Origin of the sequence: Pseudomonas sp. NPDC090755, from assembly GCF_044769005.1 — a bacterium.
Lineage (GTDB): Bacteria > Pseudomonadota > Gammaproteobacteria > Pseudomonadales > Pseudomonadaceae > Aquipseudomonas.
This window is the reverse complement of record NZ_JBIVXC010000002.1, coordinates 1-107750: the sequence shown is the minus strand read 5'-3', so window position 1 is coordinate 107750 and position 107750 is coordinate 1. Positions and strand designations below refer to the sequence as shown.

The following is a 107750-nucleotide window of genomic DNA, read 5'->3' as shown; positions in this document are numbered from 1 at the left end:
CGCTCGCGGCTGCTGTCCAGCGCGCGCAGTTATCTGTTCAACCAGGCGTTGGCCCAGCGCGTTGCCGATGGCAGCTGGAACACCGCCCAGGTTGGCGACCTGCTGGCCTTTACCGACAGCCGCAGCTTTTTTCCGGCCGGGGAAGCGGAGTGCACCGACCCGCGCCTGGCCATTCTCGACCTGCACCCCACCGGCCCGCTGTGGGGCGAGGGCGTCTCGGCGGCCACCGGCGTACCCGGCGAACTGGAGCTGCGTATTGGTGAGCAACACGCCTCGTTGTGCCAATGGTTGGCGCGGGCGGGCATGAGTCACGAACGTCGCATTCTGCGACTGCCCATTGGCGGTCTGACGTGGCATTATCCCGAGCCTGATATTCTGCAACTCGAATTCGTCCTTCCGGCCGGATGCTTTGCCACCGTCGTGGTGCGCGAGCTTGTTGATCTGGTGTCGGCGGGGCAGACGGACAGCCCATGCGTATTCTGATTTCGAACGACGACGGGGTCACCGCACCCGGAATCGCCGCGCTGCATGCCGCGCTGGCGGACTATGCCGATTGTGTGGTCATCGCCCCGGATCAAGACAAGAGCGGCGCCAGCAGTTCGTTGACGCTCGACCGGCCACTGTGCCCGCAGACCCTGGCCAATGGCTACATCAGCCTCAACGGTACGCCGACCGATTGCGTGCACCTGGGGCTCAATGGCCTGCTGGAGCAGACACCGGACATGGTGGTCTCGGGGATCAACCTGGGCGCCAACCTGGGCGATGATGTGCTGTACTCAGGTACAGTGGCCGCCGCATTGGAGGGGCGTTTTCTGGGAGGGACTTCGTTCGCCTTCTCGCTGCTTTCGCGCTTGCCGGACAACCTGCCGACCGCCGCCTATTTCGCGCGCAAGCTGGTTGAAGCCCATGCAAGCCTGGAACTGCCGCCGCGAACCGTGCTCAATGTGAACATCCCCAACCTGCCGCTGGAGCATATCCGCGGCATCCAGTTGACTCGCCTGGGTCATCGCGCCCGGGCTGCGGCACCGACGAAAGTGGTCAATCCCAGGGGCAAGGAAGGATATTGGATCGCTGTGGCCGGAGACGCCGAGGACGGTGGCCCGGGCACGGACTTCCATGCAGTGATGCAGGGCTATGTGTCGATCACCCCGTTGCAGCTTGACCGCACCTTCAACGACGCCTTCGAGCGTCTGGATGGCTGGCTGGAGGGGTTGCTCTGATGCGTGAACAGGAGGATCTGATGCGCCATGGTATCGGTTTTACCTCGCAGCGAACCCGTGAGCGACTGATTCAGCGTTTGATCGAAGAAGGGGTGTCCAACCCCAAGGTCGTGGAAGTGCTGCGCCGCACGCCGCGCCACCTGTTCGTCGACGAGGCGCTGGCGCACCGGGCCTACGAAGACACGGCACTGCCGATCGGCAACAACCAGACGATTTCCCAACCGTTCATGGTCGCCCACATGAGCGAACTGCTGCTCCAGGCCGGTCCCCTGGACAAGGTGCTGGAAATCGGCACAGGTTCTGGCTACCAGACCGCCATCCTTGCGCAGCTGGTCGAACGGGTGTTCTCCGTGGAGCGGATCAAGGTACTGCAGGACCGCGCCAAGGAGCGCCTGAGCGAACTCAACCTGCGCAACGTGGTGTTTCGCTGGGGTGACGGTTGCGAGGGCTGGCCGGCACTGGCGCCGTACAACGGCATCATCGTCACGGCCGTGGCGCCGGAAGTCCCCCAGGCCCTGCTCGACCAGCTTGCCCCGGGCGGACGCCTGGTCATTCCGGTGGGGCCGGCGGGAGAAACCCAGCACCTGATGCTGATCGTGCGCGAAGAGCAGGGTTTCTCGCGGCAGGTGATGGGCGCGGTGCGCTTCGTGCCCTTGCTCCCCGGCCCGTTGGCCTGAGCAGGATTTTTTTCGCTCGGGGCGAATTCCTTCGCTATTGTCCTGTCTATCTGGCGGGCTTGATTTGCGCCAATGCCCGGCAGCCGCAAGGGCATGCACTCGGTTATAATTGCAACAATATTGCATTTTCACAGCAGTCACCAAGAGAGGGAGCGGCGGGTGGGTCACACAATCATTCGGCAGCGCAGGGATTTTTCGAGCTTCAAGCTTCTGGTGATTGCAATTGCCCTGGGCACACTGGTGTCAGGTTGCTCCAGCACGTCTTCCAACAGCGCCCGGGTGGTCGACCGCAATGCGGCGGCGCCCAAGCGTCCGGCCGTCACCAGCGGCCAGTACGTGGTACGCCCCGGTGACACCCTGTACTCCATCGCCTTTCGCTATGGCTGGGACTACAAGGCCCTGGCCGCACGCAACGGTATCGTTTCGCCCTATACCATCCGCCCGGGCCAGGCGATCCGCTTCGACGGGCGTTCGAGCGCGCCGGCCACCACCAGCACCACGGTGGTGAGCAGCTCGCCGTCCTCTTCGAGCAAGACCACCATCATCAAGCGTCCCGTCGGTGCCCCTGCGACAAATTCGAGCACCCCGGCACCGGCGCCTTCGACCCCGTCGGCCAGCCCTGCGCCGGCCCCGGTCGTCACGGCAACCGCGCCGGCCCAGGTGCCTGCGACAGAGCGCGCGGTGGGCGGCTGGGCGTGGCCGGCCAACGGTGTGTTGATCGGCAAATTTGCTTCAAACGGTAGTTTGAATAAAGGCATTGATATCGCCGGTGATTTGGGACAGCCTGTTTTTGCTGCGTCTGATGGTTCGGTGGTCTATGCCGGGAGTGGCTTGCGGGGCTACGGCGAGTTGGTAATCATCAAACACAGCGATACCTACGTCAGTGCCTACGGTCACAACCGCAGGCTTTTGGTTCGGGAGGGACAGCAGGTCAAAGTTGGGCAGACAATTGCAGAAATGGGTTCCACGGGCACAGACCGGGTGAAGCTGCATTTTGAGATTCGCCGCCAGGGCAAACCTGTTGATCCGTTGCAGTTCCTGCCACGTCGTTGATTGCTAGTACCCGGCCTGTTCCTCGCGTAGAGGGGACAGGCTCCAGCGTTGCCAGGGATAAAGGCGTCGCTCGAGTCTGAGTTCGAACTCAGCAAAGGACTATAACAATGGCTCTCAGTAAAGAAGTGCCGGAGTTTGACATCGACGATGAAGTGCTCCTGATGGAGACGGGCATCGTATTGGAAACGGATGTGGTGTCAGACGAACCTGCTGTATCTTCGGTTCGGACCAGGGCTAAACAGGGCTCTACGCTCAAACAGCACAAGTACATCGATTACACTCGGGCACTTGATGCGACCCAGCTGTACCTCAATGAAATCGGTTTCTCGCCTTTGCTCTCGCCAGAGGAAGAGGTGCACTTTGCGCGGTTGTCGCAGAGTGGCGATCCTGCCGGGCGCAAGCGCATGATCGAAAGCAACCTGCGCCTGGTGGTGAAGATCGCCCGGCGTTATGTGAACCGGGGGCTTTCACTGCTCGACCTGATCGAAGAGGGCAACCTGGGGCTGATCCGTGCGGTCGAGAAGTTCGACCCTGAACGTGGTTTCCGTTTCTCTACCTACGCCACCTGGTGGATCCGGCAAACCATCGAACGGGCGATCATGAACCAGACCCGTACCATTCGCTTGCCCATCCACGTGGTCAAGGAACTCAACGTCTACCTGCGCGCCGCGCGGGAGCTCACCCAGAAGCTCGATCACGAACCGTCCCCGGAAGAGATCGCAAGCCTGCTGGAAAAGCCGGTCGGTGAAGTCAAGCGCATGCTTGGGCTCAACGAGCGGGTCTCCTCGGTGGATGTATCCCTGGGGCCTGACTCCGACAAGACCCTGCTCGACACCCTGACCGACGACCGTCCCACTGACCCTTGTGAGCTGTTGCAGGACGATGACCTGTCCCAGAGCATCGACCAGTGGCTCAGCGAGCTGACCGACAAGCAGCGCGAGGTGGTCATTCGCCGCTTCGGCCTGCGTGGGCACGAGAGCAGCACCCTTGAAGACGTAGGTCTGGAAATTGGCCTTACCCGTGAGCGGGTACGCCAGATCCAGGTCGAGGGTCTCAAGCGCCTGCGGGAAATCCTCGAGAAGAACGGCCTGTCCAGCGAGTCGCTGTTCCAGTAACCGGCTCGCAACAAGGAACGCCTCGGCTTTGCCGGGGCGTTTTTGTTTGTGCCTGCTGCGACGGCTCGAGAAATGCTTCCTACTGCTTCCATGGAATCATGTTGGTTTAGGCAAAAGCTTCAGCCAGTGTTGGTGCTGCACTTTTACATGTAAGCCTTCGCTTACCCGTTATGTAAGTCATCGTAGTGTGCGCTAGTAAATCGTTGTCGTTTTTACCGTACGCATTTCTATAACCAACTGATAGATATAGGTTTTTTTGTTTGTTTCAATCAGGTTTCAGCAGCTTTTTGAGAGCTTTGGCCGGTTGCTGCAACGGCTGCAAGGACTAGTATCTGAACTGTGTCTACGGATTGACACAGGCTTTCACGGATGAAGGCCAAGGACATCGCAGGATGCGATTCATCAGGATGATGAAAGGGATCAAAGGGACTACGGAAAAAATGTGGGCGGGTCAAACCGCCCCTTTTTTTGCCCGCAAAAAACCTGACCCATGAAAAAAGGCCCCGAAGGGCCTTTTTTGTGATCCACAGGCGCTTAACGCTCCAGATCGGCGATCTTGCCTGGCTTGCCATCCCACTCTTCGGCGTCCGGCAGCGCATCTTTGCGCTCGGTGATGTTCGGCCAGATTTCTGCCAGCTCAGCGTTCAGCTCGAGGAAGTTTTCCATGCCGGCAGGCACTTCATCTTCCGAGAAAATGGCTTGGGCAGGGCATTCAGGCTCGCACAGTGCACAGTCGATGCACTCATCCGGGTGAATGACCAGGAAGTTCGGGCCTTCGTAGAAGCAGTCCACCGGACAGACTTCTACGCAGTCGGTGTACTTGCACTTGATGCAGTTGTCGGTGACGACGAAGGTCATTTCTAATTCTCTCCTCAGGCGACGGCAGCGATACCCTTCCAGACAGGGTCGCTCGGTTTGGTCGTTTGGCTGCAGGCCAGGCTAATAACCTGCAGTCGCGCCAAACCGCGCGCGATTCTATCAGCTTGTGCGGGCTCGCGTTATAACAGAGTCTTCAGTGTATAGAGCATTTCGATAGCTTGACGCGGCGTCATGTTGTCCAGGTCCAGCTTCCCGAGCTTCTCGATGGCCGGGTGGGGCAGGCTGGCAAACAGGTCGCTCTGGTGCGGTATGGTGTCCGCGCCCTTGGGTGACACAGGCATTTCGTGGGGCAGGCTGGCGGTTTCCAGGCGGCCAAGGTGCTCGCGGGCACGCTGGATCACCGGCGTCGGCACACCGGCCAGCTGGGCCACGGCCAGGCCGTAGCTCTGGCTGGCAGGCCCGGGCAGCACGTGGTGCAGGAACACGATGCGCTCGTTGTGCTCGGTGGCGTTGAGGTGCACGTTGGCCACCAGCGGTTCGCTCTCCGGCAGCACCGTGAGTTCGAAGTAATGGGTGGCGAACAGCGTGTAGGCGCGCAACTGGGCCAGGCGCTCGGCGGCGGCCCAGGCCAGCGACAGGCCGTCGAAGGTGCTGGTGCCACGGCCGACCTCGTCCATCAGCACCAGGCTGCGGTCGGTGGCATTGTGCAGGATGTTGGCGGTTTCGCTCATCTCGACCATGAAGGTCGAACGGCCACCGGCCAGGTCGTCGCTGGAGCCGATACGGGTGAAGATGCGGTCCACCAGCGACAGTTCGCAGCTGGCGGCCGGCACGAAGCTACCGATGTGGGCCATCAGCACGATCAGTGCGGTCTGGCGCATGTAGGTGGATTTACCGCCCATGTTCGGGCCGGTGATCACCAGCATGCGGGTGTTGTCGTCCAGGGCCAGGTCGTTGGCCACGAACGGCGTGGTCAGTACCTGTTCGACCACCGGGTGGCGACCCTGGTTGATGCGCATGCAGGGTTCATCGACGAAGGTCGGGCAGTTTAGGTCCAGGTTCAATGCGCGCTCGGCCAGGTTGCTCAGCACGTCCAGCTCGGCCAGGGCGGCGGCGGTGTCCTGCAGCGGCGCCAGGTGACTGATCAGGGTCTCCAGCAACGCGTCATAGAGCATCTTTTCCCGGGCCAGGGCGCGGCTCTTGGCCGACAGCGCCTTGTCTTCGAAGGCCTTGAGTTCCGGGGTGATGAAGCGTTCGGCGCCCTTGAGGGTCTGGCGGCGGATGTAATCGCCTGGCGCCTGCTCGGCCTGCTTGCTCGGCAGTTCGATGAAGTAGCCATGTACGCGGTTGTAGCCGACCTTGAGGTTGGCCAGGCCCGTGCGGGCCTTTTCCCGGGCTTCGAGGTCGATGAGGAACTGGCCGGCGTTCTCGCTCATGGCCAGCAGCTCGTCCAGCTCGCTGTCGTAGCCGGTCTTGAGCACGCCACCGTCGCGGATCACCGCGGGCGGGGTGTCGATGATGGCTTTTTCCAGCAGGTCGGCCAGCTCCGGGTAGGTGCCGGCAATGGCGGCCAGGCGCGCCAGGTGCGGCGCCTCAAGCTCGGCCATGGCGTTCTGCAGCTCGGGCAGGGCGCCCAGGGCGTCGCGCAGGCGGGCCAGGTCCCGTGGACGGGCGTTGCGCAGGCCGATGCGGGCCAGGATCCGCTCGATGTCACCGATTTCCTTGAGCTGCGGCTGCAGCTTCTCGAAGCGGTAGCCGTCGAGCAGGCAGCGGATCGAACCCTGGCGTGCCAGCAGCACTTTCAGGTCACGCAGCGGGCGGTTCAGCCAGCGGGTCAGCAGGCGGCTGCCCATGGCGGTCTGGCAGCGGTCGATGACCGACTGCAGGGTATTGTCGCGGCCACCGGCCAGGTTCACATCCAGTTCGAGGTTGCGGCGGCTGGCGCCGTCGAGCACCACGGTGTCGTCCAGGCGCTCGTGCTTGAGGCTGCGCAGGTGGGGCAGGGCGGTGCGCTGGGTTTCCTTGGCGTAGCCGAGCAGGCAGCCGGCGGCGCCGATGGCCAGGGTCAGCTTCTCGCAACCGAAGCCCTTCAGGTCCTGGGTTGCGAATTGCTGGCACAGGCTCTTGCGCGCCGAGTCGCGGTCGAAGTCCCAGGGGGCGCGGCGGCGCGCGCCACGACGCTTTTCCGCCGGCAGGCCCTGGGGCCAGTCATCCGGGATCAGCAGCTCCACCGGGTTGATGCGTTCGAGCTCGGCCAGCAGGTTCTCCCAGCCCTTGATCTCCTGCACGGTGAAGTTGCCGCTGGTGATATCCAGCACGGCCAGGCCGAACAGGCGCTCGTCGCCGAGCACGGCGGCGATCAGGTTGTCGCGGCGCTCATCGAGCAGCGCCTCGTCGCTGACCGTGCCCGGGGTGATGATGCGCACCACCTGGCGTTCCACCGGGCCCTTGCTGGTGGCCGGGTCGCCGATCTGTTCGCAGATCACCACCGACTCGCCCAGCTTCACCAGCTTGGCCAGGTAACCTTCGGCCGCATGGAAGGGGATACCGCACATGGGAATCGACTGGCCCGCCGACTGCCCGCGGGCGGTCAGGGTGATATCCAGGAGTTTGGCGGCCTTCTTTGCGTCTTCATAGAAGATCTCGTAGAAGTCGCCCATGCGGTAGAACATCAGCTGGTCCGGGTGCTGGTTTTTCAGCTTCCAGTACTGCTGCATCATCGGGGTGTGTGCGGAAAGATCGCTCATTACAGAAACTTGGCTCGCGGTGTCGTTTAGACCAAAGGCAAGCGGGCAATGGTACAGGGATTTTGTCGCCGATGCCGAGGGCGTCGGCCGTGCCGCGACCTTTTGTCCATGCATATTCGTGCATATCGGCATTTGCAATTTGCCCGCACGGGCCGCATTATGCAGGTTATGCAAAAACGCAACGTAGCCTCCGTTCTCAGAGCACTGCTCGATCGCCACGGTATCTCCCCCACGGAGCTGCACCGGCGTACCGGCGTGCCCCAATCCACCCTGTCGCGCATTCTCAGCGAGAAGATCGTCGACCCGTCCGACAAGCACGTGTCGAAGATCGCCGAGTACTTCAGCGTGAGCACCGATCAGTTGCGCGGTCGCGTCGAGCTCGGCGAAAGCCGTGAGGCCGCACCGCCGCGCAGCCATGCCGAGTTGCACGACATCAGCCTGTGGGATGACGACACCCCGATCGAGGATGACGAGGTCTCCATTCCTTTTCTTCGCGAGGTCGAGTTGGCAGCAGGATCCGGACGATTCGTCATCGAGGAAAGCGAGAAGGCCAGCCTGCGTTTCGGCAAGCGCAGCCTGCGCCACAACGGCGTGCAGTTCGACCAGGCCAAGTGCGTCACGGTGCGCGGCAACAGCATGCTGCCGGTATTGCGCGATGGCGCCACGGTGGGGGTCAATGCCGGCAAGAGCGGTATCGGCGATATCATCGACGGCGACCTTTATGCGATCAACCATAATGGCCAACTGCGGGTGAAGCAGCTGTACCGCCTGCCTACCGGCATTCGCCTGCGCAGCTTCAACCGCGACGAGCACCCGGACGAAGACTACAGCTTCCAGCAGATGCAGGAAGAGCAGATCAGTATCCTGGGTCACGTCTTCTGGTGGGGCATGTACGCCCGCTGATTACCTTCCGCTCGTTCATAAAAACCCGCTTCGGCGGGTTTTTTTTCGCCTGGGGAAATCCGCTGCAGCCTTTGCAGGACAAGGCGCACATGCATATCTGCATTTTCTTACGCATAAATATTTCCATAAATGCATTGACTGCATATGCATTGGTGCATAGTCTTTGTCTCAAGCCGGTCGACACCGGCGGTGACAAAGGCAGCGATGAACCGGCCTCGACGGTTCAGAGGGTTGGCAACTGGCCCGGGTGTGCAGCGTAAAGCACCGAAAGCAGTTATCCGGCGGGCAGGTGGCCGCGGTCGGAGGAACAATCTGAAACAGAGTTGCCATGCGCACCAGTCGTGGCAGGCAACTCGACAATGCATTACTGAAAAGCCTGGCGCAAATCGCTGCCGTAGGAGCGGGCTTGCCCCGCGATGCGATTTACCTGACATCACGTCATCGCGGGACAAGCCCGCTCCTACAGCGTGTGTGGGCAGCCATATCGCCAGGTCGGGCTTTTTGGAATGCCGAGTCTTCGGTTCCACAACAAACGCCGCGGGCACGTTGCCCGGCGGCACAACCCAAGGAGGACAGGACAGTGACAAACGAGCAACAAGCGTTGCTGGAAATGCCGATCTGGCTGGTGATCGTCCTGGCCCTGCTGGGCGGTATCAGCGGAGAAATGTGGCGTGCGGACAAAGCCGGCGCCCGTGGCTGGGCGCTGATTCGGCGCCTGCTGTTGCGTTCGGGGGCCTGCATGGTCTGCGGCGTATCGACGGTGATGCTGCTGTATGCCAGCGGCATGTCGATCTGGAGCGCCAGCGCCTTCGGCTGCCTGACGGCGATGGCCGGGGCGGATGTGGCCATCGGGCTGTATGAGCGTTGGGCGGCGCGGCGGCTGGGGGTCGATGCGCAAACGTCGGGCTTTCCCAAGCAAGGCAACAAGGAGGAGCGATCATGAACGAACTGGCGACTTTGCATGAGGCCATCACCTCGACCATCAAGACGGCCATGCCCGGGATTCAAACCGTTGATGCCTATGCACTGGAAAATGAAAACACTGCATTGCCGGCGTTGTTTCATGCCATCAGCGGATTGAAACCAGGTGTCGATCCTGGCGATGGCCGAGCTTGCATACTGGCGACCTTCGAGGCTCGTATCCTGGTCGATAGCGGCCAGCCACAAGCACGGTTGCAGGCGGCCACATTGGCAAGCCAGATGACCGTGCTGTTGCGCAAGCAGTTCTGGGAGGTGGATTTTGTCGAAGCGGCGAAGTCTGTTCAGGCCCTGCCTGCCCAGCCCGTCGCCGGCTCGACGCTCCCGGTCGAATGGCGGGTGCAATGGGAACAGGCCCTGCTGTTGGGCTCCGTGCAATGGCCATGGCCCAACGAACCCGGGCCTTTGGTCTTCGCCTTCAGCCCCGACACGGGCCTTGAGCATGAAGGCAGCTACCAGTCGCCGGAGGACCTGTCATGAGTTACGCCAGCGCCATGCACGATCGCATGCTCGCCGGCCTGATAGTGCCGTGCCGGGTGGTGGCCGTCGACCTTGCGGCTGCCAGGGTGCGCGTTTCCGATGGCACGGGCTGGACCAGTGCCTGGGTGCGCTGGCACAGCCAGGCTGCCGGCAAGGCGCGGCACTGGCGGGCCCCCAGTCTTGACGAGCAGGGGGTGTTGATCAGCCCCAGCGGCGAGCCCGCCATGGGCACCTTCGTGCCCGGTCTGTATGGCAACGCCGGGGATCAGCCGGACAACCGCGAGCATGTCGAGGTCTGGCGCTTCGAGGATGGTGGCTCGCTGGTCTACGACTGGCAGGCCAACAGCTACAGCATCGACCTGCCGGGTGGCACCGTCAGGATCAAGGTCGGCGGTAGCTCGGCAGTGGTGAGCGATCAAGGCATCGAAGTAAACGCCAGCCATATTGCCCTGACCGGCGAGGTGCAGGTCACCGGTCCGTTACGGGTCACCGGCGACATCCTCGGCGGCGGCAAGATCATCGACACCGGTGGCAACACCGCCAATCACAAACACTGAAAACCAGCCCGCCCACTGCGGGCTTTTTTACGCCTGGAGAACAACATGGCCATCCCGAAGAAAAGCAATGACCAAACCACTGCCGCGCTGGTGTTTCGCGACACCCTCTATACCTCTCGCGTGCTGATCCTGCCGGACTCCCGCCAGCTCGCCGTAACACGGGGCCAAGTCAGCGCAGCGGCCGACGACAGTGTCGCCCTGGCATACCTGCAGGACCACCCGGACCTCAAACCACTGGAGTAACGCCATGATCGGAATGGATCGCCGGACCGGACAGCCGCTATCCGGCATCGCGCATTTGCGACAATCCATCGAAGACATTCTCACGACACCACTGGGCAGCCGGCGCATGCGACCGGAGTACGGTAGCAAGTTGCGACGCTTCGTCGACCTGCCCGTCAACGAAGGCTGGAAAAGCGCAGTGCAGGCCGAGGTGGCAAGGGTGCTGGGGCGTTGGGAGCCGCGACTGAAGCTTGAGCGGGTCAGGGTCACCGGTGTTATCGCAGGTCAGATCAGGCTGCAACTGAGCGGCGTTTACCTGGCGCAGGCGACCAGCCTGGAGGTCATCGCATGATTGATCTGTCCCTGCTGCCGCCGCCTGAAGTACTTGAAACCCTTGAGTTCGAAACGCTGTATCAGCAGGTGCTGGGTACCTTTCGCCTGCAGATGGGGGATCAATGGACCGCCGTGCTGGAGTCGGACCCGGTGGTCAAATTGCTGGAGGTGGCGGCCTATCAGCAACTACTTGGCCGAGCGCGGGTCAATGACGCAGCCAGGGCCAGTCTGTTGGCTTATGCCAAGGGCACGGACCTGGACAACCGCGTCGCCGATTACGGCGTACAGCGGCTGGTGATTGCCGCGGCCGACCCGGATGCCGTGCCACCGCTTGCTGCCGTCATGGAAAGCGACACTGCGCTGCGCTACCGCACACGCTTGTCGCTGGAAGCCTTGTCGGTGGCGGGAAGTCGCGGTGCTTACGAGTACCACGGTCTCAGTGCATCGGCGAACGTGGCCAGTGTGTCGGTGGATTCGCCCACCTTCAAGGGCGTGCCGGTCAGTGCCGCATTGCAGGCGCAACTGCCGGCCGGGGCGATTGTCGTGGTCTGTGACTATGACGCGGGGCTGAGCAACCCGTTGCCAGGCGATGTGTCCCTGGCCGTGTTGCCCCGGATCGACAGCCCGGTGGACGGTGCGCAACTGGTCACCGCCGTGCAGACGGCGCTTTCGGCCGAAGATGTGCGCCCGCTGACCGATCGTCCGCGCACCCGGTTGGGCCTGCCGAACGGCTTCAGCGTGGTGGCGACCCTTGAACTGGAGGCCGGGCCGGATCCGGTCGTGGTGAAAGCTGCGGCGCTTGCCGAACTCGATCTTGCCATCGCCGAGGCACGGCGGCTGGAGGGACTGCTGCCGCTCTCGGCAATCTATGCCGCGTTGCACGTCTCGGGTGTGCGCCGGGTGCGGATCATGCAGCCGGTTGCGGACGTGCTCAGTGACAAGCGCCATTACCCCAGCTGCAACGGCATCACCCTGACCACCGAGGTGCTGGCATGAGCCTGCTGCCGCATAACGCGACGGTGCTGGAGCAGGCCCTGGCGTTGGCATGCGACCTGGGTATCGACCCGCAGATCATCCGCGGTGTGGCCGACTCGCAGCGCTGCCCGGCGAACTTTTTGCCGTGGTTGGCCTGGGCTATGAAAGTCGACGGCTGGGAGGCGGCCGAGACCGAAGCACAGCAACGAGCCCTGATTGCTCAAGCGATCCCCGTACACAAACGCAAAGGCACGGTGGGGGCGGTACGCCGCGTGCTCAAGGCCGTGCGGGTCAATTCGCGGTTCAAGGAATGGCAGCAGATCCCGGGCGCTGCGCCTTACACCTTCGAGCTGACTGCCTGGGCCAACGACAACCGGCCGGGCGAGGGCTCGATTCTCTCGCCTCAACTGTATGCCAGGTTGCGTGCCCTGGTCGATGCGACGAAGAACGAACGCAGCCATTACGAATTTCGCCTGGGGGCCGGGTTTGACGGCGGCCTGCGCCTGGCCAATGCCTCGAATCTACGCAGCGTGGTTCGACAGTCGGCCGAGGCCCTGGGTCTTCCCATCAATGTTGAGCAGGGCCTGCAATGCGCCAACGCGGCGCGGGCCCGGATCGTCGTGCGCGGCACGATGGAGGCAGTTCTATGAGTACACCCCTGCAACCGGTGATCACCAAGGCCGGTCTGGCTGCGATCTGGCGGGCAGACAATGCCGGGCTGGCGGCTGAGATTACCCACGTGGTGCTGGGCACATCGGGTTATACGCCCAATGCTGACCAGAAAACCCTCAAAGCCCAGACCGCCAGCTATCCGATTGCCGGCGGGGAACGGCTGGGCAATACACAGATTCACCTGACCGCTGTGGCCGATGGCGACCGCGCCTTCTGGGTGCGAGAAGTCGGCTTTCTGTTGAGCGACGGCACGCTGCTGGCGGTGTGGTCGCATCCTACCGAAGCCTTGGCCTACAAACCTGCGGGCACCGACCTGCTGCTGGCCTATGACCTGTCGCTGACGGCGCTGCCGGCCAACAGCGTGACTATCGTCAGCGCCGGAGCCGGGCTCAACCTGACATTGGCAGGGCCACTGGCCGCCCAGGCATCGGCGTTGATTGCCGAACAATGGCGTGGGCTTAAGCAGCAGGACCAGCTGGACGATCACACCGAGCGTCACCGGATCGAGGGTGAGCAGATCGCCAGCTTGCTTGGGCGGATGAAAGCCGCCGAGCGACGGCAGATCGAGGATCGAGAGGGGCTGTTGAGTGCGGCGGTGTGTAACGCCTCAGGGCTGATTGCCCTGCAGACCCTTGTTGTTAAACATATCCATGGAGCATAAGAGACAATGAGTCTTGAGACTGATGTTGCCAATCTGGTGACGAAAACCACAACGTTGATTGATTACTTTAATGGCAAGAAGGCGGGGATTGATGCTGCTGTGGCAGCTGCTGTAGCGGCAGTGCCGGAAACTTCCAGAACCTGGTACGTCGATCAAGTCAGTGGGCTGGATACCAATTTAGGTAGCAAGAGCTCGCCTTTCAAATCAATCGAGAAGGCTATCAAGTCTACTCCAGCGGCGGGTTCGTGCACTGTCAATTTGATGGGGGATTACACCCTCGATTATTTGATTGTTTCAACCTGTGCCTACCTGTTCCTGTACGGCGGGTTGCTGGCCACTGCGCCCAAATTGAGGGCTGGTTACTACCAAACCACTGACGCCGCTACCGGGGTGAAAACTACCCAGCTGGGTGGATTTCTGCTCATGGGGCAGGCCTCCAGCATAGAGTTGCGTCAAGTTGATCCAGTGCTTCCTGCCGCGACCGGTGTAACACCAACTCCGACCAGCATTAGGTTGTGCTCACTCATTCGCACTAATGCAGGCTCTAACTTGCCGCCGCTGGTAGGGGTTACGTTGTCGACACTGACTGTTTCCATGGATTCAACTTTTGCAGGTGCACTCGTTGGCATCAGCACTTCTTCTGTTGTCCTGAACTGTACTGCCACGACTTTCCCAAGTGACTTTGGTGGGAAATATATCGGTGGGGTGGCATCGGGAACCGAGCCAAAAACATTGAACAACGTTTTGACTAACCTGTCCGCTCTTTAAGGGGAAACCATGCAGATCCAGAATATCAATGTGGTCCATGACGGTCAGTCATATGTCGGATTCGAATTTGCAGCATTGCCATTGTTGGCTGCCTTGCGGGTGGCCTGTCAGACAATAGACCAGGTTGCCGATCAAGCGCGCCTGAGTGTGCTTTCTGACCCTCTGCGAGCGCTGGAATACCAGACCGCCGCCCAGGAGGCCCAAGCGTTTGCAGCGAGTGGCTACATCGGTGATGCGCCGCCATCGGTACAAGCCTGGATGGACGCAGCCGATCTTGAGGCCAGACCCGCGGCCGACAGCATTCTGGCTGAGGCCATCGCCTGGCAGGGCGCGATGTACGCCATTCGAGCCGCTCGTCTCAAAGGCAAGCAAGCCGTTCTCAAGGCAACCACTCACGCAGCAGCCGAGCATCTCGCCGATGAGGCCGTTGCTGCCATTCGCGCCAGTGTGGTCGGCGTCGGCAACGCCTGATGGCTGGCTGTATCCCTTGAACGCCCCGAATGCCGGGGCGTTTGCGTTTCCATAGCCGCCCGAAGCTGGAGGTGAGCGCATGAGTAGTGTGGATCTGTCGGCGCTGCCCGCGCCACAGGTGCTGGAGGATCTCGATTTCGAGGACCTCTTCCAGCAGGACCTGGCGACGTTCCGGTCGCATATGGGCAATAACTGGGATGCGGCCCTGGAGAGCGACCCGGTCATGAAACTGCTGGAAGTGGGTGCCTACCGCAAGCTGTTCAACCGTGCGCGGGTCAACGATGCGGCCAAGGCGCTGTTGCTGGCCCATGCCCAGGGCACCGACCTTGATCAACTGGCGGCCAATGTACGGCTCGAGCGGTTGGTGATTCAGCCCGCAGATTCGAGTGTGGTTCCCCCGACGCAGCCTGTGCTTGAGGTGGACGACGCGCTGCGTGAGCGTATCCAGCTGGTGTACGAAGGGTTGACCACGGCGGGGCCGCGTAACAGTTACATCTTCCATGCACGCAACGCGTCAGGGCAGGTGGCCGATGCTACGGCGTACAGCCCTTCGCCTGCCGTCGTCGTGGTGACAGTACTGACCCTCGAAGGCAATGGCGTGGCCAGCGCCGAGCTGCTCGAAACCGTGAGTGCCAGGCTCAACGACGATGATGTGCGTCCGGTAGCTGACCGGTTGACGGTACAGAGCGCCGAAGTTCTGCCGTACCGCATCGATGCCGTGGTGCACATGAGCGGTAGCGGCCCGGAGATCGAAGCCACCCTGGCCGAGTGCAGACGCCGCCTGCAAGCCTGGGTCAATCCCCGTCGACGGCTGGGCGTGGAAGTGGCACGTTCAGGGGTCGATGCCCAGTTGCATATCAATGGAGTCAGCCGGGTCGACCTGGACGACTGGATAGACATTCGCCCAGACCAGGCACAAGCGGCCTGGTGCGAGGGGATCACCGTGACGCGAGGGAGCTGAAATGGACAGCCTGCTCCCACTCAACAGCACCGCGCTGGAACTTGCCATCGAGGCTGCTGGCGTTGAGGTCACCGAGATCCCACTGCGCGCGCTGTACAACCCGGACACCTGTCCGGCGCATCTTCTGCATCAGCTGGCCTGGGCCTGGTCGGTCGACCGTTGGGACGACACCTGGTCTGATGCCATCAAGCGTTCAGTGATTCGTTCGGCGTACTACGTGCATGCGCATAAAGGGACCATCGGCGCCTTGCGCCGGGTGGTTGAACCCTTGGGTTACCTGATCGAGGTGAAGGAGTGGTGGCAGACACAACCTCAAGGTGTGCCCGGCACCTTCGCGCTCCAGGTCGGCGTTCTGGAAAACGGTATCAGCGAGGACATGTACCAGGAGCTGACCCGACTGATCGATGACGCCAGACCCGTCAGCCGTCACCTCACGGGCTTGGCCATATCACTGGCCAGCAGTGGTTGCATGCGCCTGGTGATGGGCCTTGCCGAGGGCGACGAAATCGACATCTATCCGCCGACCTTGCGCGCTATCGAGGTCAACTGCAGCTTTGGCCATGTAGGCCGGGAACATCAAATTGAAACCCTGGATGTGTACTCATGACTGATCAGACAAGCCAGTACTTCGCTATTCTCACTGCCGTGGGAGAGGCCAAGCAGGCCAATGCAAACGCCCTGGGCGTGCCTTGGACCTTTTCGCAAATGGGGGTTGGCGATGCCAACCTGACCGACCCGACCCCCTCGCGGGATCAGAAAAAGCTTATCAACGAACGCCGGCGCGCGCCGCTCAACCAGGTCAAGGTTGATCCGGACAACGCCAGCATCATCATTGCCGAACAGGTGATCCCGCCTGATGTGGGAGGCTGGTGGATTCGCGAAATCGGCCTCTACGATGCGGACGGCGACCTGGTTGCCGTGGCCAACTGCGCGCCGAGCTTCAAACCATTGTTGAGCCAGGGCACCGGCAAGACCCAGGTGGTGCGGCTGAACATTATCGTCACCAGCGCGGCCAACGTGCAGTTGAAGGTCGATCCGGCGGTGGTACTGGCTACGCGGGCTTATGTCGACGGCTCCATTCTGGAGGTGTTGCCGAAGAACAAGGCTGCCGGTGAATTTACACGGGTCAAGATCAATGACCGGGGCGTGGTGCTTTCCGGCGACAACCCGTCGACACTGGCCGCCAATGGCATCACAGATGCCTATACGAAGGAGCAGGTCGACGCCCTTATTGCCGAAGCCTCGGCGCTGCCAGTAGGCGCCATGGTGGCCTTCCCCGTCGACAAGATGGCCCCGGGCTTTCTGGAACTGGACGGTAGCGTCAAGAGCAGTGCCATCTATCCCAGCCTGTCGGCTTTCTTGGGGACAGTATTCAACAAGGGAGACGAGGGACCAGGCAACTTTCGGCTGCCGGAATCGCGTGCTGAGTTCCTGCGCGGTTGGGATCATGGGCGCGGTGTGGATGCCGGGCGAGTGATTGGCAACTGGCAGGCTGATGAGACGAGGGCGCACTCACACAGCTACAACGTAGCGTCTGCCGTCATGGGGACTGGCGGTGTCTCTAACCCGGTGCCGTCTGATACCCCTGGTATCACCAAGACCACCAACCCCACAGGCGGAACAGAAACCCGCCCCCGAAACCTGGCGGTGATGTGGTGCATCAAGGCCTGGAACACCCCAATCAACGAGGGAAATATCGATATCGCTGCGCTGGCCGAGTCGGCTGGTCGGGCAATCATGCCGGAACACATGCCGTATCGCGGTATCACCGCATTCAGTACTGCTGGCGTACACACCTGGGCTGTCCCTGACGGGGTTTCGAAAGCCTGGGTTACCGTGATCGGCGGTGGCGGCGGCGGTGGACGCTACCCGAAAGGTGGCGGTGGCGGCGGAGCCGGTGGGGTTTGCCAGGGACTGGTGAATCTCTCCGGCGTGAATCAAGTCACTGTGACTGTCGGCGTTGGTGGTATCGGCCGTACGGGGTCCGAAGGCAACGGCGGCAATGGCGGCACGTCCTCTTTTGGCTCCTTTCTCAGTGCGTTGCCTGGGGGCGGTGCCACTAGTTGGTGCGCCGGTGTCGGGGGCACGGGGGTTGGCGGCAATATGAACTGGTCTCTGGGCAACGGCGCCAACCAGACACGGCATGACGCCTCTGTCGGTTCGATTTATGGCGGAGGCGCCGGCGGTGGTGGTGGAGGTCTGGGATCGGGCAGTTCAACCGCCGGCGGAAATGGTGGTCCGGGTACCTCACCAGGCAGTGGCGGCGGCGGAGGTAATGAAAACGGCAACGGGGGCAATGGTGCACCCGGCCTGGTGATGATCGGATGGTGACCATGATCGAATCAAACACAAAGTGGGCACATGTCAGCAACGGCAAGGTGCTGGAAGTCACTGATACTGATCCTGTCGGGCGCTTCCATCCTTCAATCCTGTGGTTGAGTTGTGGTGGCGTAGAGGTCGATCAGGGCTGGCACTACGTGAACGAGGTTTTTCTTGAGTCACCGATCGATGAACAGTCGTTGGCTGATGCCGAGCGCATGTGGCGCGACAGTGTGCTTGACGCAACCGAGTGGCTGGTCGCACGTCACCGCGACGAGCAATTGTTGGCGCGAGAGACCACATTGACACCCGAGCAACATACCGAGTTGCTGGCCTGTCGGCAGTCGCTACGAGACTGGCCGCAGTCCGAGAGTTTCCCCAACAGTGATTATCGACCCCCGGTACCCCACTGGATCGCTGAACCAACTCACTAAAGCCCCGCACCGCCGGGGCTTTTTCTTATCTGCAACACACCTGTCAGGCCCCGTATCCCGGGGCCTTCGCATTTCTGGAGAATGATCTATGAGTGGATTCTTCCACGGCGTAACCGTTACCAACATCGACACCGGCGCCCGCACCATTGCGCTACCGTCGTCGTCCATCATCGGCCTGGTCGACACCTTCACCCCCGGCCCGTCCGCCAGTGCCAAGGCCAACGACCTGGTGCTCATCACCAGCGAGCGTGAAGCCATCGCCGCATTCGGCGTCGATGCCGCGATCACCCGGGCCTGCCAGGCCATCTACAGCCGTACCCGGGCGGTGATCGTCGCCTGCGGCGTGGCCAAGGTCGCCGATGCAGCGCAACAGACCTCGGCGATCATCGGCGGCGTGCTGGCCGACGGCAAGCGCACCGGCCTGCAGGCGTTGCTCGATGGCAAAAGCCGCTTCAATGCCCAGCCGCGCTTGCTGGTGACCCCCAAGCACAGCGCGACCGAAGCCGTCGGCACCGCGCTGGTCGCCCTGGCCGACAAGCTGCGTGGCCTGGCCATTCTCGATGGCCCGAACAGCACTGATGAGGCCGCTGTAGCCTATGCCGCGAACTTCGGTGCCAAACGCGCCTTCCTGGTCGATCCGGGGGTGCAGTACTGGGATACCGAAGCCAGTGCCACGGTCGATGCGCCGGCGTCGGCCTGGGTCGCCGGTCTGTTCGCCTGGACCGACAGCGAGTACGGCTTCTGGGCCTCGCCATCGAACAAGGAGTTCGTCGGCATCACCGGCACCGGTCGCGCCATCGAATACCTGGACGGTGATGCCAGTTGCCGGGCCAACCTGCTCAACAACGCCAACATCACCACCATCATCCGTGACGACGGTTACCGCCTGTGGGGCAACCGCACCCTGAGCAGCGACCCGAAATGGGCGTTCGTCACCCGCGTACGGACCATGGACATCGTCATGGACGCGATCCTCTACGGCCACAAGTGGGCGGTCGACCGCTCGATCACTGCCACCTATGTCAAGGACGTGACCGAAGGCCTGCAGGCGTTCATGCGCGACCTGAAAGCCCAGGGCGCGATCATCAATTTCGAGGTGTTCGCCGATCCCGAGCTGAACACTGCCAGCCAGCTGGAGCAGGGCAAGGTGTACTGGAACATCCGTTTCACCGATGTGCCGCCAGCAGAAAACCCCAATTTCCGCGTCGAAGTCACTAACCAGTGGCTGACCGAAGTCCTCGACCAAGCCGCCTAAGGAGCACTACACATGGCAATGATTCCCGAAACCCTGGCAAACCTGAACCTGTTCGTCGATGGCGTCAGCTTTCAAGGTGACGTCCCCAGCCTGACCCTGCCCAAGCTCACCCTGAAGATGGAAGAACACCGTGCCGGTGGCATGGACATGCCGGTCGAGATCGACATGGGCATGGAAAAGCAGGAAGCCGGCTTCACCACCACCGGCGTGCGTCGTGAGGCGTTGAAGTTCTTCGGCCTGGCCGACGGTTCGTCGTTCAGCGGTACTTTCCGCGGTGCTTTCAAGGGCCTCAAGGGCCGCGTTACCCCGGTCATCGTCACCCTGCGCGGGGCGTTGAAAGAAGTCGACATGGGCGACTGGAAATCCGGTGACAAGGCCGAGATCAAACATAGCGTGGCACTGACCTACTACAAGCTGGAAGTCGAGGGTCGCCTGGTCTACGAAATCGATCCGTTGGGTATGAAACGGGTCATCGATGGCGTCGACCAGCTCGCCGCCCAACGTTCGGCCCTGGGCCTGTAAGGAGCTGACATGACGCAAGGCACGAAAACTCCCAGCTGGTTGACCCTGAGCGCCGATCGGGTGGTCGTTCACCTGAGCAAGCCCACCGAGGCCAACGGCCTGCAGGTCGACAGCCTGGCGATGCGGGCCCCGACGGTGCGCGACATCCGTACCGCGCAGTCGGTTGCCAGCGGCGACGACGAGCAGCGCGAGCTGAACCTGTTCGCGTCCCTGGCCGAGGTCGGCGTCAAGGACCTCGAAGGCCTGTCGCTCAAGGACTACAGCCGCTTGCAGGCCGGCTATTTTCGCCTGGTGCAAGACGACGAACTTTGATCCCGCCTTGCAGAAAGCGGCGGCAAAGCGGCTCGCCAAAGAGCTGAATTTTGCCGCTGCGCAAATCATGACCATGTCGTACGCCGACATGGTCTGGTGGCTCACGGACTGAGCTCAATTCGAATGCGAAGGGGAAGTGGATGGCGAGCAGGGGGATCGGTGCCGCCGTCAAGCCGACGGTAGGCACCACGTTGAAGGCTATCGAAAACCGCATCGGAAAAACGATGCAGTCAGTCACAAGCACCGGGATGTTCAAGCGCATGTTTGGCCAGGCCCAGGGGCCTCAAGGTGGGTTGAATACGCCTGAGGATACGCAGGAGGCCAGGTCGGGCGTTCTGGGTGATGCAATCGGTGCGCTTGCGCAGGGTTTGAAGGAGCTGACCCATGGATTGAAAGCAAAAGTAGGTCAATTGAGCGTTACAGCTTCGCGGCGAAGCAAGAAGAAAGCGGCGCGCACCGCCGAGAAGCTGAACACCTATCTTGACTACCTGGAGACGGGTGTCGAGGTGGTCAGTATCTACCGCAGTGACCAGACCCCGGAAGAAAAGGCCGAGGGTTACGGTGAGGTGGCAGGCGGGGTTGTAGGGGCGCGAGTGGGGGCGGCGTTCGGCGCCAGGGTCGCAGGTCCCGACGGCCGTGCGCTGGGGGAAAGGCTCGGTGGCGTCGTCGGTGAGCGCTTGGGGGCGAAGCTGGCCGGGGACTGGTTTACTGATGACCAGGGCAGTGAGTCGCCAGTCACGCATTCCGAACGCAAACCTGTTGGTGATGGATCAGGCGCGCTGGTGCGGGCCGACGCCGCTGCGACGGGTGCCCCAAGGTTGATACCGCTCCTGACCGCAATGGGGCCGCTCAAGCCTGGGGCCGGTCCGTTGGCAGGCGACCCGCGAGACAAGCCAACTGCCCCAAGCCTGAACGAATGGATGGGCAAGCACTGGTTCGCGCCTGTCCAGGCAAACAAGCCCTCAACTGAAGAGCATGCTCCCTGCAAGCCTTGTCCCTGTGAGGTGGGCAAGGCTGTGCGCTGCACCACGGTCGCTGCGCCTGCGGAGCAAGCCGCGCCGGTGTCCGCAGGTGATACCGCCCTGGCGCTGGGGAGTGTCGCTATCGCCGGGACGCTACGGGGAGGCAAGGCCCTGCCGGGCCTTGATCGTGTGGGCAAGGTGCCGAAGAACCTTGGGTCAGGCGTGATGGGTAAGGTGAAGGGGGTGTTTGGTCGCTCGTCGACGAGAAAAGGGAAGCAGACAGGAGACGTCGACACCGGTACCGAATCGCTTCCCGATCCACCAACGTCGGCGCCAGCGCCAAGTATCGCGAGCAAGATGTGGACCGGGGTCAAGTCGGTTGCTCCTCTGTCCTTGCTCGAGGCCGGTTACAAAGTCGCCAAGACTGCGCTGACGGCCGAGACAGCCGAAGAAAAAGCCGATGGCTATGGAGGGGCGCTAGGCGGACTCGGCGGAGCGCTTGCCGGGGCTGCACTGGGCTCGGCCGTTCCGGTGATCGGCACGGCGGTCGGGGCGTTGGTGGGAGGGCTTGCGGGTGACGATTTAGGCAGCCTGCTGGCCAGGCGCTGGTTCGCCCCCGACGCCGCTGACAAGCCTTCAGTCAAAGACGGGGCAGGCCCGGTCCGGGAAGCGCAGGGCGCGACTGGTCGGTCGTTGGGCGAGGCTGCCCGGGCCATTGCACCGTCAACGGCCGAGCTCGCCCTGATGGCAACCCTTCCCGCGACGCAGCAGACAAGCGTGACCCAACAGGCACCGCTCAACCAACAGTTCACGTTCGCGCCGAACATGCCTGTCACTGTCCAGGGGAACCTGAGTGACCCCATGCAGCTCGCCCAGGAGGTCGGGGCCATTGTTCGCCGTCAATTCGACGAGCTGGTCCGCCAGGCAACCAGTCGCCAACTGTACGACGTTCCACATGTGATTTAAGGAGGTGCCATGAATTACTTGGATCAACTGCAATCCGGGCTTGGTGCACTGGTGGCGGCAGGGGAAGCGGGGCGGCGCAGTGCCGATGACATGCTGGCGCCGGTGAATGAGGCCGCGGTGGTATTTCGTGAGGCGGCTGCCGAGCTTGAAGGGTTGCCATTCGTGGGGCCGGCCATCGGTGCGAAACTGCAGCGCACCTTGCGCGCCATCAACGCGGCGCAGTCCACCGTCGACCGGGCAATAGCCCGCTACGACCGGGCGGTGGCAATCGTGGCCCAGGTGCAAGCGGGGGTCGGTACGGTGCGAACCCAGGTGGCCAGGGTCGGCGCCGCGATCAATCGCGTAGCCGGCAAGATCAGCCCGTCCCTGGCCAACATCCTGCCGACCGGTAGTTTCGCACCCGACGCAACGCCGGCGGCCGAAGCGGTCAAGCCGTTCCCGCACCTGTTGGTGCTGCAGCCGCTCAAGCCCGAGGCGTCTGCGTATTACTTCAACCTCGACACTGCGGCCTTTGAGGCACTGCGTCGGCAGACCGGCTATCGCTGGGCGGCCCAGGAGCGCCTGACGCGCAGCACTGCGCAGCAAGCGGTGGGGCTGGGGGACGAGAAGATCAGCATCAAGGGTGCGATCTACCCGGGCTTCAAAGGCGGACTTGGGCAACTGCAGGCATTGCGCAGCATCGGTCGACAACTGCTGCCCCTGAGCCTGACCACAGGCTACGGCGAAGTCCTGGGCAACTGGTGCCTGACCAGCATCGACGAAGACCAAAGCCACCTGCTGGCCGGCGGCATCCCCCGAAAACAAGGTTTCTCACTGGAGTTCGTAAGCTATGGCGACGACATGCAGAACGTCTGACGGGGACCTGCTCGACACCCTGTGCCAGCACTACTACGGCCACCTCAATGGCAGCGTCGAGGCGGTGCTGGACGCCAACCAGGGCCTGGCCGACGAACCTCAGCCGTTTCGTGCCGGGGTACAGATCCTGTTGCCGGCGTTGCCGACGACGGCCGAGGCCATCGTGCAGTTGTGGGATTGAGGCCCGCACCTGGCAGTAACCATCAGACCCCGCCCGGTGCGGGGGCTGTTTTTCTGGAGCATGAGCCATGCAACCTGTATTTCGCCTTGTCGCCGATGGCAAGGACATCACCGAGCTGATCAATGACCGACTGTTGTCGCTGCGAACCTCGGACAAGCCGGGCATGGAATCCGATGAGTTCGAACTGCGCATCGATGATCGCGACGGGGCCGTGACACTGCCGGCACGAGGCGCCCTGATCGAGGTGCACCTGGGTTATGCCGGGCAGGCTTTGACGCGCCTGGGCCGTTACACCGTGGACGAGGTGGAGCTGTCCGGCCCCCCCGACAGCATCGTCATCCGCGGCAAGGCCAGCGACATGCGCGGCAGCGGCAAGACCACCCGCAGCGGCAGCTGGGAGGATGTGCCGTTGCAACGGATCGTCGGCGATATCGCTGCACGCAACGGTTGGCAGCCGGTCTGCCCGGTCACCACCCGGGTGCCCCGGGTTGACCAACTCAACGAATCGGACTTCAACTTCATCACCCGTCTGGCCCGGCAGTACGACTGCACGGCCAAGGTCGGCGATGGCAAGTTGCTGGTGATGCCTCGCCAGGCCGGGAAGAGTGCCAGTGGCCAGGCCCTTGGCATCGTCACCCTGCAGCGTGCCGACGTGAGTCGCTGGCAGATCAGCCTGGCGGACAAGGGGACGCACAAAGCTGTACAGACCCGTCACCAGGACAAGAGAACCGGGCAACTCAAGACCATCGACATCGCCAACGGCGCGGCACCCGATGGACTGCAACCGGTGCATACCGACCGGCACATCCATCCCGACAAGTCTGCCGCCGAACAGGCCGCCAAGGCGCGGTTGGCGGCTTTCAACCGCAGCACTGCCAGCCTGCGCCTGGAAATGGCCGGGCGTACGGATCTGTTCGCCGAACGCCTGCTCAATGCCCAGGGCTTCAAGGAGGGCCTGGATGGCCAGTACCTGATCGAGTCGGTCGAGCACAGCTTCACGTCATCCGGCTGGGGCACAACGGTCCATTGCAATGGTGGCAGCAAGGGCAAGGCCAGGGCCAAAGGCAGGCACGTCGCAAGCATATAGCGGCTTGGGAAACGCGAGCCGCAACCCGATTGATCCCCTCGACCAGGAAGGACCCCATGACACTGGAACAACTGGCTGCACTGTTTCCCGACGCCCGCTTGAACGCGGGCATTTTTTTACCTGCACTGAACCAGGCCATGGCCCATTGGGAAATCAACACCTCCCGGCGCATGGCCGCCTTTCTCGCCCAGGTGGGGCACGAATCCGGCCAGTTGCGCTACGTCAGGGAGCTGGGCAGCGACCGCTACCTCTCGCGCTATGACACCGGCAACCTGGCCCTGCGCCTGGGCAACACCCCCGAGGCCGACGGCGACGGCCAGCGCTACTGCGGCCGTGGTCTGATCCAGGTGACCGGGCGCAACAACTACCGGGCCTGTAGCCTGGCCCTGTTTGACGACGAGCGCTTGCTCGAACACCCCCACTTGCTCGAACAACCGCAGTGGGCTTCGGCGTCGGCAGCCTGGTTCTGGCACTCGCGCGGGCTTAACCAATTGGCCGACCGGGGTGAGTTCAACCGCATCACCCGGCATATCAACGGCGGGCTCAATGGTCTGGAGGATCGCTTGCGGCTCTGGGCCAGGGCGCGGGAGGTGCTGTGTTGAGTCCTGGACGGTCCGGCGTGCTGCTGGCGCTGCTGATCGCGGCCTGTGGGCTGACCTGGCAGATCCAGGGCTGGCGCTTGGGCCGACAGCTGGCGCAGCAGGCAGAAACCTGTGCCGGCGAACGCCGGGTCCAGGCTGAAACTGCGGCCGCGCAACTGCTTGCCGAGCGCCAGCAACGCCAGGGCTTGGAGCAGCGGCTGCAGGCCAGTGATCAACGTCATTATCAGGAGCTTGTCGATGCTCGAGACAATCAGGCCCGTCTGCGTGATCGCCTGGCTACTGCCGATCTACGGCTGTCAGTCCTGGTCGAGCGGGGTGCCACCGGTTGCGCCGCTGTGCCCGCCGCCGCCTGCGCCAGCGGCCTGGATCATGAGCCCGTACGCGCCCGACTTGACCCGGCGCATGCTGGAAGAATTATCGCCATCACCGACCAGGGCGATCGGGGATTGATCGCCTTGCGCGCGTGCCAGGCCTATGTGCAGGCACTGCTGCACTGAGCATTTGTGCCGGGCCTGCGCTGGTGTAGGGTAGGCGACAGTCTTTCAAGGAGCTTGCCATGGACCCGATCACCGCGCTTTCCGCCCGCCTGGGTAAACACCTGCGTCGTTTCAACGCCCAGGTGACCACGGCCGAATCCTGCACCGGTGGCGGCATCGCCGAGGCGATCACCCGCACGGCGGGCAGCTCGGCCTGGTTCGAGGCCGGTTATGTGACCTATTCCAATGGGCAGAAGACCCGCCAGCTGGGTGTGCCGGACACCTTGTTCGTCCAGGTCGGCGCCGTCAGCCAGGAAGTGGTCGAGGCCATGGTCCGTGGCGCCCGGGCGGCCAGTGGTGCGCGCTTTGCCGTGGCGGTCAGTGGTGTGGCCGGGCCCGATGGCGGTTCTCCAGCCAAACCGGTGGGCACCGTCTGGCTGGCCTGGGCCGATGGTGACCGGGTGAGCAGCGAGCGCCGGCACTTCGACGGCGACCGCGATGCGGTACGCCGACAAACGGTAATCGCCGCGCTAGAGGGCTTGTTACAGCTTGGCGCAGAGTAAATCGCAATTCGGGGGTAGGCGGGAAGAAAACCCTGTGGAATAATACTGGCTACTTATACAGGTGTTTCTGGCCGTCAGGCCCTATCGATTACGTGAGGACTTCAATGGACGACAACAAGAAGCGCGCCTTGGCTGCGGCCCTGGGGCAAATCGAGCGTCAATTCGGTAAAGGCGCGGTCATGCGCATGGGCGACCACGAGCGTCAGGCGATCCCGGCCATCTCCACCGGCTCCCTGGGCCTGGACATCGCCCTGGGCATTGGCGGTCTGCCAAAAGGTCGTATCGTCGAGATCTACGGCCCCGAGTCGTCCGGTAAAACCACCCTGACCCTGTCGGTCATCGCCCAGGCCCAGAAAATGGGCGCTACCTGTGCCTTCGTCGACGCCGAACACGCCCTCGACCCCGAGTACGCCGGCAAGCTGGGCGTCAATGTCGACGACCTGCTGGTCTCGCAGCCGGACACCGGCGAGCAGGCCCTGGAAATCACCGACATGCTGGTGCGCTCCAACGCCGTTGACGTAATCATCGTCGACTCCGTGGCCGCCCTGGTACCCAAGGCCGAGATCGAAGGCGAGATGGGCGACATGCACGTGGGCCTGCAGGCCCGCCTGATGTCCCAGGCGCTGCGCAAGATCACCGGTAACATCAAGAACGCCAACTGCCTGGTGATCTTCATCAACCAGATCCGTATGAAGATCGGCGTGATGTTCGGTAGCCCGGAAACCACCACCGGCGGTAACGCCCTGAAGTTCTACGCCTCGGTTCGCCTGGACATCCGCCGTACCGGCGCGGTGAAGGAAGGCGACGAAGTGGTCGGCAGCGAAACCCGGGTCAAGATCGTCAAGAACAAGGTGGCGCCACCGTTCCGTCAGGCTGAATTCCAGATCCTCTACGGCAAGGGTATCTACCGCAACGGCGAGATCATCGACCTGGGCGTACTGCACGGCTTCCTGGAAAAATCCGGTGCCTGGTACAGCTACCAGGGCAGCAAGATTGGTCAGGGCAAGGCCAACTCGGCCAAGTTCCTCCAGGACAACCCGGAAATCGCCGCCACCCTCGAGAAGCAGATTCGCGACAAGCTGCTCAGCGCTGGCGCCGTCGATGCAGCCGGCAAGGCAGCTGCGGTCAACGCCGAAGCTGAAGACGATCTGGTCGACGCTGACGCCGACTACTGATCACCCCCATGTCCGTCGAACTCGATACCCCCGTCGCCGTAAGGCGGACAGCCATGGACCTGCTCGCACGTCGCGAGCACGGTCGAGTCGAGCTGACGCGCAAGTTGCGTCAGCGCGGCGCTCCCTCCGAATTGATTGACCAGGAACTCGACCGCCTGACGGAAGAGGGCCTGCTCAGTGAAGCCCGCTACCTGGAAAGCTTCATCAGCTACCGTTCGCGTTCAGGCTACGGCCCTGCACGCATTCGCGAAGAGCTGGGCCAGCGTGGCCTGCAACGCAGCGAGATCGACCAGGCCCTGCGCGAGAGCGATGTGGACTGGACGGCGCAATTGCGGGATGTCTGGCAGCGCAAGTTTTCCGGCCAGCTCCCCGTCGATCCGCGCAGCCGCGCACAGCAGACCCGTTTCCTGGTCTACCGTGGCTTTTCCATGGACATGATCGGCCGCCTGTTGAGCGGCCGAGGTCTGGACGATTAACCCCCCGGTTCTCAGGTGACCCTCAACGCTTCGCGGGCTCGCTGGGTGGTATGCATCGGTTCGGGCTTGGCCCAGTTTTCCGACAGGTTGATGAAGTCCACCAGCTCGCGCAGGCGCCCCTGGTCGCGGCCGTTGAAGGCGAAGGTGAGTCGGGTCAGGTGACTGAACTTCGGCTCGTCGTGGTGTTCGCCGGCGTAGGCATGCTGATGATAGTGGCCGCTCAGGCGCAGGTCGGCGAAGCCTTCCTGGAGGTCGAATAGCGCTGCCTCGCTGAGCGGATGGTGCATGCGAATCACGAACTGGTTCTTCAGCCAGCGGCTGGAGTGGTAGTTGCTGTAGAACTGGTTGATTTCCTCTACCGCCTCCTCGGCACTGTGCACCAGGCGCAGCAGCTTCATGTCACTTGGCAGGATGTAGCGGTTCTCTTCCAGCTGCCGGGTGATGAAGTTCAGGGCGTCCTGCCAGAAGTTGCCGCCCGGGGAGTCCAGCAGCACCACCGGTACCAGGGGGCTCTTGCCGGTCTGGATCAGGGTCAGTACTTCCAGTGCCTCGTCCAGCGTGCCGAAGCCGCCAGGGCAGAGCACCAGGGCATCGGCCTCCTTGACGAAGAACAGCTTGCGAATGAAGAAGAAGTGGAACGGCAAGAGCTTGTCGGTGCCGCCCACCGTGGCATTGGCATGCTGCTCGAAGGGCAGGGTGATATTGAAGCCCAGGCTGTGATCGACCCCGGCGCCTTCATGGGCTGCCGCCATGATGCCACCGCCGGCGCCGGTGATGACCATCAGGTTGGAGCGGGCCAGGGTGGCACCCAGTTCCCGGGCCAGTGCATACATGGGGTGTTCGACGGGGGTGCGTGCCGAACCGAAGACGGTGACCTTGCGCCGGCCCTTGTACTGGTCCAGGGTGCGGAAGGCATGGTCCAGCTCACGCAGGGCCTGCAGGGTGATCTTGGCGTTCCAGCGGTTGCTGTCGTCATGGGCCATGCGCAGGACGGTCAGCACCATGTCGCGATACAGAGGCAAGTTGGGGCTGTCGGGGGCGACCAGCTTCAGTTGTTCTTCCAGGTGGTTCAGGTCAATCCCGTTGTGCTTGAAGTGACTGGCTAGCAGTTCGTTCGGTTGGTACGGCATTCAACGTCTCCTTCTGCAGCAAAACCTCTGACCGGACTGTACTGTCCGGCCGCGACACTGCGTGTGTCGCTGGCTGCCGTGGCTCGGCGGGTGCCGAGCAGTGCAGTAGACCTGCAAGGTCTCATTGCAGTGAACTTTGAAGTTTGCGGTCAACGCTGCCGGTGCAGGGCGTCGGCAGGCCCCCCTTGGTGTACCCGGAAAGTAGCGGGTACCTGATATCAATCTAGACCCTGGCAGGTGTTAATGCCGTGAGATTGTTAGCAAGGTGGGGAAATTGTCTGCCGACCGCTGGTCAGTCAGGAGCCAGGATGGATACAGGTCTGGTTAACTGAAGGCTTGGGCGACTGTCGCTATGCAGGGAGCCTGCCATATGCAACGGCTAAATCTGGAACTCGATGAACAGCTGTTCGAGCTGCTGGAACGTTCGGCCCAGGCCAATCACCTGAGTCTTGAAGAAGAGTGCCTGCGTCGTCTGGGGGGCGGGGAACGGCATTCACGCTACATCCAGGCCCTGGTGGCGGAACTGCGCGCCGATGAGAAGCAGCGGCGCGACAGTGAGCAGGTCGCCTGAGGGTTACTTGCTCGCCTTGATACCACAGCTGGCGGCATTGAACGCCTGTTCGCCAACCATGCGATTGGTCTTGTACTCGGTGAAGCGATAGGTCAGCACCGCGCCTTTGGCCAGCAGCTGGCGAAAGCCGGTGTTCTTGCAGACGCTGGCGCCGAGCTGGTCGCGAAGCTTTTCCGGGTTGGCCTGCATCTGCTGGGCATGGCTGGCGCGCACGCTGAGGTGATTGATCAGTTGCTTGCCTTCGACGGTGTAGCCCTGGTCGAGGATGTCTTCGTTGATCGCTCGCGGCGTGCCCACGCTGCTTTCCTTGGCGACTTTCTGCAGCATCTGGCTCAGCTCGTATTCCTGCTTGGACGCCGCATTGGCGGCCAGGGGCAGGGCGAGCAACAGGCTCAAGGACGGGGCGATGAAACGCAGCATGAATCTCTCCTGGTTCGGTAACTGGCGATTGGACCGGCAACTGCGCACGGTGTTCCGTCACGGCATCGGGCCGGTGCCAGCGAGTAGCGACAGGCTGAGGATTATAGGGAGTTGGTGCCCCGGCTGCACGGCAAATACCGTCAGCGGCAGGCTGTCTCTGGTAAACTGGGCGGGTTTTCCTGTCCAGAGTTTGTGCAGTGCCATCCCTTTCCCGTTTTCGTTGTCTGCTGCCATGAGCCATGCCGTAGCGCGCTTGCGCGCCGAGCGCCTGGCGCGCAGTGTCAAACCCTTCGTCGCCCGTGGGTCCCGCGCGCCGCGCTGCCCGCAGTGCCGGGTGATTTTCAGTCATTGCCTGTGCGCCTGGCGCCCGCAAGTGCCGGCCGATTCGGCCATGTGCCTGCTGATGCATGACACCGAGCCGCTCAAGCCGAGCAACACCGGCTGGCTGATTGCCGACGTCATTGGCGACACCTCGGCCTTCGGCTGGCAGCGTACCGTGGTCGACGACGCCCTGCTGGCGCTGCTTGATCAACCGCACTGGCAGCCCTATATCGTGTTCCCCGGCGAGTTCGTCGAGCCGCAGCGGGTGGCCACCGAAGTGGTACGCGAGCCGGGCAAGCGACCGCTGTTCATCCTGCTGGATGCCACCTGGACCGAAGCACGCAAGATGTTTCGCAAGAGCCCGTACCTGGACCGCTTCCCGGTGCTCAGCCTGCAACCGGAGCAGATCTCACGCTATCGCCTGCGACGCTCCAAGCGCGATGACCACTTCTGCACCGCCGAAGTGGCGGCGATGTGCCTGGAGCTGGCCGGTGACCAGCGTGCGGCCGAGGCGTTGGATGCCTACCTGGACGTGTTCAGCACCCACTACCTCAGCGCCAAGCACCAGTGGCCGCTGGACGAGCAGGATGCGGTGCATCAGCGTTTGCATACCTTCCTATAGTACAAGGGGCAGGCGTTGCACATTGGGTCATAATAGGCAGGCTGGCGACCACTGCGTGCTTGCAACGACCGGGCAATCAACTTGACCACCCGGTCGTGGCTCGGCATCCTTGGCGCCGATTCGGGCACAGACAAGGCTTGAAGCGCTGTTTTTCCTGGCCTTGAAGTGCCTTTTGGGTGCGGGCTGAGCTGTCCGCACCTCGAGTTGCCCGCCAGGCGCCTATTCTTCCTCCCTGCGCCTGCACAGAACAGGATCATTAGATCGATGGCCACGTACGAAATCCTGATTGCCGATGACCACCCGCTGTTTCGCAGTGCCCTGCGCCAGGCGGTAACCCTGGGCCTGGGCCCTGATGTCCGCCTGGTGGAAGTGGCAAGCATCGCCGAACTTGAAACCCACCTCACCGACAAGTCCGACTGGGACCTGGTGCTGCTGGACCTCAACATGCCGGGGGCCTATGGTTTCTCCGGGCTGGTCCTGCTGCGCGGACAGTACCCGCAGATTCCGGTGGTGATGGTGTCGGCGCAGGAAGAAGCCTCGGTGGTGGTCAAGTCCCGTGAATTCGGCGCCAGTGGCTTCATCCCCAAGTCCAGCCCGCTGGAAGTCATTCAGGATGCGGTACGCAAAGTGCTCGACGGAGAAGTCTGGTGGCCGCCGCAGGCCTTCGAGAAGGTCGATGTGTCGGCCGAGGCCAAGGCCGCCAGCGAAGGCCTGGCCAGCCTGACGCCGCAGCAGTTCCGGGTGCTGACCATGGTCTGCGAAGGTTTGCTGAACAAGCAGATCGCCTATGAGCTGAACGTTTCGGAAGCGACCATCAAGGCCCACGTGACTGCGATCTTCCGCAAGCTCGGGGTGCGTACCCGGACCCAGGCCGCATTGCTCTTGCAACAACTGGAATCGGTTTCAGCGAGTTGAGGCCCTTGGCCTTCACGCTTTTTTGACCCGCCCTGCACTAGGCTGCAGCGCTTTTCAGTGGATGAAGTGACCCTCTATGTCATCGCCTTTCAAGGGCCAGACCGGCCTCAAGCGTATCTTCAATGCTGCCGGCTATTCGTTTGATGGCCTGCGCGCGGCCTTCACCGGCGAAGCGGCATTCCGCCAGTTGGTGCTGCTCAATGTGATCTTGATCCCGGTGGCCTTCTGGCTGGATGTCAGCCGGGCGGAGCGGGCGATCCTGATCGTCGTGTGCCTGCTGGGGCTGATCGTCGAGTTGCTCAACTCGGCGATCGAGGCGGCCATCGACCGGATCTCCCTCGATCGCCACCCGTTGTCGAAAAATGCCAAGGACATGGGCAGCGCCGCCCAACTCGTCGCCATGACGATGGTCGGGCTGGTCTGGGCGGTGATCCTGCTCTAGTGGCCTGTACGGCTAATTCGAGTACTTAAATTCGAGTCCAAGGGTTCACCAGGCAAGGCGCCACGACGAGTCGTAGCCCAGCTACTTTGATGCGTGGCAACGCCGCCTGGTGAAGCCTTGGGCCGAAGTTAAGTAAGCGAATTGACCACACAGGCCACTAGGCAATGCTGGGCAGGACAATCTCGTCGCTGCGGCGCACCCCGGCGGTGAAGCTGCGGCACAGTTCGAGAAATTCGCGCATGGCCGAGGTCTGGTACTTCTGCTTGTGCCAGATGAAGAAGAACTGTCGGGCCAGGTCCAGCTCCGGCGTTTCCACCGCCACCAGACTGCCGCGCCGGAAGGCGTCTCGCAGGGCCAGGCGCGAGATGCAGCCGATGCCAAGGCCGGACTCCACGGCCCGCTTGATGGCTTCGGTGTGCTCCAGCTCCAGGCGGATGTTCAGGTTGGAGCGGTGATGGCGCATGGCCTGATCGAAGGTCAGGCGGGTGCCCGAGCCCTGTTCGCGCAAGATCCAGGCTTCATGGGTCAGTTCTTCCATGCTGGCCTGGCCGCGGCTGGCCAGCGGGTGTTGTGGCGCGCAGAACACCACCAGTTCATCCTCGACCCAGGGCTGCACCTCCAGGTCCGGATGGTTGCAGTCGCCTTCGATTAGACCCAGATCAATTTCATAGTGGGCAACCTGTTGCACGATATGCGCAGTGTTCTGCACATGGAGCTTGACCTGACTTTCCGGGTGGATCTGCATGAAACTGCCGATCAACAGGGTGGCCAGGTAGTTGCCGATGGTCAACGTGGCGCCCACCGCCAGGGAGCCGAACCCCGACTTGCCGTTGAGCAGGTCCTCGATTTCCTTGGCCTGGTCGAGCAGGGCCACCGCCTGGGGCAGCAGTTGATGGCCCAGGGCGTTGAGGCTCAGGCGCTTGCCGGCGCGGTCGAACAGCTGGCAGCTGGACTGGCGCTCAAGTTCGGTGATCGATGTACTGGCGGCCGACTGCGAGAGCGCCAGTACGCCAGCGGCTCGCGAGACGCTTTGATACTGGGCCACGGCGACGAACACCTGGAGCTGACGAAGGGTAAATCGCATATCTATATAACCGATAAGACATATCTTGATAATTCATTTAACAGATATTGTCGCTCGCACTAAACTATCGCGCAATCGCGCTCTAGATTAGCGCTGCGTTTTATTTCAGGAGCCCGTACATGAGCAACATGAACCACGAACGCGTTCTCAGTGTTCACCACTGGAATGACACCCTGTTCAGCTTCAAGTGCACCCGCGATCCGGGCCTGCGCTTCGAGAACGGTCAGTTCGTGATGATCGGTCTGCAACAGGACGGCGGTCGTCCGCTCATGCGCGCCTACTCGATCGCCAGCCCGAACTGGGAAGAGCACCTGGAGTTCTTCAGCATCAAGGTGCCGGACGGCCCGCTGACCTCCCAGCTGCAGCACCTGAAGGAAGGCGATGAGATCATCATCTCCAAGAAGCCTACCGGTACCCTGGTACTGGACGACCTGAACCCTGGCAAGCACCTGTACCTGCTCAGCACTGGTACCGGCCTTGCGCCGTTCATGAGTGTCATCCAGGACCCGGAAACCTACGAGCGCTTCGAAAAAGTGATCCTGGTTCACGGTGTGCGCTACGTCAACGAAGTCGCCTACCGCGAATTCATCACCGAGCACCTGCCGCAGAACGAATTTTTCGGCGAGTCACTGCGTGAAAAACTGATCTACTACCCGACCGTGACCCGCGAGCCGTTCGAGAACCAGGGTCGCCTGACCGACCTGATGCGTAGCGGCAAGCTGTTCAGCGACATCGGTCTGCCACCGATCAACCCGCAGGACGACCGTGCGATGATCTGCGGTAGCCCGAGCATGCTCGACGAGACCAGCGAAGTGCTCGACAGCTTCGGCCTGAAGATTTCGCCACGTATGCGCGAGCCGGGTGACTACCTGATCGAGCGTGCATTCGTCGAGAAGTAAGCGGCGCGATGCAGACAAAAAACGCAGGCCCTGGCCTGCGTTTTTTTATGCTTGGTATTTTTGGGGGGCCTATCGCTGGCTATGCCAGCTCCTACAAAAGAATGGCACTGCCTCTGCGTGGGAGCTGGCGAAGCCTGCGATGGGCTGCGAAGCAGCCCTATTGAAGGTCAGGCACCACTTCCAGCACGCGGATCCGGTCCGGCTGCGGATAGTGCCAGCGCACCTGCACATCCCAGAACTTCACCCCGTACACCCGCTCTGGCGGCGGCACCTGGTAGGCCGGGCGCGGGTCCTGGGCCAGGCACTGCTCGATCAGTTCCACCAGCGGCTCACCCAGGCGCAGGGCATGCACCCGGGCCTGAGGCAGGGCGTCCTCACCCCAGGTGACGTCAATCGGCGCTGGTGGTGCGCTGGCCATCTGGTTGGTCGCGTCGCTCACGGCATCGGCGTAGGGCACATAGGGCTTGATATCGAGCACCGGCGTGCCGTCGAGCAGGTCGATCCCCGACAGCAGCAGCCGCCCGGCCTCGACCTTTTCCAGGCGCACCACCGACTGGCCTATGCCGTTGGGCCGGTGGGTCGCGCGGGTGGCGAACACGCCCATGGAGGTGTTGCCGCCCAGGCGTGGCGGACGCACTTTGAGCCTGGGTTTGTCTTCGAGGGCCTGGTGGAACAGGAACAACAGCCAGACATGGCTGACCTGCTCCAGCCCGGCCACCGCTTCGCCGCTGTCGAACGGTGGCAGCAGCTCCAGTACGCCACGCGCCGCCGGTGCCAGCTGGGGCTGGCGCGGGATGGCGAACTTTTCCTTGAAGCAGGAACGGACAAAACCGATCGGGGCGACGCTGTAGTTCATCGACAACTCAGCCACGCACCCGCAGGGTCAGGCCCTTGAGGAAGTTGCGCAGCAACTGGTCGCCGCAGGGGCGGTAGTTGTTGTGGCCGACCTTGCGGAACAGGGCGCTGAGCTCCGGCTTGGACACCGGGAAGTCGGCAGCCTTGAGGATCGCGTGCAGGTCGTCTTCCTTCAGTTCGAAGGCCACGCGCAGCTTCTTCATGATGATATTGTTGGTCACCGGCAGCTCGACCGGCAGCGGCGGACGGCTGTCATCCTTGCCGCGCTTGAAGATCACCAGGCCATCGAGAAAGTGCGCAATCACCTCGTCAGGGCAGCGCACGAAGCCTTCTTCGTCTTCTTTCTTCAGGTAGGAAACGATATCGGCAGTTGCTACCTTGTAGCCGGTCAGCTTGATGATATCGGTCAGCTTGGCGTCGTTGACGTCGAGCAGGTAGCGCAGGCTGCGCAGTACATCGTTGTGAATCATGGTGACAATCCTGTTCGGTGGGCCGCCCGGATGGCGGCGCCTTGTTGCTAGAATCTTTCGTTGCTGGCCAGGTAGCGCCATTGGCCCAGGGGCAGCTTGCTCATGGCCACGCCACCCAGGCGGATCCGGCGCATGCTCACGACACTGAGCCCGACACTGGTGCACAGCAGGGCGATCAAGCCGGGCTGCGGGTTTTTCAGCACCATGCGCAGGCGGGTTTCGTTCTGCCAGCTGGCCTTGATCTTCGGCAGCTCGTTGCCCTTCCAGTTGAAACCGCGGTTCAGGCGTTCCAGGCCGTGGGTGATTATCTCGCCACTGACTTCGACGATGTATTCCTGCTCAAGTTTTGCCAGGTCGGCGTTGAGCTTGCGGGTGACCCGCCAGTCCTGGGTAAATACCTGCAGGCCACTGGCACCTGGTTGCAAGGGGGCTGCGCAGCTAAGACGGGCGAAATGACCCTTGAGCGGGCGGCGGCCGTAGCGGTGCTCTTCGGACAAGCTGCTGGCCGTGATGCTCTTGCAGGCACCATCGATGTCCAGCTCCGCCGGCTGGTTGAGCAGCAGGGTGACAGGCTCCAGGGCTTCGGCCCGGGCACCGGCCTGCAGTTCGACCTTCTGTTCGGCGACCTTGAATTGCGGTTCGTCGACCACCTCGCCATCCACGGTGACCCAGCCCCCTTCGATGTACAGCTCGGCCTCCCGGCGGGAGCAGCCGACCAGTTCGATGAGGCGTTTGGAAAGGCGAATGGGTTCAGACATGACGACAGCCGTAGGCACAGGGAAAGGCGCCTATTGTAACCGCCCGGGCGCGCCCAGGTCCGGCAACATTCGTCGATCGGGCCATTAATCTGCGATTTTGCGGCATTTCAGAAAAGTATGGCGCGATCTTTCAGCCGGTTTGTACAGACTGTGTCTGAATTAGCCTCAGATGCAGTAGGGGGTAGGGCTGACCCATGCCGTCCGTTTCCGAGCGACCGACCACTTCAAAGCCCTGGTGCAGGTAGAAGGCCAGGGCCTGGGTGTTTTGTTCGTTGACGTCCAGGGCAACGGCGTTGAGTTCGTCGATGGCATAGCGCAACAGGCGCTTGCCCAGGCCCTGGCCACGCATGGCCGGGTCGATGAACAGCATCTCGACCCGTCCGGCGGCGACCCCGGCAAAGCCGGTGATCCGTTGCCGGGCATCCTTGCAGCAGATCAGCATCACCGCATCCAGGTACTGGCTTTGCAGCAGCTCGCGCAACAGGCAGATGTAGCTGTCGGGCATGAAGTCATGGGTGGCGCGCACCGAGGCTTCCCACACTCGCACCAGTTCCGGGTAGTCATCCAGCCGGGGTGTCTGCACACCGCTGTGCCTGTACATCGCTGAGCTCTCCATGGGCAACTGGTGAAACGATAGTTGCAAAAAAAAGCCCCGCCAGGGTTGGCGGGGCTCTTTTCAGCGGGACGTCCTCAGACAGGCTCTGCCCACAGGTCATACTCGTCGGCATCGACCACCCGGCAGCGGACCTTGTCGCCCGGCTTGAAGCCGTGGTCGCCGTCGATGAACACGTTGCCATCGATTTCCGGGGCATCGAAGAAGCTGCGGCCTACCGAGCCTTGCTCTTCGACTTCGTCGATCAGCACTTCGATTTCCCTGCCGATGCGCAGTTGCAGGCGGGCGCTGCTGATGGCCTGCTGGTGGGCCATGAAGCGGTCCCAGCGCTCCTGCTTGATGTCATCCGGCACTTCGTCCAGGCCCAGGTCGTTGGCCGGTGCGCCTTCGACCGGCGAGTACTGGAAGCAGCCGACGCGGTCGAGCTGGGCTTCGGTCAGCCAGTCGAGCAGGTACTGGAAGTCTTCCTCGGTCTCGCCGGGGAAGCCGACGATGAAGGTGGAGCGGATGATCAGGTCCGGGCACTGCTCGCGCCATTTCTTGATGCGCGCCAGGGTGCGGTCTTCGAAGGCCGGGCGTTTCATCGACTTGAGCACTTTCGGGCTGGCGTGCTGGAACGGGATGTCCAGGTACGGCAGGATCTTGCCGGCGGCCATCAGCGGGATGACGTCATCGACGTTCGGATACGGGTACACATAGTGCAGGCGCACCCAGACGCCCAGGCTGCTCAGGGCTTCACACAGCTCGAGCATGCGGGTCTTGACCGGACGGCCGTTCCAGAAGTCGGTCTTGTACTTGACGTCGACGCCGTAGGCGCTGGTGTCCTGGGAGATCACCAGGATCTCCTTGACGCCAGCCTTGACCAAGCGCTCGGCTTCGCTCAGCACTTCGCCCACCGGACGGCTGACCAGTTTGCCGCGCATCGACGGGATGATGCAGAAGCTGCAGCTGTGGTTGCAGCCTTCGGAAATCTTCAGGTAGGCGTAGTGGCGCGGGGTCAGCTTGACGCCCTGTGGCGGCACCAGGTCGATCAGCGGGTTGTGGTCCTGGCGTGGCGGTACCACTTCGTGCACTGCGGTCACGACCTGCTCGTACTGCTGCGGGCCGGTCACGGCCAGTACGCTCGGGTGCACGTCACGGATGTTGCCTTCCTCGACACCCATGCAGCCGGTGACGATGACCTTGCCGTTTTCCTTGATGGCTTCGCCGATCACGTCCAGGGACTCGGCCTTGGCGCTGTCGATGAAGCCGCAGGTGTTGACCACCACCACATCGGCATCCTGATAGGTGGGCACGACTTCGTAGCCTTCCATGCGCAGCTGGGTCAGGATGCGCTCGGAATCGACCAGGGCCTTGGGGCAACCCAGGGAAACGAAGCCGACCTTGGGCGTGGTGGGCGTAGGAGTGGTGGACATGACTAACCTCGGTATTGAAGAGCCTGCCGGGCCACGGGGGCGGGCAGGCTTTGGCGGGCGTCTGGGCGCCTCTGATCAAAAAGTGCGCAATTCTAGCGAGCGGCACGGCACTTGACCAGCAGAAAAGCGACGAACGCTCAGCTATGCTTCGCCCCGATATGCCTGTGTTTGTCTCAAGGTCTTGATTGCGGGAGTGATGGATGGTTCAGGCGAGCGGTCAGGCAGAATCCGGGCATGGGGCGGCAAAGCCGCTGAGCCTGCTGGTGGCGGCGGTCGGGGTGGTCTATGGCGACATCGGCACCAGCCCCCTCTATACCCTCAAGGAAGTGTTTTCCGGCGATTATGGCGTGCCGGTCAACCACGACGGGGTGCTGGGGATCCTGGCCCTGATCCTCTGGTCGCTGATCTGGGTGGTGTCGCTCAAGTACGTGGTGTTCATCCTGCGCGCCGACAACCAGGGCGAGGGCGGCATCATGGCGCTTACCGCCCTGGCCCGACGGGCCTCGGCGCCTTATCCGAAACTGCGCGCGCTGATGGTTGGCTGTGGCCTGATCGGCGCGGCGCTGTTCTATGGCGACAGCATGATCACCCCGGCGATTTCGGTGCTGTCGGCGGTCGAAGGCATGCAGCTGGCGTTCGACGGCATCGACCATTGGGTGGTGCCGATTTCCCTGGTCGTGCTGGTGGCGCTGTTCCTGATCCAGAAGCATGGCACCGCGCGCATCGGCATCCTGTTCGGCCCGGTGATGGTCGCCTGGTTCCTGGTCCTGGCGGCGCTGGGTGTGCATGGCATTTCCCAGAGCCCGGAAGTGCTCAAAGCCGTCAATCCGGTCTGGGCCGTGCGCTTCTTTATTGTTCATCCGGGCATGGGTGTCGCCATTCTGGGCGCCGTGGTGCTGGCCCTGACCGGCGCCGAGGCGCTGTATGCCGACATGGGCCATTTCGGCCGTAAACCCATTGCCCGGGCCTGGTTCATCCTGGTATTGCCGGCGCTGGTGCTCAACTATTTCGGCCAGGGTGCGATGCTGCTGCAGAACCCGGAAGCCGCGCGCAACCCCTTCTACCTGCTGGCGCCGGGCTGGGCGCTGCTGCCGTTGGTCGGGCTGTCCACCCTGGCCACGGTGATCGCCTCCCAGGCGGTGATTTCCGGGGCCTTCTCCCTGACCCGTCAGGCCATCCAGCTGGGGTATGTGCCGCGCATGCAGATCCAGCACACCTCCAGCCATGAACAGGGGCAGATCTACATCGGCGCGGTGAACTGGGCGCTGATGGTCGGGGTGATTTTGCTGGTGCTGGGCTTCGAGTCGTCCGATGCACTGGCCTCGGCCTATGGCGTGGCGGTGACCGGCACGATGTTGATGACCACCTTGCTGGTGTCCACGGTGATGCTGTTGTTGTGGAAGTGGCCGCCGGTGCTGGCGGTACCGGTGCTGCTGGGCTTTCTGTTCGTCGACGGCCTGTTCTTTGCCGCCAACGTGCCCAAGGTGGTGCAGGGCGGGGCCTTTCCGGTGCTGGCGGGTATTGCCTTGTTCGTGCTCATGACCACCTGGAAGCGCGGCAAGCAGATCCTGGTGGAGCGCCTGGATGAAGGCAGCCTGCCGCTGCCGTTGTTCATCAGCAGCATCCGCATGCAGCCGCCGCATCGGGTCGAGGGCACTGCGGTATTCCTCACGGCGCGCCCGGATGCGGTGCCCCATGCCTTGTTGCACAACATGCTGCATAACCAGGTGCTGCACCAGCAGGTGGTGTTGTTGACCGTGGTCAGCGAGGACATGCCACGGGTGCCGGCGCAGCAGCAGTTCGAGGTGGAAAGCTATGGCGATGGTTTCTACCGGGTGCTGCTGCATTTCGGCTTCATGGATGAGCCGGATGTGCCGCTAGCCTTGAAGTTATGTCACCTGGAGGGGCTGGACTTCAGCCCGATGCGCACCACCTATTTCCTCAGTCGGGAGACGGTGATCCCGTCACGCCTGGTTGGCATGGCACGCTGGCGCGGCATCTTGTTCGCTTTCCTGCTGAAGAATGCCAACGGCACCCTGCGCTTTTTCAACCTGCCGTTGAACCGGGTGATCGAGTTGGGGACCCAGGTCGAAATCTGAGGGCCCGTAAAGGCCGGTGGGAGCTGGCGAAGCCTGCGATCGACCGCATGGCCTCTCGCAGGCTTCGCCAGCTCCCACAGGGTAATGCCAGCTCCGCTGACTCAGTTCTGCTCGGCGACGCTGGTCTTGCCCTGGCGGATCTCGATATCACCGATCAGGCGCTTGGCCAGCGCCGGGTAGTTTTCGTCGAAGTGATGCCCGCCCGGCAATTTCAGACGCTCGCCCACCGCCGTGTGGTCGGTGCAGCCGCTCTCGTCGGCTTCTTCCTCGCCATAGATGCACACCACTTTCGCCGCCGGCAGCCTGGCCATTTCCGGCCCGGTAGGGGCTTCCTTGCCGGCGTTGCCCAGCCAGCCTTCGACTTCGATCTCGAAGCTGCCACTGCGGGCGAAGGCCAGCAGGATGACGGCGTCGATGCGTTGCTGGTCTTCGGCGGGCAGGCGGTTGTAGATGGCCGGCAGCACGTCGGCGCCGAAGGAGTAGCCGGTCAGCACGAAGCGCTTGGTGCCCCATTTCTGCCGGTAGTGCTGCATCAGCTCCGACAGGTCGATGGCGCTCTGCTCCGGGGTCTTGTGCTGCCAGTAGTAGCGCAGGGTGTCGATGCCGACCACCGGGTAGCCCAGCTTGGCCATCTCGCCCGCGACGTCGCGGTCCAGGTCGCGCCAGCCGCCGTCACCGGAGAGGAACAGGGTCACGGTATCGGTGGTCTGGCCTGCCGGGACTTCCACCACGGGGATGCTCATGGCGTTGCCGTCGCCACCGACCAGGGCCTGGGTGAGTTGCGCCTTGAGCACCTGGGGCAGGTGGATGTCGTAGTCGCTGATGCTGGTCTCGGCATTGGCCTGGTCGCGCACGAAGGCGGCGCTGGCATCATCCGGGTTGTCGTTCCAGGCCACGTTCCAGTGACCATGGGCGGCTGACTTGGGCAGCGGCGTGGCGCATCCGGGGCGCTCGATGCTGAAGTCCACGGAAATGGCCTGGGCCTTGTCATTGTTCTGGCTGGCCAGCCAGTTCCAGGCCAGGGCGGCGCCCGGGCCGATGCCGGCCACCAGGGTCGCTTGTCCGTGCAATTGCTGCAGCGCCTGTTGCAGGGCATTTTGTTGCAGGGTGCAATCAGCGGGTGGAAGGATCACCTGCACCATTTGCGCTTCGCCGCTCTGGGCCAGGTTCAGCAGCTGCTTGTCGGTCAGCGCCTGGTCCTGGGGCACGGCGATGGCAACCTGGGCCTTGGCGCGGGTCCCCGGGGTGGCGCGGGTCAGGCTGCTGCCATCGCCCAGGGTCAGGTGCTCAAGGCTTGGCTCCGGGGCCGGGCGGGTCCACAGCCAGAAGCCCAGGGCGGCAGCCAGCAAACCCAGGGTCAGGATGGCCAGAAGGTACAACCAATAGCGTCGAATCATCAGCGTTTCACCAATCCGGTCAGGCCGCCCGCGATCAGGGCGGCGGTGTCGGCCAGTGCCACCAGCGGATCGAGTCCGGCAGGCACGGCCATGTAGCGGGGTTCCCAGTCGGGCTGGAACTTGTCCTTGAAGCGGCGTAGGCCCTGGAAGTTGTAAAGCTGCTCGCCGCGCTGAAACACCATCGAGCCCAGGCGCTGGGTCAGCGGTGCACCGCGTCGCGGTTGCAGGCCCGAGAGCGGTACCATGCCCAGGCTGAAACGGGCATAGCCCTGGCCTTTATAGTGTTGGATCAGGCCGATCATCATGAATTCCATGGTCAGTTTCGGCGCCTGGGGGTGGGCGCGCATCAGGTCCAGGCTGGCCAGTTCGCGGCTGCCGGTTTCCAGCAGGTTGGCAAAGGCCACAGGCCGCCCCTCGAAGCGGATCAGGGCGATGCGAAAATGCTGCAGGTACTCGGGGCTGAAACGACCGAGCGAGAAGCCTTTCTCGCGCACGTTCTTGCCGGTCAGCCAGGCGTCGGAGATCGCTTTGAGTTCTTCAAGGGGCGCTTGCCCGGGTTCGTGCACTTCCAGGCTCAGGCCATCACGCCCGCCACGGTTCCAGGTGTAGCGCAGGTCTTTCATTTCCTTGCCCTTGGCGTCCAGGTCGAAACGCTTGAGGTCGACCCGGGCTTCTTCGCCCAGCTTGATCGCGGTCAGGCCGATGTCCATATAAAAGGGCAGGTTCTCGGCCCGCACCTGGTAGAACACCGGTCGGGCGTGGTGCACGTCGCACAGGTCGCGGAACTGCCAGATCATCTCGCCACGCTTGTGTGCCGGGCCGATCGGGTCGTACAGGGCAACCAGGCTGCGCCCGCGTCGGGCGTACATGAGGAAGGCATCGTCATCGGGGTGGAACAGCAGGGCCTTGTCGCCGGTCAGGGCCAGGCCGCCGTCGGGCTGGTCCGAGGCCTGCAGAATGCGGTTGGCCCGTTGCAGTTCGTCGCTGGACGGCAGGTGAATCACCGGGCGGGCCGTACGCAGCAACCAGGTCAGGGCAACCACCACCAGCAGCACGGCGCTGCCCAGGGCCGAGCGCAGGCCGCGCGGGGCGTCGGCGTCGAGGGTGAATTGCCACCAGAGCTGATGGCTGTAGGGCACATCCTGGTAGGCGAACAGCAGCAACCAGATCGAGGCCCCCAGCACACAGGCACTGGCCGCCAGGTAGACCGGCGAGAAGGGCAGTTCCAGCAGGCGGCTGGGGCGGTAGAAGGAGCGCCGGAACAGGGCCAGCAGGCAGGCGGTGAAGGTCAGGATGCTGGCCTCTTCCCAGTCAAAGCCCTTGAGCAACGAAAGCAGGGCGCCGACCAGCAGCAGAATAGTGGTCAGTATCCAGGCAGCGGACAGCCTCCGCCGCAAGCCCTGGGCCAGCAGCAGGCAGAGCACGCCGATCAGGCTGGCACCGAAGTGCGAAGCGTCGATCAAGCGATGGGGAATCAGAAAGCCCAGGTGCTCCAGGCGTCCGTCGATTTCCGGCGTGGCGCCAGAAAACAGCAGCACCACGCCGGACAGGAACACCAGCACTGCCAGAACCGGTGCCGCCAGGCCCGACGCGGCCTTGATGGCTTGTTGCGCAAACAGGTAGCGCCGCGCCTCGTTGACCAGCAGCACGACACACGCCAGCAGCAGTGGCAGCACTACGTAGATCAGGCGATAGAGGAGCAAGGCTGCGGCCAGGGGTGCGGCACCCAACTGATCGGCGAAGGCGGCCAGCAGGATTGCCTCGAACACCCCGACACCGCCCGGCACATGGCTGAGCACCCCGGCGGCCAGGGCCAGCAGGTAGACCAGCAGGAAGGCCGCAAAAGGCGGCGCTTCGGGCAGCAGCAAGTACAGCACGGTGGCGGCAGCGGCGACGTCGAGGGCGGTGATCAGCAGTTGCAGCAAGGTCAGGCGTGCGCCCGGCAGGCGCAGGGTGCGTCGACCGATGCCAACCAGCAGGCAGTGCGCCTGGGGCTGCTCCGGCAGGCGTCGACGGTACAGTCCGTAGACCAGCACGGCGGCCAGGGCCAGTATCGCCAAGGCAATGCTCGCCAGCAGCGCAGGCGGTAAATGCAGGGCGTTCGATGCCGCCGGCAGGTTGCTCAAGGTTGCCAGGGCGGCCAGGGGCGGCAGGGCACAGCCCAGCGACAGGCTGGCGAACAGGGTCATTCGCGCCACTTCGGCGGCACCGATACCTTGCCGGGCATAGAGCCGGTAACGCACCGACCCGCCGGACAGCAGAGAAAGGCCTATGGCGTTGCCAATGGCAAAGGCGCTGAATCCACCCATGACCAGGGTGCGCGGCGGTAACTGCACACCGGCATAGCGACAGGCTGACCACTCGTAACCAAGCAGGACGACAAAGCCTGCCAGCGTTGCCAGCAGCGCGGCGGCCAAGGCGGTGGGGGGCACGCTGAGCAGCGAGTCATGCAGGGCGTAGATGTCCAGTTCGCTGAGCAGGTGGCGACAGGCAATCAGGGCAAGGCTGAACAGCAGCAGGGTCACGGCCAGGCCGATCGGCTGTCGGTAGCGGCTCAGGCGGTCGAGCAGGTGCAGGTGCTGGGCGGCATTGGGCAGTGCGGTGGTGACGGGGGCTTCTGTATCGGAGGTCTGGGGGCGCATCAATCACCTCGTGGATGGTGCGCGCCGGGATGAACGTATCCAGCCAAGGTACCAATCCCTATGGAAAGTAGTGGCCACTATGATCGGGCCGCTGCCTGCCTTGAGGATAGTTAAAGAATATTTATATTGCCGGATGGCGGGGGAGGCTGAATCGCGAGCACAAAAAAGGCCACTTTTTGCAAAGTGGCCTTCTTCGATGTTTGGTTGCGGGAGCCGGATTTGAACCGACGACCTTCGGGTTATGAGCCCGACGAGCTACCAGGCTGCTCCATCCCGCGTCTGATGTGGCGAATTCTACAGCCTTTGTGCTGGCTGTCAACGCTTAATTGTTGATTTTCAATAAATTTATGCCTGGGCACTTTTTTTCAGGCAAAGAAAAAGGCCACTCGTGAGAGTGGCCTTTCCTGAATCTGGTTGCGGGAGCCGGATTTGAACCGACGACCTTCGGGTTATGAGCCCGACGAGCTACCAGGCTGCTCCATCCCGCGCCTGTGGGATGAATTCTACAGTTATGCGTGTGCATGTCAAGCGCTCATTGCAAGAAATCCTTTTTTGTTCAAATGCTTAGCGTATGCCTTGAAGGTGGCGGAGCAGGGTGGGCGGGGCTTGCAGGGTAAATATATGTATGTTTATCCAGTGCAACAGTGCATCAGAGATCATGGAGTGAGATACTGCCTACACGACTTTCTACCAATGCCCACAGCTGCCGATGTCCCAGCGCAAGATCATCCACATCGATTGCGATTGCTTCTACGCCGCCATTGAAATGCGCGATGACCCGCGCCTGGCCGGGCGGCCGCTGGCGGTGGGCGGCTCGGCGGAGCGTCGCGGAGTGATTGCCACCTGCAACTACGAAGCGCGGGCCTTTGGCGTGCGTTCGGCGATGTCGTCCCGGCATGCCCTGAACCTGTGTCCCGACTTGTTGATCGTCAAGCCGCGCATGGATGCCTATAAAGAAGCCTCGCGGGAAATTCACACGATCTTTCGCGACTACACCGACCTGATCGAACCCTTGTCGCTGGACGAAGCCTACCTGGATGTTTCGGACAGCTCGTGGTTTGCCGGCAGTGCGACGCGGATTGCTGCCGACATTCGCCGTCGCGTTGCCCAGCAATTGCACATTACCGTCTCGGCCGGCGTGGCGCCGAACAAGTTCCTGGCCAAGATTGCCAGCGACTGGCGCAAGCCCAACGGGTTGTTCGTGATAACGCCCGCAGAGGTCGAAGACTTTGTCGCCGCGCTGCCGGTGGGCAAGTTGCACGGGGTAGGCAAGGTGACGGCGGACAAGCTGGGGCGCCTGGGGATCAGCAACTGCCTGGAGCTGCGCGACTGGAGTCGACTGGCCCTGGCCCGGGAGTTCGGCAGTTTTGGCGAGCGGTTATGGGGCCTGGCCCGCGGTATCGATGATCGTCCGGTACAGAATGACAGTCGTCGGCAGTCGGTCAGCGTGGAGAACACCTATGACACGGATCTACCGGATCTTGCCAGTTGCCTGGAAAAACTGCCTGAACTGATGGAGACCCTGGCCGGGCGCATGGCGCGCATCGACGACAGCTACCGGCCGGGCAAGCCCTTCGTCAAAGTGAAGTTCCATGATTTTACCCAGACCACCCTGGAGCAGGCGGGGGCCGGGCGCGACCTGGGCAGCTATCAGCAGTTGCTCAGCCAGGCATTCGCCCGGGGTGGGAAACCGGTGCGCCTGCTCGGCATCGGCGTACGCCTGCTGGACTTGCGTGGGGCCCATGAACAGTTGGAGCTGTTCGGTCGGGACTGAATGAAAAAACGCCAGCAGGCTGGCGTTTTTTCAGGGGGGTACGGCCAATCAGTGGATGCCGGGGTCGGCGACCAGGCGACCGGCGTTCTTGGTCAGCGACTGCAGGAACTCCTGTTGCAGCTCCGGATCGTTGCGGGTCAGCTCGATCAGGCTCTGTTCCAGTTCGCTGGCTTCCTCTTCCAGGCCCAGTTCGGACAGGCGCTTGACCCGATGGACCCACTGGCTCACTTCATCGTCTTCCAGATCGTCGAAGATCAGCTCGTGGGCTTCCACCAGTTTTCCGCGCAAGGCGCTGCTGACCAGCAGGCTGGCGTCGCCACGCACGTTGTTGTCTTCATCGGCGATCTGCAGGTGCAGGGTGCCGACATGGGTCATGTTCTGCTCGGCGAACGGACTGTCGAGCAGGTTCAGGCGCAGTATGCCGTTGCGGTCAGTGCTCAGCGTATGGTTGACCTTGCCGGCCTTGACCTCCACCGGGCGGTCGCTCCACGGCAGGCTGGTGTACTCCTGGCGCTTGTCCTTCTGCACTTCGGTGATCCCGGCAAGGTTCTGCTGGGCACGTCCGTTGGACTGGGCATTCATGAACGGGTTGAGGCCATCGACGCCATAGTTCAACCAGCCACGGGTGACGCTTTCGGGCAGGTTACCCAGGGCGAAGACGTTGACCACATTGGCCCCGACCCCGGCGACCACGGCCACCGCCCCCAAGGGAATCTCGTAGACTTCCCGCCAGGGTTGGTAGGGCGTGTAGCGATCATAACGACGGGTGACTTCGAACTCGGTGACCTCGAAGTGCTTCTGTTCGTGGATGCGCACACGCCGTTGGGGCAGTTCGAGTACCTTGGGGTCCCCGACATCGATCTGCAGGCTGTGTTCGAGCAGCTTGCGCTCGATGCGTTCCTCATGCTCGCTACGCTGAGACATCTGGTTGGCGCAACCGCTGAGCAACAGGGCGCCGCACAGTGCGGCGCCCCCCAGGCTATAGGTACTTCGCTTGAACATGATTACTCTTGCGTTGGCTTAGCGACGAATGCGGGCTTGCAGGAACGACAGCACCTCGGCCAGTGGCAGTGGCTGTGCGTCACGCTCGGTACGGTGCTTGTATTCCAGGTTGCCATCGGCAAGGCCGCGGTCGCTGACGACGATGCGGTGCGGAATGCCGATCAGCTCCATGTCGGCGAACTTGATCCCCGGGCTGGTCTTCTTGTCGCGGTCGTCCAGCAGCACCTCGAAACCGGCAGCGGTCAGCTCGGCATAGAGCTTGTCGGTGGCTTCGCGTACCTGCTCGGTTTCGTAACGCAGCGGTACCAGGGCGATCTGGAACGGGGCCAGGGTATCGCTCCAGATGATGCCGTTGTCGTCGTAGTTCTGCTCGATGGCCGCAGCCACCACGCGGGACACGCCGATACCGTAGCAACCCATGCTCAGGGTCACCGGCTTGCCGTTCTCGCCCAGTACCTGGCACTTGAGTGCCTCGCTGTACTTGGTGCCGAGCTGGAAGATATGCCCGACTTCGATGCCGCGCTTGATCATCAGGGTGCCCTGGCCATCCGGGCTTGGGTCGCCTTCGACAACGTTGCGCAGGTCGGCGACCTGTGGAACCGGCAGGTCGCGCTCCCAGTTGACGCCGAAGTAGTGCTTGTCATCGATGTTGGCGCCGATGCCGAAGTCGCTCATCAGGGCGACCGAGCGGTCGATGATGCACGGCAGCGGCAGGTTCAGCGGGCCGAGCGAGCCTGCGCCAGCGCCGATGGCGGTGCGCAGTTCCTCGTCGGTGGCCATGACCAGCGGGCTGGCGACTTCTGGCAGGTTGGCGGCCTTGATTTCATTGAGCTCGTGGTCGCCACGGACGATCAGGGCAATCAGCTTGCCCTCTTCGGCGGCGTGGACGATCAGGGTCTTGACGGTCTTCTCGATCGCCAGGCCGTAGTTTTCCACCAGCTGGGTGATGGTCTTGGCGTCCGGGGTGTCGACCAGGCGCAGCTCTTCGGTCGGCGCCAGGCGTACGGTTTCCCGTGGAATGGCCTCGGCCTTCTCGATGTTGGCGGCGTAGTCGGAGCTGTCGCTGAAGATCACATCGTCTTCACCGGACTCGGCCAGTACATGGAATTCGTGGGAGTAGCTGCCGCCGATGGAGCCGGTATCGGCTTGCACCGGACGGAAGTCCAGGCCCAGGCGGGTGAAGATGTTGCTGTAGGCCAGGTGCATGCGGTCGTAGGTTTCCTGCAGGGAAGCCTGGTCGGCATGGAAGGAGTAGGCGTCCTTCATGATGAACTCGCGACCACGCATCAGGCCGAAGCGCGGACGGATCTCGTCACGGAACTTGGTCTGGATCTGGTACATGTTCACGGGCAGCTGTTTATAGCTGTTGAGCTCGTTGCGGGCGAGGTCGGTGATGACCTCTTCGTGGGTCGGGCCCACGCAGAATTCGCGACCGTGGCGGTCCTTGAGGCGCAGCAGCTCCGGACCGTACTGTTCCCAGCGGCCCGATTCCTGCCACAGTTCGGCAGGCTGGATGGCCGGCATCAGCACTTCAAGGGCACCGGCGGCGTTCATTTCCTCGCGGACCACGGCTTCGACCTTGCGCATTACCCGCAGGCCCATCGGCAGCCAGGTGTACAGGCCGGAGGCGAGCTTGCGGATCATGCCGGCGCGCAGCATGAGCTGATGGCTGATGACCACCGCGTCGGACGGGGTTTCTTTCAGGGTAGCGAGCAAATATTGACTGGTGCGCATGGTAGGCCGTTGTCGGTTGCTTAAGACTTTAAAATGACCCCGCATTGTACGGGGGCGATTCGGTGGCGTACAGGATGCCGGAGCACGAAGGCGTTGTCAGCCCGAATTGCGGCAAAGAAAAAGCCCGGCAATGCCGGGCTCTTTCGTACTGGGGATACTGAAAGCCCGGGGCTTACAGGATGCTCAGCGGGTACTCGACGATCAGACGCAGTTCGTCGATCGAAGGCGATCCGTAGTACACGCCGTCGCCGGAGCGATAGGTGGCCTGACGAACGCGGAAGCTCAGGTCCTTGGCTGCGCCTTCTTGCAGGACGTACTTGATGTCTACGTCGCGTTCCCATTCCTTACCGTCGGTGGTGCCTGCGACGTTGGCGTCGTCACCACGAACGTAACGGGTCATGAAGGTCAGGCCTGGAACGCCGTAGCTGGCGAAGTTCAGGTCGTAGCGAGCCTGCCAGGATTTTTCGTCTTCCTGGTTGAAGTCGGAACGGGCCACGGAGTTGGCCAGGAAGATGGAGCCGCCACCGTCGATGCCGTAGGCGTAGTCACCGTCACCGGAAACAGCCTGGTAGGCCAGGGTGAAGGTGTGAGCGCCGATGTTGTAGGCACCGGAGAAGCTGTACGCGGTGTTGTCCAGCTTGGTTTCACCGTCGAAGGTGCGGACGTTGCCGGCGCCATCGCTCTTGGTGTCATAGATGTTGAAGTCGAAGACCAGGCCTTGCTCGTCATTGATCGGCAGTGCCCAGTTGATGTTGCCGTACCATTTGCGCCAGAAGTCTTCTACTTTCGAGTAGTACACGCTGGTGCTCAGGGTGTCGGTGATGGCGTAGGTGCCACCGGCCACGTCGGCTTTCTTCAGGTGGAAGCTGTCGCGGTTGGTCTCTTCCTGGGCGGTCAGGCTGGTGAAGTGACCGGCGTGCAGGGTCAGGCCCTTGATCTCGTTGCTGGTGATCAGGGAGCCCTGGGCGATTTCCGGCAGCAGGCGGCTGTCGTCGGTCGCGAAGACTGGCAGTGCGGTGAACTGGTCGCCCACTTTCAGCACGGTGTCGGAGATGCGGAATTTAACGGCGCCGCCGGCTTTGGAGTAGTCGTCCTGCGAACGGCCGTCAGAACCGGTAGGGAACAGGCCGGTGCCGGCACGGCCCTTGCCGCTGTCCAGTTTCAGGCCGAGCATGCCGATGGCATCGGCGCCGACGCCGATGATGCCCTGGGTGTAGCCCGACTCGTAGGTACCGACGAAGCCCAGGCCGGTTTCTTCACGGCGGCTTTGGGTGTCGCTCGGGTTGTTACGGAAGTCGCGGCTGAAATACAGCATGCGGGTCTTGACGTTGAGTTTGCTGTCTTCGAGGAAGCCCTTGGACTCGTCCTGGGAAGAGGCTACTGCCATCTGCGAGGTGCCTGCTGCAACAGCCAGGGCGATCATGCTCCACTTCATCACGCGCATCGTGACTTGCTCCTTTGGTTTTTAGGAAGAGTACTGCCGTCGCCGATTGGTTTTTTTATGCGGCGCGGCTCTTTCTTTTTGTGTCGGCGGGAATGTATATCACGCTGACTGTAGTTGGCGATATGGGGGAAAAGATCCTTTCGGTAACTTTACGGTCATGTCGCTAACTGTTATGTCCTTGTCGCAAATCACGTCCCGGTTTTACGGGCCGTGCAACTCCAGCGCTGTTCCGGACGGCGTAAGGGTAGAAAAAAACGATCTAACCCCCTGCTGTCTACGGAACTCCCTGGTACCCCATGCAGCTGTTGTTATTTTTGTCGCGCTTCACCGCATCGATGCAGGTGTCGTGCCGACTGTGGTCGATGAGAAAGCAAAAAGCGTGCACAAAGCCTGTGGTGGTTCACGTTTTTTTCACGTTTGACCGGCAAAAAAGGCGGCATCCGTCGCAAAACCGGGGGGCTAAGATCGATTGGTTCGCCAAGGCGATGCAGGCTGGAATAAGCGTAAAACCTGCCTTGATGGTCAAAGCGTTACCGTCGTGCGCGCTACCTGTGTAGTTTGCGGATATTCGCGGTGCCAGGTGCTCGATGAGGGCCTCATTTTGGTGCGAAAAGTAGCATTTTGTTACCTGACCGCCTGTTGCAGGCGTTTGTGGCTGGAGGCGATGCAAATGAGAGTCAGTCCAGCGTGATACCTCTTTCTTTGAAGGTCGACGATGCTCGTGCGCGTGAACGGAGGTATCCTGCAAGCATGGGGCTCGCGTTGGCAGCTTAGTTGCGCGCGGACCAAGTATTAAATAGTTGTAGGAGATTTCTCAGTGTTTGCTCTGGATCCGCGTCTTCAGGAAGATACCTTCGTCATCGGGGAATTCCCTCTGTGTCAGTTGTTGCTGAGCAAGGACGCCAACTACCCCTGGTTTATCCTGGTGCCACGGCGCGCCGATATCAGCGAATTGTTTCAACTAGATGACAAGGATCAGGCGCAACTCTGGAAAGAAACCACCTTCCTGGCTGAAACCCTCAAAGACAGTTTTGCCGCGGACAAGATGAATGTGGCAACCCTGGGTAACGTCGTCAGCCAGTTGCACATGCATGTCATCGTTCGTCGGCGCACCGATCCGGCCTGGCCTGCTCCGGTGTGGGGCAACAAGCCGGCAACCGCCTATGCCGCCGAGCAGGTCGAGGTCATCCGTGCACGGCTCAAGACGGTGCTCGATGATGATTTCACATTCACCGAGGTGTGAGACATGACCCTTGAAGCGCGGGTAATGGAGCTGGAGAGCCGCCTGGCTTTCCAGGACGATACGTTGCAGGCCCTCAATGACGTGCTGGTCGATCAGCAGCGGGTGGTCGAGCGACTACAGATGCAGATGGCGGCATTGCTCAAGCGCTATGAGGAAATGGCCGGGCAATACCAGAGCGGCGAGGAAGAGGCGCCGCCGCCTCATTACTGAAAGGTGCTGCCTCAAGGCACAAAAAAACCGCGAACGCCCAGGCGTCGCGGTTTTTTTATGGGCGGGCGATCAGCGGCGGGGCGCGGCGATCACGTCCTCGGCCTGCAGGCCCTTGTCGCGGTTCATCACCGAGAACTCCACGCGCTGGCCTTCGACCAGTACACGGTGGCCTTCGCCGCGAATGGCGCGAAAGTGCACGAAGATGTCATCGCCCGAATCCCGGGAGATGAAGCCGAAGCCCTTGGAGGTGTTGAACCACTTGACCGTACCGGTATCGCGGTTGCTCATGTCGTACTGGGTGTGCTGGCTGCGGGTGCTGCCGGTTTTCATGAAGCCGGCGATCAGGTGCAGGACCACGGCCAGCAGGGTGCAGCCCAGGGCAGGCAGGTTGCCCAGCTCCGGACGTGCCAGCAGGGTCAGGGTCTGCAGGATCACGGCCAGCACCAGCAGTACGCTGGACAGGCGTTGCAGGTGCAGGCGTGCGCCTTTGTAGTGCTGGGGGACTACGGGGGCAAGCACCAGGTTGAGCAGGCCGAACAGCGCCAGGTAAACGGCTTCCGGTTGCTGCAGTAGCGGCGTTGCATCGGTTCTCAGGCTGGGTATGAAGGACAGCAGCAAGGCTGCAGCGCCCGTCAACAGGTGGACGATCTTGAACATTGGGTTGGCTCACATTGATAAGGCAAATCACAGGAAGAGCTGACGTCACGGCGCGCAGTGGTTCAATAAACGCAAAAACGTGAGAAGAAGGTCAGCCTATGCGCCCCTGCGCTGACTATCGTCAGAGGCGGCACCTTGCTATTTAACAGCAAAGCCCCGGGCTTCTCAAATGATCGGCAAGCCGCGTGTCGCCTGCTTCGGCCAGCACCGGCGACGCCTGCAGCGTTTTGCCGCGGGCGTGAGGCTGCGGCAGTTGGCAAGTCTTGGTACAGTGGGAATTGCCTGCTTGATGATCAAGCATCATGGAAAGGGGAATCTACATGGCTATTGATATCGGTATTAGCGAAGAAGATCGCAAGTCCATTGTCGATGGGCTGTCGCGGTTGTTGTCGGATACCTATGTACTTTATCTGAAGACCCATAACTTTCACTGGAACGTGACCGGTCCCGCCTTCCGAACCTTGCACCTGATGTTCGAAGAGCAATATAACGAACTGGCCCTGGCGGTGGACTCCATTGCCGAACGTATTCGCGCCCTGGGTTTCCCGGCACCGGGTGCTTATTCCATCTATGCGCGCCTGTCTTCGATCAAGGAAGAGGAGGGTGTGCCACCGGCCGATGAAATGATCAAGCAACTGGTCGAAGGCCAGGAAGCCGTGACACGCACGGCTCGGAGCATCTTCCCGCTGGTCGACAAGGTCAGCGACGAACCTACGGCGGACCTGCTCACCCAGCGCATGCAAGTGCATGAGAAGACTGCCTGGATGTTGCGCGTGCTGCTCGAAGGCAAGTAGTTCCATTGTTTATCTGGTGAGCGTGAACTGGCGCCCGGGTGTTCGCATGCCCGGGCGTTATTGTTTATATAAGGAAGTCTTTCTTTCGTTACGCTATTCCATTTGACTTGCCGAGTAATCCTACGCCAAGAGTGAGTGCGTCTTCTGGAAACACCCTGTACTGCAGCGCTTTATTAGGGCATGTCCCTGGGCGAACCGATTCGCCCGGGTTGATTTCCCTGTTGGTCAAGGCGCGTGGTATTTGTATGTCTGCATGGATGAATCGCGAGGGGCGTGGGGCCGGGAAGCCCGGTAACGGTGGCATTGATCCGTTCGAGGCGAACTTCAACATGGGGCTGGCGCAGCCACTGTCCCGTTCGGTGCGCCTGAATGGCTTCGCCACGTGTCTGCGTCTCGAAGAAATCTACTGGCGGGTGCTGGAGCGCATCGCCCTGACGAACCAGTGCTCGGTCAATGCCCTGTTGTCCTACGTGGACCGTGAGGTACACCTGCGCCATGGCGGGGTGAAGAACTTTACCGGGCTGATCCGGGTGATCTGCGTGGTCTACCTGCTGGGTGCGCCAGTGTCACGCTAGTCGGTTGCCGGGCTGCACTGCACTCCTTAACCATATATAATCCCGCGCTTTACTGCCTGAAGCAGCCTGTGCTGTGGTTAACGAGACACGCCTATGCCCCTGTACGACTATCAATGTGCTTCCTGTGATCACCAGATGGAAGTCCTCCAGAAGATCAGCGCCGCGGCGTTGACCGATTGCCCGGCGTGTCAGCAGCCCGCGCTGAAGAAGATGATCTCTGCGCCAGGCTTTCGCCTGGGTGGCACGGGCTGGTACGAAACCGACTTCAAGACCGGGGCGAAAAAGAACCTCGCAGGCGGCGACAAGGCCGACTGAGTTGAATTGCACCGGCAGGGTCTTGCACTATTAGCCCTTTGTGGCGCCAAGGCCTCCACTGAACACACGAATGACGAGAAGCGAAACCACCATCATGATGCGCAGCCATTATTGCGGCCAACTGAACGAGAGCCTGGAAGGTCAGGAAATTACCCTTTGCGGATGGGTCCATCGTCGCCGCGACCACGGCGGGGTGATTTTCCTCGATATCCGTGACCGCGAAGGCATGGCCCAGGTCGTCTTCGACCCGGACCGCGCAGAAAGCTTCGCCGCCGCCGACCGCGTGCGCAGCGAGTATGTGGTGCAGATCACCGGCAAGGTGCGCCCACGCCCTGCTGGCGCGGTGAACGCCAACATGGCCTCCGGTGCCATCGAAGTGCTGGGTTACGAGCTGACCGTGCTCAACGAAGCGGAAACCCCGCCGTTCCCGCTCAACGAATTCTCCGATGTCGGCGAAGAAACCCGCCTGCGCTACCGCTTCATCGACCTGCGCCGTCCGGAAATGGCCGAAAAGCTGCGCCTGCGTTCGCGGATCACTTCCAGCATCCGTCGCTACCTGGACGAGAACGGCTTCCTCGACGTCGAAACGCCGATCCTCACCCGTGCCACCCCGGAAGGTGCGCGTGACTACCTGGTGCCGAGCCGTACCCACGCCGGCAGCTTCTTCGCCCTGCCGCAATCGCCACAGCTGTTCAAGCAGCTGCTGATGGTGGCCGGCTTCGACCGCTACTACCAGATTGCCAAGTGCTTCCGCGACGAAGACCTGCGCGCCGATCGCCAGCCGGAATTCACCCAGATCGACATTGAGACCAGCTTCCTCAATGAGTCCGAGATCATGGGCCTGACCGAAAACATGATCCGCAAGCTGTTCAAGGAAGTCCTGGACCTGGAGTTCGGCGAATTCCCGCACATGACCTTCGAAGAAGCCATGCGCCGCTACGGCTCCGACAAACCTGACCTGCGTATCCCGCTGGAACTGGTCGACGTTGCCGACCAGCTCAAGGACGTCGAGTTCAAGGTCTTCAGTGGCCCGGCCAACGATCCGAAGAGCCGTGTTGCCGCCCTGCGCGTGCCAGGTGGCGCGAGCATGCCGCGCAGCCGCATCGACGACTACACCAAGTTCGTCGGCATCTACGGTGCCAAGGGCCTGGCCTACATCAAGGTCAACGAACGCGCCAAAGGCGTCGAAGGTCTGCAGTCGCCAATCGTCAAGAACATCCCTGAGGCCAACCTCAACGTGATCCTCGATCGCGTCGGCGCGGTCGATGGCGACATCGTGTTCTTCGGCGCCGACAAGGCCAAGATCGTCAGCGAGGCGCTGGGCGCCCTGCGGATCAAGGTCGGTAACGATTTCAACCTGCACACCTGCGAGTGGGCACCGATGTGGGTCGTCGACTTCCCGATGTTCGAAGAGAACGACGACGGCAGCTTCACTGCGCTGCACCACCCGTTCACCGCGCCCAAGTGCACGCCCGAAGAGCTGGAGGCCAACCCGGCCACCGCGCTGTCGCGTGCCTACGACATGGTCCTCAACGGTACCGAACTGGGTGGCGGTTCGATCCGTATCCACCGCAAGGAAATGCAACAGGCGGTGTTCCGTCTGCTGGGTATTGAAGCGGCCGAACAGGAAGAGAAATTCGGCTTCCTGCTCGACGCCCTGAAGTTCGGCGCACCGCCGCACGGCGGCCTGGCCTTCGGCCTGGACCGTCTGGTCATGCTGATGACCGGCGCCCAGTCGATTCGTGAAGTCATCGCCTTCCCGAAAACCCAGAGTGCTGCCTGCGTCATGACCCAGGCCCCTGGCCTGGTCGATGCCAAGGCCCTGCGCGAGTTGCACATCCGCCTGCGCGAACAGCCCAAGGCTGAGTAAGCGGACCCCGGGCGCATCCACATGGATGCGCCTTTGCGTTCAGCGATACGGATTTTAAGGCCCCTGCCCGGACGTGTGCCTGGCAGGGGCGTGGCATTGTTTCAAAGGATTCGGAGTGCGTTATGGCAGGTCATTCCAAATGGGCAAACATCAAGCACCGCAAAGAGCGCCAGGATGCCAAGCGGGGCAAGATCTTCACCAAGTGGATTCGTGAGCTGACCGTCGCCGCCAAGCAGGGCGGTGGCGATCCAGCCTCCAACCCGCGTCTGCGCCTGGCCCTGGACAAGGCGCTGGGTGCCAACATGAGCCGCGACATCATCGATCGCGCGGTTGCCCGTGGTGCTGGCACCAACGAAGCCGACAACGTCGAAGAGCTCAGCTACGAAGGCTACGGTCCGGGTGGCGTGGCGATCATGGTCGAGGCCATGACCGACAACCGCAACCGTACCGCTGCGGCCGTGCGCCATGCCTTCAGCAAGTGCGGTGGCAACCTGGGCACCGATGGTTCGGTAGCCTACCTGTTCGAGCGCAAGGGGCAGATCAGCTTTGCCGCCGGCATCGACGAAGACGCACTGATGGAAGCGGCGATGGAAGCCGACGCTGACGACGTGGTCGGCAATGACGACGGTTCGTTCGATGTCTTCACCTCCTTCTCCAGCTTCTACGCCGTGCGCAACGCGCTGGAAGAGGCGGGCTTCAAGGCGGCGGACGCGGAAATCGTCATGCAGCCGACCACCAGTGCCGAACTGGACCTGGACGGTGCGCAGAAGGTGCTCAAGCTGATCGACATGCTCGAGGACCTGGACGACGTGCAGAACGTCTACTCCAATGCCGAGATTCCTGACGAAGTCATGGAAAAACTCGGCTAAGGTACAGCCCTGGCTGGTTTGAAGCCGGATCCACCTGCAGTCGCTCAGCGCTGCAAGCGGGTCCGGCTTCTGTCTTTGCAACGACGTGCAAACGCGTCATCTGATATGCAGGCGTTATGACTCTGATTCTTGGTATCGACCCTGGCTCGCGCATCACCGGCTATGGCGTGGTGCGCCAGGGCACGCGGGGCTGCGAATACGTGGCCTCCGGCTGCATTCGAACCGGTAGCGGCGAGTTGCCCGAGCGCTTGCAGATCGTTTTTCGCGGCGTGAGTGAAATCATTTCGCAGTACGGACCGGTGACCATGGGCATCGAGCGGGTCTTCATGGCGCGCAACGCCGACTCGGCGCTCAAGCTCGGCCAGGCTCGTGGGGCGGCCATCGTTGCGGCGGTGGAGGCGGGGCTGGAGATCGCCGAGTACAGTGCCACCCAGGTCAAGCAGGCGGTTGCCGGAACCGGTGGGGCCAACAAGGAACAGGTGCAGATGATGGTCATGCACCTGCTCAAGCTGACCCAGAAACCGCAGATCGACGCCTCCGATGCCCTGGCCATCGCCCTGTGCCACGCCCATACCCGTTCAAGCCTGGTGCCCCACGGCCTGGGCACGGCACGCCGGCGTAGCGGACGCTTGCGTCTCTGATAGCATCACGCACTGAAACAAATTTTGACCGGGCAATGCCATCGGCCATTGCATTTGCTGTTAGGGTTGGTCGGTCGCTTGCCGGCGCCCATGAGGAAGGATTGCAACGTGATTGGACGTTTGCGCGGTACGCTGGCTGAAAAACAGCCGCCGCACCTGATTGTCGATGTCAACGGCCTGGGCTATGAGCTCGAAGTGCCGATGACCACCCTGTATCGCCTGCCCAAGGTCGGCGAGGCGGTGACCTTGCATACCCACCTGGTGGTGCGCGAGGATGCCCATCTGCTGTATGGCTTCCATGAGAAGCGCGAGCGTGAGCTGTTCCGCGAGCTGATCCGCCTCAACGGCGTCGGCCCCAAGTTGGCCCTGGCGCTGATGTCGGGCCTGGATGCCGACGAACTGGTGCGCTGTGTGCAAGCCCAGGATACCTCGGCGCTGGTCAAGGTGCCGGGTGTCGGTAAAAAGACCGCCGAGCGCCTGCTGGTCGAGCTCAAGGACCGCTTCAAGGCCTGGGAAACCTCACCGGCCATGTTCGCCCTGGTGTCCGATGGGCCGTTGCCGCTGGCCACGGTCTCCACTGCCGAAGCCGATGCGGTCAGCGCGCTGGTTTCCCTGGGCTACAAGCCGCAGGAAGCCAGCAAGGCCGTGGCCGCAGTCGGGGTCAAGGGCCTGAGCAGCGAAGAGCTGATCCGTCGCAGCCTGAAGGGAATGATCTAAGTGATTGAAGCCGATCGACTGATAGCCGCCACCGGGCGCGACCGCGAAGAAGTCCAGGACCGGGCCATCCGTCCGCTGCGCCTGGCCGAATACATCGGCCAGCCTGTCGTGCGCGAACAGATGGCGCTGTTCATCCAGGCTGCCCGCGGGCGCAGCGAGTCCCTCGACCATACCTTGATCTTCGGGCCGCCGGGGCTGGGCAAGACCACCCTGGCCAATATCATTGCCCAGGAAATGGGGGTGTCGATCAAGAGCACCTCCGGGCCGATCCTCGAGCGTCCGGGCGATCTTGCGGCGCTGCTCACCAACCTCGAACCGCATGACGTGTTGTTCATCGACGAAATCCACCGTCTGTCGCCGGTCGTCGAGGAAGTGCTGTACCCGGCCATGGAAGACTTCCAGCTCGACATCATGATCGGCGAAGGGCCGGCGGCGCGCTCGATCAAGCTCGACCTGCCGCCTTTCACCCTGGTGGGCGCCACCACCCGTGCCGGCATGCTGACCAACCCGCTGCGCGACCGTTTCGGTATCGTCCAGCGCCTGGAGTTCTACAACACCGACGACCTGGCCACCATCGTCAGCCGTTCTGGCGGTATCCTTGGCCTGCCGATCGAAGACGAAGGTGCCTTCGAGATCGCCCGGCGCGCCCGTGGTACCCCGCGTATCGCCAACCGCCTGTTGCGTCGGGTGCGGGATTTTGCCGAAGTGCGTGGCAAGGGGCAGATCACCAAGTCGATCGCCGACATGGCGCTGAACCTGCTGGATGTCGACGAGCGTGGCTTCGATCACCAGGACCGGCGCCTGCTGCTGGCCATGATCGAGAAATTCGATGGCGGCCCGGTGGGCGTCGACAGCCTGGCGGCAGCCATCAGCGAAGAGCGCCATACCATCGAGGACGTGCTCGAGCCCTACCTGATCCAGCAGGGCTACATCATGCGCACGCCACGGGGCAGGGTGGTGACCCGCCACGCCTACCTGCATTTCGGCCTGAACATCCCCAATCGCCTTGGTGAATCGGCCGGCGGTGAAGGTTTTTCCGCACAGACCGATGAATGACAGATTTATCCAGCATTTTTGTGGTCCTATCGGCTGTCACGGAAGGACCACGCTGGCAATACGACATAATCGATGAAAAACAGTTGCCGGGGCGGATTGGCAAGCTGAGGAGTAAGCACTAGAGTATGCGCGCGCAAAATGGGCTAGAGCCGTTCGCACACCGTTGTCGGGTCTATTACGAGGACACCGATGCGGGCGGCGTGGTGTATTACGTCAATTACCTGAAATTCATGGAGCGTGCCCGCACCGAGCGGTTACGCGCGCTGGGCTTTGCCCAGTCGGCCTTGGCGCAGGAGAACCTGCTGTTCGTGGTCCACTCCAGCGAAGCGCGCTATCACGCGCCAGCGCGGCTGGACGACGAATTGCGGGTCACCGCGCAAGTGCTTGAATTGAACCGCGCCAGCCTGCGCTTCGTGCAGCAGGTCTGGCGCGAAAAAGATGCAACGCTGCTCTGCGAAGGGCAGTTCCTGGTGGCCTGTGTGCGCGCCGATACTTTCAAACCCCGGGCCATTCCCCAAGCGCTGCGAGCGGCCTTTGCCGAAGCGGGCGATCCGGGTACTCATTCAAATGCAGGAGATTAAGCGTGGAAGCTAACGTCGTCGACCATACCTCCATGTGGAGCTTGGTCAGCAATGCCAGCATCGTGGTACAGCTGGTGATGCTGACTCTGGTGGCCGCATCGGTAACGTCATGGATCATGATTTTCCAGCGCAGCACCATGCTGCGCGCAGGTCGTCGCGCCCTGGACAGCTTTGAAGAGCGTTTCTGGTCGGGTATCGACCTGTCCAAGCTGTACCGCCAGGCGGGCAGCAACCCTGATCCGGACTCGGGTGTCGAGCAGGTCTTTCGCGCCGGTTTCAAGGAATTCTCCCGCCTGCGCCAGCAGCCGGGTGTCGACCCGGATGCGGTCATGGAAGGCGTTGGCCGGGCCATGCGCGTCGCCATCTCCCGTGAGGAAGAAAAGCTCGAGCAGAGCCTGCCGTTCCTGGCCACCGTCGGTTCCACCAGCCCGTACATCGGCCTGTTCGGTACTGTCTGGGGCATCATGAACTCCTTCCGTGGCCTGGCCAGCGCCCAGCAAGCCACCCTGGCCACCGTTGCCCCGGGTATTGCCGAAGCACTGATCGCCACCGCCATCGGTCTGTTCGCAGCCATTCCAGCGGTCATCGCCTACAACCGCTTTGCTGCCCGCAGTGAAGTGCTGATCGGTCGTTACTACACGTTTGCCGACGAGTTCCAGGCCATCCTGCACCGCAAAGTGCACACCAGCGAAGAGTGATCAGGTAAAAGCCCATGGCCCGAGTTCGCCACAAACGCAAGCCGGTCGCCGAGATGAACGTGGTGCCCTACATCGACGTGATGTTGGTACTGCTGGTCATTTTCATGGTGACCGCACCGATGCTCAACCAGGGTGTGAAGGTTGACCTGCCCAAGGTTTCCAGCGAAGCCTTGCCGCAGGACAACAACGTCCAGGTCCTGACCATTTCGATCAAGGCTGACAAGACCTACTACTGGAACCTTGGCAGCGAAGTCGACACCGACAAGCAAATGGACAAGGCCATGACCTTGCCGCAAATGACCGACGCCGTGACCAAGATCATCGCCGCCGGACGTGACCAGGGCAAACAGACCCAGGTCTTCATCCGTGGCGACAAGTCCGTCGACTACGGCGCGGTCATGGGTGCCATGGGCGGGTTGCAGAAGGCAGGTGTCGGTAACGTTGGCCTGATTACCGAGGCGCCCTGATGCAACAGCGAGAGCCATCCGCCTCGGAAAGCTATTTCTGGCCCAGTGTCTGGGCCATTGCGCTGCACGTCCTGGTGTTCGCCATGCTGTTCGTCAGCTTTGCCTTCACCCCGGAACTGCCGCCGTCCAAGCCTATTGTCCAGGCGACGCTGTACCAGCTGAAGTCCAAGAGTCAGGCCACCACCCAGACCAATCAGAAGATTGCGGGTGAAGCGAAGAAAACCGCTTCGCGCCAGACCGAAGTCGAGCAGATGGAGCAGAAGAAGGTCGAGCAGCAGGCCGTGAAGGCTGCGGAACAAAAGAAAGAGGAAGCCGCTCAAAAAGCGGAAGAGGCACGCGCCGAAGCCGAGGCCAAGAAAGCCGAGGAAGCCAAGAAGGCTGACGAAGCGAAGAAGACCGCCGAGGCCAAGAAAGCCGAAGAAGCCAAGAAGGCTGCCGAGAAGCAGGCTGACATCGCCAAGAAGAAGGCCGAAGAGGAAGCCAAGAAAAAGGCTGAGGAAGAGGCCAAGAAACTGGCGGCTGAAGAAGCCAAGAAGCAAGCAGCCGAGGACGCCAAGAAGAAGGCGGCCGAGGACGCGAAGAAAAAAGCGGTGGCTGAAGAGGCGAAGAAAAAAGCCGCCGAAGAGGCCAAGAAGAAAGCTGCAGCAGATGCGGCCAAGAAGAAGGCACAGGATGCAGCCCGCAAGGCGGCGGAAGACAAGAAAGCCCAGGCCCTGGCCGAGCTTCTGTCCGACACCACCGAACGGCAGCAGGCCCTGGCTGACGAGCAGGGTGACCAGGTGGCCGGCGACTTCGACGACCTGATCCGTGCACGTGCGGCCGAAGGCTGGGCACGTCCACCTTCTGCACGCAAGAACATGACGGTGGTTCTGCAGATCGGCATGCTGCCCGATGGCACCATTACCTCGGTGAGCGTAGCCCGCTCAAGTGGCGATGGTCCGTTTGACAGTTCGGCAGTTGCCGCGGTCAAGAACATTGGTCGTTTAACCGAAATGCAGGGCTTGAAACCGAGCGAATTCAATCCCTATCGTTCATTCAAGATGACATTCACACCTGAGGATCTAGCCTTGTGATTAAACTTCTTCGAGGACTGCTGGTCGCGCTCTGCTGTGTAGCAGGCATGGCCGTGGCAGAAGAAAAGAACATCCTGGTCACCAGCGGCAGTGACCGAGCCACCCCGATCGCGGTCGTGCCTTTCGGCCTGCAGGGCGGTAGCGTGCTGCCTGAAGACATGGCTGACATCATCGGCAATGACCTGCGCAACTCCGGTTATTACTCGCCGATCCCGCGGCAGAACATGATCAGCCAGCCGAGCCAGGCCAGCGAAGTGATCTTCCGTGACTGGAAAGCCCTGGGCGCCCAGTACGTCATGGTCGGTAGCATCGTGCCTGCCGGCGGCCGCCTGCAGGTGCAGTACGCACTGTTCAACGTCGCCACCGAGCAGCAAGTGCTGACCGGCAGCGTTTCGGGCAGCGCCGACCAACTGCGCGACATGTCGCACTACATTGCCGACCAGTCGTTCGAGAAGCTCACCGGCATCAAGGGTGCATTCTCCACCCGCATGCTGTACGTGACCGCAGAGCGCTTCGGGGTCAACAATACCCGTTACACCCTGCAGCGTTCGGACTACGACGGTGCCCGTGCAGTGACCCTGCTGCAGTCCCGCGAGCCAATCCTGTCGCCACGCTTCGCCCCCGATGGCAAGCGCATCGCCTATGTGTCGTTCGAGCAGAAGCGTCCGCGCATCTTCGTCCAGCACATCGATACCGGCCGTCGTGAGCAGATCACCAACTTCGAAGGCCTCAACGGTGCACCAGCCTGGTCGCCGGATGGTTCGCGCCTGGCGTTCGTGCTGTCCAAGGACGGCAACCCGGACATCTACGTGATGAACATGGGTTCGCGTCAACTGTCGCGCGTGACTGCAGGTCCTGGCATCAATACCGAACCGTTCTGGGGTAAAGATGGTTCGACCATTTATTTCACTTCCGACCGCGGTGGCAAACCACAGATCTATAAAACCAGTGTTTCTGGTGGTGGTGCCGAACGTGTAACTTTCGTTGGTAACTACAATGCCAACCCTAAATTGTCGGCTGATGAAAAGACCCTGGTGATGATTCATCGTCAACAAGGTTTCACCAACTTCAAAGTGGCTGCTCAAGATTTGCAACGCGGCAGTGTAAAGATTCTCTCGGAAACAAGTCTTGATGAGTCTCCCACTGTTGCGCCAAACGGCACCATGCTAATCTACGCCACCCGCCAGCAGGGCCGGGGAGTCTTGATGCTCGTGTCCCTCAACGGACGCGTGAGGCTCCCGCTTCCTACCGCTCAAGGCGAAGTCAGAGAACCGTCCTGGTCCCCTTACCTGAACTGACGCGGCGCTTTACGTTTTACTTAACACACTGGGGTTCATTAGGAGTTTCACGATGGAAATGCTGAAGTTTGGTAAGTTTGCTGCGCTGGCCCTGGCCATGGCCGTGGCTGTAGGTTGCTCTTCCAAAGGCGGTGACGACGCAGGTCAAGGCGCTGTCGACCCGAACGCTGGTTACGGTGCCAACACTGGCGCTGTTGACGGCAGCCTGAGCGAAGAAGCAGCTCTGCGCGCAATCACCACCTTCTACTTCGAATACGACAGCTCGGACCTGAAACCAGAAGCCATGCGCGCTCTGGACGTTCACGCCAAGGACCTGAAAGGCAACGGCGCTCGCGTCGTCCTGGAAGGCAACACCGACGAGCGTGGTACTCGCGAATACAACATGGCTCTGGGCGAGCGTCGTGCGAAAGCCGTTCAGCGCTACCTGGTCCTGCAAGGCGTTTCTCCTGCCCAGCTGGAACTGGTTTCCTACGGCGAAGAGCGTCCAGTTGCTACCGGCAACGACGAGCAGTCCTGGGCTCAGAACCGTCGCGTCGAACTGCGTAAGTAATTCGATATGCGAATTTGCCGTCGTGCTGTAACCGTCCTGGCGCTCAGCCTGCCCCTGGTGGCATTGGCTGAGGTTCCTGTTGTTGATGACAACGCTGGCTATAGCGGCGCAAGCAGCTATCCGCCATCGGGTTATGGTACGAACGGCGCCTATGCCGGGGGAGGGGTTACGGCCCCTGCCTCGGCACAGGGTCAGCTGTTCCTGCAACTGCAGCAGATGCAGGAGCAGATTGCGCGTCAACAAGGCATTATCGAAGAGCTGCAGAATGATGTAGCCCGCATGAAACAGGAAAGCCTGGAGCGATACCAGGACCTGGATCGGCGTATTGGAAGCGGTGTTGCACCTGCCGCCACTCCTACCAATTCTCCTGCCGGTGGCGAAGCCGCCGGTGCCGCTGCAGGCGCGGCTGCCGGTGCTGCCGGTGCTGCCGCAGGCCAGGCTGCAGCCAGCAGCGAACCTGGCGATCCGGCCAAAGAAAAGCTCTACTACGATGCTGCTTTCGACCTGATCAAAGCCAAGGATTTCGACAAGGCCAGCCAGGCGTTCAACGCCTTCCTGCGCAAGTACCCCAATAGCCAGTACGCCGGCAATGCCCAGTACTGGCTGGGTGAAGTGAACCTGGCCAAAGGTGACCTGCAAGCTGCAGGGCAAGCCTTCGCCAAGGTCAGCCAGCTGTATCCCAAGCACAACAAGGTGCCGGATTCGCTGTACAAGCTGGCCGATGTGGAGCGCCGCCTGGGGCATACCGACCGGGTCAAGGGCATCCTGCAACAGGTGGTCACCCAGTACCCCGGTACCTCGGCTGCTCAACTGGCCCAGCGGGACCTGCAGAAGCTCTGATCCCGCCGCTTTGAAGAAACCCGCGCTTGTCGCGGGTTTTTTCGTTACAATCTCTGCCCTTTTTATTGATGCACGCTGTATCGAACTACGCGATGCCGGGTTCGCTGCAGTGCCTGACGGAGGCGGACAGCCTGTTTAGCTGTTACGCCCGTGGCGACTATGCAAGACACATTACGTATTACCGAAGTTTTTTACTCGTTGCAGGGTGAAACGCGAACCGCTGGGCTGCCCACGGTATTTGTCCGTCTCACCGGCTGCCCGCTGCGCTGCCAGTATTGCGACAGCGAATACGCCTTCAGCGGCGGCAGCATCCGCACCCTGGACTCCATCCTCGAGCAGGTCGCCGGCTTCAAGCCGCGTTATGTCTGCGTCACCGGGGGTGAGCCACTGGCCCAACCCAACGCCATTCCACTGCTCGAGCAGCTGTGCGACGCCGGCTACGAGGTCTCGCTGGAGACCAGCGGTGCCCTGGACATTTCCAGGGTCGATGCCCGGGTCAGCCGTGTCGTCGACCTGAAGACGCCAGGCTCCGAGGAAGCGCACCGTAACCGTTACGAGAACATCGAGCTGCTGACCCCCAACGATCAGGTCAAGTTCGTCATCTGTTCTCGCCAGGACTATGACTGGGCGGTGTCCAAACTCATTCAGTACGGTCTGGAAAAGCGCGCAGGCGAAGTGCTGTTCTCGCCAAGCCACCACCAGGTGAGCGCCACGGACCTGGCCGACTGGATCGTGGCCGATAATTTGCCCGTTCGCTTCCAGATGCAGTTGCACAAGCTGCTCTGGAACGACGAACCGGGACGCTGACAGGAGTGAATGCAATGACTGAGAAACGTGCGGTAATCCTGCTTTCCGGTGGCCTGGACTCGGCCACGGTGGTGGCCATGGCCAAGGCCGAGGGCTACAGCTGCTACACCATGAGTTTTGACTACGGCCAGCGCCATCGTGCCGAGCTCAATGCCGCCGCGCGGGTCGCCCGTGATCTGGGTGTGGTCGAGCACAAGGTCATTGGCCTGAACCTGGACGGTATCGGTGGTTCGGCGTTGACCGACAGCAGTATCGATGTGCCCGAAGCGCCGACTGAAGGCATCCCGGTCACTTACGTGCCAGCGCGTAACACCGTGTTCCTGTCCCTGGCCCTGGGTTGGGCCGAAGTGCTGCAGGCACGGGACATTTTCATCGGTGTGAACGCCGTGGACTATTCCGGCTACCCCGACTGCCGTCCGGAGTTCGTCGAGGCCTTCGAACGCATGGCTAACCTTGCCACCAAGGCCGGTGTCGAAGGCCAGGGCTTCCGTATCCAGGCGCCGTTGCAGAACCTGAGCAAGGCCCAGATCGTCCAGGCGGGCATGGCCCGTGGCGTGGACTACAGCCTGACCGTTTCCTGCTATCAGGCCGACGATGATGGCCGTGCCTGCGGTAAGTGCGACAGCTGCCGCCTGCGTGCCGACGGTTTCAAAGCGGCCGGTGTCGAGGACCCGACCCGATATTTTTAAGTTTTTTTGCGATGGGGTGTTGATTTCCTCTTAGAAATCAGTATTATACGCCTCATCCAACGGGTCGTTAGCTCAGTTGGTAGAGCAGTTGGCTTTTAACCAATTGGTCGTAGGTTCGAATCCTACACGACCCACCACATGCAGTAAGAAAAAGCCCGCGTCCTGAGAAGGACGCGGGCTTTTTCGTTTCCATCGCAAAAAACCGTAGGAGCGGGCTTGCCCCGCGATTGCGGTGTGTCAGGCATCTCGCAATCGCGGGGCAAGCCCGCTCCTACAGAGGTCTGTAGGAGCGGCGTTGGTGTTGACTTAGAACGCGTAGGTGGCCGACAGGATCGCCGAACGTGCGTCGCCATACTCGATGGCCGACGAGCGAGCATTGGTACCGTTCTGCTGACGCACACGCTCGACGTAGTCCTTGTCGAACAGGTTGTTGACGTTCAGCTGCAGGTCGAGGTGCTCGTTGACCTGGTAGGCGACCATGGCGTTGTGCACCCAGTAGTCATCCAGTTTGGCGGTGGTGCTGGAGGTCACGTTGCGCTCGCTGACGTAGCGTGCGCCGTAACCGAGGCTCCAGCCAGCAGGCAGCTCGTAGGTGGTCCAGAGGTTGAACGAGCGCGGCGGGGTGTTGCCCAGCGCCTGGCCTTCACGGGCGATACCGGCGGCAGTGTCGGCGGCATCGAGTGTTTCGCTGTCGAGGAAGGTGTAGTTGGCGAACACGTCCCACTGATCGGTGATGTGACCGGTCACACCCACTTCCACACCTTGCACGCGCTGCTTGCCGGCCAGCTGGGTGGAGCCGTCGGCCATGGTTTCGCGGGCGTTGGTCTTCTCTACGCGGAACAGTGCCGCATCCAGCTCCAGACGCTTGTCCAGCAACTCCCACTTGGTGCCCAGTTCCCAGGTCTCGTTTTTCTCCGGGGACAGGTCTTCGGTGGCTGCGGTCAGGCCACCACCGCTGGACGCCAGGCTTTCAGCCGACGGGTTGAACGAGTTGCCCCAGGCCAGGTAGATACGACCGTTGTCGGTCGGTTTGTAGACCAGGCCGGCGCGACCGCTGAGTTTCTCGTCGGTGGACTCGAAGTCGGACGTCTTCACGTGCGCGGCGGAGTAGCCCTTGGCTTCGCCTTTGAACTTGTCGTAGCGCAGCCCCAGGTTCAGGTCCCACTGCTCGTGCAGGGCGATGGTGTCGAACACATACAGCGCCTGGTCGGTCAGTTCGGTGTCGGTGTAGCTGGTGGTGGACTTGTTCTTCGGGCCCGACCAGTGGCCTGGCGGGTTGCTCAGGTCGTAGCCATTGCTCGGGTACAGGGCGTTGCTCAGGCCGTAACCGTAGGTCTTCAGGTCCATGGTCTCGCGCGAGACTTCCATGCCGGTGACCAGGTCGTGGCGCATGCCCAGCACATTGAAGTTGCTGATCAGGTTGGTCTGGTTGATCCACATCTCGGTGGTGGCGTCGCGACCATAGCCTTGCGGCCCGGCCGGGCGGTAACGACCCGCAGGCACGCCCTCGGTGTTGACGTGGGAGGCTGAGACCACGGTGTCGCGGGCAATGTGGCTGAAGCGGGTGAGGTTCTGCAGGCGCAGGTTGTCGTTGAAGTCGTGTTCGAAGTTGGCCGTGAACGCGCTTTGTTCGATTTCCTCCTTGTCGAGGTTCTTCCAGCCGAAATAGTCCTCGCGGCTGACGCCACCGAGTTTCTTGCCGTCCAGGGCCGGTACGCCGTAGTCGGGCAGGTTGTCGTCGACCTGGTGGAAGGCGCTCAGGGTCAGGCGCGTGGATTCGTTCAGGCCCAGGCGCAGGGACGGCGCGACACCCCAGCGCTCGCGATCGATTTCGTCGCGACCGGCCACATCGTTCTGATGGCCCATGAGGTTGATCCGGAACGCGCTGTCGTCACCCACACCTTCCAGTGGCTGGTTGCTGTCCAGGGTCATGCGGTAGTAGTTGTCGGTGCCCACGCTGCCGCCCAGGCGGGTGAAGGCGCGATCCTGTGGTTGCTTGCTGATGATGTTGATGCTGCCGCCCGTGGTGCCGGCACCGCCGAACACCGAGTTGGGGCCCTTGATGACTTCGACCTGTTCGATGTTGAAGGTGTCGGTACGGCTGGTCTGGGCGCTGTCGCGCAGGCCGTCGATCTGGATGTTGCTGTTGGCCGAGAAGCCGCGAATGTTGATGCTGTCACCGGAGCCGCCACCACCTTCACCGGCGTTGAAGGTAATCCCGGAGACGTTGGACAGTACCTGGCGCAGGCTCAGCGCCTGTTGTTCCTGGATGATCTGGGCCGGCACCACGGTAATGGTCTGGGGGGTATCGAGCAGCGGCGTGGCGATTTTGCTGGAGGCCGAGCGTTCGGTCTTGTAGGTGCTTTCGGGCTTGGCGTCGACGTTGATGTTGTCCAGTTGCAAGGGCTTCTGGCCGCTTTGCTCGGCGAGCGCCAGGCTGGTGGAGGAAGCAACGGCAAGGCCAAGGGCAGACAGCATCAACGGGCGGGCGGAGCGAGTGGGCACGAGCGGGCTTGTCATGTGAGGAACGACCTGATGAGAGCAAATTTCAGTTGTTATTGAGAAGCTCTATCAATAATACGCCCTACCATCAGCAACTGAGAATTGTTTGCACAAACAGCAAATGTCAGCAAATGTTACGGCTCATGCGGAAGCAGGCAGGTTGCAGCGTTCACATGCAATGCGCGGCCACGGAGTGATTTATAGTAGCCACCTCGTCAATGGCGTCCCCGGGCAAAGGAAGTGGTGTGTTTTTCAGGTTTATTGTGATCGCCGTGTTGCTGGCGATATCCGCGTGCAGTTCCCATCCAACCAGCCCAGGCACTTCAGCCCACAAGGTCGTCAGCGGCACCTATAAGGTCAAGCGGGGCGATACCCTGTATTCGATCGCCTCGCGCCACGGGTGGGAGTTCAAGGAACTGGCGCGCTACAACCGCATCAGCCCGCCCTATGCGGTGAATGTGGGGCAGACCATCCGCTTCGGCGGGGGCACGGCACCGGCCAGGACCGCTGCCAGGACCACCAGCAAGCCTGTGTCGTCCACCCAGGTGACCTTGCGCGGCTGGGACTGGCCGTTGAAAGGGGGGGCGGTAATCGGTCGTTATTCGGCAGCCGACAAACTCAGCAAGGGCATTCGCATTGCCGCCACCCAGGGGCAGCCGGTCTATGCCAGCCTGGGCGGCAAGGTGGCGTTCGCGACGAATATCCGTGGCTATGGCAACCTGATCATTCTTCAGCACGGCACCTCGCACGCCAGTGTCTATGGCCACAACAGCAAGTTGCTGGTCAAGGAAGGGCAGACGGTGAGCAAGGGCCAGAAGATTGCCGAGGCGGGCGACCTGGAGGCTGACCGCCCGCAGTTGTACTTCGAGATCCGCCAGAACGGCAAGCCGGTCGATCCGTTGAGCGTGCTGCCGGCGGCGGGGTGAGTCACTTGGCCGTGGGCGTCAGCGGTGGCTGTTTCCATTGTCCGCTGGCGACCTGGGGGCCGGGCATGTACAGGCGCAGTACGCCGTAGAAGCGACCTTCAGGCGCCGGCAGCCAGTTGCTTTGCAGGTCATTGCCAGGAGCGTTGTGTTGCAGGTGGAGGGTCAGGCCCCCGTCGGGATCTTTCTTCAGTTGATCGAGCATGCGCGAGTTGACCTGATAGCGATCCAGGGGGTTGTCCACCAGTTGCTGGCTGGCGCCGTCGTACAGCGTCAGTGACCAGAAGGCCCTGGCCGGGGGCAGCTGGCCCTTGGCGAAGTGCAGGGTGTAGTTGTGCTTGCCGGCATCGAGCGGCTGGCCACTGGCGTCAGTGACGTAATCCATCTGGCTGGCCTCTTCGACCGAGTTGCCGAACAGGCCCAGCCTGGCTCCGGCATAGCGATACAGGTAATTGCCGTTCAAGTGTTCCGGGCTGCCATACAGGTCGGCGCTGCTGACCTGGTGGGTGACGATGTCGATATTCCTGAGCTCGGCAAACGCGGCCTCGCCGTCTTCTATGCCGGCCTGCAAGGCCCGCCGCTGGGCGTTATCCAGGCTGATTTCCTCGAAGGGTTTGTCGGTGTCGATGCCGATCTTTCTGAAGCGTTGCAGCAGCTCGCTTTCACTGTCCAGCGGCGGGGCGAACGCCATCATGAAATTCAGGTAGCGAAACAACGCCGGGCTATCGCTGACGTTGCCCTCGGGCCGGATCCAGGCCACGGCAGGCAGGACGGGGGGCGGCGACTGTTCGAGAAAGCTGCTCAGTGGTTCGACCTCGTAGCCCCGTTGAATCGCCCTGACGTTCTCCAGGTCGTCTGCATTGAACAGCTGGGTGCTGTAGCGGGCATGGACGATCTGGCTCTGGCTGTGGATCACCTTGTCGATACCGTCCGGAACCGGGCCTTGCCAGTCGGGCCCGGCGATCATGTAGCGGCCGCCCTGGTTACCGGTGCTGCGGGTGCCCAGGTAGGCGAAGTTCTGGCTGTAGAGGTCGATCAGTTGTACCGCGTTGTAGCGGTCGGGGGTAATGGCCGGCAGGGTCAGCACCAACGGTTCGCTGCGCAGGTCCATCCACAGGTATGAGTCGGCCGTATCGGGGTTGGGGGTGATGACGCCGGTGTCTTTCGGGGCGAAGACCCTGGCACTGCTGGCGATCTGGTTGAACGGCGCCTTGAAGCCCGGGCTGCCGCGGTCCACGGCCTGGGTGAAGAGCACCTTGTAGGTCTCCACCACCGGATAGCCATAGAGATAGGCCTCCGTGGCGATCTGCCTGGCCTCGTCGAGGCTGGCATTGAATTCGGCCCGGGCGCTGCCGGCGCACAGCACCAGCAGCAAGGCAGGCAGCACAGTGACCGGATGGCTCATGACCCGCTCGCGTTTGCACTACTGGTACTTGATGACAATGCCCTTGAGCTTGCGCCCGTCGATGGCGTGCACATCGCGGCTCCACAACGGCCCGCTGACATAGGCGGAAACCGGTGCGATGCCGTCGTAGACCACCACCACCGCATCACCGCCGATGGTGGCGGCCTCGGTGCGCAGCTTCTGTTCGACGTCGGCGATCGGCGGTGCCGGGTCGATGCTGGCATCGACGACGATTTCGCCCAGGCGGGTGTGGGGGCGCAGGGGCTCGCGACGCAAGACTTCGACGTTGGCGGCACTGGTGGGCGCGGCGTGGGGCACGCCGACATACTCGGTGGTGCGTGCGTCGATGCTGGTGCACCCGGCCAGCGCCAGCAACAGCGCCGCCGATAGCATGAGCTTGTACGTTGTCGCCATCGTTCGATCTCCCTGAAGCCCGTTGCACAGCGCAACCCGGACATAACTGACAGTAGCTGCAATTGCGGTACTGGCAAGCGGGCCCAGGGGCGCGCAGGGCGCCAGGATCAGCCCAGCGCCTCGCGCAGCCGGTACCACAACATCCCCAGTGCCAGCAGGGGCGAGCGCAAGGCCTTGCCGCCGGGAAAAGTCATGTGCGGTACGGCGCTGAACACGTCCATGCCCTGGCTGTGCCCGGCATCGATCGCCTCGGCCAGCAGGCGGGCGGTCCAGTGGGTGACGTTCAGACCGTGGCCCGAATAGCCCTGGGCGTAGAACACGTTGGGGTGCTGGGACAGGCGCCCGACCTGGGGGAAGCGATTGGCAGTGATGCCGATCTTGCCGCCCCACTGGAATTCGATGTGGGTGTCGGCCAATTGCGGGAACACCTTGAGCATCTTCGGGCGCATGTAGGCGGCGATGTCCAGCGGGTCACGTCCGGAGTAATGACAGGCGCCGCCGAACAGCAGGCGCCGGTCGGCGCTGAGCCGGTAGTAGTCCAGGCCGACCTTCTGGTCGCACAGGGCAAGGTTCTGCGGGATCAACGCCTTGGCCTGGGCCGGCGACAGCGGTTCGGTGGCGATGATGTAGCTACCGGCCGGCAGCACCTTGCCGCTCAGGCGCGGCTCCAGCTCATCCAGGTGGGCATTGCAGGCCAGTACCAGGCTGCCGGCCCGGACGCTGCCATGGGTGCTGCGCACTTGCACGGTGGTGCCGTGAATGATTTCCACCACCGGGCTGTGCTCGAACAGGCGCACACCCAGGGAGGCGGCCACGCGGGCTTCGCCCAGTACCAGGTTGAGCGGGTGCAGGTGCCCCGAGCCACGGTCGATCAGGCCGCCGGCATAGGCCGTGGAGGCAACCACCTGGTGCATGTCGGCGGGGCCCACCAGTTGGGTTTCATGGCGGTAGCCAAGTTCGGCCAGACTGTCCTGCTCGGCGCGAAAGGCGGCGAACTGGGCCGGGGTGTTGGCCAGTTCGCAGAAGCCCCAGCGCAGGTCGCAGTCGATGCGGTGCTCGTGGACGCGCTCGGCCACCACCTCGACCGATTCGATTCCGGCCCGTTGCAGGTACTTCACTCCGTCCTGGCCGACATAGCGGGCAAAGCCCTCGACCTCATGGCCAATGCCGCGGATCAACTGCCCGCCGTTGCGACCACTGGCGCCCCAGCCAATGCGCCGCGCTTCGAGGAGGATCACCGACAGCCCGCGCTGGGCCAGTTCGATGGCGGTGTTGACGCCGGTGAAGCCGCCGCCGACCACGCAGACATCGGCCGTCAGGTCGCCGGTCAGGGGGGGATGTTCGGGCATCGGTCCGGCCGATGCCCGGTAGTAGGAACTGGCGTGTTGTGCAGCAGGATTCATGATGGCTTCCCGGTTCATTTGTTCGACTTCACTTTGCTCCAGGAGCGGGTCATCACGCGCATGATCTGCGGGGTCGGGGTGTTGGACACGTACAGCTTGTCGAGCACCGCCTGGGGTGGATAGATCTCGGGGTTGTCGACCAGCTCGGCGTCCATGTACTGCTTGGCCGCCGGGTTGGCGTTGGCATAGCCGACCGTGGCGCTGACCTTGGCAATCACCTTCGGGTCGAGCAGGTAGTTGATGAAGGCATAGGCCTGTTGCGGGTTGCTGGCATCGGACGGGATCGCCAGCAGGTCGAACCACAGGTTGCTGCCTTCCTTGGGAATGGAGTAGGCCACGTTGACACCGTTGTTGGCCTCCTTGGCCCGGTTGGCCGCCTGGAACACGTCGCCGGAATAGCCGAAAGCCACGCAGATCTCGCCGTTGGCCAGGTCCGAGACGTACTTGGAGGAGTGGAAGTAGGTGATGTAGGGACGCAGGGTCAGCAGCTTGGCCTCGGCCTTCTTGTAGTCCTCGGGGTTGCTGCTGCGCGGGTCCATGCCCATGTAGTTGAGCACTGCCGGGAACAGCTCATCGGGCGAGTCCATGAAGGAGACGCCGCACTGGCTGAGCTTCTTCAGGTTTTCCGGTTCGAACATCACCGCCCAGGAGTCGATGTGGTCGATGCCCAGCACCTGCTTGACCTTGTCGACGTTGTAGCCGATGCCGTTGGTGCCCCACAGGTAGGGCACCGAGTGCTGGTTACCGGCGTCGTTGTTCTCCAGCGCCTTGAGCAGCAGCGGGTCGAGGTTCTTCCAGTTCGGCAACTGCTCGCGGTCCAGCTTGAGGAAGGCCCCGGCATCGACCTGGCGGGCGAGGAAGTGGTTGGAAGGCACGACCACGTCGTAGCCGGTGCGACCGGCCAGCAACTTGCCTTCCAGGGTTTCGTTGGAGTCGAACACGTCATAGATGACCTTGATACCGGTGCTGCCCTGGAAATCCGCCAGGGTGGTGTCACCGATGTAGTCGGTCCAGTTGTACACGCTGACACTGGGCTGGGCCTGGGCCGCGGCGCTGACCAGCAGCGCCAGGGTTGCACTTGCAACTGTTTTCAATGAACGCATATCGACACCTCTTGAAATTGTTTTATCGATGTTTGCTGCGTGGCAGGGCTCAGACGCTGAGCAGCAGGAACTCCCGCTCCCAGGAGCTGATCACCCGCTTGAAGTTCTCGTGTTCGGCGCGCTTGACCGCCACATAGCCGCGTACGAACTTGCTGCCCAGGTGCTGCTCGATGCTTGGGCAGTCTTCCATGTGCGCCAGGGCGTCTTCGATGGTGATCGGCAGGCGCAGGTTGCGCCGTTCGTAGGCGCGGCCCTGGACCGGGGCGCTGGGGTTGATCTTCTCGACCATGCCCAGATAGCCGCACAACAGGCTGGCGGCGATGGCCAGGTAGGGGTTGGCGTCGGCGCCCGGCAGGCGGTTTTCCACGCGCATGGCCTCGGGGCTGGAGGTCGGCACGCGCAGGCCCACGGTGCGGTTCTCTTCGCCCCACTCGACGTTCACCGGTGCCGAGGTATCAGGCAGGAACCGGCGGAACGAGTTGACGTTGGGGGCGAACATCGGCAGCACCTTGGGGATGTACTTTTGCAGGCCACCGATGTGCTGCAGGAACAGCTCGCTCATCTGCCCGTTGTCGTCGACGAAGATCGGCTTGCCGGTGGCGATGTCGACCACGCTCTGGTGCAGGTGCATGGCGCTGCCCGGTTCGTCGGCCACTGGCTTGGCCATGAAGGTGGCGGTGACGTTGTGCTTGAGCGCGGCCTCGCGCAGGGTGCGCTTGAACACGGTGATCTGGTCGGCCAGGTCCAGGGCGTCGCCGTGGCGGAAGTTGATTTCCATCTGCGCCGGGCCGTCCTCATGGATCAGGGTGTCGAGGTCCAGGCCCTGGGCTTCGCACCAGTCGTAGACGTCTTCGAACAGCGGATCGAATTCGTTGGCGGCATCGATGGAGAACGACTGCCGTCCGCTTTCGGCGCGACCGGAGCGGCCCAGCGGCGCCTGCAGGGGCAGGTCGGGGTCTTCACAGCGCTGGGTCAGGTAGAACTCCATTTCCGGAGCGACGATCGGCTGCCAGCCCTTTTCGGCATACAGCTTGAGGACCTTTTTCAGGACGTTGCGTGGCGACAGCTCGATGGGATTGCCCTGCTTGTCGAAGGTGTCGTGGATGACGATGGCGGTCGGCTCCAGGGCCCAGGGCACCATGTACACCGCGGACGAGTCCGGGCGGCAGACCATGTCGATGTCGGCAGGGTCGAGCAGGTCGTAGTAGATGTCGTCGTCGACAAAATCCCCGGTTACCGTTTGCAACAACACACTTTCCGGCAGGCGCATGCCTCGCTCATGCAGGAACTTGTTGGTGGGTGCGATCTTGCCACGGGCGATTCCGGTCAGGTCACTGACCACGCACTCGACTTCGGTAATCTTGTGTTCTTTCAGCCACGCAGAAAGCTGATCGAAAGGGGCATTCATAAAGACCTCGTTGTTGGTTTTATTCCGCGCCAGGACCGGCCTCCCAGGCCGGTGTGCCGCCTGGACGACTTCCCCTGCAGCGCGTTGAGGGCTATCTTGGGCGACACTTGCGTGTCCATCTATCCACTTTCGGCAGGATAAAACGCACCAAAAGAGTGCGTAATGAGCAGCTCATGACAGCGCCCACTCCGTTCCAGGTCCAGGCTTTCAGCACTGCCGATGTCGGCGAACAGGTGCGTGCCACGCCCAGCTGGACCCAGCATTACCAACAGATGTCACCCGGGCATTTCGCCGGTCAAGTCCGTTGCCTGGACCTGCAGGGTGTCGAGGTCTACGAAGAGTTCATGAACACCCGGGTCGAGCAGAATTTCAGCGCGCCGCCCGGTGCCCTGGCGTTCTGTTTCGACCGCACCGACAACAGCCTGTACCTGCTCAATGGCGAGAGCCGCAATATCTGGATCACTCCGGAGAACTACCAGGAAGTGGCCGTGGTGTTCGGTCCGGAATTCGTCCGCCGCCACCGCCTGGACATCGCCCGCCTCGAAGGCTTGTTCATGGCGCCGCTCAACTCGATGCAGAACGCGCTGTTCGGTCGCTGGCTGAGCGGCACCCTGACGCGTCTGGAGCAGGCGATCGATACGCCGGGTCGCGATGCCCTGGCCGAACAACTGCTCGAAGACTGCCTGTTCATCCTCGATAACGCCTGCGTGCGCCTGGACCGCGGCGCCTTGGGCAAGCGGGCCGAAGAGCGCACGATCATGCGCAGGGTCGGCGAGTGGGCCGCCGACTGCCCTGAAGACACCCTCAACCTGCTTGAACTGGCAGCGGTGGCCGGGGTTTCCTTGCGCCAGTTGCAGCAGGCGTTCAAAGCCTTCACCGGCATGACCCCGGCGCACTGGCTGCGCCTGCGCAGGCTCAACAGCGCACGTCGCGAGCTGCTTGGTTGCCGGACGGGGGGCAGTACCGTGGCCGAAGTGGCCATGCACTGGTCGTTCTGGCACCTGGGCAGGTTCTCCAGCAGCTATCAGCAACTGTTCAAGGAGTTGCCCAGCGAGACCCTCAAACGTGCGCAACGGCGCAGCTGAACGGGCAAAAGCCGCCGATCTGACCCTGTCGGCACAGGGCCTGCAGTGGTATGTTCTGTCCAATAAATGAAGTCGATATGTTGGAAAGACCATGCCAAGAGCCTCCCACCAAGACCTGCGTCGCGCGTTTCGTAAACTCCTTGCTTCTCCTGCCTGTTACCACACGGCTTCCGTGTTCGACCCGATGTCGGCGCGAATCGCCGCCGACCTGGGTTTCGAGGTGGGTATCCTGGGCGGTTCGGTCGCTTCCTTGCAGGTGCTGGCCGCACCTGATTTTGCCCTGATCACCTTGAGCGAGTTCGCCGAGCAGGCCACGCGCATCGGCCGGGTGGCCCAGTTGCCGGTGATCGCCGACGCCGACCACGGCTATGGCAACGCCCTGAACGTGATGCGTACGGTGACCGAGCTCGAGCGCGCCGGGATCGCCGCGCTGACCATCGAGGACACCCTGCTGCCGGCGCAGTTCGGACGCAAGTCCACGGACCTGGTGAGCATCGCCGAAGGCGTCGGCAAGATCCGCGCGGCGCTGGAGGCGCGGGTCGATCCGGAGCTGGCGATCATCGCCCGCACCAACGCCGCGCTGATTCCGGTGGAGGAAGTGATTGCCCGTACCGTGGCCTACCAGAATGCCGGTGCCGATGCCCTGTGCATGGTCGGCATCCGCGACTTCGACCACCTTGAGCAGATCGCCGCGCACCTGAGCGTGCCGCTGATGCTGGTGACCTACGGCAACCCGCAGCTGCACGACGATGCGCGCCTGGCGCAACTGGGCGTACGCATTGCCGTGGACGGCCATGGCGCCTACTTCGCGGCGATCAAGGCCACCTACGACTGCCTGCGCGAGCAGCGCCGGATCACCAGCAGCGCCTCGGACCTCAGCGCCACCGAACTGACCCATACCTACACCGTGCCGGGCGACTACATTGTCTGGGCCCGTGAGTTCATGGACGTCAACGAATAGGCTGCGGGCCGTACTGCAACAACTCCCTAAAAATGGACAAGCGGATCATTTCATGAAGAAAACAGTGGGTGTACTTTCAGGGCTGGTGGTTGCCGTGGCTGCTGTCTGCACGGCGGGAGCCTGGTACACCGGCAAGCAATTGCCGGAGGTGCTCAAGCAGGCCCTGGTACAAGCCAACGCCCAGCTCCAGCAGTCGGCCGGGGTGGGCGCCAGCGTGACCCTGGAGCTGACGTCGCTTGAGTCGCACCTGTATTCGAGCACCGCGCATTACCGGGTCAAGGTCAAGGACGTGATGGTCGGCGACGAGCCGCAGAGCTTCGAGCTGGGCTTTGTCGATCGCATCGAGCACGGTCCCTTGCCCTGGAGCCGGTTGAAGGCGTTGAAGCTCATGCCGGTGATGGCGGCCAGCAACTATGCCCTGGAAAAGGACGCGCTCACCGCCGAGTGGTTCGCCATCAGCGGCGATGTTGCTCCGGTCTACGGCCAGAACAGCCTGGGTTACGACGGCTCGACGGACGGCACGCTGATCATGCCGCCGATGGAAGTGACCGAGGCGGGCGGTTCGCGTATCAAGTTCTCGGGCCTGGAAATCCAGGCCTCCGGCACCAAGGATGCCGAGCAGATCAAGTTCAGTGGTGGCTCGGCCAACCTGAGCCTGGATCTGGTCGATGCGGACAGCGCGCCGCTGAAGCTGGAATTCAAGGGCCTGAACCTGGTCGGCGACATGAGCAAGACCGATTTCGGTTTCTATGTCGGCACCATGAACATGGGCCTGGGCGAGGTCAGTGCGACCCTGGGCGAGCAGCAGAAAGTGCTGCTGATGAAGCACCTGGAACAGAACAACGAGTACCGCGCCGACGGCAGCAAGTTCTCCGGCACCATGGTCTACAAGGTGGGTGACATCAACTTCGATGGCAAGCCGGTGGGCGCCGGTGAAATGACCTGGAGCGTGAAGAACATCGACATCCCGGCCACCCAGGCGCTGGTCGCCCTGTACCAGGGCTACCTGCCCCAGTTGCAAGAAGCCTCGGCCCAGGGTGAGGGCATGCCGGCGCTGCCGATGAGCGAAGCCGAGACCGCGCAGATGCACGCCAACCTGCAACAGGTGCTGGCCGGCAAGCCCCAGATTGCCCTGGACAACTTCTCGTTCAAGACGGCCAATGGCGAAAGCCGCTTCAGCCTGAGTGTCGACCTGACCAAACCGGCTTCGCTGGAATTACCGGCCGATGAGTTGTACCGGCAGATCGTGGCCCAGGTGCAGAGTAAGGTCTCGCTGTCCAAGCCCATGATCGGTGACCTGGCGGTGCTGCAGGCTCGCCTGGAAGGGCAGAGCGATGCCCAGGTCCTGGCCCAGCAAGCGTCCCAGGCCGGTGAAATGGTCGGCATGATGGCGCAGCAGAGCCAGATGGCCACGGTCAAGGGCAACGATATCCTCGCCAGCCTGCACTACGCCGACGGCATGGTGGAGTTCAATGGCCAGAAGATGACCGTCGAACAGTTCGCCAGCCTGATCCAGGCCAACCTGGGGGCCATGCAGCCGACCGAGGGTTGATGTCGGGTCCCGGGGCGGCAGGCCTGTCGCCCCGTGCCTTGTTTCACTAAAAAAACCTTTTGAATTCATCCGATTATCTGTAGCCTTCGGCATCCCATAAAAACCCGAGGCCGCAGAAGGTCTTTGGCTCTGCCCGCAACGCCGTTCAGCGCCTTGCCCGCAGATCCTGTAACCGATTTGCCAGGGCTCGGTGATACACTCGACTTACGCGCACAAGCGCCTGCAGGTCCAGCGATCATGACCCAGATTTCCGAACGCCTTTTGGTCCAAGCCCACCTCGATGCCAAGCAGCCCAAGCCGCTGACGCCTGAGCAAGAGGCCGACTACCGTGCCGCCATCGCCGCCGAACTCAAGGCGCGTGACGCTGTGCTGGTTGCCCATTACTACTGTGACCCGGTGATCCAGGCCCTGGCCGAGGAAACCGGCGGTTGCGTGTCCGACTCGCTGGAAATGGCCCGCTTCGGCAAGAACCACCCGGCGAGCACCGTGGTGGTGGCCGGCGTGCGCTTCATGGGCGAGACGGCCAAGATCCTCACGCCGGAAAAGCGCGTGCTGATGCCGACCCTGGAAGCGACCTGCTCGCTGGACCTGGGTTGCCCGGTGGACGAGTTCTCCGCATTCTGCGACAAGCACCCGGAACGTACCGTGGTGGTCTATGCCAACACTTCGGCGGCGGTCAAGGCCCGTGCCGACTGGGTGGTGACCTCCAGCTGCGCCCTGGAAATCGTCGAGAGCCTGATGGACAACGGCGAAACCATCATCTGGGGGCCGGACCAGCACCTGGGCCGCTACATCCAGAAGCAGACGGGCGCCGACATGCTGCTGTGGGATGGTGCCTGCATCGTTCACGAAGAGTTCAAGTCGCGCCAGTTGGCCGACATGAAGGCGCTGTACCCCGATGCCGCGATCCTGGTGCACCCTGAATCGCCAGAGGCGGTGATCGAGCTGGCCGATGCCGTCGGCTCCACCAGCCAGTTGATCAAGGCGGCGCAGACGCTGCCGAACACGACCTTCATCGTCGCCACCGACCGCGGCATCTTCTACAAGATGCAGCAGCTGTGCCCGGACAAGGTCTTCATCGAGGCGCCTACCGCCGGTAACGGCGCGGCATGCCGCAGCTGCGCCCACTGCCCGTGGATGGCCATGAACACCCTGGAGCGCACCTTGCAGTGCCTGCGTGAAGGCACCAACGAGATCTTCGTGGAGCCGGCGCTGATTCCCCAGGCGATCAAGCCGCTCAAGCGCATGCTCGACTTCACCCAGGCGGCGCGGCTGAAACTGTCCGGTAACGCTTGAGGTCCCCATCGCGGGGCAAGCCCGCTCCTACAGGTGTAGGAGCGGGCTTGCCCCGCGATGCTTTCAGGTGATCTAGCGCATCATGTCCTTGACCATCCGCTGCTGCTCCAGCAGCTCGCGCTGACGCGCATCGATTTTCGACGCCAGTACAAAGTTGCTGCCCGCCCGCTGCTTGGCGTAATCGAGCTGTTGCAGGGCCTGGTCGAAATCGCCCACCAGGGCAAAGTACTCGGCCCGCGCCTGGTGCAGGCCGATGGTGTTGCCGGACAGCCCGCGCACCTCGGCCACGTCGTACCACACGTCCGGATCGTCCGGGCGGTTCTTGAGCAAGGCATCCAGGGCTTTTTCCGCTTCAGCCGGACGGTTCTGCTTGAGCAGCAGGTCGATGCGCGCCTGCTGCAGCGGGTAGTTCGCCGGGTACAACGAACGCATGCGCTCGACCCGCTGTTGGGCATCGGCCAGGCGGTTGTTGGTGATGTCCAGGTCGACCTGCGCCAGGTTGTAGGTGATGTCGTTGGGCGCTTTATCCAGCAACGGCTTGAGCGCCTCCCGTGCCTCGTTGAGACGGCCACCTTTGATCAGGGCGATCGCCAGGCCATAGCGGGCCGAGTCGAGTTTCGGGTTCTCGTCCAGCTGGGCGCGGAAACGCTTGGCAGCCATCCCCGGCGTGCCTTCGTAGATCAAGGCAACGCGGGCGCGGATCAGCTGATAGCGGGCGCTGTCCTCGGTGCCGCCCTTGGGCGCCTGCTCGGCGCGGTTACGGGTGTCGGCGATACGCGATTCGGTCACCGGGTGAGTCAGGAGGAATTCCGGCGGCTTGGCATCGTAGCGGTACTGGCGCATCAGGCGTTCGAACATGCTTGGCATGTTGCGCGGATCGTAACCGGCCTTCTCCAGGTTCAGGATGCCGATGCGGTCGGCTTCCTGTTCGTTCTGCCGGGAGAAGCGTCGTTGTTCCTGGATGGCGGCGGCCTGGGTGCCGGCGATCGCGGCGATACCGGCATCACCGGCGCCGGCGGCGGCGGCCACGATCCCGGCCAGCATCGCCGCCATCATTGGCAGCTGCATGCGTTGCTGGGCCTCGACGCCACGGGCGAAGTGACGTTGCGACAAGTGCGCCAGTTCGTGGGCCAGTACCGAGGCGTATTCGCCTTCGGTCTGGGCGTTGAGGAACAGACCGCCGTTGACCCCGATGATCCCGCCCGGGGCGGCAAACGCGTTGAGCTCGCGGCTGTCGATGAGGATGAACTCCAGGCGACGGTCCTGCAGCTGGCTGGTTTCAGCCAGGCGATAGACGCTGGTCTCGACAAAGTCCTTGAGCTGGGGATCGTTCAGTTGATTGACATTGCCCCGCAGCAGGCTCAGCCAGGCGCGGCCCAGCTGGTTTTCCTGCTGGGGAGAAACAATGGCAGAACTGGCGTCGCCGAGTGACGGCAGGTCGTCGGCATGGCTGGGGAACGCCATCAAACAGGCCAGCGTCAGCAGGGTAGGGCGCAGTAAATTCATGCACGAAGCTCTGGTCGACAAAGAACCTTACTGTAGCCGGCTCACACGTCGGCGACCAGTGGCGGTATTCTACAAGGCTTGTTCGCACCCGCCTGCCTGGAGAAACCTTGATGAGCGACACCCTGAACATTGATGCCGAACTCGATGCCAGTGGCCTGAACTGCCCGTTGCCACTGCTCAAGGCGAAGATGGAGCTCAATCGCCTGGCCAGCGGTGCCGTGCTCAAGGTGGTGGCCACCGATGCCGGATCGCAGCGCGACTTCCGCACTTTTGCCAAGTTGGCCGGTCATACCCTGCTGCGCGAAACCGCCGAGGGCGGTGTGTACACCTACTGGCTGCGCAAGGCCTGAGTTTTTTCTAAGGATCGTCAATGTTCAAGGTGCTTCGCGACTGGATGCAACGCTACTTCTCCGATGAAGAAGCGGTGGTGCTGGCGGTCTTGCTGTTTCTGGGGTTTACCGCCGTCCTGACCCTGGGTGGCATGCTGGCGCCGGTGCTGGCGGGGATGGTCCTGGCGTTCCTCATGCAGGGGCTGGTCAATGCCCTGGAACGCCTGCGGGTGCCGACCCGCTATGCCGTCGGCCTGGTCTTTACCCTGTTCATGGGTGCTTTGGGGGTATTCCTGCTGGTACTGGTGCCGCTGCTCTGGCATCAGCTGATCACCCTGTTCAACGAACTGCCTGGCATGCTGGGCAAGTGGCAGTCGCTGCTGTTGCTGTTGCCCGAGCGCTATCCGCACCTGGTCTCCGATGAGCAGGTGCTGCAGGCCATCGAGGCCATGCGCGGGGAGATCGGCAAGTTCGGCCAGTGGGCCCTGACCTTTTCGCTGTCGAGCCTGCCGCTGCTGGTGAACATCATGATCTACCTGGTGCTGGTGCCGATCCTGGTGTTCTTCTTTCTCAAGGACCGTGAAGTGATCGGCCGCTGGGTCAGTGGCTACCTGCCGCGCGAGCGGGCACTGATGACCCGGGTGGCCGAGGAAATGAACCGGCAGATCGCCAACTACATCCGCGGCAAGGGCATCGAGATCCTGATCTGTGGTGTGGCGACCTATATCGCCTTCATTGCCCTGGGGCTCAACTACGCGGCCTTGCTGGCGCTGCTGGTGGGGCTGTCGGTGGTGGTGCCTTATGTCGGCGCGGTGGTGGTGACCGTGCCGGTTACCCTGATTGCCCTGTTCCAGTGGGGCTGGGGTGACCAGTTCATCTACCTGATGGCGGTCTACGCGATCATCCAGGCCCTGGACGGCAACGTGCTGGTGCCGCTGCTGTTCTCCGAGGCGGTGAGCCTGCACCCGGTCGCGATCATCTGCGCGGTATTGCTGTTTGGCGGCTTGTGGGGCTTCTGGGGGATCTTCTTCGCCATCCCGCTGGCGACCCTGTTCAAGGCCGTGCTCGATGCCTGGCCGCGGCGGGAGCCGATGGTGGCGCCGCTGCTCTGAATGCATCGCGGGGCAAGCCCGCTCCCACAGGGATCACATTCTCTGTGGGAGCGGGCTTGCCCCGCGATAAGATCACAACGGTTTTGCCTCAGGCTTTGTTCAGCCCCTGCGCCTCGGCCAGCACCGCATCCACATGCCCTGGCACCTTCACGCCACGCCATGCCTTGCGCAGCACGCCGTTCCTGTCGATCAGGAAGGTGCTGCGGTCCACGCCCAGGTATTCCTTGCCGTAGAGCTTCTTGAGCTTGATCACGTCGAACAGCTGGCACAGGGCCTCGTCCTTGTCGCTGATCAGTTCGAAGGGAAACGCCTGCTTGGCCTTGAAGTTCTCGTGGGACTTGATGCCGTCACGGGATACCCCGAACACCTCGGTATTGGCCGCCTGGAAGGCCGCGTACTGGTCGCGGAAACCCTGGCCTTCGGTGGTGCAGCCCGGGGTGCTGTCCTTGGGATAGAAGTAGAGCACCACCTGCTTGCCGGCCAGGCTCGCCAGGCTGACGCTCTGGCCGCTGGTGGCCTGGGCCTGGAAGTCGGCGACGGGTTGGTCGAGTTCAACGGCCATGGGGAGTTCCTTACATTGGGTTCTGTGGGCGCCAGGGTTCGATCAGTGCATCCAGGTTCAAGGCGTCGGCGAAGTCCAGGAACTGGTCGCGCAGCCAGCTGATCTGGGTGCCGGCCGGCAGGGTCACGGTGAAGGTGGCGTTGAGCATGGTGCCGCCGGTCTGTGGCGCCTGGTAGGTGTCGCAGGTCAGGTTCTCCAGCTCCACATGATGGTCGATGAAGAACTGGCACAGCTCGTTGATGATGTCTGGGCGATAGGCGGCGCTGACATAGGCCACGTACGGCAGGGACAGCGGGCGCACTTCAAGCTCGGCGCTGCGCACCACATTCACGGTGAAGCCGTGCTTCTTGGCCAACCCCGGCAGGGCCGCCTCGAAACGTGCCAGGGCATCCCAGCTGCCGGCGACCTGCAACACCAGGGCACTGCATTCGCCATGACGGGTCAGGCGCGAGGTCACGACCGAGCAGCGATTGTCGTTGCCGGCCCGGCACAGGATGTTGGTCAGTTCCATGGGATTGGGGCCCAGGGCGCTGATGACAAGGAATTGTTCGCGAACGGTGGGGGTGGACATGCAGCATTCCTAAAGCGATGAGCGGTCGGTACCTGACGGGTCGAAACGGCGGGTGGGCGTGGTCCCGGGGCTCAGGATCGAGGCTTTGGGCACTGCCTGCGCAGGTTGTCGGCAGCCCGGCGGGCCGCTGTGTACCGATCAAAGAGAGAAGGGTAGCGAAAATGGCCGCCGAGGGGAATGCTCCGCCCGCCTGCTTCGCTTGTGCAAGGCCGATGGCGCCAGTACCATTACCGCTCTCTTTTTCCGGCAGGAGCAGTTTCATGATTGCGGGCAGTATGGTGGCATTGGTCACACCCATGGATGCACAAGGGCGTCTTGATTGGGACAGCCTCGACAAACTTGTAGACTTCCACCTGGAAAACGGCACCCATGCGATCGTCGCAGTCGGCACCACCGGTGAGTCCGCGACCCTGGATGTCGAAGAGCACATCCTGGTCATCAAGCACGTGGTCGAACGCGTCAAGCACAGCAAGAACCCCGTACCGGTGATCGCCGGCACCGGCGCGAACTCCACCGCCGAAGCCGTGCACCTGACCAAGAACGCCAAGAATGCCGGCGCCGACGCCTGCCTGCTGGTCGTCCCGTACTACAACAAGCCGACCCAGGAAGGCCTGTACCAGCACTTCAAGTACATTGCCGAAGCCGTCGACATCCCGCAGATCCTCTACAACGTGCCGGGCCGCACTTCCTGCGACATGCAGGCCGAGACCGTGATCCGCCTGTCGACCGTGCCGAACATCATCGGCATCAAGGAAGCCACCGGCGACCTGCAGCGCGCCAAGGCCATCATCGACGGTGTGAGCAAGGACTTCATCGTGCTGTCCGGTGACGATCCGACCGCGGTCGAGCTGATCCTGCTGGGCGGCAAGGGCAACATCTCCGTCACCGCCAACGTCGCCCCGCGCGAAATGGCCGATCTGTGCGAGGCCGCCCTTGAGGGCAATGCCGAGAAGGCCCGCGCGATCAACGAAAAACTCATGCCGCTGCACAAGGACCTGTTCTGCGAGGCCAACCCGATTCCGGTGAAGTGGGCGCTCGTTGAAATGGGGCTGATGCAAAAAGGCATCCGCCTGCCACTGACCTGGCTGAGCGAATCCTGTCATGAAAAAGTCCGTCAGGCCCTGCGCCAGTCGGGCGTGCTGGTTTAATTGAGGAAGTACACCGCATGAAGCGATTGGCTGGTCTTTCTGCCCTTGCCTTGATCATCTCGAGCACCAGCGGTTGTGGCTGGCTCTGGGGCGAAGAGGGTTACTTCCGTGACCGTGGCAGTGACTATCTCGAGGCTACTCAGAAGGCGCCGATGCAACTGCCGCCGGACGTCAGCAGCGCCAAGCGCCTCGACCCGCTGTTGCCGATCCCGCGTAACGTCGCCGACGACAACGTCAAGGGCGAGTTCGAAGTGCCGCGTCCGCAGCCCCTGAGCGCCGGTTCCGACATCAGCGACTTCAGCCTGCAGAAGAGCGGCAGTGCCCGTTGGGTCCTGGCCCAGCGCGCCCCGGCCGAAGTCTGGCCGGTGGCCCGGCAGTTCTTCGAAGACAACGGCTTCCGCATCGCCGAAGAGCGTCCGCAGACCGGTGAATTCAACACCACCTGGCAGCGCTTCGACGAGCTCTCGGCGTCCATGGCACGCCGGCTGGCCAGTGCCTCGAGCAGCAGCGACAACGAAGTACGTGCACGCATCCGCATCGAGCCGGGTGTGCAGCGCAACACCAGCGAGGTCTACATCGTGACCGTCGAACGTCCGGCCGGCAGCACTGCCGAGCAGGCGTTCCCGGACCGTTCCGACAACGTCGGTGTCGACGCCATCCTGGTCGACGAAATGCTCGCCAGCATGACCCGCAGCGCCGAGAAGGGCGGTTCGGTGTCGTTGCTCGCCGCCCGCGATTTCGACGCACCAAGCCGCGTCAGCCTGAGCGAAGACGGTAGCGGCAACCCGGTGCTGAACCTGGGCGCCGACCTCGATCGCGCCTGGTCCAGCGTCGGCCGTGCCCTGGAACAGGGTGACTGGCGTGTCGAAGACATCAACCGCAGCCTGGGCCTGTACTACATCAACCTGGCGGAAAAAGCCGATGCCAAGGACCAGGAGCCGGGCTTCTTCGGTCGCCTGTTCGGCAGCGCGCCAAGCAAGGAAGAGCGTGAGGCCCGCGCCGAGCGTTACCAGGTGCGCCTGAGCAAGGTCGGCGACAGCGTCCAGGTCACCGTCGAGAAGAACATCAACACCGTGGCCCCGGCCGATGTCGCCCGCCGCGTGCTGAGCGTGATTCAGGACAACCTGGGCTAAGTGCGCTTCGCGGTACTTGGAAGCGGCAGCCAGGGAAATGGCACGCTGATCGCCAGTGACGATACCCTCGTCCTGGTCGATTGCGGCTTTTCCCTGCGTGAAACCGAGCGGCGCCTGGCGCTGCTCGGGGTGTCGGCCGATCAACTGAGCGCGGTAGTGGTCACCCACGAACATGCCGACCATGTGCATGGGGTCGGTTTGCTGTCGCGGCGCTACAATGTACCGGTCTACCTCAGCCGCGGTACATTGCGCGGCATGCGCAAGCCGGTCGAGGCCGCGGGGTTCCTGGCCGCCGGCGAGACCTTGCAGATCAACGGACTGGGCATTACCGCCGTGGGTGTGACCCACGACGCGCTGGAGCCGTTGCAGTATGTCTTCAGTGACGGTCGCCGGCGCCTGGGGGTGCTGACCGACCTTGGCTCCTACGATGCCGCGCTGCTGGACAGCTACCGGGGCCTGGACGCCCTGGTGATCGAGGCCAATCACTGCCTCGACCTGCTGGGTCGGGGCGCGTACCCGAGGTTTCTCAAGTTGCGGGTAGGTGGCAACTACGGACATTTGAACAACCACCAGGCCGCGCGCCTGGTGTCGGAGTTGGACTGGCAGAACCTGCAGCATCTGGTGCTGGCCCATCTCAGCAGCAAGAACAACCAGCCACAGCTGGCCCGGCAGAGCTTCGTCGATACCCTCGGCTGCGATCCGGACTGGTTGCAGGTGGCCAATCAGGATTGCGGGCTCGACTGGCGCGAAATCGCCTAGCCCATCTTATTTAGCAAGCGGAGCCCATCATGGAAAAACGTGAAGAACTCTACCGCGGCAAAGCCAAGTCGGTTTACAAGACCGACGACGCTGACCGCTTGATCCTGCTGTTTCGCAACGACACCTCGGCGTTCGACGGCAAGCGTATCGAACAACTCGATCGCAAGGGCATGGTGAACAACAAGTTCAACGCCTTCATCATGCAGAAGCTTGAAGAAGCCGGCATTCCGACCCAGTTCGACAAACTGCTGGGCGACAACGAGTGCCTGGTCAAGAAGCTCGACATGATCCCGGTCGAATGCGTCGTGCGTAACTACGCTGCCGGCAGCCTGGTCAAGCGCCTGGGTGTGGAAGAGGGCATCAAGCTTGAGCCTTCGACGTTCGAACTGTTCCTCAAGAACGACGAGAAGGGCGATCCGTTCATCAACGAATCCCACGTTGTCGCCTTCGGCTGGGGCACTGCCGAGCAACTGGTGAAGATGAAAGCCCTGTCGCTCAAGGTCAACGAAGTGCTGAGCAAGCTGTTCGACGATGCAGGCCTGCTGCTGGTCGACTTCAAGCTGGAGTTCGGCGTATTCCACGGCGAGATCGTCCTGGGTGACGAGTTCAGCCCGGACGGCTGCCGCCTGTGGGATAAGGAAACCCGCAAGAAGATGGACAAGGACCGCTTCCGCCAGGGTCTGGGCGACGTGATCGAGGCCTACGAAGAAGTCGCCAAGCGCCTGGGCGTGCCGCTGTAATTGGCAAGTTCACGCAAGCGCCTGATACCACGCGAATTTTTTTCAAAAAGAGGCTTTGCCTTTCGAGAAACTGCTGGTATCATGCGCGCCACTGGAGAGATGCCGGAGTGGCCGAACGGGACGGATTCGAAATCCGTTGTACCTTCGCGGGTACCTAGGGTTCAAATCCCTATCTCTCCGCCATATTAAAGGCCCCGAGCGCTGTATAGCCATCGGGGCCTTTTTCATTTGGGGGAATTTTGGGGGAATGGGGGAGCGTGTAATTCCCCCAAGCGTTCGCTATCATTCCGCCATGGCCTACTACGAGAAGCGCGGTGACGCCTGGCGCGCCCAGATCCGCCGCAAAGGATATCCAACCCTTTCCGCCACCTTTGACACCAAGGCAGAAGCCCAGAGATGGGCCGCCGAGATCGAGGGTGACATGTCGCGCGCACGCTTCGTCGACATGCGCGAGGCCGAGAGCACCACGCTGGCCGAGGCCTTGGACCGCTATTTGTCCGAGGTCACCTCGACCAAGAAGGGCGCCAAGCAGGAGCAGGTCCGCATCAAGAAGTGGAAAGAGCACAAGCTGGCCAGCAAAGGTCTCGCCGCGATCCGCTCGAGCGACATGGCCGCCTACCGCGATGCTGAGCTGAAGGAAGGGAAGTCGACGGCGACAGTGCGCCTCAACTTGGCGGTGATCAGCCACCTATACACGGTGGCCACTAAGGAATGGGGAATCGAAGGGTTGACCAACCCGTGCCGGGCGATCCGTATGCCTAAAGGCAGCAAGGAGAGGGATCGGCGCCCGACGCCGGCTGAGCTCACCGCGTTGTACAAGGCAGCCGGCCAGATGAGTGCCCAGCTTCCGGTGTTCATTGAGTTGGCAGTGGAGACGGCGATGCGCCGGTCTGAGCTGTTGATGCTGCGCCGAGACCAGGTGCGCGGCAAAGTGGCCTATCTGGAAGACACCAAGAACGGCGAGCGGCGCGCCGTGCCATTGTCCTCCCGGGCGATCGCCCTGCTGGAGGGCTTGCCTACGCCGATCGGTGGCGGCCGGTACTTCAACCTCGCGCTCAATACTATCAGCAACTACTTTCCCAGGGCCTGCGTGGCAGCAGGGATTGAAGGCCTGCGCCTTCACGACTTGCGCCACGAGGCGACCAGTCGTTTCTTCGAGCGCGGCTTCACGATGATTGAGGTTGCGAGTATCACCGGTCATAAAACGTTAGCAATGCTTAAGCGTTATACCCATCTCAGTCCGCACGACCTTGCTGAAAAATTAGGTTAAACGGAAGACTAAAACAAGGATTGAAATTGAATAATCTCCAGCATATAACTCTATTTAATACTCCTATTCGCGGCAGTGATATTCGACTAAGCATTGAGCCGGATGCAAAAGCTCTTATTCTAACTGGTTACAATGGGTCTGGTAAGTCTAGAACAATAGGTGTATTGCTTGAGTCGTTAGCTCTTTTGCGGGGTGTTGATCACGATGTTACAAGTTATGATTGGGTTGTCGAGTTAAGGTTTGCTGATAATAACGGAATACGTGCCACTAAGATGGCTACGGAGTCCGGGGTTTTAAGTGGTATAAAAGATCATATTGAGGAGTCTTTTACTGCGGCGGCTACCATTGAAGACGCTTATCGCGTAGTAAAGGATATCCTTGAGGATGCTCGAAGAACTACTAAAGTTAAGCGAAAAGATAATAAGCAGCAGGACGGTTTCGGCTGTCTGGCAACATCGTTGCCAGATATGGAGTCTGCAGATAAATTTGCGGCCGCTACGAATGTTGTAGCGTATGTTGATTCCGAAATTTATTTTAATTACAAGCGTGAAGTTTCTGAGAGAGTAATGTCTGATGCGCCTACTATTGATCAGACTTTGTATACATTGTTCTATGACTTGGCTGTAAGGCAAGCTGCTGGGGCAGATGCGTTCGATAAATTTTTCGCCCTGATGAAAGATTATGAAAAAATAAGCGGTAAGAAGAGTGAAGCAGCTACAAAGAATTACTTTTTGAATAAAATTAAGACCTACGAGTCTGAGAAAGGTTCTCGGGGCTTTGAAGATACAGAAGTTTTTCAAGAGTTGAATAAGTTTTTTGCCCAAACCCAGAGGAGGCTACGCTGGGGTACAAATCACGCTTTCATGGAATTGTCGAATGGGCAGGAAATTCCTTGGGTCGATTTTTCGAAAGGTGAGAAAACTTTACTGGCTTTGCTCCTTATAACGTATCTCTACGGCGAGCAATGTATTTTTCTCCTAGATGAACCTGACCTTTCGCTTCATATGGAATGGCAAAGAATGTTACTGCCAGCGATGTTAAGGCTGGCACCCCATGCGCAGTTCATAATAACCACTCACTCACCATTTATGATCATGAATACCGAGCATGAACAAGTGATCAATATGGCTAATTTCCACCAAGTACAGGGGTGATTGAGATGGCTGAAGATCACAAGGATGTAGGGTTTATTTTTGATAGTAAAGATTTAGAGAGGACAAAGTATTTTAATATGGATGGTGGTCTAGCCATTCATGTTGATGTTTGGGTTGAGTCCTTTGATGATCAGCGTTTTTGGCTGGCGCATTTTCCTAAAACTAAAAACTTCAAATTTTTCCCGAAGTCGCCTGACAAGAAAAAAGGAAGAGATAATAAAAGAAGCACCGGGTGCGACCGTTTGCTAAAGTTGGAACGTACTGGTGTAATTAAGCTGGGGCGTAGTCAGATTTTCTGCTTGGACAGTGATGATAGTCATCTCAAGGCTTTTCTGCCTGGTTACACTTCGCTAAAGCACCCAAGGCCGCATGTTTATTCTACCATTGTTTATTCAATGGAAAACGTTGTCTTGCAGCCGGCTCTCTTGGATAGAACGTTCGAAACTGTTACCGGAGCATCGGTAGACTCGCTAAAAACCAAACCCTCTGATATGTTGGTCAAAGTATCTCAATTAAGTCATGAGCTACTTTTGCTTATCGCATTCTATGAGGTCGTGCTGAGAGTTCCTCGTGATCGTAAAAGGTATAAGGATAGATACCTTTCGCTTCTGGATAGCTTAGCCAAATTCGACCCAGGTTTCGAAATAAAGAATTGTAAAATATTCACTAGGTTTTCTCTGGGTTTGGAGACTCTTCGATCGGATGTTGCGGATTTTATCGCGGCCAGCGGGAAATTGGCTGACTTTAATGCGTATAAGCAGAGTATGTCGGTCAATGGATATGCGCCTGAAACTTCGTACCTTTTCGCAAAAGGACATTCGCTGTACGATGCAGTAATTGAAAGCTTTACAGTCAAGGCTGATAGTTTTCGGGATGAAGAAATCCAAAGTCTCAAAGAGAAGTTTGATGATCATGAGGATCGGATTCGATGTCTTGAAAGTCAATGGCTTAACTTTGAGCACTCATTAAAGTCAGCTTACTTGGCGGCACTTCCTGAGGTGGCTTACTTCCGTGAGTGTAGAGACAGGATCTCTGCCGACTATAGATGACAGGTACCCAGGGACGGCGCCGCCTTACGCTTTCTGCCAGGTTTTGATCCAGCCAGCATGCCGTCCCTTATCTCACGCAGAAATATATGCACATCCTCTTTCAGCCAGCAGTGCCGGTTGCCCATCTTGAAGCTTTTGGGTAGCCACGGCACGCCGCGGCGAATCCCTTCTCTGATTGACGCCTCGGTTCGGCCCAGCAGCTTGGCCAGGCCCTCGACCGTCAACACCTCAGTCTCTTCGCTCATGTCTTCCTCCCGGCCTGACGCGTCAGGTTTTGGTTGTCACGCTGACCTGTCACGTCAGGTTCGTTTCGCTGGCGGTAGGGCTGGCTTCGACTCGATGAACGAGCTAGCCGGGTTATCGCCGCCGATGTGGCGGAAGTAGTCGATCTCAACCTTCGCGCTCTCTATCAGCACACGGCTGATATCCGATACTGACTGGGCGCGCTGGACCTCCTTGGCCAAGTTGTCGTCATCGGCCTCACGCACCGCTTCAAGCTGGGCGAACAGGTGGTCGCGAAGATCGCTGAGCTTATTTTTCATTCCGGGTCTTCCTCTTAATCTCTTTTTTCAGTTCGTTCTGCAGATGGAGGATGTCAACGATCTCCTCCGGCAGGCCCTTGTAATGTTTGTTTCTGCGTAGCTGGTTTTCGGAGAATGTTCTGAGGCACAGGTTCTCCAGGATTGCGTTCCTTACGTTGCCGTCTTTGGCTGCGACAATCATTCCTTCAGGTACGGCCCCGTTGGCTTGCTCCCATACATGCGTGTGCAGAGGCTTCCAAACGTCGGGCTGGGCAACTTTTATCAGGATGTACCGACCCTTCCTGTGAGTTGCTCCTATTGGTCTAGGTTGCTGGCCAGGCTGTATCCCTAGGGCCTCGCAGGTCGTAAGGAACGTCTGCCTTGATATCGCTGATCGGTGTTCTTTCGTCTTCGTGATGCCGAAGCCCGCTGCCCTCAGCGTGATGGCCGTTTTTGTCCGGCCTGGTAGCAAGACGCAAAGTTGCTTGTTGGTTTTGCTGGGATAGAACTGGCGAAGGAGTGCATCTTCCACCTCGGTCCAGCGCTTGACGGGCCCGCGCTTAGTCATGACTTGCTCCGGCCTGCAGTTCTCCGATAACCGATTGAATGCCGGCCACATAGCTGCATGGCCGGCCTGACGTTGCTCCGGTCAGTCGCTCTACCACTGCCTCAACCGGCGTTCCCCGCAGTGAGGCGACCAAGTCAACGGCCCAGCGCCTCGCCTCCAAGTACATGAGCCGATTGATTGGCCCGGTTGCGGGAGCTGCTACGCCTGATGTCTTGATGCCCTGGTCGACGGTATGCGTAGCCGGTACCTTTGCTGCCGATCTCGATACGACCGAGTTGACCCGGCCACGGCCACGCTTGAGACCCATCGACTCGATGATCTCCATCGCTGCTTGGCGGACATCCCGCTTGCTCATGCACACCTCCGGAAGTGGTCAGCCAGCACTCGTCGCCCGTCCAGGCCGCAGGCGGCGGACAGGTCGAGGACCTGCTCAAAGGTTGTTTCGCGCTGCTGCAGGGCATCCCACAACAGCGGGAGCAGGCCGGCCTGGCTCATGGCTGCTCCTCCGGCTTTGGCTCCTTGTCGCGATCGAGGAGATTGTCGATTCGACCCAGAAGCCGTTCGCGGAACTCGGCGCTGCCCTGGTATTCGTTGATGAAGGTGATCGCCTCCCTGAGCAGTGCGTCGGCCTCTGCCAGCTTTGCCTCGCGCTCTGCCAGCTTGGCCTGCAGGTCGCCCTCGCTGGCACCGGCGATTACCGCCAGGCCATGGCCGGCTGACACCAGGTCTCCCAACTTTGCAAAAGGCAGAATGTTCGAAAGCGGTACGGCCTCGCAGGCCCGCAACACCATGGTGATGCGTTCAGGCTGCTTCATGGCCATTCTCCCGATCACCAGTTACTTGCTCGGCAGCTTCGTCCTGCAGCAGCTTGCGCCATTCATCTTCGGTGCGGTTTCCGTAAAGCGGTTCGCGTTCGGCAACCTGTGCGCTGGGTGCTGGCGCCCCGGGCTTCGGCAGGCCGGCAGCCTTGCGCTCGGCAATTTCCTCGCGGTCGACTGCCATGCCCTTCGGCGCCTCGATGCCAAGGCGGACTTGGCTACCTTTGACGTCCAGCACGACTACGGTGATGTTGTCGGAAATCTTGATGGCTTCGCCAACGCGACGGGTGAGGATCAACATGGTCAAACTCCTTGTAGGGGAGGGCGGCGATCGCCGCCCTTCAATTCACTGCGTTGTGCGTAGCTCGTTGCGTGGCACCCAGCCGCCGGTGGTTTTCACCATGCAGCCGACATAGGGTGCGAACTTGGTCTGCCGCTCTGTCTGGTAGCCGTACCATTGGCACGATCCCCAGTTCACCGCGGCGGCTATTGCGAGCGCGGACAGGGCAAGCCCCGCAACCGCGCCCAGGCCGATGTGCTTTCGTTTCACGCCTCGATCCCAAAGTCTTTCGGGCGCAAGCCCAACTGCACGCCAACTTCGGCCAAGACCTTCAGCTCTTCTGGGCTGATGCTCCCGTCACCCTCGGCAACGGTGATCATGTTCACGAACACCTCTTCAGCATCGAGGGGTTTGTTCTTGATATCCGCGATCTCGCGCATGATGTTCATGCGCCCCAAGCGGAACCCGGCCTGCAACTGCTCGGTGAACAGGTTCACGGTGGCGGTGATTTCCTGGCCGAAGTGCTCCAGGTTTTTGTTGGCGCGGATCTGGATGTCGATCTGAGCCGCCTCGTTCTTGCTGATCTCGCCATCAGCTGCAGCGACCAGGAGGCAGCCGCCTACGATGGCTTGCATCAGGTCCCGGTTTTCCAGCTTTTTGACTGCGCGCTTGGCGCCGAACAGCTTCTTTCCAATGTCGAACATGGGTGTTTCCTCTGGTTGGTTGATCTTTCTTTGGGCAAGCCGGAGGCCTGCCGCGATGGTTGGCTTTCGCAAAAATCAGGGTTGGATCAGGTCAGGCGGAGAGCGTCACGCCACCGCCAAGGCGCATTCGGCGCGCCGGGTTGCTACACGGATTTCAATCTTTCGCTCGCCACTGTTGCCACCGCGGTGAACGCGCATCGTCTGGTCATCACCGAGCACCGCGTGAGTAGTTAGGAGGGCGACCAAGGCCATCGCCGATGGAGCGATTATTTGGCGACGCATTGCCTCCGCTACCAGCTGAGCCCGCTTGATGACGCCGAGCTTTGTACTGGCAGCCAGCAGGCGCTTGTCGACAGTGTCCTTCGCTACACCGAGCTCGCGGGCGACCTCTTTGCTGGTCATCCCACACGCAATCGCCATAACGCACTGAAGCTCTCGCTCGGCCAAGCCCTTTCCGAGGCTGCCAGTCCAGTTACCGAAGGTCAGTGCGTTCATGTGTTGCTCCATGCGTTAGGTTCGATTGAGCAAAATAATGGTTTACCTTTATTTTTCTGTCAACAGGGATACCTTTATTTTCCTCTGACCTTCCATTGGGTTTCAAAGCCTGGTTACTCTATTCTGTATGGATATACAGTGATTGAGGAGGGTGAAGTGGCTAAGCAAAAAAAACAGGCGTCCGATGAGCGCAGAGTCATGACCGGCATGGAACGCTTGGTTTTGAGGGTCTCCTCGATGATCACCCATCCTTTGGCGCAGACCCAGCGGTGGGTCAATATCCACCAACTGGACACGGACACCGATCAGGATTGGGAGGAGCTGCTGGGCACTCTGTCGGAGACGCCGGAGATCGAGATGACCTTCAGTGAAAATGGTAGCGTTACGCTTCGGTGGGAACGTGATGAGGAACAGGCAAACAGCCTGATGCGCGAGGAGAATACGGAGGCGGAGGAAGAGATCGCCCCGTTCTAAGAGGGAGCTGGGCGCTTTGGGGAGAGGCCCTAGGCGCTACAGCAGGTTGCCATTCCAGACGTAGAGAACTCTCGCCTGGATGTAGGTCTCTTCCTTGCGAATCATCCGGTCTTTGTGCTTCGGATTGTCAGAGATCATCTCAAAGTGATCGTCGTCAGCGATCTGCAGGCGTTTGATGTATTCATGGCCGCCCCATGAAAAAAAGTACACGCCATCACCGACGAACTCACGGATGTGGACATCGACAATCAGTGGGTCACGGTCTTTGATGGTTGGAGCCATTGACTGCCCCCAGCCCGTTACGAGCTTGAGGTGATGCGGCTCTTGGAAGGTCAACCCGAGTTCCCGCAAATGCCGCAAGCTCACCCTCACGTCCTGCAGCATCTCAGGATAGTCATGAGTGACCTGCCCGCCACCCATGGCGCCACGCACGTCATAGTGTGCAATACGAACCTCATCCCCAGCCTGGCGCCGTCCGTAGGTGGCGGTGGAATTGGGCGAGCCCGGAAACGAGTCGGTCTCTTCGGCCACCTCCAAAAGTCGCTTGCGCGCCTGCTCTGAGAGGCCGGCTCCTTTCTTCTCCAGCATCTGCCGAACCATATCTGCGGCTGACATCACCCCGGGCTGAGCGTCGTCCTCTTCTCCATCAAATACCGGGCCAACCCCTTCTGCTAGCCAGAGGGGGTTTACGCCACAGATCTGGGCGAGCTTTACCAGGTGGCCGCTCGTTCGAGAAAGACCACGCTCAATCTCAGATATAGAGGCCTGCTTGATACCCGCCCTTTCGGCCAAATCCGATTGGGTGAGATGGGCGTAACGACGGGCGTGCTTGAGGCGATCTTTGAGTTCCATAACTCACCAATTTAATGGTTAACCTTTTTTCTTGCAAAAAGGTATTCCTGTAAAATAAAGTAAAGGCATACCTCTATTTAGCGTTCAGCCCATGACAGAAATCTTCAAGGACCTAGTGATCCACTTCGGCGGTCAAGTGGCAACAGGCAAAGCGCTTGGTGTCACGCAGGGCACGGTAAGTGGCTGGGTGCGCGGCATTCATGGCTGTTCAGCCGATATGGCGCTTGCCATTCAGGTGAAGACTGAAGGGCGATTCACCGCAGCTCAGTTCCGTCCATCCCTGGCGGTTTCGCTCCCGACCTTGGGAAATAATTTACCGGCAACTAGCCATCACTTGCAGCCCAATGAATCTGCTGTCAATCCATCCAGTATCTCGCCGGACTCGTCGTGATCGGGTCGGTAGCCCTGTTTTTGTTTTGTTGTCCGGCTAAATCGCAGGCAACAAAAAACCCGCTGTAGGAAGCGGGTTTCTCACGCCACTCTGTAGGAGGAGTGGTTACTTCGTAACGTCTTTGAAAAGGAGACGGCGCTATGTCGCACCCAAAAAATACCACCGCACAATCATCGGTGCAAGCAATCCTCACCACCAAGGTGGGGTTCTTGAATGCTCCAATCAGCCCAGTTGCCGACCAGATGCTCAGCGTTGATGCTGGGATGAACGCCGAAGACGCTCTGCGCGCGGCCCGTACCCTGTCTTCGGGACTGAGCCAGCTGTGCCAGCACATGCACGACAGCCTGAACATGGGCGAGATGGCGTACTGCGATGGCATGGTGGCGCTCAGCTTCCTGGGAGAGACCGTCAGTGCACTGGTCTGGTCGGTTGAGAAGAGCGTTGCCGTCGCCGCAGGCCGCGGGGGTGAGCAATGAAACCTCAAGCCGAAACTCTGTCGAGCCCTTTCGCCACGTACGGACTGCACGATGTGCTTGAGGCCTCTGGCGATATTCCGGTGCATGAGTCCTTGGGCGCTGCCACTGATCGGCTTGAAGCCGTTGTTGCAGGACTGCGGACATTAATGCAGGAGCCCGCCGTCACCCACCATGCAACGCTCGTCTTCTATGCAGCTGAATCAGCGCTGGCGCTTGTTTATGCGGCTCATGCCGGCGTTGACCCTCAATTGGAAGGCGCGCCACAGAATGCCGCCTCGCCAGTTCGTGGCGCGGGAGGTGCGGCATGCTGACCGTACGAACCGATCTGATGCCAGCGCCGGCTTCCGGGGTGATGGTGCAGGATGTGATTCTCTCTGCAGACGAGATCGCTAAGTTCAATGAGGCCCGGGAGGCGTTCCGAGCTATCAAAGCCCTGTATTGGGCAAAGGTCGTCCCTGGGCTCGGTGGCTTCGAGAACCCAGTAGTGTGCGAGCTTGAGCGCCTTCTGGAGCGGGTCGTCTTCGACACGCGAAATTTCCTGTACCCACACCGCAACGCAGCCGCCTTCCATCATGCAAAGCATGTGGGAGGTGCTGAATGAACCTGGTCACCTCCACTGGCAGCACCATGCCCAGCACGCAGCTGCGCGACCTGATCAACGATGCGCGTGAGCAGGCCGGCGAGCCGAAGATTCGCAACGATCAGCTAATAGTCAAGATTGAGGACGAGCTTGAAGGCGAACTGGGGGTATGCAGAAAAATTGCACACCCCCAAAGCGGGGCGCTGATGGACTGTTACGACCTGACTCGCGACCAATGTCTTCTGGTCGGAATGCGCGAGTCAAAATCTGTCCGTCGTCGCGTCACGGAAAAACTCAAAGAGATGGAAAGGTCTGCGCCCCGGCCCATGACCCAGGCCGAGCTGATCGCTGCCAGTGCAAACCACCTGGTGGCGATTGAGCGGAAGCAGGCGGAGCAGCAGCAGGCTCTGGCTCAGGTGGAGGACCGCACCAGCCGGCTGGAGCAGGTCCGCTATCTCGACTCCGTGCCCAGCGGCTTCGAGACCATCACCACGATCCGCGACCGCATCAACAATCGCCATGGCCTGCCGGCCTGGGTGGTCAACGCAGTGATGCGTGAGGTTTCAGGGGCTCCGCTGCCGTTCGCCATGGTGCGCAGCCGCCATTCCGACGAAGGGGGACAGCCGTTCGCGATCTGGCCCAAGCCGGCGATCACGCGTCGATTTGACCAGTTCGTGGAGCAATGCGCGTACGTCACATCCGAGCGTGCAACGCACCCAGAGATCCCACAAGGGCGATTCAAAATCAACCCGAGGGCGCCGCAATGACCGACAACGTGATCCCTCTGTTTGGCCGGAAACCCACAGATCCGGTGGTGATCAACGAGGCGTATTTCGAACCATTGACCAATGACCAGCTCGCGTATCGGGCCTGGAACCACTGCGACTTGGCTGAGGAAATCTTCTTCTCGGATGAGGCAGAGGAAGACTCCCTGCGCGAAGCCAAGTTTGAAGTGCTCATGGCTCAGTGGGCTTTGCGGGTGCTGGTTCGGCGACTAACCGGATTCCCTGCCCTTGAGCTTCGGGAGCAGGTGAATAAGGCGTTCCTTGAACGGCTTGCAATCGATCCGGACGGACTGGCTGCAGCGACTGAGCCCAGCGGTGGCGAATCGTTGGTGATGGGCCCATGGCCCAGCTACTCCGGGGCTAGGCATTTGCCAGAACGTGAGCGGTGGGTGGTTTACAGCACGGCCAAAGCATATCGGGCCGCAATGGAAGAACAGGGCATCACCATGGCTGAACCCTACGACCAGTTTGTCCGGCGGGTGACCGCCGAGTTGGAGATTTGAACCTATGAGCATGGAATTGATGGTCAAGGCCATGAAGATCAAGGTCGGCAACCCGCTGCGCAAGCTGGTGCTGGTCAAGCTGGCGGACAATGCGAGCGATCAGGGCGAGTGTTGGCCGTCGTATCAGCACATTGCTGCACAGTGCGAGATCGACCGCAGCACCGTGCGCAAGCACATCAAGCAATTGGAGGCCCAAGGGTTGTTGCGGATCGAGAACCGTGAAGGCCCGAAAGGCAACTCCACCAATCTGTATTTTCTGACGCTTTCAGGTGTAGGCCGAAACAGCACCCCTGTAGGCCCAGAAAGCACAGGTGTAGGCCCACAGCCTATACCCCCTGTAGGCCCAGAAAGCACCAGAATCAGTCACTCTTCTGAACCAGTCAAAGAACCTAAACCTATGTGCATGGATGCACCAGGGTTTGAGCAGTTCTGGAAGTTGTACCCGAAGAAGAAGAGTCGCAAAGACGCCCTGAAGGCCTGGAACAAGCTCAACCCTGACGCAGAACTGCAGACCTTGATGATCACCGCTCTATCCCAGCACTGCGTGTCGCGGGATTGGACCAAGGACGCCGGCCAGTACATCCCGATGGCATCCACCTGGCTCAATGGCGAGCGCTGGACTGATGTTCTTCAGTCCGCTGGCGCAACTACCCAAGGTGGCGCATTCAACAACCTCCCACAGCACACCGATGACATGTACCAGGAGAGCCACGATGGCTGTTCAAATTTCTGATCTGCTCCACCGCACCCCGGCCAAACGCATCTTCTCCGGCGAGTGCCCGGTGCATGGCCGTGTCGATATGAGCGAAGTCGAGCAGCTGGACGGCTCGATGCTGGCGCGCGGCTGCAAGCGCTGCGCCTGGGAGGCCCTGCACACCACGCCCCGCGACTCGGCAGAGCGGGCCCTCGCGACTGCCCAGCGCAAGGCTGAGGACACCATGGCTGCGTTGATCGGCGCCGGAATCACCCCCCGCTTCGCTGCTGCCACGTTCGATAGCTATCGCGCCGAGAAAGACCAGCAGCAAAAGGCTCTGGCCAAGTGCCGGGCCTATGCTGAGCAATTCCCGGCCAACTACCGGGCCGGTCGATCGCTGCTGCTTACCGGTAACGTCGGCTGCGGAAAGACTCACCTGGCCAGCGCTATCGTCCGCACGGTGGTGGCCGACCATTGCCGTGCGCTGATCATCCCGGCAGGGGACATTGTGAGCATTGCCCGCGCCTCGATGGCGCCCGGATCGGGTTACACCGATCGTGACGTGGCAGTCCATCTTGGCGGCTTGGATCTGCTGGTGATTGATGAGATCGGCGCCCAGAAGGGCAGCGAGTACGAGTTAGGCCTGCTGCACAGCATCATCGACCGCCGGTACCAGGCGGTACTGCCGACCGTGGTGATCAGCAACCTGAATGCCGAGGGCCTCAAGTCCTACATTGGCGATCGCGCACTTGACCGCTTGCGTCAGAACGGCGGGCAGCAAGTTGGGTTCACCTGGGAATCGAAGAGGGCGGCGGCATGAGGGCCCTTTACAGCGACGAGGCCGAGCACGGCGTGCTTGGCGCGGTCATTCACGCTTCGCTGCAGCAGGACGCAGGCTTGGTCGAGGACATGCTTGGCCAGATGACCTCAGCCGACTTCTATCACGCCGACAATGCGGCCTTGTTCGAGACCATGCTCGAGTGCCGCGAGCAGGACATGCCCATTGACCCGGTGACCTTGAGCGCGGTGCAGCGCCTGCTCCCAAGCGGCGATAACGTCATGGCCTACGCTGCCGAGCTGGCAAGCAATGTGCCTTCGCTGGCCAACTGGAAGGTCTACGCCAAGCACGTCAAGGAGTGGGGTGTGATCCGGCGCATTCTGGATGTTGCAGGCGGCGCCCAGGAAATGGTGCAGGCTGGTGCGCCTACCGGTGAGGTCATCGCCGCAGCCCAGCAGGCCATGGCAGACCTGCGCGACCTTGATGGCGAGACCAAAGGTTTCAAGCGCTTGGATGCCTGGATGGGTGACGCGGCCCAGATGGTGGATGACAAGCTGAACGGCAACGCTCCGGCTTGGCCAGCCACAGGGTTGGAAAAACTGGATGAATTGGTTCAGGGCATCAGGCCAAAGAAGGTGACCGTGATCGCCGGCCTTCCGGGCAGTGGCAAAACAACTCTGGCCCTGCAGATCGCCCAGTACAACTCCGTCAAGGAGCGGAAACCGTGGCTGGTATTCTCCATCGAGATGCCGGGCGAGGAATTGGGCCTACGTGCTATCGCGTCCTTGGGTGGTGTTGATTTGCGCAAGCTGGACAACCCGTCGAAGATGCGCGAAGACGACTGGGTCAGGATGGTAGGCGCGGTAGCGCAAGCAAAGGATGCGCCACTGTTCGTCTGCGACGACCCGGTGCAAACCCCGGCGACCATCCGCGCCACGGCGCGCCAGTGCCAGCGCGAACACGGCCTGGCAGGGATCGTGGTCGATTACCTGACCCTGGTACGCAGCGAGCGTGGCGGCCGCTCTCGTACCGAGGAGGTGGGTAAAATCAGCAAGGCCCTGTTGCAGTTGGCCAAGGAAATGGGGATCCCGGTCATCGAGCTGGCCCAGCTGAACCGCGACTCGACCAAACGGCCCGGGAAGAAGCCCCAGTCCAGCGACCTGCGCGACTCCGGCGAGATTGAGGCGGACGCCAGCTGCATCCTGATGGTCCACCGCGACATGGACAGCGAGGAGGGGCAGAACGGCCTGACCGAGATTCTGATGACCAAGTGCAGGCATGCGCGCGTGGGCAGTTGCATCGTCCAGCAGGAAGGCCAGTATGGCCGGTTCGTGACCTACGCCGGCTCGCTGCCCAGCGACGATGACGTGGAGGCGGGGCGCGGCAGTTATGCCCAGCGGTACAAGGGGGCTGGCAATGAGCGATTTTAAGACCCTAACCGTAACCATCAGCGATGCGGAGATCCGTCGGCATGCCGCCGGAGAGGTCTTCCAACTGCGCGATATCCGTCACCGCGAGCTGCGGTTCCGCTTCTCGACCGTGGACCGCTCCCGCGGCGCCTGGCACGTCGTGGTGCGCGGGCGCTGGGGTAAGGCAGGCGATTACCCGGGGATCAACACCAAGACCATGCTGGCCACGCTGCCGGCCATCCTGGCGCGCCGGGCCGTAGATGTTGAAGCCAAGTCCACCACCACTAGCTGGACAACCGCGGGAGATGTACTGGAGTGGTTCCGCAATCGCATGGACCGCGACCGTGGGTTGTCGTCCAAGCGCAAGGCCAGCGTCCGTTCGGCGATAGATCGCCACCTGGCACCGCGGCTGCACAACCTGGTGCTGAGCGAGATCACCAAGGCAGCCATCGACCAGCGTTTGATGTGGCCGCTGCAGGAACGCTATGCGCTGTCGTTCGTCCGTTCGGTCTATGGCGTGCTGTCGGTAGCGTTCCGGCAGGCGCAGCGCTTGGACATGCTGCCAGCCAACCCCATGGCTTCACTGAAGTTCACCGACTTCGTGCGGACACGCATCAGGCCCCGGCCGGCGCGCCTGCGGGGCGATGATGTGCCGGGCCTGCTGGCGGTGGTGGCCAAGCGCTTCGAGGTGGAACCGGCGGGCTGCATGCTGGCCTTGATGATGCTGTGCCACGGCTCCCGGCTGGGCGAGACCCGGCTGGCGCGCTGGCGCAACGTCAACCTCGACGCGGGGCGCTGGTTCATCCCGGCGGGGGATACCAAGACAAAGGCCGAACACACGCTGCCGCTGACAGCCCAGGCCTGCGCGTTGCTGCGTCGGTACCAGCGCATGCAGGCCGCCCAGGGCTACACCGGTCCGCTGCTGTTCCCGGGCAGCCACGGCGCACCGCTGAGCCCGAGCAAGGCCAACACCTTGTTCACCGATCTGGCCAAGGGCGAATGGTCGAGCCACGACCTGCGCAAGGTGGCCCGCACGGCATGGACCGACCTTGGGGTGGACTACATGGTGGGCGAGCTGCTGCTGAACCATGCCATGAAGGATCTGGACGCCACTTACATCCACACCACGGCCGAGGGCCTGAAGCGCCAGGCGCTTCAGGCCTGGCATCAACACCTCGACGGGCAGGGATTCGCCGCCATTCACATCGAGACATTGCCGGGACACAAAACCGAGCCTGCAACCGCTGACGCCACTACCGACGCGGGTTGCAGCACCTCACAGCATCCATCCCAAGGGAGGATGCACGTTCAAGAATTCAAGCCAGGAGACGGCCATGAATAACGTCACCGCTGCGCTGCCGCGCAAGAGCCTGACCGCCATCGAGTGCAAGTTCCTCAAGGTAGGTAATCGCATGTTACTGGAGCTGCCCAACGGCCGGATTGCCTCGGCAGCCCTAATGGACATCGTCGCCGACTGGCATGGTGCCCGCGCCAGCATGGGTTTCGAAGAATTCGCCAAAGGCTGGATCACCGAAGGCAATGCCAAGAATAAACACGCCGACAAGATGCTTCGTGAGCTGTTCGGCCTGAACAATGACCCAGCGCCCCGGAGGGCCGCATGAAGAAACGTACCTACATGGACAAGCCGCTGGGTGATACCGAATACCTGCTCGAGCAGTGGGGCTGGTGGCGGATGGATGGAATGGGCGTGCCTGGGTACGTCTCTCAGATGGCCGCGGTGATGAGCCAGTGCAACCCGACCACCAGCACCAAGTCCTATACCGTCACAGATGAGGTGGCAGGACTGGTGGACGGCGTACTTGCCAGGCTGATCAAGCGCGACCAGCAGATGGGAGATTTCGTCTGGTTCTACTTTGGCGCTAAGTGGCCGGCCAACCGTATCGCTCGAGAAAACAGGATGTCCGAGCGCAAAGCGTGGGAGTTGATCAAGGCCGGAGTGGCTTGGATTGACGGGGCACTGGATCGAGAGCAGGAAGCTGCATGAAAAAAGCTTTCCGTACAGATAAACACCTGTTTTCATAGCAGCGTGTCCAGCTTGCAACGTCACGCGACACAGGCAAACCCCGGCCATTGAGTCGGGGTTTTGCTTACATCAACAGCGCGAATGGTGCTTTTTGGTAGGTGGAGTAAGCCGTTGCGGCTATGGCCGCCAAGGCGATAAGACTCAAAATAAGCACGCTGAATCCGTGGAATATTTTCGACCTCGGCTCTGACTTAAGGCTGCAAGCTGTCCAATACAACGCCGCGATAGTAAGAGCACCTGACATGGCTAGAATCACGAAGTTCACCATCCCGCGTGCCACTTCGTTGAACCCGACACTTATCATCGGCCCTTGAAGCAATTGCAGGCCTAGGATGATTGCCGCACAAAGCCCTATGCATTTGATCCCGTCAAAAATGGTCTTGATGTCTTCAAGCATTTTTTCATTGGGAGTTTTATTTTCAGACACAACCTGCTCCTGCAGCACGATAGTGTCGTTATGGTATCAGTCTCGCATTCCAAGGGGCGATTCCTTGCTAGGATTGGCACACAGGGCAAGTTGCTGTCCTCTACCAATTCCAAGCCTCAGTATTTGCTGGGGCTTTTTTGTATCTGGAGGTCGCATGGAAAAACTTGAGCCAGCAGTAAGCGTAGAAGGCACAGAAGACCTGCTACGCCCGCTGCTAGATACTATGCGGTCACTTGAACATCTTCCCGAGTTTCCGCTTCAGATCTTCCGCGACCTTGTCGCCCACAGCCTTCATGATCTTTCCATAGGTTTCGACAGCGCCGCACTTGCCACAGCTAATCTTCGAGGAGTCTGTCGGCCGGGCCGGAATCTCGAACTGGTCACTTCCGCACTTCTTGCACTTGATGCTTACCTTCATCGTTGATGCTCCATGGTTCGTTCAGTGTGGAAACAGAACGATAGCACGGTGCATTTGCCCGCCATGTGCGGGTTTTCACTTCCGACTCCCTGCAAGGGAGGACTTGAGATGCCAAACATGCCCGAAAAAGATCCCAACCTTTGGGCTGTGGTATTCGCCTGGCTCGCAGCTCACCAGCCACAGCTTTTTGCATTTTTCCTGTCCATCGGGATTGCTGTGCTGCGGGTTATCTACGGTGGAGGTACTCGCCGACAGATGTTCCTGGAGGGAGGGCTATGCGGTCTGGTCACCCTAGCCCTGGTGCCACTGCTTGAATGGTTCGGTCTGCCGCAAAGCATGGCCACCTTCGCTGGTGGCATGGTCGGGTTCATGGGCGTTGAGAAGCTGCGCGACTACTCCGATCGGTTCATGGGGCGGAAGGCAGATACCCTTTGAGTTCGTGAGGTGAGGCATGTTCAAGCTTGATGCTCGCACTGACGTTGAGGAACTATCCAAGGCCCTGAGGACTTTGGGTCAGAAGCAACTTCCATTTGCTCTCGCGCTCATGGCCACTCGGTTGGCAGTGTTGGTGAAGAAGGGTGAGTTGTCGGTATTGAGGGAGCGCCTTGACCGGCCAACCTCCACAACGATGAACAGCCTCTACACCAAGGCTGCACAGAAGGGTAACCCTGAAGCTCGCACATTCTTCAAGGATGCGTGGACTTCAGGCGTTCCAGCTGACACCTACCTTCAACAGGTGGTGAAAGGCGGCCGCCGGCCACACAAGCGCTTCGAAAAAGCGCTCATCGCACGCGGCATCATGGGGGAAGGGCAGTACGCAATCCCCGCACCGGATGCAGTCAATCAGTTCGGCAACGTCCCGCGTGGCGTGATCATGAAAATTCTTTCGGGGCTTGGAGCTGCTGAGACAGTCAGCGGTGTGCAGGCCAACGCCACCGGCAGCAAGCGTAGCAAGCGCAAAGGCAACGCCGATAAGTACTTCGCCGGCGAGGTCGATGGTACCCAGGGCATCTGGGAGAAGAGGAAGACAGCGTTCGGTGATGCCGTTCGACCGGTCTTCATCTTCAGCGAGAGCGAGCCTGGCTATCGGGTGATCGTCCCGTTCTACAAGATCGCCGACAACATCGTGCAGGCGAATCGAGCGAAAGAGTTCGCCAGCGCGATGGACGAGGCATTGGCGACGGCCAAGTGATGGCAGAGGGGGGGCCCCCTTTGGGTCCTTCCTAGGGGCCCCGGGCATTGCGGGTAATTCGGGCCCCGCTCGACATCTATGTATGACCTTTTTTCGGAGGTTGGTTGTTGTTTAGTCATGGCCAAAAACGAAACAACCAGGCAGCCGGGATGGTTGAACAAATCCGAGATGGCGAAATCGCTCGGCATTTCCCCGCAAGCCTTTGATAAATGGGGCGTTGATCCAGTTACAAGGATCGGTCGAGAAGCCTTCTATCGCGTGCAGGATGTGGTGCAAAACCGGCTCGATAACGCCGCCAAGAAACAACAACCTGGCAGCGGTGACGGTGAGGTTGTCGATGCGCTGATTGAGTACAAGCTCCTGCAAGAGAAGTTACGCCTGACCACTGCCCAAGCCTATGCCGTGGAACAGAAGAACCAGATCAATGACAAGGTGCTGATACCGGCCCCGTTCGTTACGTTCGCTCTGGAGAAAATTGCCTCCAAGATCGGATCGAAACTCGAAACCGTCGGCAAGACCATCAGCCGGCGACATCCAGATATCGATGCTCGGATACTGGAAACCACGGAGCGGGAGATAGCCCTGGCTCGCAACATCGCCTCGCAGTTAGGCGACGAACTACCGGGATTCCTTGATGAGTATCTTGCAACCTTGGATTGATAACCTCGGAAAAGCCGTACGGTTAGGGTTGCAGGGCCTGTTCAAAGAGCCGCCGATGACGGCAGTTCAATGGGCAGACGAACACTTTTACATGTCGTCCGAATCCTCGTATCACGAGGGCAAGTGGACGACTGACCCGTTCCAGGTCGCCATCCTCAATGCGATGGGCAATGACCTGATCGCCGTCGTCAACTTCGTCAAGTCGGCTCGGATTGGGTATACCAAACTGCTGATGGCCAATATTGGCTACAAGCTACAGCACAAGCGCCGCAACATAGTCATGTGGAGTCCGACGGATACTGATGCCAAGGGCATTAGCAAGCGCCATGTGGATGGCCTTGTCCGCGACGTGCCGGTTATCAAGGAGCTCGCTCCCTGGTTTGGTAAGAAGCATCGCGACAACACCATTGAAGCGAAGGTGTTTTCGAACAGGAAAAGCCTTTGGATTCGTGGTGGTACCGCATCTGGTAACTATCGAGAACTGTCGGCAGACGAGACGATCTACGACGAGCTTTCCAATTTCGATCCAGACATCGAAGGCGAAGGTGATGCTGTAACCCTGGGCGACAAGCGCCTGGACGGTGCCACCTATCCTAAGTCGGTCCGTGGCTCTACTCCGAAAAAGGCGGGTAGCTGCCAGGTTAACAAGGCCGCTGAGGAGTCTCCCGTTAGACTCCGCTTCCACATCGCATGCCCGCACTGTAACGGTGAGCAAACCCTCAAGTTCGGCGGCAAGGACTGTGAGTACGGGTTGAAATGGGAGAAGGACGCGCTCGGGCAGGCAGTCAAGGCCTGGTATGTCTGCGAGCACTGCGCTGCGTGCTTCTTCCATCAGGATATGGTGGCGGCCTCGCCTCACGGACGCTGGATCTGCGAGGTGACCGGAATCTGGACTCGCGATTCGATGGACTGGTTCGACAAAGATGACCAGCCTATTCGTAC

Annotated in this window: 125 protein-coding genes, 4 tRNA genes and 1 pseudogene (1 of these 130 running past the window's edge); 91 read left to right on the top strand and 39 right to left on the bottom strand. The window is 61.4% G+C overall.

Annotated features, from left to right (window positions below):
• The 5 genes from truD to rpoS all read left to right on the top strand — a co-directional run.
• Window positions 1–483, top strand: partial view of a tRNA pseudouridine(13) synthase TruD gene (gene truD, locus ACIQUS_RS04365; protein ID WP_403043357.1) — the end only. 576 nt of this gene lie to the left of the window's left edge; only the last 483 of its 1059 coding nucleotides appear in the window; its start codon lies beyond the left edge, outside the window; its stop codon occupies window positions 481–483.
• Window positions 471–1220 carry a 5'/3'-nucleotidase SurE gene (gene surE, locus ACIQUS_RS04360; RefSeq protein ID WP_403043355.1) on the top strand — a complete coding sequence of 250 codons (750 nt, stop codon included), beginning with the start codon at window positions 471–473 and terminating at the stop codon, window positions 1218–1220. Before truD ends, surE begins: the two co-directional genes overlap by 13 nt.
• Before the next feature lie 20 nt (window positions 1221–1240).
• Complete coding sequence (locus tag ACIQUS_RS04355) at window positions 1241–1897, top strand: protein-L-isoaspartate(D-aspartate) O-methyltransferase (protein WP_403043353.1); 657 nt, start codon at window positions 1241–1243, stop codon at window positions 1895–1897.
• 159 nt (window positions 1898–2056) lie between these two features.
• Complete coding sequence (locus ACIQUS_RS04350) at window positions 2057–2950, top strand: peptidoglycan DD-metalloendopeptidase family protein (RefSeq protein ID WP_403044599.1); 894 nt, start codon at window positions 2057–2059, stop codon at window positions 2948–2950.
• 107 nt (window positions 2951–3057) lie between these two features.
• A complete protein-coding gene (rpoS, locus tag ACIQUS_RS04345) occupies window positions 3058–4065 on the top strand; it encodes an RNA polymerase sigma factor RpoS (protein ID WP_038613944.1) in 1008 nt (335 codons plus the stop codon).
• A gap of 534 nt (window positions 4066–4599) precedes the next feature.
• Here the strand turns inward: rpoS and fdxA are convergent.
• Both fdxA and mutS read right to left on the bottom strand, forming a co-directional pair.
• On the bottom strand, window positions 4600–4923 hold the full coding sequence (gene fdxA, locus ACIQUS_RS04340; RefSeq protein WP_012315871.1) for a ferredoxin FdxA: 324 nt from the start codon (window positions 4921–4923) through the stop codon (window positions 4600–4602).
• A 140-nt stretch (window positions 4924–5063) separates the two neighbouring features.
• Window positions 5064–7631, bottom strand: coding sequence for a DNA mismatch repair protein MutS (gene mutS, locus ACIQUS_RS04335; RefSeq protein WP_403043348.1), 2568 nt, complete (start codon window positions 7629–7631; stop codon window positions 5064–5066).
• A gap of 159 nt (window positions 7632–7790) precedes the next feature.
• Between mutS and ACIQUS_RS04330 the strand changes: the two genes are divergently transcribed.
• From ACIQUS_RS04330 to recX, 27 genes are all read left to right on the top strand, one after another.
• Window positions 7791–8534 carry a helix-turn-helix transcriptional regulator gene (locus ACIQUS_RS04330; protein WP_403043346.1) on the top strand — a complete coding sequence of 248 codons (744 nt, stop codon included), beginning with the start codon at window positions 7791–7793 and terminating at the stop codon, window positions 8532–8534.
• A 580-nt stretch (window positions 8535–9114) separates the two neighbouring features.
• Window positions 9115–9477, top strand: coding sequence for a phage holin family protein (locus ACIQUS_RS04325; protein ID WP_403043344.1), 363 nt, complete (start codon window positions 9115–9117; stop codon window positions 9475–9477).
• Entirely contained in the window at window positions 9474–9992 is a 519-nt protein-coding gene (locus tag ACIQUS_RS04320; protein ID WP_403043341.1) for a hypothetical protein, read from the top strand. The genes ACIQUS_RS04325 and ACIQUS_RS04320 overlap by 4 nt, the downstream gene beginning before the upstream one ends.
• Window positions 9989–10549, top strand: coding sequence for a phage baseplate assembly protein V (locus tag ACIQUS_RS04315; RefSeq protein WP_403043339.1), 561 nt, complete (start codon window positions 9989–9991; stop codon window positions 10547–10549). The genes ACIQUS_RS04320 and ACIQUS_RS04315 overlap by 4 nt, the downstream gene beginning before the upstream one ends.
• 45 nt (window positions 10550–10594) lie before the next feature.
• Complete coding sequence (locus ACIQUS_RS04310) at window positions 10595–10792, top strand: hypothetical protein (protein WP_403043336.1); 198 nt, start codon at window positions 10595–10597, stop codon at window positions 10790–10792.
• A 4-nt stretch (window positions 10793–10796) separates the two neighbouring features.
• Entirely contained in the window at window positions 10797–11123 is a 327-nt protein-coding gene (locus tag ACIQUS_RS04305; RefSeq protein ID WP_403043333.1) for a GPW/gp25 family protein, read from the top strand.
• Entirely contained in the window at window positions 11120–12100 is a 981-nt protein-coding gene (locus tag ACIQUS_RS04300) for a baseplate J/gp47 family protein (protein WP_403043331.1), read from the top strand. The genes ACIQUS_RS04305 and ACIQUS_RS04300 overlap by 4 nt, the downstream gene beginning before the upstream one ends.
• On the top strand, window positions 12097–12729 hold the full coding sequence (locus ACIQUS_RS04295; RefSeq protein WP_403043328.1) for a phage tail protein I: 633 nt from the start codon (window positions 12097–12099) through the stop codon (window positions 12727–12729). Before ACIQUS_RS04300 ends, ACIQUS_RS04295 begins: the two co-directional genes overlap by 4 nt.
• Complete coding sequence (locus ACIQUS_RS04290; protein ID WP_403043325.1) at window positions 12726–13412, top strand: phage tail protein; 687 nt, start codon at window positions 12726–12728, stop codon at window positions 13410–13412. The genes ACIQUS_RS04295 and ACIQUS_RS04290 overlap by 4 nt, the downstream gene beginning before the upstream one ends.
• Window positions 13413–13418: 6 nt before the next feature.
• Entirely contained in the window at window positions 13419–14180 is a 762-nt protein-coding gene (locus ACIQUS_RS04285) for a hypothetical protein (protein ID WP_403043322.1), read from the top strand.
• Window positions 14181–14189: 9 nt separating this feature from the next.
• Window positions 14190–14651: a hypothetical protein gene (locus tag ACIQUS_RS04280; RefSeq protein WP_403043320.1), complete on the top strand. Its 462-nt coding sequence runs from the start codon at window positions 14190–14192 to the stop codon at window positions 14649–14651.
• A gap of 79 nt (window positions 14652–14730) precedes the next feature.
• Window positions 14731–15612, top strand: a complete 882-nt coding sequence (locus tag ACIQUS_RS04275; protein WP_403043317.1) for a baseplate J/gp47 family protein — start codon at window positions 14731–14733, stop codon at window positions 15610–15612.
• Window position 15613: 1 nt separating this feature from the next.
• On the top strand, window positions 15614–16219 hold the full coding sequence (locus tag ACIQUS_RS04270) for a phage tail protein I (RefSeq protein ID WP_403043315.1): 606 nt from the start codon (window positions 15614–15616) through the stop codon (window positions 16217–16219).
• Window positions 16216–17943 carry a phage tail protein gene (locus tag ACIQUS_RS04265; RefSeq protein WP_403043313.1) on the top strand — a complete coding sequence of 576 codons (1728 nt, stop codon included), beginning with the start codon at window positions 16216–16218 and terminating at the stop codon, window positions 17941–17943. The genes ACIQUS_RS04270 and ACIQUS_RS04265 overlap by 4 nt, the downstream gene beginning before the upstream one ends.
• Window positions 17944–17945: 2 nt before the next feature.
• The gene (locus ACIQUS_RS04260; RefSeq protein ID WP_403043311.1) at window positions 17946–18365 is read left to right on the top strand and encodes a phage tail assembly chaperone; all 420 of its coding nucleotides are present in this window, start codon (window positions 17946–17948) and stop codon (window positions 18363–18365) included.
• Between the two features lie 88 nt (window positions 18366–18453).
• Window positions 18454–19620, top strand: coding sequence for a phage tail sheath subtilisin-like domain-containing protein (locus ACIQUS_RS04255; protein WP_403043308.1), 1167 nt, complete (start codon window positions 18454–18456; stop codon window positions 19618–19620).
• A gap of 12 nt (window positions 19621–19632) precedes the next feature.
• Window positions 19633–20142 carry a phage major tail tube protein gene (locus ACIQUS_RS04250; protein ID WP_403043305.1) on the top strand — a complete coding sequence of 170 codons (510 nt, stop codon included), beginning with the start codon at window positions 19633–19635 and terminating at the stop codon, window positions 20140–20142.
• A 9-nt stretch (window positions 20143–20151) separates the two neighbouring features.
• Window positions 20152–20454, top strand: a complete 303-nt coding sequence (locus ACIQUS_RS04245; RefSeq protein ID WP_403043302.1) for a phage tail assembly protein — start codon at window positions 20152–20154, stop codon at window positions 20452–20454.
• Window positions 20455–20594: 140 nt separating this feature from the next.
• Window positions 20595–22382, top strand: a complete 1788-nt coding sequence (locus tag ACIQUS_RS04240) for a hypothetical protein (protein WP_403043299.1) — start codon at window positions 20595–20597, stop codon at window positions 22380–22382.
• A 9-nt stretch (window positions 22383–22391) separates the two neighbouring features.
• Window positions 22392–23237, top strand: coding sequence for a phage tail protein (locus ACIQUS_RS04235; RefSeq protein ID WP_403043296.1), 846 nt, complete (start codon window positions 22392–22394; stop codon window positions 23235–23237).
• Window positions 23212–23418: a tail protein X gene (locus ACIQUS_RS04230; protein WP_403043294.1), complete on the top strand. Its 207-nt coding sequence runs from the start codon at window positions 23212–23214 to the stop codon at window positions 23416–23418. Before ACIQUS_RS04235 ends, ACIQUS_RS04230 begins: the two co-directional genes overlap by 26 nt.
• A gap of 67 nt (window positions 23419–23485) precedes the next feature.
• Window positions 23486–24505, top strand: coding sequence for a phage late control D family protein (locus ACIQUS_RS04225; protein WP_403043291.1), 1020 nt, complete (start codon window positions 23486–23488; stop codon window positions 24503–24505).
• A 56-nt stretch (window positions 24506–24561) separates the two neighbouring features.
• Window positions 24562–25107: a glycoside hydrolase family 19 protein gene (locus tag ACIQUS_RS04220; RefSeq protein ID WP_403043288.1), complete on the top strand. Its 546-nt coding sequence runs from the start codon at window positions 24562–24564 to the stop codon at window positions 25105–25107.
• On the top strand, window positions 25104–25604 hold the full coding sequence (locus ACIQUS_RS04215) for a lysis protein (protein ID WP_403043286.1): 501 nt from the start codon (window positions 25104–25106) through the stop codon (window positions 25602–25604). Before ACIQUS_RS04220 ends, ACIQUS_RS04215 begins: the two co-directional genes overlap by 4 nt.
• Before the next feature lie 59 nt (window positions 25605–25663).
• Complete coding sequence (locus tag ACIQUS_RS04210; RefSeq protein WP_403043283.1) at window positions 25664–26146, top strand: CinA family protein; 483 nt, start codon at window positions 25664–25666, stop codon at window positions 26144–26146.
• A gap of 104 nt (window positions 26147–26250) precedes the next feature.
• Window positions 26251–27321, top strand: coding sequence for a recombinase RecA (gene recA, locus ACIQUS_RS04205; RefSeq protein WP_285862622.1), 1071 nt, complete (start codon window positions 26251–26253; stop codon window positions 27319–27321).
• 8 nt (window positions 27322–27329) lie between these two features.
• Complete coding sequence (gene recX / locus ACIQUS_RS04200) at window positions 27330–27797, top strand: recombination regulator RecX (RefSeq protein ID WP_403043281.1); 468 nt, start codon at window positions 27330–27332, stop codon at window positions 27795–27797.
• A gap of 11 nt (window positions 27798–27808) precedes the next feature.
• Here the strand turns inward: recX and ACIQUS_RS04195 are convergent, their stop codons facing one another.
• The gene (locus tag ACIQUS_RS04195) at window positions 27809–28927 is read right to left on the bottom strand and encodes an LOG family protein (RefSeq protein ID WP_403043278.1); all 1119 of its coding nucleotides are present in this window, start codon (window positions 28925–28927) and stop codon (window positions 27809–27811) included.
• Window positions 28928–29297: 370 nt separating this feature from the next.
• Between ACIQUS_RS04195 and ACIQUS_RS04190 the strand changes: the two genes are divergently transcribed.
• The gene (locus ACIQUS_RS04190) at window positions 29298–29498 is read left to right on the top strand and encodes a hypothetical protein (protein WP_403043275.1); all 201 of its coding nucleotides are present in this window, start codon (window positions 29298–29300) and stop codon (window positions 29496–29498) included.
• A gap of 3 nt (window positions 29499–29501) precedes the next feature.
• Here ACIQUS_RS04190 and ACIQUS_RS04185 read toward each other — a convergent pair whose 3' ends face one another.
• Window positions 29502–29918, bottom strand: a complete 417-nt coding sequence (locus tag ACIQUS_RS04185) for a quorum-sensing-regulated virulence factor family protein (RefSeq protein WP_403043273.1) — start codon at window positions 29916–29918, stop codon at window positions 29502–29504.
• Between the two features lie 232 nt (window positions 29919–30150).
• Between ACIQUS_RS04185 and ACIQUS_RS04180 the strand changes: the two genes are divergently transcribed.
• The 3 genes from ACIQUS_RS04180 to ACIQUS_RS04170 all read left to right on the top strand — a co-directional run bounded on the left by ACIQUS_RS04180 (window position 30151) and on the right by ACIQUS_RS04170 (window position 32218).
• Window positions 30151–30861 (top strand): tRNA-uridine aminocarboxypropyltransferase, encoded by a 711-nt coding sequence (locus ACIQUS_RS04180; RefSeq protein WP_403043270.1) that lies wholly within the window; start codon window positions 30151–30153, stop codon window positions 30859–30861.
• Between the two features lie 264 nt (window positions 30862–31125).
• Window positions 31126–31776, top strand: a complete 651-nt coding sequence (gene erdR / locus ACIQUS_RS04175; protein ID WP_403043267.1) for a response regulator transcription factor ErdR — start codon at window positions 31126–31128, stop codon at window positions 31774–31776.
• 76 nt (window positions 31777–31852) lie between these two features.
• The gene (locus ACIQUS_RS04170) at window positions 31853–32218 is read left to right on the top strand and encodes a diacylglycerol kinase (RefSeq protein WP_403043265.1); all 366 of its coding nucleotides are present in this window, start codon (window positions 31853–31855) and stop codon (window positions 32216–32218) included.
• Window positions 32219–32375: 157 nt separating this feature from the next.
• On the opposite strand, the gene ACIQUS_RS04165 is transcribed toward ACIQUS_RS04170, so the two are convergent.
• A complete protein-coding gene (locus tag ACIQUS_RS04165; protein ID WP_403043262.1) occupies window positions 32376–33302 on the bottom strand; it encodes a LysR family transcriptional regulator in 927 nt (308 codons plus the stop codon).
• A 119-nt stretch (window positions 33303–33421) separates the two neighbouring features.
• Here ACIQUS_RS04165 and fpr point away from each other — a divergent pair, with 119 nt between their 5' ends.
• Window positions 33422–34201 (top strand): ferredoxin-NADP reductase, encoded by a 780-nt coding sequence (gene fpr / locus ACIQUS_RS04160; protein ID WP_403043260.1) that lies wholly within the window; start codon window positions 33422–33424, stop codon window positions 34199–34201.
• 157 nt (window positions 34202–34358) lie between these two features.
• On the opposite strand, the gene tsaA is transcribed toward fpr, so the two are convergent.
• The 5 genes from tsaA to rimO all read right to left on the bottom strand — a co-directional run bounded on the left by tsaA (window position 34359) and on the right by rimO (window position 38312).
• Window positions 34359–35057 (bottom strand): tRNA (N6-threonylcarbamoyladenosine(37)-N6)-methyltransferase TrmO, encoded by a 699-nt coding sequence (gene tsaA / locus ACIQUS_RS04155; RefSeq protein ID WP_403043258.1) that lies wholly within the window; start codon window positions 35055–35057, stop codon window positions 34359–34361.
• Between the two features lie 7 nt (window positions 35058–35064).
• Complete coding sequence (locus tag ACIQUS_RS04150; protein ID WP_403043254.1) at window positions 35065–35526, bottom strand: DUF1456 family protein; 462 nt, start codon at window positions 35524–35526, stop codon at window positions 35065–35067.
• A gap of 47 nt (window positions 35527–35573) precedes the next feature.
• Window positions 35574–36284, bottom strand: a complete 711-nt coding sequence (locus ACIQUS_RS04145) for an rRNA pseudouridine synthase (protein ID WP_403043251.1) — start codon at window positions 36282–36284, stop codon at window positions 35574–35576.
• 130 nt (window positions 36285–36414) lie between these two features.
• A complete protein-coding gene (locus tag ACIQUS_RS04140) occupies window positions 36415–36885 on the bottom strand; it encodes a GNAT family N-acetyltransferase (RefSeq protein ID WP_403043248.1) in 471 nt (156 codons plus the stop codon).
• An 89-nt stretch (window positions 36886–36974) separates the two neighbouring features.
• Window positions 36975–38312, bottom strand: coding sequence for a 30S ribosomal protein S12 methylthiotransferase RimO (rimO, locus tag ACIQUS_RS04135; protein WP_403043246.1), 1338 nt, complete (start codon window positions 38310–38312; stop codon window positions 36975–36977).
• Window positions 38313–38512: 200 nt separating this feature from the next.
• Between rimO and ACIQUS_RS04130 the strand changes: the two genes are divergently transcribed.
• Window positions 38513–40411 (top strand): potassium transporter Kup, encoded by a 1899-nt coding sequence (locus ACIQUS_RS04130; protein WP_403043243.1) that lies wholly within the window; start codon window positions 38513–38515, stop codon window positions 40409–40411.
• 101 nt (window positions 40412–40512) lie between these two features.
• Here the strand turns inward: ACIQUS_RS04130 and ACIQUS_RS04125 are convergent, their stop codons facing one another.
• The 4 genes from ACIQUS_RS04125 to ACIQUS_RS04110 all read right to left on the bottom strand — a co-directional run bounded on the left by ACIQUS_RS04125 (window position 40513) and on the right by ACIQUS_RS04110 (window position 44938).
• Window positions 40513–41808, bottom strand: coding sequence for a virulence factor family protein (locus ACIQUS_RS04125; protein ID WP_403043241.1), 1296 nt, complete (start codon window positions 41806–41808; stop codon window positions 40513–40515).
• Complete coding sequence (gene mprF, locus ACIQUS_RS04120) at window positions 41808–44450, bottom strand: bifunctional lysylphosphatidylglycerol flippase/synthetase MprF (RefSeq protein WP_403043239.1); 2643 nt, start codon at window positions 44448–44450, stop codon at window positions 41808–41810. Before mprF ends, ACIQUS_RS04125 begins: the two co-directional genes overlap by 1 nt.
• Before the next feature lie 201 nt (window positions 44451–44651).
• A tRNA-Met gene (locus ACIQUS_RS04115) sits at window positions 44652–44728 on the bottom strand.
• Window positions 44729–44861: 133 nt separating this feature from the next.
• Window positions 44862–44938, bottom strand: a tRNA-Met gene (locus tag ACIQUS_RS04110).
• A 221-nt stretch (window positions 44939–45159) separates the two neighbouring features.
• Between ACIQUS_RS04110 and dinB the strand changes: the two genes are divergently transcribed.
• Entirely contained in the window at window positions 45160–46224 is a 1065-nt protein-coding gene (gene dinB, locus ACIQUS_RS04105; protein WP_403043237.1) for a DNA polymerase IV, read from the top strand.
• Window positions 46225–46272: 48 nt separating this feature from the next.
• Here dinB and ACIQUS_RS04100 read toward each other — a convergent pair whose 3' ends face one another.
• The 3 genes from ACIQUS_RS04100 to ACIQUS_RS04090 form a co-directional block, all read right to left on the bottom strand.
• A complete protein-coding gene (locus tag ACIQUS_RS04100; RefSeq protein ID WP_403043234.1) occupies window positions 46273–47226 on the bottom strand; it encodes a hypothetical protein in 954 nt (317 codons plus the stop codon).
• An 18-nt stretch (window positions 47227–47244) separates the two neighbouring features.
• The gene (locus ACIQUS_RS04095) at window positions 47245–48960 is read right to left on the bottom strand and encodes a proline--tRNA ligase (protein ID WP_403043232.1); all 1716 of its coding nucleotides are present in this window, start codon (window positions 48958–48960) and stop codon (window positions 47245–47247) included.
• 172 nt (window positions 48961–49132) lie between these two features.
• Complete coding sequence (locus ACIQUS_RS04090) at window positions 49133–50404, bottom strand: OprD family porin (RefSeq protein ID WP_403043229.1); 1272 nt, start codon at window positions 50402–50404, stop codon at window positions 49133–49135.
• Window positions 50405–51221: 817 nt separating this feature from the next.
• On the opposite strand from ACIQUS_RS04090, the gene ACIQUS_RS04085 reads away from it, so the two are divergent.
• Complete coding sequence (locus ACIQUS_RS04085; protein ID WP_403043226.1) at window positions 51222–51647, top strand: HIT family protein; 426 nt, start codon at window positions 51222–51224, stop codon at window positions 51645–51647.
• Window positions 51648–51650: 3 nt separating this feature from the next.
• The gene (locus ACIQUS_RS04080; protein ID WP_403043223.1) at window positions 51651–51857 is read left to right on the top strand and encodes a SlyX family protein; all 207 of its coding nucleotides are present in this window, start codon (window positions 51651–51653) and stop codon (window positions 51855–51857) included.
• Window positions 51858–51926: 69 nt separating this feature from the next.
• On the opposite strand, the gene ACIQUS_RS04075 is transcribed toward ACIQUS_RS04080, so the two are convergent.
• On the bottom strand, window positions 51927–52514 hold the full coding sequence (locus ACIQUS_RS04075) for a cold shock domain-containing protein membrane protein (protein WP_403043220.1): 588 nt from the start codon (window positions 52512–52514) through the stop codon (window positions 51927–51929).
• A 320-nt stretch (window positions 52515–52834) separates the two neighbouring features.
• On the opposite strand from ACIQUS_RS04075, the gene ACIQUS_RS04070 reads away from it, so the two are divergent.
• From ACIQUS_RS04070 to ACIQUS_RS03985, 18 genes are all read left to right on the top strand, one after another.
• A complete protein-coding gene (locus ACIQUS_RS04070; RefSeq protein WP_285862596.1) occupies window positions 52835–53308 on the top strand; it encodes a Dps family protein in 474 nt (157 codons plus the stop codon).
• Between the two features lie 245 nt (window positions 53309–53553).
• A complete protein-coding gene (locus tag ACIQUS_RS04065; protein ID WP_403043217.1) occupies window positions 53554–53883 on the top strand; it encodes a ribbon-helix-helix domain-containing protein in 330 nt (109 codons plus the stop codon).
• Window positions 53884–53976: 93 nt separating this feature from the next.
• Window positions 53977–54198 (top strand): zinc ribbon domain-containing protein, encoded by a 222-nt coding sequence (locus ACIQUS_RS04060; protein WP_285862594.1) that lies wholly within the window; start codon window positions 53977–53979, stop codon window positions 54196–54198.
• A 94-nt stretch (window positions 54199–54292) separates the two neighbouring features.
• Complete coding sequence (gene aspS / locus ACIQUS_RS04055) at window positions 54293–56068, top strand: aspartate--tRNA ligase (RefSeq protein ID WP_403044597.1); 1776 nt, start codon at window positions 54293–54295, stop codon at window positions 56066–56068.
• A gap of 122 nt (window positions 56069–56190) precedes the next feature.
• Complete coding sequence (locus tag ACIQUS_RS04050) at window positions 56191–56937, top strand: YebC/PmpR family DNA-binding transcriptional regulator (protein ID WP_403043215.1); 747 nt, start codon at window positions 56191–56193, stop codon at window positions 56935–56937.
• A gap of 116 nt (window positions 56938–57053) precedes the next feature.
• Entirely contained in the window at window positions 57054–57578 is a 525-nt protein-coding gene (gene ruvC, locus ACIQUS_RS04045; RefSeq protein WP_403043212.1) for a crossover junction endodeoxyribonuclease RuvC, read from the top strand.
• Between the two features lie 108 nt (window positions 57579–57686).
• The gene (ruvA, locus tag ACIQUS_RS04040) at window positions 57687–58295 is read left to right on the top strand and encodes a Holliday junction branch migration protein RuvA (RefSeq protein ID WP_403043210.1); all 609 of its coding nucleotides are present in this window, start codon (window positions 57687–57689) and stop codon (window positions 58293–58295) included.
• Entirely contained in the window at window positions 58296–59351 is a 1056-nt protein-coding gene (ruvB, locus tag ACIQUS_RS04035) for a Holliday junction branch migration DNA helicase RuvB (protein WP_403043207.1), read from the top strand.
• A gap of 125 nt (window positions 59352–59476) precedes the next feature.
• The gene (gene ybgC, locus ACIQUS_RS04030; protein ID WP_285862586.1) at window positions 59477–59932 is read left to right on the top strand and encodes a tol-pal system-associated acyl-CoA thioesterase; all 456 of its coding nucleotides are present in this window, start codon (window positions 59477–59479) and stop codon (window positions 59930–59932) included.
• Between the two features lie 2 nt (window positions 59933–59934).
• Window positions 59935–60630, top strand: coding sequence for a protein TolQ (tolQ, locus tag ACIQUS_RS04025; RefSeq protein WP_285862585.1), 696 nt, complete (start codon window positions 59935–59937; stop codon window positions 60628–60630).
• Between the two features lie 14 nt (window positions 60631–60644).
• A complete protein-coding gene (gene tolR, locus ACIQUS_RS04020) occupies window positions 60645–61097 on the top strand; it encodes a protein TolR (RefSeq protein ID WP_065761580.1) in 453 nt (150 codons plus the stop codon).
• The gene (gene tolA, locus ACIQUS_RS04015; protein ID WP_403043201.1) at window positions 61097–62170 is read left to right on the top strand and encodes a cell envelope integrity protein TolA; all 1074 of its coding nucleotides are present in this window, start codon (window positions 61097–61099) and stop codon (window positions 62168–62170) included. Before tolR ends, tolA begins: the two co-directional genes overlap by 1 nt.
• A 47-nt stretch (window positions 62171–62217) precedes the next feature.
• Window positions 62218–63468 carry a Tol-Pal system beta propeller repeat protein TolB gene (gene tolB, locus ACIQUS_RS04010; RefSeq protein ID WP_403044594.1) on the top strand — a complete coding sequence of 417 codons (1251 nt, stop codon included), beginning with the start codon at window positions 62218–62220 and terminating at the stop codon, window positions 63466–63468.
• A gap of 52 nt (window positions 63469–63520) precedes the next feature.
• Window positions 63521–64018, top strand: coding sequence for a peptidoglycan-associated lipoprotein Pal (gene pal, locus ACIQUS_RS04005; protein ID WP_028943075.1), 498 nt, complete (start codon window positions 63521–63523; stop codon window positions 64016–64018).
• Window positions 64019–64024: 6 nt separating this feature from the next.
• Window positions 64025–64858 carry a tol-pal system protein YbgF gene (gene ybgF, locus ACIQUS_RS04000; protein ID WP_403043197.1) on the top strand — a complete coding sequence of 278 codons (834 nt, stop codon included), beginning with the start codon at window positions 64025–64027 and terminating at the stop codon, window positions 64856–64858.
• Window positions 64859–65017: 159 nt separating this feature from the next.
• Window positions 65018–65665 (top strand): 7-carboxy-7-deazaguanine synthase QueE, encoded by a 648-nt coding sequence (queE, locus tag ACIQUS_RS03995; protein WP_285862580.1) that lies wholly within the window; start codon window positions 65018–65020, stop codon window positions 65663–65665.
• 14 nt (window positions 65666–65679) lie between these two features.
• Window positions 65680–66354: a 7-cyano-7-deazaguanine synthase QueC gene (gene queC, locus ACIQUS_RS03990; protein WP_403043193.1), complete on the top strand. Its 675-nt coding sequence runs from the start codon at window positions 65680–65682 to the stop codon at window positions 66352–66354.
• Between the two features lie 61 nt (window positions 66355–66415).
• Window positions 66416–66491, top strand: a tRNA-Lys gene (locus ACIQUS_RS03985).
• 169 nt (window positions 66492–66660) lie between these two features.
• On the opposite strand, the gene ACIQUS_RS03980 is transcribed toward ACIQUS_RS03985, so the two are convergent.
• Window positions 66661–68874: a TonB-dependent receptor gene (locus ACIQUS_RS03980; RefSeq protein ID WP_403043190.1), complete on the bottom strand. Its 2214-nt coding sequence runs from the start codon at window positions 68872–68874 to the stop codon at window positions 66661–66663.
• Between the two features lie 227 nt (window positions 68875–69101).
• Here ACIQUS_RS03980 and ACIQUS_RS03975 point away from each other — a divergent pair, with 227 nt between their 5' ends.
• A complete protein-coding gene (locus ACIQUS_RS03975) occupies window positions 69102–69782 on the top strand; it encodes a peptidoglycan DD-metalloendopeptidase family protein (RefSeq protein ID WP_403043188.1) in 681 nt (226 codons plus the stop codon).
• Between the two features lies 1 nt (window position 69783).
• Here the strand turns inward: ACIQUS_RS03975 and ACIQUS_RS03970 are convergent, their stop codons facing one another.
• The 5 genes from ACIQUS_RS03970 to ACIQUS_RS03950 form a co-directional block, all read right to left on the bottom strand.
• Complete coding sequence (locus tag ACIQUS_RS03970; RefSeq protein ID WP_403043185.1) at window positions 69784–71184, bottom strand: DUF1254 domain-containing protein; 1401 nt, start codon at window positions 71182–71184, stop codon at window positions 69784–69786.
• A gap of 18 nt (window positions 71185–71202) precedes the next feature.
• On the bottom strand, window positions 71203–71598 hold the full coding sequence (locus ACIQUS_RS03965; RefSeq protein ID WP_403043183.1) for a hypothetical protein: 396 nt from the start codon (window positions 71596–71598) through the stop codon (window positions 71203–71205).
• A 107-nt stretch (window positions 71599–71705) separates the two neighbouring features.
• Complete coding sequence (locus ACIQUS_RS03960; RefSeq protein WP_403043181.1) at window positions 71706–73001, bottom strand: NAD(P)/FAD-dependent oxidoreductase; 1296 nt, start codon at window positions 72999–73001, stop codon at window positions 71706–71708.
• 14 nt (window positions 73002–73015) lie between these two features.
• Complete coding sequence (locus ACIQUS_RS03955) at window positions 73016–74104, bottom strand: polyamine ABC transporter substrate-binding protein (RefSeq protein WP_403043178.1); 1089 nt, start codon at window positions 74102–74104, stop codon at window positions 73016–73018.
• A 49-nt stretch (window positions 74105–74153) separates the two neighbouring features.
• On the bottom strand, window positions 74154–75512 hold the full coding sequence (locus tag ACIQUS_RS03950; RefSeq protein WP_403043176.1) for a glutamine synthetase family protein: 1359 nt from the start codon (window positions 75510–75512) through the stop codon (window positions 74154–74156).
• 173 nt (window positions 75513–75685) lie between these two features.
• Between ACIQUS_RS03950 and ACIQUS_RS03945 the strand changes: the two genes are divergently transcribed.
• The 4 genes from ACIQUS_RS03945 (at window position 75686) to nadA (ending at window position 80406) form a co-directional block, all read left to right on the top strand.
• A complete protein-coding gene (locus ACIQUS_RS03945) occupies window positions 75686–76597 on the top strand; it encodes a helix-turn-helix domain-containing protein (RefSeq protein WP_403043174.1) in 912 nt (303 codons plus the stop codon).
• A gap of 91 nt (window positions 76598–76688) precedes the next feature.
• Window positions 76689–77558, top strand: a complete 870-nt coding sequence (locus ACIQUS_RS03940) for an oxaloacetate decarboxylase (protein ID WP_403043171.1) — start codon at window positions 76689–76691, stop codon at window positions 77556–77558.
• Between the two features lie 52 nt (window positions 77559–77610).
• Window positions 77611–79110 (top strand): YdgA family protein, encoded by a 1500-nt coding sequence (locus ACIQUS_RS03935; RefSeq protein WP_403043168.1) that lies wholly within the window; start codon window positions 77611–77613, stop codon window positions 79108–79110.
• Window positions 79111–79347: 237 nt separating this feature from the next.
• Window positions 79348–80406 (top strand): quinolinate synthase NadA, encoded by a 1059-nt coding sequence (gene nadA / locus ACIQUS_RS03930; RefSeq protein ID WP_403043165.1) that lies wholly within the window; start codon window positions 79348–79350, stop codon window positions 80404–80406.
• 72 nt (window positions 80407–80478) lie between these two features.
• On the opposite strand, the gene ACIQUS_RS03925 is transcribed toward nadA, so the two are convergent.
• Window positions 80479–81912: a M48 family metalloprotease gene (locus ACIQUS_RS03925; protein ID WP_403043162.1), complete on the bottom strand. Its 1434-nt coding sequence runs from the start codon at window positions 81910–81912 to the stop codon at window positions 80479–80481.
• A 110-nt stretch (window positions 81913–82022) separates the two neighbouring features.
• Here ACIQUS_RS03925 and ACIQUS_RS03920 point away from each other — a divergent pair, with 110 nt between their 5' ends.
• Both ACIQUS_RS03920 and ACIQUS_RS03915 read left to right on the top strand, forming a co-directional pair.
• Window positions 82023–82262, top strand: a complete 240-nt coding sequence (locus tag ACIQUS_RS03920; protein ID WP_403043159.1) for a sulfurtransferase TusA family protein — start codon at window positions 82023–82025, stop codon at window positions 82260–82262.
• A 20-nt stretch (window positions 82263–82282) separates the two neighbouring features.
• Entirely contained in the window at window positions 82283–83353 is a 1071-nt protein-coding gene (locus ACIQUS_RS03915; protein ID WP_403043156.1) for an AI-2E family transporter, read from the top strand.
• Between the two features lie 88 nt (window positions 83354–83441).
• On the opposite strand, the gene ACIQUS_RS03910 is transcribed toward ACIQUS_RS03915, so the two are convergent.
• Together ACIQUS_RS03910 and ACIQUS_RS03905 are read right to left on the bottom strand one after the other, a co-directional pair.
• The gene (locus ACIQUS_RS03910) at window positions 83442–83915 is read right to left on the bottom strand and encodes a peroxiredoxin (RefSeq protein ID WP_403043153.1); all 474 of its coding nucleotides are present in this window, start codon (window positions 83913–83915) and stop codon (window positions 83442–83444) included.
• Window positions 83916–83925: 10 nt separating this feature from the next.
• On the bottom strand, window positions 83926–84486 hold the full coding sequence (locus tag ACIQUS_RS03905) for a glycine cleavage system protein R (protein ID WP_285862563.1): 561 nt from the start codon (window positions 84484–84486) through the stop codon (window positions 83926–83928).
• Between the two features lie 260 nt (window positions 84487–84746).
• Here ACIQUS_RS03905 and dapA point away from each other — a divergent pair, with 260 nt between their 5' ends.
• The 8 genes from dapA (at window position 84747) to ACIQUS_RS03865 (ending at window position 91739) form a co-directional block, all read left to right on the top strand.
• Entirely contained in the window at window positions 84747–85634 is an 888-nt protein-coding gene (gene dapA / locus ACIQUS_RS03900; RefSeq protein WP_403043149.1) for a 4-hydroxy-tetrahydrodipicolinate synthase, read from the top strand.
• A 17-nt stretch (window positions 85635–85651) separates the two neighbouring features.
• Window positions 85652–86767 (top strand): outer membrane protein assembly factor BamC, encoded by a 1116-nt coding sequence (bamC, locus tag ACIQUS_RS03895; protein ID WP_403043146.1) that lies wholly within the window; start codon window positions 85652–85654, stop codon window positions 86765–86767.
• Window positions 86768–87526: an MBL fold metallo-hydrolase gene (locus ACIQUS_RS03890; protein ID WP_403043143.1), complete on the top strand. Its 759-nt coding sequence runs from the start codon at window positions 86768–86770 to the stop codon at window positions 87524–87526.
• A gap of 29 nt (window positions 87527–87555) precedes the next feature.
• The gene (gene purC / locus ACIQUS_RS03885) at window positions 87556–88266 is read left to right on the top strand and encodes a phosphoribosylaminoimidazolesuccinocarboxamide synthase (RefSeq protein WP_010223163.1); all 711 of its coding nucleotides are present in this window, start codon (window positions 87556–87558) and stop codon (window positions 88264–88266) included.
• A 93-nt stretch (window positions 88267–88359) separates the two neighbouring features.
• A tRNA-Ser gene (locus ACIQUS_RS03880) sits at window positions 88360–88449 on the top strand.
• A gap of 109 nt (window positions 88450–88558) precedes the next feature.
• Complete coding sequence (locus ACIQUS_RS03875; protein ID WP_403043140.1) at window positions 88559–89536, top strand: integrase; 978 nt, start codon at window positions 88559–88561, stop codon at window positions 89534–89536.
• A 26-nt stretch (window positions 89537–89562) separates the two neighbouring features.
• On the top strand, window positions 89563–90690 hold the full coding sequence (locus tag ACIQUS_RS03870) for an AAA family ATPase (protein WP_403043138.1): 1128 nt from the start codon (window positions 89563–89565) through the stop codon (window positions 90688–90690).
• A 5-nt stretch (window positions 90691–90695) separates the two neighbouring features.
• On the top strand, window positions 90696–91739 hold the full coding sequence (locus ACIQUS_RS03865; RefSeq protein WP_403043135.1) for a DUF4435 domain-containing protein: 1044 nt from the start codon (window positions 90696–90698) through the stop codon (window positions 91737–91739).
• Here the strand turns inward: ACIQUS_RS03865 and ACIQUS_RS03860 are convergent.
• From ACIQUS_RS03860 to ACIQUS_RS03820, 9 genes and pseudogenes are all read right to left on the bottom strand, one after another.
• Window positions 91730–91984 (bottom strand): helix-turn-helix transcriptional regulator, encoded by a 255-nt coding sequence (locus tag ACIQUS_RS03860; RefSeq protein ID WP_403043132.1) that lies wholly within the window; start codon window positions 91982–91984, stop codon window positions 91730–91732. The genes ACIQUS_RS03865 and ACIQUS_RS03860 overlap by 10 nt on opposite strands.
• Window positions 91985–92038: 54 nt before the next feature.
• A complete protein-coding gene (locus ACIQUS_RS03855; RefSeq protein ID WP_129932402.1) occupies window positions 92039–92281 on the bottom strand; it encodes a hypothetical protein in 243 nt (80 codons plus the stop codon).
• Window positions 92271–92828, bottom strand: a complete 558-nt coding sequence (locus ACIQUS_RS03850) for an HNH endonuclease signature motif containing protein (RefSeq protein ID WP_403043128.1) — start codon at window positions 92826–92828, stop codon at window positions 92271–92273. Before ACIQUS_RS03850 ends, ACIQUS_RS03855 begins: the two co-directional genes overlap by 11 nt.
• Window positions 92829–93179: 351 nt before the next feature.
• Window positions 93180–93323: a hypothetical protein gene (locus ACIQUS_RS03845; RefSeq protein WP_403043126.1), complete on the bottom strand. Its 144-nt coding sequence runs from the start codon at window positions 93321–93323 to the stop codon at window positions 93180–93182.
• Entirely contained in the window at window positions 93320–93643 is a 324-nt protein-coding gene (locus ACIQUS_RS03840; RefSeq protein WP_403043124.1) for a hypothetical protein, read from the bottom strand. The genes ACIQUS_RS03845 and ACIQUS_RS03840 overlap by 4 nt, the downstream gene beginning before the upstream one ends.
• Window positions 93644–93773: 130 nt before the next feature.
• A pseudogene (gene csrA / locus ACIQUS_RS03835) lies at window positions 93774–93947 on the bottom strand (carbon storage regulator CsrA); the annotation flags it as partial.
• A gap of 45 nt (window positions 93948–93992) precedes the next feature.
• Window positions 93993–94196, bottom strand: coding sequence for a hypothetical protein (locus ACIQUS_RS03830; protein WP_403043121.1), 204 nt, complete (start codon window positions 94194–94196; stop codon window positions 93993–93995).
• Window positions 94193–94630 carry a tellurite resistance TerB family protein gene (locus ACIQUS_RS03825; protein ID WP_403043118.1) on the bottom strand — a complete coding sequence of 146 codons (438 nt, stop codon included), beginning with the start codon at window positions 94628–94630 and terminating at the stop codon, window positions 94193–94195. Before ACIQUS_RS03825 ends, ACIQUS_RS03830 begins: the two co-directional genes overlap by 4 nt.
• Before the next feature lie 105 nt (window positions 94631–94735).
• Window positions 94736–95125 carry a LuxR C-terminal-related transcriptional regulator gene (locus tag ACIQUS_RS03820; protein ID WP_403043115.1) on the bottom strand — a complete coding sequence of 130 codons (390 nt, stop codon included), beginning with the start codon at window positions 95123–95125 and terminating at the stop codon, window positions 94736–94738.
• Window positions 95126–95281: 156 nt separating this feature from the next.
• Between ACIQUS_RS03820 and ACIQUS_RS03815 the strand changes: the two genes are divergently transcribed.
• Window positions 95282–95599, top strand: a complete 318-nt coding sequence (locus tag ACIQUS_RS03815) for a DUF1654 domain-containing protein (RefSeq protein ID WP_403043112.1) — start codon at window positions 95282–95284, stop codon at window positions 95597–95599.
• Window positions 95600–95635: 36 nt separating this feature from the next.
• On the opposite strand, the gene ACIQUS_RS03810 is transcribed toward ACIQUS_RS03815, so the two are convergent.
• On the bottom strand, window positions 95636–96451 hold the full coding sequence (locus ACIQUS_RS03810) for an XRE family transcriptional regulator (RefSeq protein ID WP_403043109.1): 816 nt from the start codon (window positions 96449–96451) through the stop codon (window positions 95636–95638).
• Between the two features lie 91 nt (window positions 96452–96542).
• Between ACIQUS_RS03810 and ACIQUS_RS03805 the strand changes: the two genes are divergently transcribed.
• The 12 genes from ACIQUS_RS03805 to ACIQUS_RS03750 all read left to right on the top strand — a co-directional run bounded on the left by ACIQUS_RS03805 (window position 96543) and on the right by ACIQUS_RS03750 (window position 104072).
• Window positions 96543–96842: a transcriptional regulator gene (locus tag ACIQUS_RS03805; RefSeq protein WP_403043106.1), complete on the top strand. Its 300-nt coding sequence runs from the start codon at window positions 96543–96545 to the stop codon at window positions 96840–96842.
• Window positions 96843–97042: 200 nt separating this feature from the next.
• Window positions 97043–97318: a hypothetical protein gene (locus ACIQUS_RS03800; protein WP_403044592.1), complete on the top strand. Its 276-nt coding sequence runs from the start codon at window positions 97043–97045 to the stop codon at window positions 97316–97318.
• Window positions 97315–97629: a hypothetical protein gene (locus tag ACIQUS_RS03795; RefSeq protein WP_403043103.1), complete on the top strand. Its 315-nt coding sequence runs from the start codon at window positions 97315–97317 to the stop codon at window positions 97627–97629. Before ACIQUS_RS03800 ends, ACIQUS_RS03795 begins: the two co-directional genes overlap by 4 nt.
• The gene (locus ACIQUS_RS03790; RefSeq protein ID WP_403043100.1) at window positions 97623–97919 is read left to right on the top strand and encodes a hypothetical protein; all 297 of its coding nucleotides are present in this window, start codon (window positions 97623–97625) and stop codon (window positions 97917–97919) included. Before ACIQUS_RS03795 ends, ACIQUS_RS03790 begins: the two co-directional genes overlap by 7 nt.
• A complete protein-coding gene (locus ACIQUS_RS03785) occupies window positions 97916–98665 on the top strand; it encodes a phage antirepressor (RefSeq protein WP_403043098.1) in 750 nt (249 codons plus the stop codon). The genes ACIQUS_RS03790 and ACIQUS_RS03785 overlap by 4 nt, the downstream gene beginning before the upstream one ends.
• Window positions 98662–99186 carry a hypothetical protein gene (locus ACIQUS_RS03780; protein WP_403043095.1) on the top strand — a complete coding sequence of 175 codons (525 nt, stop codon included), beginning with the start codon at window positions 98662–98664 and terminating at the stop codon, window positions 99184–99186. The genes ACIQUS_RS03785 and ACIQUS_RS03780 overlap by 4 nt, the downstream gene beginning before the upstream one ends.
• A 4-nt stretch (window positions 99187–99190) precedes the next feature.
• Window positions 99191–99919: a helix-turn-helix domain-containing protein gene (locus ACIQUS_RS03775; RefSeq protein ID WP_403043092.1), complete on the top strand. Its 729-nt coding sequence runs from the start codon at window positions 99191–99193 to the stop codon at window positions 99917–99919.
• Entirely contained in the window at window positions 99900–100700 is an 801-nt protein-coding gene (locus ACIQUS_RS03770; protein ID WP_403043090.1) for an ATP-binding protein, read from the top strand. The genes ACIQUS_RS03775 and ACIQUS_RS03770 overlap by 20 nt, the downstream gene beginning before the upstream one ends.
• On the top strand, window positions 100697–102088 hold the full coding sequence (locus tag ACIQUS_RS03765) for a replicative DNA helicase (protein WP_403043088.1): 1392 nt from the start codon (window positions 100697–100699) through the stop codon (window positions 102086–102088). Before ACIQUS_RS03770 ends, ACIQUS_RS03765 begins: the two co-directional genes overlap by 4 nt.
• The gene (locus tag ACIQUS_RS03760; RefSeq protein WP_403043085.1) at window positions 102075–103409 is read left to right on the top strand and encodes a tyrosine-type recombinase/integrase; all 1335 of its coding nucleotides are present in this window, start codon (window positions 102075–102077) and stop codon (window positions 103407–103409) included. The genes ACIQUS_RS03765 and ACIQUS_RS03760 overlap by 14 nt, the downstream gene beginning before the upstream one ends.
• Window positions 103402–103689, top strand: coding sequence for a hypothetical protein (locus ACIQUS_RS03755; RefSeq protein WP_403043083.1), 288 nt, complete (start codon window positions 103402–103404; stop codon window positions 103687–103689). Before ACIQUS_RS03760 ends, ACIQUS_RS03755 begins: the two co-directional genes overlap by 8 nt.
• On the top strand, window positions 103686–104072 hold the full coding sequence (locus ACIQUS_RS03750) for an antiterminator Q family protein (protein ID WP_403043081.1): 387 nt from the start codon (window positions 103686–103688) through the stop codon (window positions 104070–104072). The genes ACIQUS_RS03755 and ACIQUS_RS03750 overlap by 4 nt, the downstream gene beginning before the upstream one ends.
• A gap of 103 nt (window positions 104073–104175) precedes the next feature.
• On the opposite strand, the gene ACIQUS_RS03745 is transcribed toward ACIQUS_RS03750, so the two are convergent.
• Together ACIQUS_RS03745 and ACIQUS_RS03740 are read right to left on the bottom strand one after the other, a co-directional pair.
• Window positions 104176–104538: a hypothetical protein gene (locus ACIQUS_RS03745; protein WP_403043079.1), complete on the bottom strand. Its 363-nt coding sequence runs from the start codon at window positions 104536–104538 to the stop codon at window positions 104176–104178.
• 229 nt (window positions 104539–104767) lie between these two features.
• Complete coding sequence (locus ACIQUS_RS03740) at window positions 104768–104956, bottom strand: hypothetical protein (protein WP_403043076.1); 189 nt, start codon at window positions 104954–104956, stop codon at window positions 104768–104770.
• Between the two features lie 108 nt (window positions 104957–105064).
• On the opposite strand from ACIQUS_RS03740, the gene ACIQUS_RS03735 reads away from it, so the two are divergent.
• From ACIQUS_RS03735 to ACIQUS_RS03720, 4 genes are all read left to right on the top strand, one after another.
• Window positions 105065–105391: a phage holin, lambda family gene (locus tag ACIQUS_RS03735; protein ID WP_403043073.1), complete on the top strand. Its 327-nt coding sequence runs from the start codon at window positions 105065–105067 to the stop codon at window positions 105389–105391.
• A 16-nt stretch (window positions 105392–105407) separates the two neighbouring features.
• Entirely contained in the window at window positions 105408–106148 is a 741-nt protein-coding gene (locus ACIQUS_RS03730; protein ID WP_403043071.1) for a hypothetical protein, read from the top strand.
• A 117-nt stretch (window positions 106149–106265) separates the two neighbouring features.
• Window positions 106266–106808 (top strand): terminase small subunit, encoded by a 543-nt coding sequence (locus tag ACIQUS_RS03725; RefSeq protein WP_403043069.1) that lies wholly within the window; start codon window positions 106266–106268, stop codon window positions 106806–106808.
• Window positions 106783–107750 (top strand): phage terminase large subunit family protein (locus ACIQUS_RS03720; protein ID WP_403043067.1); only part of this gene is annotated, 968 nt, incomplete at its 3' end. The genes ACIQUS_RS03725 and ACIQUS_RS03720, both read left to right, overlap by 26 nt.

Excerpts from the sequence above, each read along its gene's own strand:
- surE (WP_403043355.1), top strand. The coding sequence starts at position 471 with ATGCGTATTCTGATTTCGAACGACGACGGGGTCACCGCACCCGGAATC.
- ACIQUS_RS04355 (WP_403043353.1), top strand. The coding sequence starts at position 1,241 with ATGCGCCATGGTATCGGTTTTACCTCGCAGCGAACCCGTGAGCGACTG.
- rpoS (WP_038613944.1), top strand. The coding sequence starts at position 3,058 with ATGGCTCTCAGTAAAGAAGTGCCGGAGTTTGACATCGACGATGAAGTG.
- fdxA (WP_012315871.1), bottom strand. The coding sequence starts at position 4,923 with ATGACCTTCGTCGTCACCGACAACTGCATCAAGTGCAAGTACACCGAC.
- mutS (WP_403043348.1), bottom strand. The coding sequence starts at position 7,631 with ATGAGCGATCTTTCCGCACACACCCCGATGATGCAGCAGTACTGGAAG.
- ACIQUS_RS04330 (WP_403043346.1), top strand. The coding sequence starts at position 7,791 with ATGCAGGTTATGCAAAAACGCAACGTAGCCTCCGTTCTCAGAGCACTG.
- ACIQUS_RS04320 (WP_403043341.1), top strand. The coding sequence starts at position 9,474 with ATGAACGAACTGGCGACTTTGCATGAGGCCATCACCTCGACCATCAAG.
- ACIQUS_RS04315 (WP_403043339.1), top strand. The coding sequence starts at position 9,989 with ATGAGTTACGCCAGCGCCATGCACGATCGCATGCTCGCCGGCCTGATA.
- ACIQUS_RS04310 (WP_403043336.1), top strand. The coding sequence starts at position 10,595 with ATGGCCATCCCGAAGAAAAGCAATGACCAAACCACTGCCGCGCTGGTG.
- ACIQUS_RS04305 (WP_403043333.1), top strand. The coding sequence starts at position 10,797 with ATGATCGGAATGGATCGCCGGACCGGACAGCCGCTATCCGGCATCGCG.
- ACIQUS_RS04300 (WP_403043331.1), top strand. The coding sequence starts at position 11,120 with ATGATTGATCTGTCCCTGCTGCCGCCGCCTGAAGTACTTGAAACCCTT.
- ACIQUS_RS04295 (WP_403043328.1), top strand. The coding sequence starts at position 12,097 with ATGAGCCTGCTGCCGCATAACGCGACGGTGCTGGAGCAGGCCCTGGCG.
- ACIQUS_RS04290 (WP_403043325.1), top strand. The coding sequence starts at position 12,726 with ATGAGTACACCCCTGCAACCGGTGATCACCAAGGCCGGTCTGGCTGCG.
- ACIQUS_RS04285 (WP_403043322.1), top strand. The coding sequence starts at position 13,419 with ATGAGTCTTGAGACTGATGTTGCCAATCTGGTGACGAAAACCACAACG.
- ACIQUS_RS04280 (WP_403043320.1), top strand. The coding sequence starts at position 14,190 with ATGCAGATCCAGAATATCAATGTGGTCCATGACGGTCAGTCATATGTC.
- ACIQUS_RS04275 (WP_403043317.1), top strand. The coding sequence starts at position 14,731 with ATGAGTAGTGTGGATCTGTCGGCGCTGCCCGCGCCACAGGTGCTGGAG.
- ACIQUS_RS04270 (WP_403043315.1), top strand. The coding sequence starts at position 15,614 with ATGGACAGCCTGCTCCCACTCAACAGCACCGCGCTGGAACTTGCCATC.
- ACIQUS_RS04265 (WP_403043313.1), top strand. The coding sequence starts at position 16,216 with ATGACTGATCAGACAAGCCAGTACTTCGCTATTCTCACTGCCGTGGGA.
- ACIQUS_RS04260 (WP_403043311.1), top strand. The coding sequence starts at position 17,946 with ATGATCGAATCAAACACAAAGTGGGCACATGTCAGCAACGGCAAGGTG.
- ACIQUS_RS04255 (WP_403043308.1), top strand. The coding sequence starts at position 18,454 with ATGAGTGGATTCTTCCACGGCGTAACCGTTACCAACATCGACACCGGC.
- ACIQUS_RS04250 (WP_403043305.1), top strand. The coding sequence starts at position 19,633 with ATGGCAATGATTCCCGAAACCCTGGCAAACCTGAACCTGTTCGTCGAT.
- ACIQUS_RS04245 (WP_403043302.1), top strand. The coding sequence starts at position 20,152 with ATGACGCAAGGCACGAAAACTCCCAGCTGGTTGACCCTGAGCGCCGAT.
- ACIQUS_RS04240 (WP_403043299.1), top strand. The coding sequence starts at position 20,595 with ATGGCGAGCAGGGGGATCGGTGCCGCCGTCAAGCCGACGGTAGGCACC.
- ACIQUS_RS04235 (WP_403043296.1), top strand. The coding sequence starts at position 22,392 with ATGAATTACTTGGATCAACTGCAATCCGGGCTTGGTGCACTGGTGGCG.
- ACIQUS_RS04230 (WP_403043294.1), top strand. The coding sequence starts at position 23,212 with ATGGCGACGACATGCAGAACGTCTGACGGGGACCTGCTCGACACCCTG.
- ACIQUS_RS04225 (WP_403043291.1), top strand. The coding sequence starts at position 23,486 with ATGCAACCTGTATTTCGCCTTGTCGCCGATGGCAAGGACATCACCGAG.
- ACIQUS_RS04220 (WP_403043288.1), top strand. The coding sequence starts at position 24,562 with ATGACACTGGAACAACTGGCTGCACTGTTTCCCGACGCCCGCTTGAAC.
- ACIQUS_RS04210 (WP_403043283.1), top strand. The coding sequence starts at position 25,664 with ATGGACCCGATCACCGCGCTTTCCGCCCGCCTGGGTAAACACCTGCGT.
- recA (WP_285862622.1), top strand. The coding sequence starts at position 26,251 with ATGGACGACAACAAGAAGCGCGCCTTGGCTGCGGCCCTGGGGCAAATC.
- recX (WP_403043281.1), top strand. The coding sequence starts at position 27,330 with ATGTCCGTCGAACTCGATACCCCCGTCGCCGTAAGGCGGACAGCCATG.
- ACIQUS_RS04195 (WP_403043278.1), bottom strand. The coding sequence starts at position 28,927 with ATGCCGTACCAACCGAACGAACTGCTAGCCAGTCACTTCAAGCACAAC.
- ACIQUS_RS04190 (WP_403043275.1), top strand. The coding sequence starts at position 29,298 with ATGCAACGGCTAAATCTGGAACTCGATGAACAGCTGTTCGAGCTGCTG.
- ACIQUS_RS04185 (WP_403043273.1), bottom strand. The coding sequence starts at position 29,918 with ATGCTGCGTTTCATCGCCCCGTCCTTGAGCCTGTTGCTCGCCCTGCCC.
- ACIQUS_RS04180 (WP_403043270.1), top strand. The coding sequence starts at position 30,151 with ATGAGCCATGCCGTAGCGCGCTTGCGCGCCGAGCGCCTGGCGCGCAGT.
- erdR (WP_403043267.1), top strand. The coding sequence starts at position 31,126 with ATGGCCACGTACGAAATCCTGATTGCCGATGACCACCCGCTGTTTCGC.
- ACIQUS_RS04170 (WP_403043265.1), top strand. The coding sequence starts at position 31,853 with ATGTCATCGCCTTTCAAGGGCCAGACCGGCCTCAAGCGTATCTTCAAT.
- ACIQUS_RS04165 (WP_403043262.1), bottom strand. The coding sequence starts at position 33,302 with ATGCGATTTACCCTTCGTCAGCTCCAGGTGTTCGTCGCCGTGGCCCAG.
- fpr (WP_403043260.1), top strand. The coding sequence starts at position 33,422 with ATGAGCAACATGAACCACGAACGCGTTCTCAGTGTTCACCACTGGAAT.
- tsaA (WP_403043258.1), bottom strand. The coding sequence starts at position 35,057 with ATGAACTACAGCGTCGCCCCGATCGGTTTTGTCCGTTCCTGCTTCAAG.
- ACIQUS_RS04150 (WP_403043254.1), bottom strand. The coding sequence starts at position 35,526 with ATGATTCACAACGATGTACTGCGCAGCCTGCGCTACCTGCTCGACGTC.
- ACIQUS_RS04145 (WP_403043251.1), bottom strand. The coding sequence starts at position 36,284 with ATGTCTGAACCCATTCGCCTTTCCAAACGCCTCATCGAACTGGTCGGC.
- ACIQUS_RS04140 (WP_403043248.1), bottom strand. The coding sequence starts at position 36,885 with ATGTACAGGCACAGCGGTGTGCAGACACCCCGGCTGGATGACTACCCG.
- rimO (WP_403043246.1), bottom strand. The coding sequence starts at position 38,312 with ATGTCCACCACTCCTACGCCCACCACGCCCAAGGTCGGCTTCGTTTCC.
- ACIQUS_RS04130 (WP_403043243.1), top strand. The coding sequence starts at position 38,513 with ATGGTTCAGGCGAGCGGTCAGGCAGAATCCGGGCATGGGGCGGCAAAG.
- ACIQUS_RS04125 (WP_403043241.1), bottom strand. The coding sequence starts at position 41,808 with ATGATTCGACGCTATTGGTTGTACCTTCTGGCCATCCTGACCCTGGGT.
- mprF (WP_403043239.1), bottom strand. The coding sequence starts at position 44,450 with ATGCGCCCCCAGACCTCCGATACAGAAGCCCCCGTCACCACCGCACTG.
- dinB (WP_403043237.1), top strand. The coding sequence starts at position 45,160 with ATGTCCCAGCGCAAGATCATCCACATCGATTGCGATTGCTTCTACGCC.
- ACIQUS_RS04100 (WP_403043234.1), bottom strand. The coding sequence starts at position 47,226 with ATGTTCAAGCGAAGTACCTATAGCCTGGGGGGCGCCGCACTGTGCGGC.
- ACIQUS_RS04095 (WP_403043232.1), bottom strand. The coding sequence starts at position 48,960 with ATGCGCACCAGTCAATATTTGCTCGCTACCCTGAAAGAAACCCCGTCC.
- ACIQUS_RS04090 (WP_403043229.1), bottom strand. The coding sequence starts at position 50,404 with ATGCGCGTGATGAAGTGGAGCATGATCGCCCTGGCTGTTGCAGCAGGC.
- ACIQUS_RS04080 (WP_403043223.1), top strand. The coding sequence starts at position 51,651 with ATGACCCTTGAAGCGCGGGTAATGGAGCTGGAGAGCCGCCTGGCTTTC.
- ACIQUS_RS04075 (WP_403043220.1), bottom strand. The coding sequence starts at position 52,514 with ATGTTCAAGATCGTCCACCTGTTGACGGGCGCTGCAGCCTTGCTGCTG.
- ACIQUS_RS04070 (WP_285862596.1), top strand. The coding sequence starts at position 52,835 with ATGGCTATTGATATCGGTATTAGCGAAGAAGATCGCAAGTCCATTGTC.
- ACIQUS_RS04065 (WP_403043217.1), top strand. The coding sequence starts at position 53,554 with ATGTCTGCATGGATGAATCGCGAGGGGCGTGGGGCCGGGAAGCCCGGT.
- ACIQUS_RS04060 (WP_285862594.1), top strand. The coding sequence starts at position 53,977 with ATGCCCCTGTACGACTATCAATGTGCTTCCTGTGATCACCAGATGGAA.
- aspS (WP_403044597.1), top strand. The coding sequence starts at position 54,293 with ATGATGCGCAGCCATTATTGCGGCCAACTGAACGAGAGCCTGGAAGGT.
- ACIQUS_RS04050 (WP_403043215.1), top strand. The coding sequence starts at position 56,191 with ATGGCAGGTCATTCCAAATGGGCAAACATCAAGCACCGCAAAGAGCGC.
- ruvC (WP_403043212.1), top strand. The coding sequence starts at position 57,054 with ATGACTCTGATTCTTGGTATCGACCCTGGCTCGCGCATCACCGGCTAT.
- ybgC (WP_285862586.1), top strand. The coding sequence starts at position 59,477 with ATGCGCGCGCAAAATGGGCTAGAGCCGTTCGCACACCGTTGTCGGGTC.
- tolR (WP_065761580.1), top strand. The coding sequence starts at position 60,645 with ATGGCCCGAGTTCGCCACAAACGCAAGCCGGTCGCCGAGATGAACGTG.
- tolA (WP_403043201.1), top strand. The coding sequence starts at position 61,097 with ATGCAACAGCGAGAGCCATCCGCCTCGGAAAGCTATTTCTGGCCCAGT.
- tolB (WP_403044594.1), top strand. The coding sequence starts at position 62,218 with ATGGCCGTGGCAGAAGAAAAGAACATCCTGGTCACCAGCGGCAGTGAC.
- pal (WP_028943075.1), top strand. The coding sequence starts at position 63,521 with ATGGAAATGCTGAAGTTTGGTAAGTTTGCTGCGCTGGCCCTGGCCATG.
- ybgF (WP_403043197.1), top strand. The coding sequence starts at position 64,025 with ATGCGAATTTGCCGTCGTGCTGTAACCGTCCTGGCGCTCAGCCTGCCC.
- queE (WP_285862580.1), top strand. The coding sequence starts at position 65,018 with ATGCAAGACACATTACGTATTACCGAAGTTTTTTACTCGTTGCAGGGT.
- queC (WP_403043193.1), top strand. The coding sequence starts at position 65,680 with ATGACTGAGAAACGTGCGGTAATCCTGCTTTCCGGTGGCCTGGACTCG.
- ACIQUS_RS03980 (WP_403043190.1), bottom strand. The coding sequence starts at position 68,874 with ATGACAAGCCCGCTCGTGCCCACTCGCTCCGCCCGCCCGTTGATGCTG.
- ACIQUS_RS03970 (WP_403043185.1), bottom strand. The coding sequence starts at position 71,184 with ATGAGCCATCCGGTCACTGTGCTGCCTGCCTTGCTGCTGGTGCTGTGC.
- ACIQUS_RS03965 (WP_403043183.1), bottom strand. The coding sequence starts at position 71,598 with ATGGCGACAACGTACAAGCTCATGCTATCGGCGGCGCTGTTGCTGGCG.
- ACIQUS_RS03960 (WP_403043181.1), bottom strand. The coding sequence starts at position 73,001 with ATGAATCCTGCTGCACAACACGCCAGTTCCTACTACCGGGCATCGGCC.
- ACIQUS_RS03955 (WP_403043178.1), bottom strand. The coding sequence starts at position 74,104 with ATGCGTTCATTGAAAACAGTTGCAAGTGCAACCCTGGCGCTGCTGGTC.
- ACIQUS_RS03950 (WP_403043176.1), bottom strand. The coding sequence starts at position 75,512 with ATGAATGCCCCTTTCGATCAGCTTTCTGCGTGGCTGAAAGAACACAAG.
- ACIQUS_RS03945 (WP_403043174.1), top strand. The coding sequence starts at position 75,686 with ATGACAGCGCCCACTCCGTTCCAGGTCCAGGCTTTCAGCACTGCCGAT.
- ACIQUS_RS03940 (WP_403043171.1), top strand. The coding sequence starts at position 76,689 with ATGCCAAGAGCCTCCCACCAAGACCTGCGTCGCGCGTTTCGTAAACTC.
- ACIQUS_RS03935 (WP_403043168.1), top strand. The coding sequence starts at position 77,611 with ATGAAGAAAACAGTGGGTGTACTTTCAGGGCTGGTGGTTGCCGTGGCT.
- nadA (WP_403043165.1), top strand. The coding sequence starts at position 79,348 with ATGACCCAGATTTCCGAACGCCTTTTGGTCCAAGCCCACCTCGATGCC.
- ACIQUS_RS03925 (WP_403043162.1), bottom strand. The coding sequence starts at position 81,912 with ATGAATTTACTGCGCCCTACCCTGCTGACGCTGGCCTGTTTGATGGCG.
- ACIQUS_RS03920 (WP_403043159.1), top strand. The coding sequence starts at position 82,023 with ATGAGCGACACCCTGAACATTGATGCCGAACTCGATGCCAGTGGCCTG.
- ACIQUS_RS03915 (WP_403043156.1), top strand. The coding sequence starts at position 82,283 with ATGTTCAAGGTGCTTCGCGACTGGATGCAACGCTACTTCTCCGATGAA.
- ACIQUS_RS03910 (WP_403043153.1), bottom strand. The coding sequence starts at position 83,915 with ATGGCCGTTGAACTCGACCAACCCGTCGCCGACTTCCAGGCCCAGGCC.
- ACIQUS_RS03905 (WP_285862563.1), bottom strand. The coding sequence starts at position 84,486 with ATGTCCACCCCCACCGTTCGCGAACAATTCCTTGTCATCAGCGCCCTG.
- dapA (WP_403043149.1), top strand. The coding sequence starts at position 84,747 with ATGATTGCGGGCAGTATGGTGGCATTGGTCACACCCATGGATGCACAA.
- bamC (WP_403043146.1), top strand. The coding sequence starts at position 85,652 with ATGAAGCGATTGGCTGGTCTTTCTGCCCTTGCCTTGATCATCTCGAGC.
- purC (WP_010223163.1), top strand. The coding sequence starts at position 87,556 with ATGGAAAAACGTGAAGAACTCTACCGCGGCAAAGCCAAGTCGGTTTAC.
- ACIQUS_RS03875 (WP_403043140.1), top strand. The coding sequence starts at position 88,559 with ATGGCCTACTACGAGAAGCGCGGTGACGCCTGGCGCGCCCAGATCCGC.
- ACIQUS_RS03865 (WP_403043135.1), top strand. The coding sequence starts at position 90,696 with ATGGCTGAAGATCACAAGGATGTAGGGTTTATTTTTGATAGTAAAGAT.
- ACIQUS_RS03860 (WP_403043132.1), bottom strand. The coding sequence starts at position 91,984 with ATGAGCGAAGAGACTGAGGTGTTGACGGTCGAGGGCCTGGCCAAGCTG.
- ACIQUS_RS03855 (WP_129932402.1), bottom strand. The coding sequence starts at position 92,281 with ATGAAAAATAAGCTCAGCGATCTTCGCGACCACCTGTTCGCCCAGCTT.
- ACIQUS_RS03850 (WP_403043128.1), bottom strand. The coding sequence starts at position 92,828 with ATGACTAAGCGCGGGCCCGTCAAGCGCTGGACCGAGGTGGAAGATGCA.
- ACIQUS_RS03845 (WP_403043126.1), bottom strand. The coding sequence starts at position 93,323 with ATGAGCCAGGCCGGCCTGCTCCCGCTGTTGTGGGATGCCCTGCAGCAG.
- ACIQUS_RS03840 (WP_403043124.1), bottom strand. The coding sequence starts at position 93,643 with ATGAAGCAGCCTGAACGCATCACCATGGTGTTGCGGGCCTGCGAGGCC.
- ACIQUS_RS03825 (WP_403043118.1), bottom strand. The coding sequence starts at position 94,630 with ATGTTCGACATTGGAAAGAAGCTGTTCGGCGCCAAGCGCGCAGTCAAA.
- ACIQUS_RS03820 (WP_403043115.1), bottom strand. The coding sequence starts at position 95,125 with ATGAACGCACTGACCTTCGGTAACTGGACTGGCAGCCTCGGAAAGGGC.
- ACIQUS_RS03810 (WP_403043109.1), bottom strand. The coding sequence starts at position 96,451 with ATGGAACTCAAAGATCGCCTCAAGCACGCCCGTCGTTACGCCCATCTC.
- ACIQUS_RS03805 (WP_403043106.1), top strand. The coding sequence starts at position 96,543 with ATGACAGAAATCTTCAAGGACCTAGTGATCCACTTCGGCGGTCAAGTG.
- ACIQUS_RS03795 (WP_403043103.1), top strand. The coding sequence starts at position 97,315 with ATGAAACCTCAAGCCGAAACTCTGTCGAGCCCTTTCGCCACGTACGGA.
- ACIQUS_RS03790 (WP_403043100.1), top strand. The coding sequence starts at position 97,623 with ATGCTGACCGTACGAACCGATCTGATGCCAGCGCCGGCTTCCGGGGTG.
- ACIQUS_RS03785 (WP_403043098.1), top strand. The coding sequence starts at position 97,916 with ATGAACCTGGTCACCTCCACTGGCAGCACCATGCCCAGCACGCAGCTG.
- ACIQUS_RS03780 (WP_403043095.1), top strand. The coding sequence starts at position 98,662 with ATGACCGACAACGTGATCCCTCTGTTTGGCCGGAAACCCACAGATCCG.
- ACIQUS_RS03775 (WP_403043092.1), top strand. The coding sequence starts at position 99,191 with ATGAGCATGGAATTGATGGTCAAGGCCATGAAGATCAAGGTCGGCAAC.
- ACIQUS_RS03770 (WP_403043090.1), top strand. The coding sequence starts at position 99,900 with ATGGCTGTTCAAATTTCTGATCTGCTCCACCGCACCCCGGCCAAACGC.
- ACIQUS_RS03765 (WP_403043088.1), top strand. The coding sequence starts at position 100,697 with ATGAGGGCCCTTTACAGCGACGAGGCCGAGCACGGCGTGCTTGGCGCG.
- ACIQUS_RS03760 (WP_403043085.1), top strand. The coding sequence starts at position 102,075 with ATGAGCGATTTTAAGACCCTAACCGTAACCATCAGCGATGCGGAGATC.
- ACIQUS_RS03755 (WP_403043083.1), top strand. The coding sequence starts at position 103,402 with ATGAATAACGTCACCGCTGCGCTGCCGCGCAAGAGCCTGACCGCCATC.
- ACIQUS_RS03750 (WP_403043081.1), top strand. The coding sequence starts at position 103,686 with ATGAAGAAACGTACCTACATGGACAAGCCGCTGGGTGATACCGAATAC.
- ACIQUS_RS03740 (WP_403043076.1), bottom strand. The coding sequence starts at position 104,956 with ATGAAGGTAAGCATCAAGTGCAAGAAGTGCGGAAGTGACCAGTTCGAG.
- ACIQUS_RS03735 (WP_403043073.1), top strand. The coding sequence starts at position 105,065 with ATGCCAAACATGCCCGAAAAAGATCCCAACCTTTGGGCTGTGGTATTC.
- ACIQUS_RS03730 (WP_403043071.1), top strand. The coding sequence starts at position 105,408 with ATGTTCAAGCTTGATGCTCGCACTGACGTTGAGGAACTATCCAAGGCC.
- ACIQUS_RS03725 (WP_403043069.1), top strand. The coding sequence starts at position 106,266 with ATGGCCAAAAACGAAACAACCAGGCAGCCGGGATGGTTGAACAAATCC.